General features: G+C 45.9%; 83 protein-coding genes (2 of these 83 running past the window's edge). 49 read left to right on the top strand and 34 right to left on the bottom strand.

Annotation, left to right across the window (positions count from 1 at the left end):
* Nucleotides 1-722, bottom strand: partial view of an alkaline phosphatase family protein gene (locus tag AC5ZC7_RS26000; protein WP_496158143.1) — the 5' end (the start) only. 1,861 nt of this gene lie to the left of the window's left edge; only the first 722 of its 2,583 coding nucleotides appear in the window; it begins with the start codon at nucleotides 720-722; the stop codon falls past the left edge of the window.
* A gap of 1,173 nt (nucleotides 723-1,895) precedes the next feature.
* Here AC5ZC7_RS26000 and AC5ZC7_RS25995 point away from each other — a divergent pair.
* From AC5ZC7_RS25995 to AC5ZC7_RS25980, 4 genes are all read left to right on the top strand, one after another.
* The gene (locus AC5ZC7_RS25995) at nucleotides 1,896-5,231 is read left to right on the top strand and encodes a SusC/RagA family TonB-linked outer membrane protein (RefSeq protein ID WP_496158144.1); all 3,336 of its coding nucleotides are present in this window, start codon (nucleotides 1,896-1,898) and stop codon (nucleotides 5,229-5,231) included.
* Between the two features lie 11 nt (nucleotides 5,232-5,242).
* The gene (locus AC5ZC7_RS25990) at nucleotides 5,243-7,228 is read left to right on the top strand and encodes a SusD/RagB family nutrient-binding outer membrane lipoprotein (protein ID WP_496158145.1); all 1,986 of its coding nucleotides are present in this window, start codon (nucleotides 5,243-5,245) and stop codon (nucleotides 7,226-7,228) included.
* Between the two features lie 190 nt (nucleotides 7,229-7,418).
* Nucleotides 7,419-7,988, top strand: a complete 570-nt coding sequence (locus AC5ZC7_RS25985; RefSeq protein ID WP_496158146.1) for a cyclic nucleotide-binding domain-containing protein — start codon at nucleotides 7,419-7,421, stop codon at nucleotides 7,986-7,988.
* Between the two features lie 58 nt (nucleotides 7,989-8,046).
* Entirely contained in the window at nucleotides 8,047-8,484 is a 438-nt protein-coding gene (locus AC5ZC7_RS25980) for an LIC_13387 family protein (protein WP_496158147.1), read from the top strand.
* Nucleotides 8,485-8,639: 155 nt separating this feature from the next.
* Here AC5ZC7_RS25980 and AC5ZC7_RS25975 read toward each other — a convergent pair whose 3' ends face one another.
* Nucleotides 8,640-11,033 (bottom strand): outer membrane beta-barrel protein, encoded by a 2,394-nt coding sequence (locus AC5ZC7_RS25975; protein WP_496158148.1) that lies wholly within the window; start codon nucleotides 11,031-11,033, stop codon nucleotides 8,640-8,642.
* 105 nt (nucleotides 11,034-11,138) lie between these two features.
* Nucleotides 11,139-12,185 (bottom strand): helix-turn-helix domain-containing protein, encoded by a 1,047-nt coding sequence (locus AC5ZC7_RS25970; RefSeq protein ID WP_496158149.1) that lies wholly within the window; start codon nucleotides 12,183-12,185, stop codon nucleotides 11,139-11,141.
* Nucleotides 12,186-12,328: 143 nt separating this feature from the next.
* Here AC5ZC7_RS25970 and AC5ZC7_RS25965 point away from each other — a divergent pair, with 143 nt between their 5' ends.
* The 4 genes from AC5ZC7_RS25965 (at nucleotide 12,329) to AC5ZC7_RS25950 (ending at nucleotide 16,892) form a co-directional block, all read left to right on the top strand.
* Nucleotides 12,329-13,984 (top strand): hypothetical protein, encoded by a 1,656-nt coding sequence (locus tag AC5ZC7_RS25965; protein ID WP_496158150.1) that lies wholly within the window; start codon nucleotides 12,329-12,331, stop codon nucleotides 13,982-13,984.
* Between the two features lie 81 nt (nucleotides 13,985-14,065).
* Nucleotides 14,066-14,890: an adenine-specific DNA-methyltransferase gene (gene yhdJ / locus AC5ZC7_RS25960; RefSeq protein WP_496158151.1), complete on the top strand. Its 825-nt coding sequence runs from the start codon at nucleotides 14,066-14,068 to the stop codon at nucleotides 14,888-14,890.
* Nucleotides 14,891-14,925: 35 nt separating this feature from the next.
* Nucleotides 14,926-15,960, top strand: a complete 1,035-nt coding sequence (locus AC5ZC7_RS25955) for an endonuclease/exonuclease/phosphatase family protein (RefSeq protein ID WP_496158152.1) — start codon at nucleotides 14,926-14,928, stop codon at nucleotides 15,958-15,960.
* Nucleotides 15,961-16,037: 77 nt separating this feature from the next.
* Complete coding sequence (locus tag AC5ZC7_RS25950) at nucleotides 16,038-16,892, top strand: hypothetical protein (RefSeq protein WP_496158153.1); 855 nt, start codon at nucleotides 16,038-16,040, stop codon at nucleotides 16,890-16,892.
* A gap of 10 nt (nucleotides 16,893-16,902) precedes the next feature.
* Here the strand turns inward: AC5ZC7_RS25950 and AC5ZC7_RS25945 are convergent, their stop codons facing one another.
* The 4 genes from AC5ZC7_RS25945 to AC5ZC7_RS25930 all read right to left on the bottom strand — a co-directional run bounded on the left by AC5ZC7_RS25945 (nucleotide 16,903) and on the right by AC5ZC7_RS25930 (nucleotide 23,508).
* The gene (locus AC5ZC7_RS25945; protein WP_496158154.1) at nucleotides 16,903-17,523 is read right to left on the bottom strand and encodes a DUF5710 domain-containing protein; all 621 of its coding nucleotides are present in this window, start codon (nucleotides 17,521-17,523) and stop codon (nucleotides 16,903-16,905) included.
* A gap of 113 nt (nucleotides 17,524-17,636) precedes the next feature.
* Nucleotides 17,637-20,285, bottom strand: a complete 2,649-nt coding sequence (locus AC5ZC7_RS25940; protein WP_496158155.1) for a CHAT domain-containing protein — start codon at nucleotides 20,283-20,285, stop codon at nucleotides 17,637-17,639.
* A gap of 25 nt (nucleotides 20,286-20,310) precedes the next feature.
* Entirely contained in the window at nucleotides 20,311-22,296 is a 1,986-nt protein-coding gene (locus AC5ZC7_RS25935; RefSeq protein ID WP_496158156.1) for a DUF7849 domain-containing protein, read from the bottom strand.
* Nucleotides 22,297-22,404: 108 nt separating this feature from the next.
* Entirely contained in the window at nucleotides 22,405-23,508 is a 1,104-nt protein-coding gene (locus tag AC5ZC7_RS25930; RefSeq protein WP_496158157.1) for a hypothetical protein, read from the bottom strand.
* Between the two features lie 151 nt (nucleotides 23,509-23,659).
* Between AC5ZC7_RS25930 and AC5ZC7_RS25925 the strand changes: the two genes are divergently transcribed.
* On the top strand, nucleotides 23,660-24,217 hold the full coding sequence (locus AC5ZC7_RS25925; RefSeq protein WP_496158158.1) for a sigma-70 family RNA polymerase sigma factor: 558 nt from the start codon (nucleotides 23,660-23,662) through the stop codon (nucleotides 24,215-24,217).
* A 3-nt stretch (nucleotides 24,218-24,220) separates the two neighbouring features.
* Nucleotides 24,221-24,955, top strand: a complete 735-nt coding sequence (locus AC5ZC7_RS25920; RefSeq protein WP_496158159.1) for a hypothetical protein — start codon at nucleotides 24,221-24,223, stop codon at nucleotides 24,953-24,955.
* A 2-nt stretch (nucleotides 24,956-24,957) separates the two neighbouring features.
* Here AC5ZC7_RS25920 and AC5ZC7_RS25915 read toward each other — a convergent pair whose 3' ends face one another.
* The 3 genes from AC5ZC7_RS25915 to AC5ZC7_RS25905 all read right to left on the bottom strand — a co-directional run bounded on the left by AC5ZC7_RS25915 (nucleotide 24,958) and on the right by AC5ZC7_RS25905 (nucleotide 27,298).
* Nucleotides 24,958-25,422, bottom strand: coding sequence for a VOC family protein (locus AC5ZC7_RS25915; RefSeq protein ID WP_496158160.1), 465 nt, complete (start codon nucleotides 25,420-25,422; stop codon nucleotides 24,958-24,960).
* A gap of 35 nt (nucleotides 25,423-25,457) precedes the next feature.
* Nucleotides 25,458-26,570 carry a hypothetical protein gene (locus AC5ZC7_RS25910; RefSeq protein WP_496158161.1) on the bottom strand — a complete coding sequence of 371 codons (1,113 nt, stop codon included), beginning with the start codon at nucleotides 26,568-26,570 and terminating at the stop codon, nucleotides 25,458-25,460.
* Between the two features lie 176 nt (nucleotides 26,571-26,746).
* Nucleotides 26,747-27,298, bottom strand: a complete 552-nt coding sequence (locus tag AC5ZC7_RS25905; protein WP_496158162.1) for a hypothetical protein — start codon at nucleotides 27,296-27,298, stop codon at nucleotides 26,747-26,749.
* Between the two features lie 76 nt (nucleotides 27,299-27,374).
* Between AC5ZC7_RS25905 and AC5ZC7_RS25900 the strand changes: the two genes are divergently transcribed.
* Nucleotides 27,375-29,069, top strand: coding sequence for a TPM domain-containing protein (locus AC5ZC7_RS25900; protein ID WP_496158163.1), 1,695 nt, complete (start codon nucleotides 27,375-27,377; stop codon nucleotides 29,067-29,069).
* 66 nt (nucleotides 29,070-29,135) lie between these two features.
* Here the strand turns inward: AC5ZC7_RS25900 and AC5ZC7_RS25895 are convergent, their stop codons facing one another.
* Both AC5ZC7_RS25895 and AC5ZC7_RS25890 read right to left on the bottom strand, forming a co-directional pair.
* The gene (locus AC5ZC7_RS25895; protein WP_496158164.1) at nucleotides 29,136-29,999 is read right to left on the bottom strand and encodes a DUF6515 family protein; all 864 of its coding nucleotides are present in this window, start codon (nucleotides 29,997-29,999) and stop codon (nucleotides 29,136-29,138) included.
* 135 nt (nucleotides 30,000-30,134) lie between these two features.
* On the bottom strand, nucleotides 30,135-31,088 hold the full coding sequence (locus tag AC5ZC7_RS25890) for an ADP-ribosylglycohydrolase family protein (protein WP_496158165.1): 954 nt from the start codon (nucleotides 31,086-31,088) through the stop codon (nucleotides 30,135-30,137).
* A 1,519-nt stretch (nucleotides 31,089-32,607) separates the two neighbouring features.
* On the opposite strand from AC5ZC7_RS25890, the gene AC5ZC7_RS25885 reads away from it, so the two are divergent.
* Both AC5ZC7_RS25885 and AC5ZC7_RS25880 read left to right on the top strand, forming a co-directional pair.
* Complete coding sequence (locus AC5ZC7_RS25885) at nucleotides 32,608-33,504, top strand: aldo/keto reductase (protein WP_496158166.1); 897 nt, start codon at nucleotides 32,608-32,610, stop codon at nucleotides 33,502-33,504.
* Nucleotides 33,505-33,709: 205 nt separating this feature from the next.
* A complete protein-coding gene (locus AC5ZC7_RS25880; RefSeq protein ID WP_496158167.1) occupies nucleotides 33,710-34,414 on the top strand; it encodes a DJ-1/PfpI family protein in 705 nt (234 codons plus the stop codon).
* Here the strand turns inward: AC5ZC7_RS25880 and AC5ZC7_RS25875 are convergent.
* Together AC5ZC7_RS25875 and AC5ZC7_RS25870 are read right to left on the bottom strand one after the other, a co-directional pair.
* Nucleotides 34,362-35,393: a fatty acid desaturase gene (locus tag AC5ZC7_RS25875; protein WP_496158168.1), complete on the bottom strand. Its 1,032-nt coding sequence runs from the start codon at nucleotides 35,391-35,393 to the stop codon at nucleotides 34,362-34,364. The two genes, AC5ZC7_RS25880 and AC5ZC7_RS25875, sit on opposite strands and share 53 nt — an antisense overlap.
* 43 nt (nucleotides 35,394-35,436) lie before the next feature.
* Nucleotides 35,437-36,318, bottom strand: coding sequence for an LpxL/LpxP family acyltransferase (locus AC5ZC7_RS25870; RefSeq protein ID WP_496158169.1), 882 nt, complete (start codon nucleotides 36,316-36,318; stop codon nucleotides 35,437-35,439).
* A gap of 153 nt (nucleotides 36,319-36,471) precedes the next feature.
* Between AC5ZC7_RS25870 and AC5ZC7_RS25865 the strand changes: the two genes are divergently transcribed.
* From AC5ZC7_RS25865 to AC5ZC7_RS25850, 4 genes are all read left to right on the top strand, one after another.
* Nucleotides 36,472-37,305, top strand: coding sequence for an N-acetylmuramoyl-L-alanine amidase (locus tag AC5ZC7_RS25865; protein ID WP_496158170.1), 834 nt, complete (start codon nucleotides 36,472-36,474; stop codon nucleotides 37,303-37,305).
* A gap of 179 nt (nucleotides 37,306-37,484) precedes the next feature.
* Nucleotides 37,485-37,871, top strand: coding sequence for a hypothetical protein (locus AC5ZC7_RS25860; protein WP_496158171.1), 387 nt, complete (start codon nucleotides 37,485-37,487; stop codon nucleotides 37,869-37,871).
* 358 nt (nucleotides 37,872-38,229) lie between these two features.
* A complete protein-coding gene (locus AC5ZC7_RS25855) occupies nucleotides 38,230-41,412 on the top strand; it encodes a SusC/RagA family TonB-linked outer membrane protein (RefSeq protein WP_496158172.1) in 3,183 nt (1,060 codons plus the stop codon).
* 13 nt (nucleotides 41,413-41,425) lie between these two features.
* Nucleotides 41,426-42,862: a SusD/RagB family nutrient-binding outer membrane lipoprotein gene (locus tag AC5ZC7_RS25850; protein ID WP_496158173.1), complete on the top strand. Its 1,437-nt coding sequence runs from the start codon at nucleotides 41,426-41,428 to the stop codon at nucleotides 42,860-42,862.
* Between the two features lie 141 nt (nucleotides 42,863-43,003).
* Here the strand turns inward: AC5ZC7_RS25850 and AC5ZC7_RS25845 are convergent, their stop codons facing one another.
* Nucleotides 43,004-44,236: a glycoside hydrolase family 88 protein gene (locus AC5ZC7_RS25845; RefSeq protein ID WP_496158174.1), complete on the bottom strand. Its 1,233-nt coding sequence runs from the start codon at nucleotides 44,234-44,236 to the stop codon at nucleotides 43,004-43,006.
* Nucleotides 44,237-44,374: 138 nt separating this feature from the next.
* Here AC5ZC7_RS25845 and AC5ZC7_RS25840 point away from each other — a divergent pair, with 138 nt between their 5' ends.
* The 7 genes from AC5ZC7_RS25840 to AC5ZC7_RS25810 all read left to right on the top strand — a co-directional run bounded on the left by AC5ZC7_RS25840 (nucleotide 44,375) and on the right by AC5ZC7_RS25810 (nucleotide 54,399).
* A complete protein-coding gene (locus tag AC5ZC7_RS25840) occupies nucleotides 44,375-45,043 on the top strand; it encodes a hypothetical protein (protein WP_496158175.1) in 669 nt (222 codons plus the stop codon).
* Between the two features lie 150 nt (nucleotides 45,044-45,193).
* Nucleotides 45,194-45,817, top strand: a complete 624-nt coding sequence (locus AC5ZC7_RS25835) for a sigma-70 family RNA polymerase sigma factor (RefSeq protein ID WP_496158176.1) — start codon at nucleotides 45,194-45,196, stop codon at nucleotides 45,815-45,817.
* 69 nt (nucleotides 45,818-45,886) lie between these two features.
* On the top strand, nucleotides 45,887-46,927 hold the full coding sequence (locus AC5ZC7_RS25830) for a FecR domain-containing protein (protein WP_496158177.1): 1,041 nt from the start codon (nucleotides 45,887-45,889) through the stop codon (nucleotides 46,925-46,927).
* 143 nt (nucleotides 46,928-47,070) lie between these two features.
* Nucleotides 47,071-50,643: a SusC/RagA family TonB-linked outer membrane protein gene (locus AC5ZC7_RS25825; protein ID WP_496158178.1), complete on the top strand. Its 3,573-nt coding sequence runs from the start codon at nucleotides 47,071-47,073 to the stop codon at nucleotides 50,641-50,643.
* A gap of 18 nt (nucleotides 50,644-50,661) precedes the next feature.
* Entirely contained in the window at nucleotides 50,662-52,113 is a 1,452-nt protein-coding gene (locus AC5ZC7_RS25820; RefSeq protein WP_496158179.1) for a RagB/SusD family nutrient uptake outer membrane protein, read from the top strand.
* Between the two features lie 18 nt (nucleotides 52,114-52,131).
* Complete coding sequence (locus AC5ZC7_RS25815) at nucleotides 52,132-53,271, top strand: redoxin family protein (RefSeq protein WP_496158180.1); 1,140 nt, start codon at nucleotides 52,132-52,134, stop codon at nucleotides 53,269-53,271.
* 3 nt (nucleotides 53,272-53,274) lie between these two features.
* Nucleotides 53,275-54,399 (top strand): redoxin domain-containing protein, encoded by a 1,125-nt coding sequence (locus tag AC5ZC7_RS25810; protein WP_496158181.1) that lies wholly within the window; start codon nucleotides 53,275-53,277, stop codon nucleotides 54,397-54,399.
* Nucleotides 54,400-54,487: 88 nt separating this feature from the next.
* Here AC5ZC7_RS25810 and AC5ZC7_RS25805 read toward each other — a convergent pair whose 3' ends face one another.
* Both AC5ZC7_RS25805 and AC5ZC7_RS25800 read right to left on the bottom strand, forming a co-directional pair.
* Complete coding sequence (locus tag AC5ZC7_RS25805; RefSeq protein ID WP_496158182.1) at nucleotides 54,488-55,273, bottom strand: SDR family oxidoreductase; 786 nt, start codon at nucleotides 55,271-55,273, stop codon at nucleotides 54,488-54,490.
* A gap of 162 nt (nucleotides 55,274-55,435) precedes the next feature.
* Nucleotides 55,436-56,557, bottom strand: a complete 1,122-nt coding sequence (locus tag AC5ZC7_RS25800) for an acyltransferase family protein (protein WP_496158183.1) — start codon at nucleotides 56,555-56,557, stop codon at nucleotides 55,436-55,438.
* 183 nt (nucleotides 56,558-56,740) lie between these two features.
* On the opposite strand from AC5ZC7_RS25800, the gene AC5ZC7_RS25795 reads away from it, so the two are divergent.
* Nucleotides 56,741-57,796: a cellulase family glycosylhydrolase gene (locus tag AC5ZC7_RS25795; protein ID WP_496158184.1), complete on the top strand. Its 1,056-nt coding sequence runs from the start codon at nucleotides 56,741-56,743 to the stop codon at nucleotides 57,794-57,796.
* Nucleotides 57,797-57,838: 42 nt separating this feature from the next.
* Here AC5ZC7_RS25795 and AC5ZC7_RS25790 read toward each other — a convergent pair whose 3' ends face one another.
* Nucleotides 57,839-58,669, bottom strand: coding sequence for a YitT family protein (locus tag AC5ZC7_RS25790; RefSeq protein ID WP_496158185.1), 831 nt, complete (start codon nucleotides 58,667-58,669; stop codon nucleotides 57,839-57,841).
* A 1,063-nt stretch (nucleotides 58,670-59,732) separates the two neighbouring features.
* Between AC5ZC7_RS25790 and AC5ZC7_RS25785 the strand changes: the two genes are divergently transcribed.
* The 6 genes from AC5ZC7_RS25785 (at nucleotide 59,733) to AC5ZC7_RS25760 (ending at nucleotide 68,349) form a co-directional block, all read left to right on the top strand.
* The gene (locus tag AC5ZC7_RS25785; RefSeq protein ID WP_496158186.1) at nucleotides 59,733-60,572 is read left to right on the top strand and encodes a TonB family protein; all 840 of its coding nucleotides are present in this window, start codon (nucleotides 59,733-59,735) and stop codon (nucleotides 60,570-60,572) included.
* A 289-nt stretch (nucleotides 60,573-60,861) separates the two neighbouring features.
* Nucleotides 60,862-63,441, top strand: a complete 2,580-nt coding sequence (locus AC5ZC7_RS25780) for a phosphoenolpyruvate carboxylase (RefSeq protein WP_496158187.1) — start codon at nucleotides 60,862-60,864, stop codon at nucleotides 63,439-63,441.
* A 167-nt stretch (nucleotides 63,442-63,608) separates the two neighbouring features.
* Entirely contained in the window at nucleotides 63,609-65,027 is a 1,419-nt protein-coding gene (gene gnd, locus AC5ZC7_RS25775) for an NADP-dependent phosphogluconate dehydrogenase (RefSeq protein ID WP_496158188.1), read from the top strand.
* 25 nt (nucleotides 65,028-65,052) lie between these two features.
* Nucleotides 65,053-66,558, top strand: a complete 1,506-nt coding sequence (zwf, locus tag AC5ZC7_RS25770) for a glucose-6-phosphate dehydrogenase (protein ID WP_496158189.1) — start codon at nucleotides 65,053-65,055, stop codon at nucleotides 66,556-66,558.
* A 127-nt stretch (nucleotides 66,559-66,685) separates the two neighbouring features.
* Complete coding sequence (pgl, locus tag AC5ZC7_RS25765; protein WP_496158190.1) at nucleotides 66,686-67,411, top strand: 6-phosphogluconolactonase; 726 nt, start codon at nucleotides 66,686-66,688, stop codon at nucleotides 67,409-67,411.
* A gap of 185 nt (nucleotides 67,412-67,596) precedes the next feature.
* Nucleotides 67,597-68,349: an amidohydrolase family protein gene (locus tag AC5ZC7_RS25760; protein WP_496158191.1), complete on the top strand. Its 753-nt coding sequence runs from the start codon at nucleotides 67,597-67,599 to the stop codon at nucleotides 68,347-68,349.
* A gap of 184 nt (nucleotides 68,350-68,533) precedes the next feature.
* Here AC5ZC7_RS25760 and AC5ZC7_RS25755 read toward each other — a convergent pair whose 3' ends face one another.
* On the bottom strand, nucleotides 68,534-70,114 hold the full coding sequence (locus AC5ZC7_RS25755; protein WP_496158192.1) for a glutamate synthase-related protein: 1,581 nt from the start codon (nucleotides 70,112-70,114) through the stop codon (nucleotides 68,534-68,536).
* Nucleotides 70,115-70,366: 252 nt separating this feature from the next.
* Between AC5ZC7_RS25755 and AC5ZC7_RS25750 the strand changes: the two genes are divergently transcribed.
* From AC5ZC7_RS25750 to AC5ZC7_RS25730, 5 genes are all read left to right on the top strand, one after another.
* Nucleotides 70,367-72,982 carry a family 20 glycosylhydrolase gene (locus tag AC5ZC7_RS25750; protein ID WP_496158193.1) on the top strand — a complete coding sequence of 872 codons (2,616 nt, stop codon included), beginning with the start codon at nucleotides 70,367-70,369 and terminating at the stop codon, nucleotides 72,980-72,982.
* A 202-nt stretch (nucleotides 72,983-73,184) separates the two neighbouring features.
* Nucleotides 73,185-75,368: a DUF5916 domain-containing protein gene (locus tag AC5ZC7_RS25745; protein WP_496158194.1), complete on the top strand. Its 2,184-nt coding sequence runs from the start codon at nucleotides 73,185-73,187 to the stop codon at nucleotides 75,366-75,368.
* 195 nt (nucleotides 75,369-75,563) lie between these two features.
* Entirely contained in the window at nucleotides 75,564-76,931 is a 1,368-nt protein-coding gene (locus AC5ZC7_RS25740; RefSeq protein WP_496158195.1) for a peroxiredoxin family protein, read from the top strand.
* 222 nt (nucleotides 76,932-77,153) lie between these two features.
* Nucleotides 77,154-77,429, top strand: coding sequence for an HTH domain-containing protein (locus AC5ZC7_RS25735; protein WP_133808462.1), 276 nt, complete (start codon nucleotides 77,154-77,156; stop codon nucleotides 77,427-77,429).
* A 447-nt stretch (nucleotides 77,430-77,876) separates the two neighbouring features.
* On the top strand, nucleotides 77,877-78,566 hold the full coding sequence (locus tag AC5ZC7_RS25730) for a LytTR family transcriptional regulator DNA-binding domain-containing protein (protein ID WP_496158196.1): 690 nt from the start codon (nucleotides 77,877-77,879) through the stop codon (nucleotides 78,564-78,566).
* A gap of 9 nt (nucleotides 78,567-78,575) precedes the next feature.
* On the opposite strand, the gene AC5ZC7_RS25725 is transcribed toward AC5ZC7_RS25730, so the two are convergent.
* The 4 genes from AC5ZC7_RS25725 to AC5ZC7_RS25710 all read right to left on the bottom strand — a co-directional run bounded on the left by AC5ZC7_RS25725 (nucleotide 78,576) and on the right by AC5ZC7_RS25710 (nucleotide 83,245).
* Complete coding sequence (locus AC5ZC7_RS25725; RefSeq protein WP_496158197.1) at nucleotides 78,576-79,283, bottom strand: AcvB/VirJ family lysyl-phosphatidylglycerol hydrolase; 708 nt, start codon at nucleotides 79,281-79,283, stop codon at nucleotides 78,576-78,578.
* A gap of 106 nt (nucleotides 79,284-79,389) precedes the next feature.
* Entirely contained in the window at nucleotides 79,390-81,969 is a 2,580-nt protein-coding gene (locus AC5ZC7_RS25720) for a phosphatidylglycerol lysyltransferase domain-containing protein (protein ID WP_496158198.1), read from the bottom strand.
* A gap of 224 nt (nucleotides 81,970-82,193) precedes the next feature.
* Nucleotides 82,194-82,631 carry a universal stress protein gene (locus AC5ZC7_RS25715; RefSeq protein ID WP_496158199.1) on the bottom strand — a complete coding sequence of 146 codons (438 nt, stop codon included), beginning with the start codon at nucleotides 82,629-82,631 and terminating at the stop codon, nucleotides 82,194-82,196.
* Nucleotides 82,632-82,672: 41 nt separating this feature from the next.
* Nucleotides 82,673-83,245 (bottom strand): TetR family transcriptional regulator, encoded by a 573-nt coding sequence (locus AC5ZC7_RS25710; protein WP_496158200.1) that lies wholly within the window; start codon nucleotides 83,243-83,245, stop codon nucleotides 82,673-82,675.
* Between the two features lie 775 nt (nucleotides 83,246-84,020).
* On the opposite strand from AC5ZC7_RS25710, the gene AC5ZC7_RS25705 reads away from it, so the two are divergent.
* The 5 genes from AC5ZC7_RS25705 to AC5ZC7_RS25685 all read left to right on the top strand — a co-directional run bounded on the left by AC5ZC7_RS25705 (nucleotide 84,021) and on the right by AC5ZC7_RS25685 (nucleotide 92,102).
* Nucleotides 84,021-85,814, top strand: coding sequence for an alpha-L-fucosidase (locus AC5ZC7_RS25705; protein ID WP_496158201.1), 1,794 nt, complete (start codon nucleotides 84,021-84,023; stop codon nucleotides 85,812-85,814).
* Between the two features lie 20 nt (nucleotides 85,815-85,834).
* Nucleotides 85,835-87,994, top strand: coding sequence for an alpha-galactosidase (locus AC5ZC7_RS25700; RefSeq protein WP_496158202.1), 2,160 nt, complete (start codon nucleotides 85,835-85,837; stop codon nucleotides 87,992-87,994).
* A gap of 36 nt (nucleotides 87,995-88,030) precedes the next feature.
* Nucleotides 88,031-89,374 (top strand): alpha-L-fucosidase, encoded by a 1,344-nt coding sequence (locus AC5ZC7_RS25695; protein WP_496158203.1) that lies wholly within the window; start codon nucleotides 88,031-88,033, stop codon nucleotides 89,372-89,374.
* Between the two features lie 325 nt (nucleotides 89,375-89,699).
* A complete protein-coding gene (locus AC5ZC7_RS25690) occupies nucleotides 89,700-91,157 on the top strand; it encodes a sulfatase-like hydrolase/transferase (protein WP_496158204.1) in 1,458 nt (485 codons plus the stop codon).
* A 342-nt stretch (nucleotides 91,158-91,499) separates the two neighbouring features.
* A complete protein-coding gene (locus AC5ZC7_RS25685) occupies nucleotides 91,500-92,102 on the top strand; it encodes a LuxR C-terminal-related transcriptional regulator (RefSeq protein WP_496158205.1) in 603 nt (200 codons plus the stop codon).
* A 13-nt stretch (nucleotides 92,103-92,115) separates the two neighbouring features.
* On the opposite strand, the gene AC5ZC7_RS25680 is transcribed toward AC5ZC7_RS25685, so the two are convergent.
* Nucleotides 92,116-92,781 (bottom strand): SIP domain-containing protein, encoded by a 666-nt coding sequence (locus AC5ZC7_RS25680; RefSeq protein WP_496158206.1) that lies wholly within the window; start codon nucleotides 92,779-92,781, stop codon nucleotides 92,116-92,118.
* 101 nt (nucleotides 92,782-92,882) lie between these two features.
* The gene (locus tag AC5ZC7_RS25675) at nucleotides 92,883-93,758 is read right to left on the bottom strand and encodes a helix-turn-helix domain-containing protein (protein ID WP_496158207.1); all 876 of its coding nucleotides are present in this window, start codon (nucleotides 93,756-93,758) and stop codon (nucleotides 92,883-92,885) included.
* 372 nt (nucleotides 93,759-94,130) lie between these two features.
* Here AC5ZC7_RS25675 and AC5ZC7_RS25670 point away from each other — a divergent pair, with 372 nt between their 5' ends.
* From AC5ZC7_RS25670 to AC5ZC7_RS25655, 4 genes are all read left to right on the top strand, one after another.
* Complete coding sequence (locus tag AC5ZC7_RS25670) at nucleotides 94,131-96,662, top strand: glycosyl hydrolase family 95 catalytic domain-containing protein (RefSeq protein WP_496158208.1); 2,532 nt, start codon at nucleotides 94,131-94,133, stop codon at nucleotides 96,660-96,662.
* Between the two features lie 54 nt (nucleotides 96,663-96,716).
* A complete protein-coding gene (locus tag AC5ZC7_RS25665) occupies nucleotides 96,717-98,516 on the top strand; it encodes an alpha-galactosidase (protein ID WP_496158209.1) in 1,800 nt (599 codons plus the stop codon).
* Between the two features lie 2 nt (nucleotides 98,517-98,518).
* On the top strand, nucleotides 98,519-99,682 hold the full coding sequence (locus AC5ZC7_RS25660; RefSeq protein WP_496158210.1) for an alginate lyase family protein: 1,164 nt from the start codon (nucleotides 98,519-98,521) through the stop codon (nucleotides 99,680-99,682).
* Between the two features lie 101 nt (nucleotides 99,683-99,783).
* Nucleotides 99,784-100,020, top strand: coding sequence for a hypothetical protein (locus AC5ZC7_RS25655; RefSeq protein ID WP_496158211.1), 237 nt, complete (start codon nucleotides 99,784-99,786; stop codon nucleotides 100,018-100,020).
* Here AC5ZC7_RS25655 and AC5ZC7_RS25650 read toward each other — a convergent pair whose 3' ends face one another.
* Nucleotides 100,021-101,319 (bottom strand): tetratricopeptide repeat protein, encoded by a 1,299-nt coding sequence (locus AC5ZC7_RS25650; protein ID WP_496158212.1) that lies wholly within the window; start codon nucleotides 101,317-101,319, stop codon nucleotides 100,021-100,023.
* 73 nt (nucleotides 101,320-101,392) lie between these two features.
* Here AC5ZC7_RS25650 and AC5ZC7_RS25645 point away from each other — a divergent pair, with 73 nt between their 5' ends.
* The gene (locus AC5ZC7_RS25645; protein WP_496158213.1) at nucleotides 101,393-102,433 is read left to right on the top strand and encodes a FecR family protein; all 1,041 of its coding nucleotides are present in this window, start codon (nucleotides 101,393-101,395) and stop codon (nucleotides 102,431-102,433) included.
* 10 nt (nucleotides 102,434-102,443) lie between these two features.
* Here AC5ZC7_RS25645 and AC5ZC7_RS25640 read toward each other — a convergent pair whose 3' ends face one another.
* The 4 genes from AC5ZC7_RS25640 to AC5ZC7_RS25625 form a co-directional block, all read right to left on the bottom strand.
* Nucleotides 102,444-102,914 (bottom strand): MarR family transcriptional regulator, encoded by a 471-nt coding sequence (locus AC5ZC7_RS25640; protein ID WP_496158214.1) that lies wholly within the window; start codon nucleotides 102,912-102,914, stop codon nucleotides 102,444-102,446.
* Nucleotides 102,915-103,204: 290 nt separating this feature from the next.
* The gene (uxuA, locus tag AC5ZC7_RS25635) at nucleotides 103,205-104,380 is read right to left on the bottom strand and encodes a mannonate dehydratase (RefSeq protein ID WP_496158215.1); all 1,176 of its coding nucleotides are present in this window, start codon (nucleotides 104,378-104,380) and stop codon (nucleotides 103,205-103,207) included.
* Nucleotides 104,381-104,464: 84 nt separating this feature from the next.
* Nucleotides 104,465-105,793, bottom strand: a complete 1,329-nt coding sequence (locus tag AC5ZC7_RS25630; RefSeq protein ID WP_496158216.1) for a DUF4147 domain-containing protein — start codon at nucleotides 105,791-105,793, stop codon at nucleotides 104,465-104,467.
* Nucleotides 105,794-105,859: 66 nt separating this feature from the next.
* Nucleotides 105,860-106,297 carry a DUF4890 domain-containing protein gene (locus AC5ZC7_RS25625; protein WP_496158217.1) on the bottom strand — a complete coding sequence of 146 codons (438 nt, stop codon included), beginning with the start codon at nucleotides 106,295-106,297 and terminating at the stop codon, nucleotides 105,860-105,862.
* A 194-nt stretch (nucleotides 106,298-106,491) separates the two neighbouring features.
* Between AC5ZC7_RS25625 and AC5ZC7_RS25620 the strand changes: the two genes are divergently transcribed.
* Together AC5ZC7_RS25620 and AC5ZC7_RS25615 are read left to right on the top strand one after the other, a co-directional pair.
* On the top strand, nucleotides 106,492-109,539 hold the full coding sequence (locus tag AC5ZC7_RS25620; RefSeq protein WP_496158218.1) for an amidohydrolase family protein: 3,048 nt from the start codon (nucleotides 106,492-106,494) through the stop codon (nucleotides 109,537-109,539).
* A 34-nt stretch (nucleotides 109,540-109,573) separates the two neighbouring features.
* Entirely contained in the window at nucleotides 109,574-110,866 is a 1,293-nt protein-coding gene (locus tag AC5ZC7_RS25615; RefSeq protein WP_496158219.1) for an amidohydrolase family protein, read from the top strand.
* Between the two features lie 67 nt (nucleotides 110,867-110,933).
* Here AC5ZC7_RS25615 and tyrS read toward each other — a convergent pair whose 3' ends face one another.
* Complete coding sequence (gene tyrS, locus AC5ZC7_RS25610; protein WP_496158220.1) at nucleotides 110,934-112,214, bottom strand: tyrosine--tRNA ligase; 1,281 nt, start codon at nucleotides 112,212-112,214, stop codon at nucleotides 110,934-110,936.
* Nucleotides 112,215-112,397: 183 nt separating this feature from the next.
* On the opposite strand from tyrS, the gene AC5ZC7_RS25605 reads away from it, so the two are divergent.
* Nucleotides 112,398-113,096 carry a TapB family protein gene (locus tag AC5ZC7_RS25605; RefSeq protein WP_496158221.1) on the top strand — a complete coding sequence of 233 codons (699 nt, stop codon included), beginning with the start codon at nucleotides 112,398-112,400 and terminating at the stop codon, nucleotides 113,094-113,096.
* An 81-nt stretch (nucleotides 113,097-113,177) separates the two neighbouring features.
* Here the strand turns inward: AC5ZC7_RS25605 and rfbD are convergent, their stop codons facing one another.
* The 3 genes from rfbD to rfbB all read right to left on the bottom strand — a co-directional run.
* A complete protein-coding gene (gene rfbD, locus AC5ZC7_RS25600; RefSeq protein WP_496158222.1) occupies nucleotides 113,178-114,044 on the bottom strand; it encodes a dTDP-4-dehydrorhamnose reductase in 867 nt (288 codons plus the stop codon).
* A gap of 9 nt (nucleotides 114,045-114,053) precedes the next feature.
* Complete coding sequence (gene rfbC, locus AC5ZC7_RS25595; RefSeq protein ID WP_496158223.1) at nucleotides 114,054-114,614, bottom strand: dTDP-4-dehydrorhamnose 3,5-epimerase; 561 nt, start codon at nucleotides 114,612-114,614, stop codon at nucleotides 114,054-114,056.
* 80 nt (nucleotides 114,615-114,694) lie between these two features.
* Nucleotides 114,695-115,343, bottom strand: partial view of a dTDP-glucose 4,6-dehydratase gene (gene rfbB / locus AC5ZC7_RS25590; RefSeq protein ID WP_496158224.1) — the 3' portion only. It continues 407 nt past the right edge of the window; the window shows 649 of its 1,056 coding nt (coding positions 408-1,056); the start codon falls outside the window, past its right edge — the gene reads right to left on this strand; it ends in the stop codon at nucleotides 114,695-114,697.

The following is a 115,343-nucleotide window of genomic DNA, read 5'->3' as shown; positions in this document are numbered from 1 at the left end:
GTTCCGGCTGATTGTTCGGTGCGATCTCCTTTGCGGGCATGTGGACCGCCGAAATTGCTCACGAAGGCGAGCTTTTTGTCTTTGCTGATAATAATCGCATAAGGACAAACACCTACCGGAATCTTGTTTAGCACCTTGCCTTTAGAAAGATCAACAACAGCGATTTCATTGGTAATTGCCAGTGCAACGAAGGCGATATTATGATCGCATAATCCGATGCCTAGTGGGTTTGTCTTTTTATTATTAGCTGATAGATCGATCTTCTTTGTGAGTGTAAATGTGCCTGATTGACTAACATTCCCTACATATAAATTCTTTTCCAGGCCGGTGAAATAAATGGTAGAGTCATTATCAGCAACGGCAAGACCATTCATCGAGCCTGATTCTTTATCGGGATAATCGATGTTGCCAAGCGTTTTAAAATCTGTTGCGTCTATAACGGCTAGCTGGCTGTTTGTTTTTGCAATGAGTATATGTTGTTGCTGTACGAATTCCAGGTTTAATACCCTGGTTCCTTTTGCCAGGTTGAGGCTTTGTCCCGCCGGATTGAGTAACTGGGCATTGGCCAACAGTTTATCGCCTGCCAAAGAATGGCTCCAGGCTGTATCTACAGGTTTTCTGATATCCTTGTGCGGTGTTATTACCTGTGCTTGCAAGTATGGTGTAGCCAGTATAGCGCCAGCAAGAATAGTAGTAGAAAAAAAAGACAATCCTCTCTTCATAGTGGTTTAGTAATGATTGAAATGAAATGTGGTCGAAGAAAGTATCCCGTTTCAGGGTTACTAACTTCAAATTACAGGGGCGGGTTCAAGCCTGGATGATAAGTTGTAACAAAGGTAATTTTAGGTACGGAAAGATACTGGTTAATTTGTAGTTATACTTTTATGATAGGATTACCATGGATGCAGGAAAAAAACGGAAATGACGTTAATAATATGCAAAATCGATTTTATAACAGTTGATGGATTCGGTACCCAATTCCCAGCTCCGGGCATTGGGTAAACAAACAGGGGAGTTGACTATATTAATGATTTTATTTTACTAAAAAATAGTTCTAAATTAACTTTTTTCTAAAAAAGTTGTTAAAAAATTGCGCGACTTGAAAAACTTTACATAGGTTTGAGAAAGAAGAAAGGGGCATTTGGAGCAAGAGAAAAAGCAATTCGTTTTTTATTTTATTGATTGCTAAAACGTTTAATCAAATATTTTTTAGCACATTTCGTCCATCGAATATCAACCTACAACATTTTATTTCCTAACTGTAAATTCGATCAGGAGCAGCAATAATTGGGAAGATTAGAATGCTTTTAAGCATTCAACCAGGAGTTCACTTAATAACCAGATTTTTTATCAATCATTTGTTATTCATGAGTAATGCACGTTAATATGTTTCTATCATCAAGTAGCGTTGATGAATAATAAGCGATGTCTTTCATGCAGGACACCTTTATTCCGTTTTAATAAATCCAATCAGTCAAATATTTTGTTTTTGTATTATGAAATAACGCAATAGCTCTAATGCTTGTGAAAAAAATCAACCAAAGGCAAAAATGAGTTAGGATTACGGAAAATGGTATCCATATAAGTCCAGTCATTATCAGCAGCGGAGGAATTGATACTGCGGGGGAGAGCGGGTAACGGATTTACAGGCTATATAATACTGAAACCATGAACACATCTGAGTATCCTTTGTCATTTGGCAGGAGCGGCACCATATACAATCTACGCAACTTCGTATATAGTGGCTTATTGTTGTCGTATCGACAACTAATAGTTCTCCGGGCTTTAGCGGGAATACAACAAAACGCGATCTCATCAACTTTACACAAAGGCTTTCCATTCATAATACTATACCAATACCAAAATCAGTTCTATTCAATTTTAAAAATTAAAAAATGATGCAGTCAACCAAAAGATGTCTATTGCTTTTTATGCTCTTTTGCATAGGAAGCATGTTTGCCTATGGGCAGGGAAAAATGACGGTTTCAGGTATCATCAAGGACGCCACCGGCAACGTTCTTGAAGGAGCTACCGTAGGTGAAAAAGGTACGTCCAACGGAGTGCTGACCGGCAAGGGAGGTAATTTTACCATCAATGTTAAACCAGATGCAAGACTGGTTATCTCTTATGTGGGGTTTGTAACCCAGGAATTACCCGCTACAGCTTCTATGCAGATAACACTGGTTACCAATGTACGGACTACCGATGAAGTAGTTGTTACGGCACTGGGTATCAAAAAACAAGCAAAGGCGTTAGGTTATGCCGTGTCAAAAATCGATGCTGACAGGATTATGATCGCCGGTACCCCTACCAATCCGTTACAAGCACTTTATGGCGCCGCACCTGGTGTACAGGTGGCTGCTACCGCAGCCGGTCCTTCTGCTGGTATGAAAATCAACATCCGTAATGCGGTATCTTTTGACCAAAATTCAAGCACGCGTCCGCTGATCGTGATCGATGGTGTTCCCATCCACGACCAGAATACACAAATGGGTTTCGGTGCTACGGATCGTGATAACGGAACAGGTATTAACGATATCAACCCTGATGACATTGCTTCTATGGAAATTTTAAAAGGAGCAAAAGCATCTGTACTATATGGTAGTGAAGGTGCGAATGGAGTGTTATTGATTACTACCAAAAGCGGCACCAAAGGCCAGGGTCTTGGTGTAGCTGCTTCTTTCACCACTTCATGGGATCGTGCGGCGTTCATGCCTAAATTGCAAAATGAGTATGGAACAGGCTCCAGCCCAAGTAACCCGAAGAACGATGCGGATGGATATTACCTGGTGAATGGAAAAAGAACATTGGCTACTACATTGGGAGATGGTAGTGGTGCCCAGGCATTTGGACCAAAATTCGACCCAAGTGTAAAAGTAATGTGGTGGGATGGCGTGGAAAGACCATGGCAGGCACAGACCAAAAATATCTATAATGATCTTTACCAAACTGGGCATCAAAATACCAGCAATGTGGCAGTAAGTGGCGGAAACGAACAAGGACAGTTCCGTGCCTCTTACACTAATTTAAGTATGACGCCAATCAGACCAGGTTCAAATTTTAACAAAAATACGTTTAGCCTCAATGCCTCCTATAAGCTAAATAATAGCATTACGCTTAAGTATACCGGCAACTTCTTCATTTCAAAGAACGTGAATGCTGCCAACCTGAGCACCATGAACGGGGAAGGTCAGCAGGCAGAAATTGGGGCATTTAGTGCTGATATCAATGTTGGCTTGTTAAGATCACATTTGCTGACACCTGATGGATATAATTACTTTGCCAGCCCAGCCAATAGAAATTTGATTTCCAATGGTAGAAAAGGAGTGGTGGGCTATCTCTGGGATCAGTACCAGAATAAATCTAATTTCACCAGGTTACACAATATCCAGTCTTTATCTGCTGATATAAAGCTCACCAATATCTTTAGTGCCACATTAATGGGGGGTATAGATTATAGCACAGAGCGGAATGAATATAAAGGTAAATTGTTGGATCCTCAGTTACTGGGACCTAATAGTGGTTTCATGTATAGTGATGTAACGAATATCTACAAAACTACCTACGGCCAGGGAATGTTGAACTTCGATACCAAAATAAATAGTGACTTTAGTTTATCTGGTTTTGCGGGTGGAGTAATCAGACAAAATTCCACAGAAGGTAAAGGTGCATCTGTGAATGGTTATGGACAACTCGTTATTCCTAACTACTTCTCATTTAATAATTTACCATTAGGAGTACAGCCTCAGTACCAGTTTACAAACGGACAGGATATATTGTACAGTGTAATCGGATCTGCACAATTGGCGTGGAAAAACCAGGTGTATATTGAAGCTCAGGGCAGACAAGACTGGTCTTCTATTTTGCCTCCAGGTAATAATAGTTATTTCTACCCAGGTGTAAGTGCTTCCTGGATTTTAAGCGAAAGCTTCAAATTACCAACGGTGTTTGACTATGCCAAAGTAAGAGCGTCATGGGCTAATGTGGGTCGTCCGGGTCCACGCTATTTCAGTAACGTTAACTATGCTACCTCCCAAACTGGTGGTGGTTATGTGTTGACTCCGCCGGCAGATCTTCCTCCAATGGATGCCGCTGGAAATCCAAATTTAAAGCCTGAACGTAAACGTGAATTCGAATTAGGTTTTGAAACTTACCTGCTCCAAAACAGAAGAATTGGTGTAGACTTCTCCTTCTACAGATCTCACATCTACGACCAGATCATGGCAGTAGCCGCGCCTCCGGGAATGGGTGTTAAAAATGTTCGTATGAACGCTGGTGATGTGATGAGCACAGGATGGGAATTGGCTATTAAGACCAAACCAGTCCTCACGAAAGACTTCCAGTGGGACCTGACCTTCAACTTTGCACACGGTAAAACAATCGTAGAGAAGCTGGATGGTAAACTGCAATCACTCACTTTATGGACTGCATTCGGTGCCGTAAACTCCGTAGCGAATGTTGGCCAGGAATATGGTCAGCTTTACCTGACTAAGTCAACTTATACTTTTAGCGATCCTGCTAATCCAAGCGCAGAAGGTACCGGACAAAAAGTGGTGAATGCAGCCGGTTCTGCCTACGACTATAAGAGCACTGCCAAATTGATTGGTAAAACAATTCCTGATATATCAGGTGGTATCCTCAACTCCTTTACCTACAAGAATTTCCGCCTGATTGCAAATATCGACTACCAGTTTGGCGCTACTTTTCTGTCAGGTACAGAAACTTACATGATGGCTGCCGGTGCGTTGAACGAAACGTTGAAATATAGAGATGCAGCACACGGTGGAGTTGCCTATTACTTAGATGCAAATTCCAAGAAAGTAGCAGGTAACAACCCTAATGGCGGACCTACCTTCCACGATGGTGTGATATTACCTGGTGTTGGTACTGATGGTAAAGCAAATACAAAAGTGGTTTCTGCGGATAACTATTATTACGATTCTTACTTCTCAAATGGCTTCTTCCCTGAAGATAGAATCTTCAAAAGCGATTACATAGCACTGCGTAACGTAGCCATCGATTATACTTTGAGTAAAAGAATTGCTCAAAAGATCCGTATGAGCAACCTGGTAGTTTCAGTGTTTGCAAACAATGTGGCTTATCTTTACAAAGCTGCGCCAAATTCAATACCAGAATCAACTAACGGAACCGGCTGGGGTGTTGGTTCCTATGGAACAACTGCATTACCTGCACAGCGTTCAATAGGTATTTCTATCAAAACTAAATTCTAAAAACAACTAAGATGAAATACATACATTTAAAATCACTTTTCTTACTTACGTTGTTAATATCCTCCGTGGGATGTAAGAAGAAACTGGACGATTTATATCAAAACCCGGATGGATATTCCAAAGATATGGCGGATAAGTCAGGCGTAAGCGTTATCGCCGGCTTCTTCACTTCTCAGCTCACCCAGGGTTTCTTTTTGAGTGGTGACTATGGTTCTGTTTATCACCAGGTAAGAAGTGGAGGGAGAACTACGGCCAGTGGCATTCAGATTTATAATGTAATGGCAGAAGGTACCGGATATACACTTGCCGATGTTGAACATGACTGGGGTACAGGCGGGTTTAACGAATCTATTTTCAACTTCGTGAATACGCAGTGGATGACGCCAATACTTTGGGCGCAACGTGAATACAATAACACGCCACAAGCTAAGCGCACTAATTTAGATAGCCTGTATATCACTTTATTGCATGCGCTGAAAGGTTATGCCTACCAAAGAGCCACTGATATGTATGATAAGGTTCCATACATAGAAACCGGTTCAGCGGGCGGTCTGGATGGCGTTAAAGCAAAATACCTGGGCCAGGCAGATATCTACCCTAAAATCATCAGTGACTATAAGGTGGCCGAAGAAGCATTGACGAATCTGACACTTACTTCTACCCAGCAGGCATCCTTTAGTCAACAGGATATCCTTTTTGGCGGAAATATTTTGAAATGGCGTAAGTATATTAATTCATTGAGATTACGTTGTGCGATGATGGTAAGCGAGGTGACGCCTGCATTGACAAAGCAAGTGCTGACAGAGTTACAGGGCAAGCCTTTAATGACCGACTATAACGATGTGGCTGGTGTGGCTGACATCGCTGTTATTGCACTGAATCGTATTTGCAATGAATTAGGAATTACACGTTCTTTCAGAGAAAGAGGAGCTGATTTCACTGCCGGGAAAAAATTCCTGCAAGACGTGATGTATTGCCAACCAATTGAGGGTACCAAAGTAGTGAACGGACAAACATTACACTATTTCAGTGGTGATAATTCTTCCACAGGTTTATTGAATGGTACTGTTGACCCACGTGTTTCTTATATCTTCTCCCCAGACTGTAATGGCAGATACCTGGGCGTTGATACAAAATGGGACGGCAATACGGATCAGAATAGTTATTTGAATAAAATTCTCCGTGGATACTATATCAACGATGCTATCCTGACCGATATTTCAAAAACAACCTTTTATTATGGTCCAAACAATAGCCAGTCAATTGAATTGGATGCAGCGTCAAAAGCCGATCTGAGCAAACGTGAAGCATTCCTGTTAAATGCACTTCGCACCAGACTCGCTAATTCCGATGATACTGGCGGAAACGTGGGTAGTGAAAACAACCTGGTTTCTGCATATAATATACGCCCTGAATTCAACTTTGCACTGAAATATCCAACTATTCATGCAGTTGAAACAGAGCTTTCATTGGCAGAAGCAGCAGTAAGAGGTTTTGGTCAGTTGAATGGTAGCGCACGTGAGCACTACAAGAATGCGATTATCTTGTCCTGCAAATATTGGTATGATCTGAATAACTCAAATCAATATTCCAAGACAACCATGCCGGCGATGCCAACCACAATGGATGATTCAAGAATCAATGCTAAACCCGCTATGGAGTATAATGCGAGCACTTTTGCTGAGAATGCCGCGCAGAAATTTGATGCGATGTCAAGCCAGCAACAAGTGCAGGCAATATTTAATCAACTGCAGTTGCATTATAACATGTTGAACTTTGAAGTGCCCTATACTACTGCCCGCAGATTAATTAAATATGTGGGTACAAATCCGGCTTCTATGTTCGACAGATACAAATGGAAAGAAAAAATGACTTATCCAAGTAGCGTTCAGGCGTCCGATCCAGAAGGCTGGTCTATTATTAGCCCTACCAACAATCCGGATCTGCCAGTATGGTTCACCGGCCGTACTACTAAATGGAAAAATGTGTTGGAATAGCCTTGGCAAAAGTAGAATACATAACGCAAAACTTCCTGGCAGGTGAAACAGAGACTGCCAATAGTTTAATAACAAAGTGAAGACAACAACAAAGCCGCCATTGTGCGGCTTTGTTGTTTTTGGTACCACCTCCCCGGAAATTAGCTCGTCCGGATTTTAGCGCTTATCTTCATTTATAATATGGCGCACTATGCAACAAATGCATCACTTCTTAAAAAAGCTGGTAGATATATCGGATGAAGACTGGCAGCTTTTTTCTTCCCGGTTTGAGCAGAAAATTTATCCCGCTAAAACCTTCTACCTGAAAGCCGGGGAAACAGAGAATTACCTGACCTTTGTTGACAGTGGGTTGCTGCGATTTTATGTAGAAGATAAAGAAGGAAACGAAACCACTATCGGATTTTCATTTGAAGGATGGTTTATGTGTGTGTTTAGTTCTTTTTATTCACGCACGCCTTCCATGTGCTATGGTGAAACCCTCACCGAAACGTATACCTGGCGCATGCATTATGATGATTTGCAGGAAATGTATAGCCGGTTAAACGTTGTGGAAAGAATAGGGAGATTAGCTACTGAACAGCTACTGCTGTTAAAGTCTGAAAGAGAACTTTCTTTCCTCCTGAAATCTGCGGAAGAACGCTACCTGGATCTCTTCCAAAAAGTTCCTCACTTATTACAAAAAGTTCCCCTGAAATACCTGGCTTCCTACATCGGTGTTACTCCACAGGCATTAAGCCGGATCCGGAAACGCATTTCTTAACCCAGGTTCATTTACTCGGAAAGGTTTGCCCGCTAACTTTGTGGGCAAAGGATAATTTATGATCGCTCAATATCTTTGGGCAACAGGTTCCGCCATCATAGCACTTATGGGCCTGTTGCACCTCCGGGTTACACTGGGTACCAATAAGCTTTTTCCCCGTAACGAAAAGCTGATAGCTGAAATGGAGAACACTTCATTGCAGATGACAGCGAAACTGACGATGTGGAAATCATGGATAGGGTTTAATGCTACACACGGCAGTGGCGCTGCTTTCATTGGGATTGTGAATTTTTACCTGGCACTCAGCCATTTTTCTCTTTTAAAGTCCAGCCAATTTTTGCTGTTATTAACGCTGCTCACCATTGGTTTTTATGTATGGATAGCGCGAAAATATTGGTTTAACGTAGTAATGATACTGCTGATGATAGTGTGGAGTTGCTTTATGGGGGCTTATTTATTGATTATAATTAGCGCTCATTTGCCAACCAATGGGTAAACCAACCGGTACATCTGCGAGGGCCGAAGATACCAGGGGATTCACTATGGTGGCAGAAAAAAAGCTTGATAAATAAAATGCGCTACGCTATCAGCGTGGCGCATTTTTACAGGTGAAGAATGAGCGGATCTTGGTTATAATAGGGAATGGAATATTTACATGCCCGCCCTTTTTTCTTCGTCATTTTTGCTTTCACCTTTACTGGTATGGGTAGATTTTCCAAAACTATAATTCAGGGTCAATGCCATTTTATGTGTACCGTACCAATGTGTTAACTGGTTGTTGATAATTGTTTTCTCCCGGAATGTTAGTTGGTAGCGATAGGTATCAAACAGGTCATAGAAATTGAATTTAGCATTGAGTTTCCCCTTTAGCCCACTTTTCTGGATACCCAAATCCAGGCTCGCCATCGGCTTGAACGTATATAAACCATTTCCTGTAGCAGAGCGATAGAAATAAGAAATATCGGATGTAATACCTTTCGGTAAACTAAATACCTGGCTGCCGGAAAGGGTGTAATCAAATACGGGAATAGCGTATGTAGCCGTATGATAAGGGGTAATTTCTTTTTTATAATTACCCCGGACATTGGTGTTCATCTTCCACCAGCGGTTAATCGTGAGCGGGATGCTGACTTCCAGACCACCAAAATCGTTGTAGGGCAGGTTACGACCCAGGTATTCCAGTACATTGGTAACAGGGTCGTATTCAGGATACCGGCCCATGGGATCGGTTTCTCTGCCAACAAATAACGTAACATTAAGGGAGCGCCGGCTATAGGCGATGTTTAGCATATCCGTTTTAGATGGCTGCAAATAGGGATTGCCTACGAAATAATTAAGAGGACTATTGTAGAACCGGAAAGGGTTCAGTTGCGCAAAGTTGGGACGGGTAATACGGCGACTATAAGATACATGCAGTTGCTGTGCGTGTTCAAATGGAAAAGTAAAACTAAAGGAGGGTAGCCAGGTCAGGTAATCTCTGGTGGTCAGTTGGTGTTGAGAAAAAGCATTACCGGTACTATGTGTATGTTCTGCACGTAAGCTGGCGCTATAGCTCCATTTGTTAACCGTTCTTTCATAAGCAACATAGCCCGCTGTAACGTATTCATCATATTGAAAGCTGTTGGTACGACCGCTATCTGGTACAAACACCAACTGCGTGTTGAGTGTGTCGTAGCGTAACTGATTGTTGGTAGTGGTAAAGGCAAACCTGGCGCCGGTGCTCCATTTCCCTTTCCCCAGGCTGCCGGAGAGGTCTGCCTGTACGGAACGTATGAGGATATCATTTTTCAGATCCGTTTTCCAGTAGTCGAGGAGATGATGCTCATCTCCGTTTTTCGTTTGTATATCCTCGTTTTGCCGGTTACTTATTTTTAAGAAAGAAGAAAGTATTTCCACCTGGCTTTTACCCAGCTGTCCGCTATAATTAAGATGGACAGCATAAGTGCGTTGCCGGGGAGTAGCATTATTAGCGGTATAAATATCTGATACGAGGTGCTGCGCACTGGCATCTGTGGTGTGAAGTGTGCTAAGGGAATTGATATGGCGGTTCGACTGATAAGCGCGTCCTATGATTTCCAGGTGATGTGTTTTGGAGAAATTATAATCAGCTCCAAGCTGATAGTTAAAGTTGTTATTGCTGGTAGGAACACTGTTTTTGGTGGCCATGATATTGGTATTGGCCAGGCGTTGCAGCGCTGAATACCTGTAAATGCTGGTTCCGGTGGTATATCCCAGCCGGGCGGTGTAGGAAAGTTTTTGGGTTTTGTAGGTGAGCAGTAAATTGTTGTCAGCCAGTGTATAAGCATTTTGCTGGATGTTACTGCTGAGGTTACCCTTCCATCCCAGGGTAAGGTCACGTTTCAACCGGATATCAATAATGCTTTTGTGTTCCCCATTATATTTGGAAGAAGGGTTATTGATTACTTCGATAGATGCTATCATGTCAGGTGAAAGCCCCGCAAGATAATTTTGTAATTCTTCCGGGCTCATAGGTACCTGTTTACCATCAATAAATATGCTGGGGGCGCTACCTCCGGTCATTTGCATACTGCCGTCGGCATTTATTTGCAAACCGGGTATTTTCTTCAGGATATCGAAGGTATTGGCAGCAGCCGTGAATAATGGATTACCGGAAATATTCAGGATCAGTTTATCGGCCTGTCGCTGCAGGGCGGGCTTTTCTCCATTTACAATTACTTCATTTAATTGACTGGCTATGGCAGGTAGTGAGATGGTGCCCATATCCAGGTGGCTTCCGTTGGTATTTTCCAGTATCACATCTTTATACACCTTACCATATCCAAAAGAAGAGAATAATAAGTGATATCGGCCGCCCCGGAGATCAGATAGCAGGAATATGCCGGTAGTATCAGTTATCGCCCCCTTGATAAAAGTAGAGTCTGAGGAAGACAGTAAGCTAACCGCCACAAATCCCAGGGGGTGTTGGGTATGCTCATCCAATATTTTCCCTTTGATTGTTTTTTGAGCTACAGCAGAAAATGACAGGCATGTCAATAGACAGCATACCAGGCTAAATTTTGTCATCACTAACGATTTCCTGCAAACCTAAAAAGGGAGCGGATAGGGATGGTCTGATATTGGTAAATCAGGCGTTCGGATTTATAAAACCGTACTACAGACTATTGATTATCAAAGACTTTCTTTATAGAGCGCCGGTGTGGTATCTTTTACTTTTCTGAAAGCGGCATAGAAAGTTGACTTGGAATTATAGCCTACTTCGTACCCGATGGCCTCAAAAGTAAGGTGTGTGTTGGTGGTGATTAACTTACAGGCTTCCTGGATCCGGTACTCATTAATGTAGGTAGAAAAACTTTTGCCCAGGTTATCGTTCAGTAATTGTGACAGTTGATGTGGTGTTATATTTATCTGCTTCGCCACATCGTTTAATTTAATATTGGGGTCCTGGTATAACTTCTTATCATGTATTATCTTTTCCAGCTTTTCTATCCACATAGATGCGTCCGTGTCGGCGATCTTCTTTTTCTCCGTTTTGGCAGAAAATCGGATGGGGTCCGATTTTTTGCTGCGGAGATGATAGAAAATGGCCAGGTAAAATAAAACAGATAATGCCACGGGGCCACTGATGTACAGATAACAGGCAATACCTGCCCAGGAAAGCATGAAAATAGTGCAAATAACACAGTTGCTGCCGTATAAGACTAACCAGAATTTTTCTATTGGTGTGAGCGCTGCCGGGTTTACAAAGAGCGTTTTCAACACGCTTTTTAATACAAACCCCGTAGCTACCAGGTAGATTATCCACTGGGAGTAGATAATGGCCACCATAGGGCCGTTCCATATATCAGGATAAGTTTGATAAGGGATAAGGATACCAGTTAACAACAAACTTCCCAGGAGCCCGGCCCATGCCCATTTCCAGGAAGTGGGGAGCACAGTTGTATTTTGTAGTGCGGAACGGAAAAAGTAATACAGCGAAGGCCCAATCAAAAAACAGGCAGACAGTCCTATCTGCACATATATTTTAGGCAGGGAATGATTGAAATATAAAAAAACGGCTTTGATAATCCGAAGACTGAGCGCCAGCAGCAGTATACAGAGAAATATAGTAGACAGCGTTTTCTTCCTTTTACCAAAGAAAAGATAAAGACTGATCATCATCCCATTGAAAGCTCCCAGGGAACTGATAAAAAATAATATTTGCTGACCAATATTCATAGGGGATGCTGCAGGATTTATAAGTGAAATATAAGCGAAATTTTAATAGCCCGGATAGTCCGGTGCCCTGATAAAATTATTTTAGCCGCTATGTACCGGCTGCGCAACAATACTTACCTTGCGCTTCCTTATTTATTCAACCTATGCTAAAGAATTTTTTGCTGCTTTGCTTATGCAGCCTGCTGTTACCCCAGTTACTGCCAGCCCAGTCTCCCGAAATTGTACGTAGTCAGCCTTTTGAGGAACCTACAGGTGGTGCCAACAAGCTATTACTGATGAAGAACGGGAATACCCTGCATTTTCATTTTACCCGTAAGGATGGTATTGAGGTTGTGGTGTACGATAATAAGCATCAGGCGGCTCCCATGGTAACCAACGAGGTAACATCCTGGAACCAGAAGAAAATGTCGGATATCAGGATGGAAGGGTTATACGAAATGAATGGGCAGGCGGTCGTATTTCTGATACAGTATGAGAAAAAAAGAGCTTACCTGTTCCGCTTTATTTTTGACGGAAATACGGGTAAACTTCTTAAAGAGGAAGCGATCAGCGATGCGTCCATCAAAGGGCCGGGTTCAGACCAAAGCACCTTGATAGAGGAGGTAGTTCCCCTTGCTTTTTTTGTACGGAAGGATCCGGAGTCAGAATATTACGCTATCGCCTTCCTGACTTCATTTGACCATGGTCTTGATAGACGACTTTCTGTCATACACTACAGTCCTGATCACAAAGTGCTGAAGGGAGCACTTTATGAACCTCCAACTGAAGCATATAAGCACGTTGATTTTAGGGAAATGTATGTTCATCGGGATGAGTTTGTATTCCTTTCTTCCTATGCTTATAATGCAAAAGGTATAGATGGGAAAGCTCCCAGAGTGATGATTTCCCGGATGAATAAAGACGCAAGGGAATTTGAACATAAATTGCTGGATTACACGGAAGGATATGGAGCACCGGCGGTGGGCATTAAATATAACAAGGCTAATAAAACGTTGTATATGCTTACTGTCACAAATACGAAGAGCAAAAAAGATCCTTATACGATGTATGACGGGAGTCGTGGTTTAATCTTACAAATGAATGTAATTGATCCTTATGCGTTAACCGTAAAAAATAAATATTTCATTGATCACCCTCAGTTGTCGGAGTATGCAAAAGCACACCTGAATTATACAAAGCCTTATTATGGCACTATCCAGGATTTTCGGATAAATAACGATAACACGATTACGCTGATGTACGAAGAACTGGAGACATACGTCAATGTTTCAAGTACTCATGTATCCGCAATCGGCAGATTGGGTGACATAGGTCTGACACGCATCAACGAAGATGGCCGGGAAATGACTGGTAGTTATGCGATTGTTAAGGAGCAGAGCACAAACGGAGGGATTAATCCATTTTTTGTTTACCGCCGCATGAGATCCGGCTGGACATTCTACAAAGGACTCCTGGGCGCTGTTAATGATCATTTCTTCTCTTATGATTATATGTTTGCCAATAACAAAGACTATGTCATTTACAATGCTTTTCCAGCAAGTATAGTAGAAGACAACGAAAGTTTCCGACCTAAATCAAGTATGGTATTTGTCAGTGCAGCCAATACCATGTTAGCTTATTACGATGGCAATACCGTGAAGAAAACATATTTGTTTGGAAAGCCGGAGAATGAGGATGTTTCCAGGTTCAGTGTACTGGAAATGAATACACATAGCGAAGACAATAAATCCTTTGCAACCATGATGATTGAACGGCGTGGAAAATCTAAGCAAGCTTATATAGTTTGGATTACTTTCTAATAATTGTACAGACGAAAAAAAAGCCAGGGTATTTTATCCTGGCTTTTTTTTGTATAAATTCACCTGCAGAATCCGGTAGGTATGGAAGTATTTGGGACAGCCGAACATAAAATCATTCATGGTGATGCCGTACAGGCATTGGAAACTATGGTGCCCGATCATTCCGTGGATCTCATCTTTGCCGACCCTCCTTATAATATTGGTAAAAATTTTAATGGACATATTTATAAATGGGATTCGGAAGAAGCCTACCTTAACTGGTGCTATCAATGGTTAGATCTTTGTCTCCGAAAGCTCAAACCTACGGGTAGTTTATACGTGATGACGGCCACACAGTTCATGCCGTACTTCGATATTTACCTGCGACAGAAAATAAATATTCTCTCCCGGATTGTGTGGAGTTACGATAGTTCCGGCGTACAGGCCAGGAAGTACTTTGGATCTATGTATGAACCTATCTTGTTTGCTGTGAAAGATAAAAATAATTATACTTTCAACGCATCGGATATCCTGATAGAAGCGAAAACCGGCGCCAGGAGAAAATTGATCGACTACCGCAAGTCCGTGCCAACAGCCTATAATACAGAGAAAGTACCTGGTAACGTATGGAATTTTGCCCGGGTACGTTACCGTATGGATGAATATGAAAATCATCCCACACAAAAGCCTGTAGCATTGATGGAGCGCATTATTAAAGCCAGCTCCCATAAAGGAGACCTGGTACTGGATCCGTTTTCCGGTACCTTTACTACCTGCGAGGTGGCTAAAAACCTGGGAAGAAATTGTATAGGCATTGAATTACAGGAAGAATATATAAAGATAGGATTGCGCAGACTGAATCTGGCAGCAGACTATAAAGGAGAGCCGTTGAAACGGGCAACGCGCTCTTTCGAAAATGAGGAGTAATAAATTAGTAAGGTACTATTGAAATAATATTTTTTATGAGACAAATAAAATCGGCGTTGCTCATCTTCGGATGTTTGTTCCTGTTGACCACTAAAGGAACGGCAAAGGATATACGTTTATCTGTACTGCAGCTCAACATCTGGCAGGAAGGCACCATGGTGCCCGGAGGATATGAAGGAATTATAGACCAGGTAGCCAGCATAGACCCGGATTTTATCACCTTAAGTGAAGTCAGGAATTATAACAATACCCGTTTATGTGACCGGTTGGTGGCCTCTCTGGCCCAGAAAGGTAAAAAGTATTATTCCTTTTTCAGCCAGGGATCGGGGTTGCTGAGCCGTTATCCTATTACCGACAGCGCTGTTATATTCAACGAAAGTGGCGCCATTTATAAGCTGGTAGCCAGCGTACAGGGTCGGGAGGTAGCAGTATACTCCGCACATCTCGATTACCTGAACTATGCCGTATACCTGCCAAGAGGTTATGATGGCGTTACCTGGAAGAAGCTGGCAGCACCTTGCACCAACCTGGATACCATTATGACATCTAACCGGGCTTCTAAAAGAGATGAAGGCATTGCGGCATTTTTACAATCTGCCGCAGAAGATATCAGGGAAAAAAGACTGGTATTCCTGGGAGGCGACTTCAATGAAGCCAGTCATCTCGACTGGACACCCGCCACCAAAAACCTCTTCGATCATCATGGTATGGTGGTACCCTGGACCTGCTCTGTGATGCTACAGGACAAAGGATATAAAGACAGCTATCGCGCGCTTTTTCCATCTCCCCAAAAAAATCCAGGGTTCACCTTTCCGGCAGATAATAAGGCCGTAGACGTAAAAAAACTGGCCTGGGCACCAGATGCAGACGAGCGGGAACGAATAGATTACATCTATTTCTACCCGGATAAAAAATTAAAACTGCAGAAAAGTATAGTAGTAGGCCCATCAGGAAGTATTGTGAGAAATCAACGAACAGAAGAGAACGGGAATGATATGTTCCTGCTCCCTGCGGGCACCTGGCCCACCGACCATAAAGGACTACTCAGTGTATTTAAGCTGGAGATATAATGCTGAAATAAAATAATCCATCCTATTTTTGTCAAAGTACAGCTCTCCGCTGTACTTTGACTTTTTAATACGGATACATGCAAATACAGGATCAAAAAATTATTGCAGCCATAGAAGCTATCTGGGAAGAAGCAGAAGTATTATATCAAAAAAGTGACCTGGCCAGGTATGCCCAAAAATTGGAAGAAGCCTGGGAGTTATTACCCCAGCCCCAACAAAGCTATGAAGACAGCTTTCCCCTTGCCGGTGCTATCACTGCCACTTATCTTGAACTGAAAGATTTTCCTTCCATGCTCAGATGGGCGAAAATCCTGCAACAGTGCGATCCGGAGCGGCAAGATGATGGCGAACGGGAATTTATGCTGGGGCAGGCGCTTTTTGAAAATGGGGCCATGGAAGAAGCAACGCAATACCTGGGCGTTGCTATGCAAAAATCTGGTGGACGCGTTTTTGAAGGCGCTGATGAAAAATACCTCCATGTATTTCAGGGACTGGCATCTATGGTAGAAGAGTCCTTACCGGATGATGTATACGAGCAAATAGAAATATTATCAGAAGCCGGCAACGCACTGGCGGACGAAGAAAATTATGATGCCGCGCTGGAGAAGTTTACAACGGCACTCCAATTGTTGCCAATACCCAGGCATGAATGGGAAGCCAGCACCTGGCTCAATGCCAGCATTGGTGATATGCTGTTCTTTAAAGGCGATTTTGCGGCTGCCGCTCCCGCCTTTTATGATGCACTGAATGGCCCTGATGCCCACGCTATTGGCTTTGTACAGCTGCGTTTGGGCGAATGCCTCTATGAACTGAAGCAGGAGCCCCAGGCCCTGGAACATTTAATGCGGGCGTATATGCTGGAGGGAGCAGAAATTTTTGCGGAAGAAGACAGCAAGTATTTTGATTTTCTACAATCAAAAGTGGAATTATAAGACGCAGGTACTAGGCGTCTCCCCGTTCTGCAAATTCATTGATCAATCGCAGGTGATCGCCCAGGGAATACACCGCATCAATGAGCGGAGCATATTTTAGTTGAAAGTTTTTAATTACCAATTGGTTGGCGGCCTCTTTTGCAGTAGGATTAAAAATGCCGGTATCTTCAAAGAGGAAGCCATCCGCTTGTGTGTGGCTGCAGGAAGGGCAATGATTTAACCAATAAGGCCCTTCCGCCGCCGGTTTATAGTGAGGGTAGTAGTCTCTCAGGAAGGTTTGCAGATTGCCTGATATAGCCGATATCTGTTGAAATAAGGTGAAAAAATCCTGTTCCATCCATACCGGCTCATCCCGGTCGTTCATATCTTTCTCGAAAAAATAATTCCCAGCAATAGCAATCAGCCGGTTATCGTGCTGGCAATTCCAGCAAGGCTTTTGTGCATGTACAATCGTGATTTCAGTTGGCAGGATAATAGACGGTTGCCTTTCGGGAATCCACTGGTCAACTTCCATGAGCCGGTCGTATTGATCCTCCGGCAGAAACCAGGTTTGGGCGATCTGATCCCATTGGGCGCCCTTTGCTATAGCATGCTCTTTTTCCGCTAAGGGAACATTCAGTTGTAATGACATAAAGCAGGGTATGACTGGTAGACTCTCTTCCCTGAATATAAGAAAAAAACAGCGGATTGGGATATGCTGTAGCGGACTTTATAATTTCATCATATAGGGATGTTGTCTGGAAATTAACCAGGGGAGGTAGTTTTTCGCCTAAAGTACCATACTCCAATAGCAATGGGAATTAATAGTAATCCCCAATACCAGTATGACCCGGAGGCATGTAGTACTACGGCCTGTGTATTGCCCTGGAAGCTCAGGGCTGCCCAGTAATATGGGAGTTTGTGCAGATCGCTTACTGCAGGGTCGTTCAGCCAGTTTAGTTTGGCTTGTTGTAAGGCTACCGCCGCATTGTTTTGTTTAGACAGCTGGGTATAAAACGATTGCATCAGCAAGGGGGCCGTGGCGTCGTTTACATTCCATCCGGCAGCTACTACCGCAGGAGTGCCCCCGGCCATAAAGGCATGTGCCATGCTTTGTATGCCTTCACCGGTAACCAGGCGCCCATCGCCGGTTTTGCAGGCGCTTAGCACCACCAGCGATGGATGTTGCGATAAGCCACTTAATTCAAACAGGTAAAATGGTGCATCATATAACATAATATGTGGAGCCTGGGTGCTGTCTTTTTTTGTAAAGGCATGTGTACTGATATGTACTACAGCCGACTGTGTTAATGCCTGTTTGAATGCGGTGGTATGGGCTTGTTCGTTCACATACCAGTGACCGTTTGTAATAATAGGTTTTAGTCCTTCCTGCTCTTTTGTTACGCCTTGCAGGTTGGATAATCCGGCTTGTTGCTGTGAGATGAAAAAACCGCTGAAACCTAGTGGCCGGCTGGTTGCCCGCATTTGTAACCACCAGGTACGCAGTGAATAAGCATACGAAATGGTGGCCTGCTTTACCAGGAAGGGCCATTTCCCAATGGCCGGTGTATAGCTGGTATTTGTTACCAGTGCATCAATGGGAATGGTATTCAATATGCCATCTGGCATCAACAGGTAAGTATTGCCTGTTTGCAGTGGATGTTGCGCAAACAGTTGGGTATACAGCTGGTAGGCGGCGTTATAATAGGCTTTTGGGTTATTCAGCATGGCCTGGGGGCCGGCTTCAAAGAATTGCTGAGAAAAACGGATCATGGCATTCGCATCAATGGTGCTGCTATCGATATACCGGATGCCGTGGTTGTCCAGTTCTACGGTATAAAGCGCCTGTTGCCCCGCAAAAAAGGTGCGGATCAGTTGGTGGGGCGCCAGTAAGCCCAGGATGCTATCGGTCGGAAATACGTCTGTATCTGTGCCGGGTGCGGGGTGTATTTTTTTTCGCAGGGTAGCCAGGTCCCAGGCGATCCGCTGTTCCCGTTGCTGCAATAAACTATCCGGATGTCCTGTTTGCAGCGCTTCTTTGCGATAGTACAATTGCGCCTGTTCCAGCAAGCGGATACGTTTATGCAGGGTGTCGTTGCGGGTATATGGTGTTTGCTGCTGCATTTCTTCCCAGAGCAATTGCGATTTGCTGTTTTCCATGAACTGTAGCATAGCCTGCTGGTATTGTGGATGGTGTGTAGCTTGCCAACAGCGCCAGGCGAGGTTAATCGCAGTTTCATAACGGTAGCGGCTATCTGAAATAGCAGTTTCTTTAGCGGCGGAAGAAATGTATTGATGCCGTAGTTCCCTTTCTGCGGCAAAGCATAAACGATACAAAGCAATGGCGGTAGCTGGCTCCTGTATGGACTGATAAGCGTTGGCGGTAGTAAACAACAGGTCCAGTAGGGTATATTCTCCGTAGATGTCGGCACTGTTCAAATGGCGTAGATCCTTGCCCGGTAGTAATAGTTGTGCGCAGCTATCTAACAACGGGAGAGCTTGCCGGGGTTGCTGTTGCAGTAGTTGCAATTTCCCCATGCGTAAAAACAGGCGGGCCTGTTCACGTTTGCGTAACGTACGTTTACTTTCCGGCATCGCAGCTGCCTGGTGGTAATATTGTGCGGCCACAGCAGGTGTGGAGAGATAGATGTCGCCGGCCTGCTGATAGGCCATGAACAACCAGTGTGCGGCATCCGTGTTAGCGGCAGGTTGTTGCCGTAGTAGGGTGATGCTTTGCTGTATACTCTGTTTCGCGGTGTTGTATTGTTGTAGTTGCTGACAGGCGTCGGCTTGTTCAGATAGCAGTAAACCGTAGGTGGCGCTGCGTTTATTGGCCAGTTGGAGGCCTTCCCGGCAGTATAGCAGCGACTGGGATAAGTCGCCCATATTAGCGGCCGTATTGGCCAGGTTGCTGTAGGTAGCAGCCATGGCCTCCCGGTCGTCCAGTTCCCGGGCAAATTCCAGCGCCATACGATGAATGAACAAGGCTTGTTCATAGTCACCCAGCCTGGTGTAGTTGTTGCCTAAGGGTTTGAGGATGTATTCGAGTACCAGACTGGGATCTGTAACCGTGTTATGTTGCCGGCCCCATTCAAAGGCTTGCTGGTAAGCATCTGTAGACGAAATAATATCACCGCTTTGGAGGAGGGCATATCCCAGGTTAATGAGTAGGTCTTGCCAGGCCTGTATTTCTTCGGTGCTGTTGGGAGTGTGCCAGGCGCTGTTGATGGCCTGTTTGAGCTGTTGGGCTTTGGCGGTGGGGGTAGCTGCCGGTAATTGAATTTGCTCATAAATCCAGTTGGCCAGCGGGCGTTTGGTAGTGCCTGGTGTTTGCCAACAGATGAAAAGCCCTGCTACTGCCAGTAGCAATAGTAGATGTTTGGTCAGGGGCGGGTATGATCTTACTTCAGCCATTTATGATAGCTGAAGATAGTATTAATTATAATTTGTAGATGGCATACAGGAAGAATCGATCTTTTGTATCACCACTGAGCTGGTGGAGGTAGCGGAAGCCAATGGCAGGTCCGCTTTTTATTTTTCCCACCTGTATATCGGCAAATGGTGCGGCGTTTAAATCAGCAAACCATTTGGGATTGTCTTTTACCGTGTTGCTGACGGTTTTGGCAAGTACCGAGGGTGTTTGCATCTTAGCGAGATATACTTTCGCTTCAGTGTCTGTGCCACTGTGGATATTGATTTGTGCCATGGCGCCTACACCTACGCCAATCCAGTTATTGATATTGTAGCGAAAATGCAGGGGTACCAATTGCAGCGATTGGCGCGAATGTGTGACAACACTATTCCTGCCGCCAATCAGGTATGTTTCTCCGTTAACGATGGTGTCGCGTTTTTCGCGGGCAATGGGTGTTTCGAAGGTTTCTTTTTCCAGGATACCGGCATAGGCTTCCACCTGGAAGTACGGACGGTCCGGTGCATAGGGTGCCAGTACTGCACCGAGTTGTAACGGCCCCCGTAACGTGTAGTCTTTGCTGTTAGTTAAAATCGTATACCCGGCAACGATGCCTGGGGACAATCCTTTGATAAATTTTGCGGTAGCGCGGTTGGTATAAATAGGTTCGTTCTTGTCGAATATAATAGCGGCTCTGCTGCTGAACGGAATCTTTTTAGGCTTCTTCTTAAATAAAATGGAGTATCGTACAAAGCCTTTGGTAGAGTCTTCATCTGTAACGCCTTCCTGTTGTAATCCGGGTAGGTAAATATTCCGGAACACAAAGTATACGCTGTCTTTGGTACGCACGGTGTCAATGCAGCTTTGCTGCGAATAGGCGGAGTCGCAGGAAATACAGGCGGGGCTGATTTCTTTTAATTGGATGGTTTGTGTATTTAATTGCCGTGGTATGGCAATGCCGATAGCCACTCTTTTGGCGGGGCCGGGGCCGGTATTCTGGAATTGTATTTTATAGGTCAGTTCTTTTTTCTTTCCCATAAAACGATAGTTGATGCGGTGTTTTTTCAGTTGCAGGCGATTGGGGTCGTGGGAGGCTACCACGGCCATTTCCAGTGCGTATACTTCTGGTGTCATTAAGGTGTTGTCGGGTACCAGCATGGCGGTCATGGTCACGGTGGCATTGGTGTCCTGTATCATTTCCGGCAGGGTATGCATATTGAGGAACAGGAACTGTTCTGTGGCTTTGTCCACGTTGCTGTAATGCAATACGGTATGATGACTATACGTTCCCTGCATCGCCTGTAACATGGCTTTGGTAGCGGCGTTGCTGCCGGCCATGATGGGGGTGGCCACGGGACCTTTAGCATAGGCGATATCCGGGTTAGCCGTCGGTGTTTCCAATTGCGTCAGCAGGGCATTGAGTGAGCTGCTGTCTTCTCCATGATAGCTTCTTTTTTCGGCCAGATGAAAGCCGGCGTGTCCAAACTGTTTTTCATTATAAAATAAGAGTAGGGTCCCGCTTCCTATGTCACCGCCGATATTACGGTAGCCGATGATGGCCATAAAGTCTTCTCCTGGCTTGGGATTGCAGTTGGCCTTCATTTCTATATTGCCGCCGCCGTGAAAAAAATGAGAAGCCCAGGCGCTGTTTTTAACCGGCTTCTTAATTTTGATGGGACGGGGCCTGGTGGGTGGGGCTTTGCCATCGTCGTAGTTATTGGTGGCGTATAGCCGTACCTGGTAGGTACCGGTATCTTTATAATGTAATTCAGGTGTTTTGCTGAAGCTAAACGTACCGTCTCCCAATTCCCAGAAGTAAGTGTAAAAGGAAGCAGGGGCTCCGGCTATCTGCCTTAGTGGGCGTAGCTTTGCGACGAGTTGTAAGCTGTCATCTGCTCCCTGTACTACAATTTCAGCAGGTACAGTGTCTTGTGGAAAGGCAGGAGCTGCCGGCTTTTGTGCCATACAGATGTTACCAAGTAACAGCAATAATGTTAGGACAGGGGCGTATCGCATATATCATAAATATAAATAAAGATTATACAAAATGCGCAATAAGTCAACCACGTTGATTGACTTATTGCGTTTCTTTTTTGGGAGTAAGTGTAAACGGATAACAGGCCGTTATTTGGCGTTCATACTTGTAATCAGTGTAAGCAAATCTGTAGCACTTACGGGTTGTAGGTTAAAGCTTACGGTTGTATAGTTGTCTCCTGCGGCAGGAGTGCCGATAGTAGTTGTTTTTTGTTCTGCGTAAAATTGTCCGCCTATAGCACTGATAGCGAGGAAAGTGCCTTCCAGGCCTACCGGGATAGAAGTTTGATAGCTATGGAAACCTTCTTTACCAGCGGGAGGATTTAAGATAACATTGTAGAATTTCACCAGTGTATTGAAATTTTTAGGTTTGAAAAACAGCATCGTCGGTTGTTCTCCTGCATAACTGGCACTGGTTTCCGGGTTGAAATAATTGGTGAAATAAGCCATGACAGTAGTTTTAGGATTAGGCATGGCGGCCAGTCCATCACAGTTTACCCAGCGGATCAGGCTATCCAGGCGGAAGTCCATGGTACCATTGGCGCTATTGAAGAGCGCATAGCTGTTTTGTACCTGGTTCCAGAGCACCCCTGGTCGCACTCTTTGCAACGTGGTAATAGTAACTGGCTGATTAATATAGTTGAAACCATTTTGAGTAGAAGTAACAATGGTATCACCGGTCCACATAGGCACTTCTTTTACACCGTTCGCCACATTATCGCGTGGTTTGGCGGGTACTTGTACACGGATACCTTTACCAGTATCATTCTTCGGTCGCAGGGAAAGATCCTGGTTGTTCTGTGCCGCTTTCACGAAGAACTCCCCAAAGGATACCAGTAGCTGTCCATTCGATGTGATCGTAGGTTTGTCCGCCAAAATCATTTCGCTCACATTGGTCATTTCTTTGATACTGATATCTACCGGACCAGATACTAACCCTCCGTTGGATGTCATAAAAGCGTTGGCGGGGATATTATATTTGGTGCCTTTGCTGGTGGTGATGATACCGCCCATGGCGCCATCTACGGTGAAGTGTTCAAATTTGGGTGCATTCTTGCTGAATAGTTCAGCTAACATCTTTCCATCGAGGCTTTTATCAGGTGTTACTTCATGGCTGTCGTTTTTCCGGCAGGAAGAAAGGATCATGGCAGCTGCAGCCAGACAGGTAATTGTTTTTAAAGAGATAGGTTTCATAAAAATATTTTTTTGTTGAGTAATTTTTTGCTTGTTTGATAGTAGATCAACCGCGCTTTTATTTTGTTACCCCCCTTTTGAAAATATTTTTTAAGAAAGATGTATTTTTAGACATGGCATGTTCCTATCAACCAATGCAAATCAAGCGCAGATGAGTATTCACCCCGATCAGCGATATCTCGATGGCCTGTTAAGGAATGATACCTTGCTGGTACAGGAGATATACCAGCGGTTTGCCGGAAAGATCAAACACCATATTCTGCAGCACCAGGGTACGGAAGATGATGCGGCCGATATTTTCCAGGAAGCTATTATAGATGTATATAACCAGGCAAAGTACAAGCAGCTGCAGCTCACTTGTCCTTTTGAACCTTTCTTTTTACTGATCTGTAAACGGAAATGGCTCAACGAAATAAAAAAAAGAGGCCGGCAACCGGTAACAAAACGCCTGGATGATGTATATGAAGTAGGAGAAGATGTATTTGCTGCCGCAGAACAAGTACTAAAAGAAGAAGCCCAGGCAGGCATGCTGCTGGCCCAGTTCGAAAGACTGGGAGAGAAGTGCCGGGAAATACTCCGGTTGTCCCTGACTGGCGAGGCCCAGGAGAAAATTGCAGCAGTAATGGGAGTTACTTATGGCTATCTCCGGAAAAAAAAATCCGAGTGCATGGCTACACTGTTATCATATATTCAGGCTCAGAAAATTTAAGGTATGGCTGCTTATAATCATGAAGATATCATCCGTTATGAAGACGGGGACATGTTGCCGGAAGAACGGCAACTGTTTGAGGCTGCATTGCAGGAAGATACTGTACTGGCAGCTGCGTTGGCACAGTACCGGGAAGTAAAAACTACTTTGTCGGCCCGTTTGCAGCCGGATCCGCAGCTGGATGCGCTGAAGCATACCTTACAGCAACAACGCTCTGCTCATTTTGGCCGTACCGGCAAAGTGATAGCAATTAAAAAATACCTGACTGCCTTTGGCGCCGCCGCTGCTATACTGGCGGGCGTGCTGATATTCCGCTTTTATACCCGGGATACCAACTATATGGAAAACTATGGCAATATAGAAATGCAGGCGGCCGTAGAACGGGGAAATAACGCTGATAGCCTGTTACAATCTGCTGCCCTTTATTTTAACGAGAAGGACTACACGAAAGTGATTCCTTTGCTGGATGCGTATCTCAAAACCGACAGCAGCAGCCAGATGGCGCTTTATTACAGGGGAATAGCCGCTACGCATACCGGTCAAACGGCCAGTGGTTTAGCAGATCTGAAGCAAGTGTTTGAAGGAGAATCGATTTTTAAATACGATGCCGCATTTTATATAGCGCTGTATTACGCGCAGCAGCAAAACCGGAAAGAAGCGTTGGTATGGCTGAAATTAATTCCAGCCGATGCAGCGGCAGCGGCCAAAGCCGCCGCCCTGGAAAAGGATTTGAAATAAGGCTAGTATTTATCGTCGTTGATTTCCAGCCAGTAGCCGTCCGGATCCCGCAGGTATATCTGTTGTACGCCATCTACTCTTTTATTGATCGCGCCAACCTTACCCGGCCAGTCTTCAAATGCAATATGATTCGCTTGTAATACTTTCACAAAATCAGCCATAGATGGTACGCTGAAGCAGAGGTGTGTATTTTTGTCGTGCGTGGTGGCTTGTGCCGCACCGGAAATAATATGTACCTGTGCATGATCACCTACTTTAAACCAGCTGTGACGGCCATCTTTAAATGGTTCCGGCATAGATTCCAGCCCTATAATATCGCGGTAAAAAACCGTACTGCGCTCCAGGTTCACCACGTACAGCGCCATGTGGTTCAACGAGGGATATCGCTTCGTTTGTCCATTCATGTTAATAGAAATACCAATAAGTGCCAGGATCAGCAGACATCCGGATAATACAAATTGTTTCATAACAACAAGATAGTTACCCGGATTGATAAGTGCAACTAGTTAGCGGCTTTAAATGTAACAGATTCAATAATAACGTCCAGTTTTTTCAGCGCCGGCATGTCGGAGCGAATGGTTTTATCGCCGGTTACCTGGTCATATTGTTTAGGGTCGCCGGTATTATTGGCTTTCAGCACAATGATTACGCCTTTGCCTTCCAGGGCGCCTCCATTCCAGCTGGATACCATACCGCCGTTTGTCCATTCAAAAGCATTCATTTTAAAAGGACGGCCGTTTACTTTAATGAGTTTGTCCAGGGGATCGCCGGCTTTGATGCCATAAGGCGATTTCCATTTGGAAGGATAATGGGAGAAGGTCAGGATATTCCCATTGTCACCATCAAACTGTATTTCCAGCTCATTGTCGGTATCGGGGTAGATCAGGTAAGCTTCTCCGTCTTTATCGCCGGCCAGGTTGATGGCATCGTGTTGGGTAACATTGCTGGCACCATACATTTCCAGCAGCTGTTCCGGTTTACGTACCTGGAACAGGGGGCGTACTTCCCAGTTGCGCGTATCCGCTGCCGGGGCCTCCGTAGCGGCTGCAGCAGTGGTCTTACCTGCTTCTGTAACAGTAGTGCTGGTTGATTCACTGGTATTGTCAGTACTGGTATGTGCCGGTGTAGCGGCGGCCGCCTGGTTGGCAGCAGCTACTTCTGCAATGGTGGCCGGTGGCTTTTTACCAGTTACCGGACCGGTATAGGTGGTCAGAAAATCTTTTTTATCATCCAGCAGGGCTTTCACATCTCCCTTAAATTTATTGGCAGTATAAGTAGCGATGGGGAACACGCTGTTGGTTTGTAACTCCATGCTACGCAGGTTGGTGATAAACCGCTGACGGTTACAGTCGCTGTACTGGTACAGGTACTTCAGCGCCGCATCAAAAGCCGTAGGATCTTTCTTCAGATCAAAAACAGTAGAATCTATATCCAGGCCGGCATTACCGCTGCGGGTGAGTTGTTCTGCAATATAGCCGGTAATGGAATCATGTGGTAATTGGTAGTGGGCAGCTACCCGGTTGGAAAAATCGTCTATCACGGTTTGGCTGAGTTTCGCCTGCGCGTTCAGCAATACCGGAACGAAGAGGGCAACCAGTATGGAAAACCTTTTCATGTGAGCTGTATTGATCATCTTTATAACTAATAACTACGTTAAAGGGTTTGAGATCACTAATTTATGTAATCTTATCAACACCATTACTATACTGCCCGATTATGGCGGTAGATAGTAAAACGTATGGATATGGAAATATAGTATTTTTAAAGGCAGCCCGCGTCAAAGAAATGATTTTATGGTTGAGGTGGCAGGCTGTCGCGGGTTTTCAGGAACGCCTCGTATTGCTTTTTTATCTCCAGGTATAAATCATAATCCGAGGAGCCCTTTATAAACGAATAGCTGGGGGTATAGTGCTGCATGAAAAGTTGAAGACTGTCGCCATCAAGCTTAGTTACCTTGTTAACCAAAGAAGGCGTATACACCCGGCTAACGAACATTTCCTGTTCTTTATTCAGCAACAGGTGTTTCATGGCAATTTTCTTGTTATTCTTTTTAAACTGGGTAGCCTTGTACAGGTTGTTGATGTTCAACGCCATTCCCGTGTATACTTCATACCACTTGGGACGCCTGAAGGTGAGCTCCCGGCCGTATTCTTCCCGGAAAGACAGTGAGTCTTTAAAGAAATGATACTGGACAATATGTACAGTTTTGAGCTGTATAGGTGGGGTACCGGAGGTATCCCTGGTTTTGTTGGATGGCACAGTATCCCGGGGAGCGTTTTGTGCCAGGCTGTGGGTGGCAGCAAAGCAACATAGTAACAGGATTATAGTGGTAATGGGCTTCATCGGAGAATCAAAATACTTTTTTTCTGTTTAAATGAAAAATTAAATAAACATATCTTAGGGGCAGAATGTATCCCAAATGAAGCAACGTTCATATTTTTTGAAAAGTGTATTGTTAGCATTGCTGTTGGTATTTATTGTTTCATGTGACAGTAGCAAACAACAGAAGTATACTGTAGCAGATGTGCCGGACCCAAAGAAAACGGGTGGCGGTTATGTCAGCAATCCAGACCATCTGATTTCCGATGAAACAGTGAACGAATTGAATGCAAAAATTGCTTTGCTGGATAATGCCGGTAAAGTGCAGGTAGGCGTGGTTGTACTTCGCAGCATTGGCGGCAACGACACCCGCGACTTCGTTCACCAGCTATTTAACTATTGGAAAATAGGAGATAAGGAAAAGAATAATGGGTTGCTGATCCTGATGGTAGAAGACGCCCGTAAGCTGGAATTTGAGACGGGTAAAGGTATTGAGGCGGATATGCCCGACCTTATTTGTTTCCGTATCCAACAGGAATATATGATTCCCCGTATCAAGGAACACAACTATGATGCAGCGTTTACAGACGGGATACTATCTGTGGCCTCCTTGTTTAATAATGGAAATTATGCTTATAACCAGCTACCGGATATGCCGGCGGCAGACGGGTCGTTAATGCCTTCCGTTACCGGCCCGGTAGTGGATATTTCGCCGAATATGCCGGAGAAGCCCCAGGATGCAGTTGCTGATAGTGCAGTAGCCGGCGAAACAGCTGGTAGCGATAACCAGGTATATGCGGAGCCACAACCTTATGCGGGTACCTATTCATCCGGGGATTCGGCTTCTTCTGGTAATTCTTCTTCTTACACCGGTGATTTTTCCTTTATAGGCATCATTTTCTGGATCATCGCATCTGCGTTAATGATGTATGTTTTCTTTGGCAAGAAGCGTAAAAACAAGGCGGTAGATGCAGAACCCATTCTTGTTTCGGACCATCAGAATGAATTTCTCCGTCCGGGATGGATAGGGCAGGTATTGATTCACCTGGCAGCGTTTTGCGGCATTTATTACGTAGCGAATCGACTTCATACGGATGTAGGATTTATTAAAACATTCGTGATTTATTATGTAACCTGGGTAGTGTTCATACATATTGCCGCATTGATTATTTCCATGCGTGCAGCGGTTATGCTGAAGGGAAAAGACCGTCATGAAAGATGGCTGCAATTATCTGTTTTGTTCCGGGATTTCAGTCGTGCCAAATATCCTTTCCCGGCGCCTTTTACCTGGTTATACGTGGCTTTGCTGGAGCGGCGGCTGAATCACCTGCGCAATGACCCATACGATTGCCATCACTGTCTGAAACCTATGCATAAACTGGATGAGGAGGCGGATAATCAATTCCTCGATAAAAAGCAGGTGATAGAAGAAGGACTACATTCGGTGGACTATGATGTATGGGGCTGTGATACCTGTGGTAATAAGATGATACTGAATTATACCAATATGCGGTCACACGTGGCGCAATGCCCTTCCTGTGCGCATATGAGCTATCAGAAAGGGACCGTGATCACCAAGAAATCAGCCAGTTATACCTCCGAGGGTTGGGGCATTATTCCGTATACCTGCGCGGCTTGTGGATTTAAACATGATTACCGGTTTACCATCGCTAAGTTGGTAGAATCTTCTTCTTCCTCCTCTTCTTCTTCCAGTAGCTTTTCCAGTTCTTCCTCTTCTTCTTCAGATTGGGGAGGCGGATCTTCAGGAGGTGGAGGCGCCAGCAGCAGCTGGTAGCGGAAGTAAATAAAAAGAGCCGGTTCTTCAACCGGCTCTTTTGTCAACTGAATAACAAGGATCGTTTTAATTATCGGCATTCATTTTTCCCACCACTTTATACCCTGCGATGGAATTATCGCTGTTTAAAACAGACTGATAATACATGCCGTCTGGTGATAAAAAGTACTGCTGACCGTTTATATTCACGGTGCGGCAATTATCCGGCAACTGTGAAATCATTCCATTATTATCTGTGTTGTTGCCAGGATCATTATTGGGGGTATTGTTGTTACCCTGATTGTTACCCTGGTCTGTGATCGTCACTGTTTTGTCGCCAATCTTACCATTTTTACCTACCACAATGTAACGTCTGCCGTTATCGGTCATGGTTTCCTGGTAGTAGGTGCCATTCAGCTCATAATAAGTGTTTCCATCTACGGTTATTTCCTGTGCGCCATCGGGCAAATTTGGTACGGCAGCACCTACAGGCGCTTCTACCACTTTGTAGCCTCTGTTATCGCCGGTAGACTGATAATAAGTACCTCCGTAATAGTACATCGGACCAAAGGAGGCGCCCAGTGAGAAGTAACCAAAAGGCAGCGTAGAAACGTATAAACCTAAAGGAGGAAAGAACGGGTTATAGTAAGGTCTGTAGTACCTGTAATAAGGTCGTCCGTAGAAGCCATGTCCGTAAACAGGACGATAGCCATGATAATAGCCATGATAGTAGCCTCTGTTGATAGGAGCTGTCATCCTGGGGGAGTACATCCGTTGAGAAGAATAAACCCTTCCACTGGTTCCTCCGCTAAAGTGACTGCCACCGCCTACGCGGGCGCCGCCACCAAAATGACCACCTCCACCTCCATGCCGCTGTGCGTAAGCACTGCTTACTGTAAATGTGCCGAGGAGGCCAACCAGCACGAACAGCATATAAAGTCTGTTTTTCATTTTCTTAACATTAAGTTGTAATCCTCTTAACAAATCCTCTATTTTTCAATCATTTATTGGACGGTAAAAGGAGCGAAAAGTTTAACTGAACAACTAATATGTGCAAAAATACGGCCGGTTTCCCTGCGGTTGTATTTACTGGTGGCTGGTGGTATTAATGACTGCAGTAAAACGGCTGGCCAATTGCCCGATTTCCGCACTTTTTGCGATTTGACTAATCCATTCCGGGGAGATATTATTTATTCCGTAATATAACCCGGCCGCGGCACCTGCTACGGCTCCCGTGGTATCAGTGTCGCCACCCAGGTTCACTGCGCGCAGCACGCAGGAGGCATAGTCATTGGTGTTCAACAGGCACCAGAGTGCGCTTTCCAGGGTATGTACCACATACCCGGAACTGTTAATCTGTTGTTCCGGGAAACGGGCAATTTGGTCTTGTAAAATTCGTTCGTAATATTTTAGTTCAGCTACACTGAACGATTGGTTCGCTACATAAGCATTTACCGACCGTTGCATCTGTTGGTAGGCTTCGGATAAATCTCCGGAAGCCAGCAGTGCACGCAGGAATTCAACATAAATAAAGCAGGCCAGTACCGAGCGGAAATGCTGGTGCGTGATGGCAGATACTTCTTTTACCACCTGGTAACGGAGATGGATATCCGTTTCTTTTACCAGGAAAAAAGCGATGGGCATCATCCGCATGAGAGAGCCATTACCGTTTTCAAATTCTTCAAATCCGCCACTGATCAATGGCGATGTGCCGGTGGCCACTCTTTGTAATGCCCGCCGGGTAGTATGGCCGATATCGAATGTTTCGTTATGTGCGCCCCAATATCCTTGTTGTGCCCAACGGACAAAGGTTTGCGCCATGTGGGGAATGTTGTATCCGGTGAGCAAACTTTCCGCGGTGCAGAAGGTCAGGGAGGCATCGTCTGAAAATGTACCCGGTGGCTGATTCCAGCAACCGTAGCCGGTAAGTGTCTCGATGGGATTTTCTGAGAGATAGCTACGCGTTTTAAATTCCACTGGTACGCCCAGGGCATCGCCAATAGCTATACCATAAAAGGCTCCTGTTATTTGTGATTGCATGGGATAGGTACTAACGTTAAGGTATGTATGAAATTATATACTGAATGTACGTTTGATTTATCAATTCTGATCAACCCACTATGTCTTATACGTTAAATTTCTGATTTTCAGGCATGCCTTTTTATTCAATAATTTTCCAGTCCGTTCATTCTCATTCATTGTGAAAATGGCGATGAAAAGTGTTTTTTGTATTGAGCCACGCCGTACCTTTGCATTATAACGATCGGTATCGTTGAAAGATTATACGAATAATACTTTTTTTAGTTTGTCTGCAACATCATTGATATGCCTTTAGTAGCTGTTAACCCACTGCACAGAAAGGCCTGATATTAACCATTCCATACAATGAAATTCCTAACCCTTCATTGTAGGCAAATACTAAAATTGAAACTTAACCCATATGCAATCTTTTTTGTTCAACCGGAAATTTCAAACCTGTACTTTTCTTGGCAATTATCATTATCATCTGTTCCTTTTTGTATTGAATTAAACAAATAGGAAGGGCATGCGACTGACAGCTACGCGCTTTCAAACCCAACACCAGCTGAGTTTCCGGTAGATTGCCGGAAAAAGGAGATATTATTATCTTATAGAGGAGGGTATATCCGTTAGTGACTATTCCGGCAATTTTCCGGAGATGGGTGTAGTCTGCCTCCGAGCCAATCAGCGATTTATCATTGTTTGTTACCTGCTTCATTAATCATAACAGCTCAGCAAAAGGGGTGATAGTATACAGTATAAAAAGGACTGTTTATCCAGGCAGTCCGGTTTTTCCTGATAGAAAGAAGGATGATTAGTTTTCGTCTTTGCAACACGTATAAACGGGACCACTTATTCAGGTAGTCCCCCCTTATTGTGACAGCTGAAGCACTGTGCAGGAAACGGATGACAGAAGAAAAAAAATTGGAGTGCAACATACACGATGGAAGCTTTAAACACTGGACCGTTTGTCTAAGCGGTCCCCATAAGAACTATATCAATAGGCGGATACCTATCGGCTTATTGTGTCTATAAAAGAGTAGTAAACGCCATATGTTAAACCCACACAGTGTAAATAATGCAAGGTCATTTATGCTGCGATTGATTCGGAATCCAGGGACTGTTTATCCAGGCGGTCCCTTTACTTAAAAAACCAGGCTGTTCACACAGTCTTCTATATATAACGTGTTTTATCAATAGGGTAATTTGGGAAAGTGAGGGACCATCTTTCCAGGTGGTCCTTATAAACACCTTACCAAAACAGGAGTGATGAATATACAATGGATCGGACATACTAAAAAAAGGGGCTGTTTTTCCAGGCGGCCCTATTATTTCAGACATGGTAAAAGCTGCCTGTGGCAGCGGTTAATACAATGTAGCTCATTTTGAGGTGGACGCAATTTAAAACAGGGGCTGTTTATCCAAACAACCCCTTATTTTAATACCAGGTTTATACAAAAAATGAAAGATTTGGCTATACCTTCGTTTAACCGCTTTCTTTGGAAAGTACTCATCAAAAACGTTGTAAAACCCGGTTATCATGCAATATCGCTTCCTCGGAAAATCAGGCCTGGCTGTCAGTGAAATTGGATTTGGGTGTATGTCACTCGGCAATGATGATGCAGATAATGCCCGCCTGCTCCATCACGCCCTGGATCAGGGCATTAATTTCTTTGATACTGCTGATCTGTACGATCATGGACAGAATGAAATCACCGTAGGCAAAGCATTGCGGCACAAAAGAACGGATGTTATCATTGCTTCCAAAGTAGGGAATCAATGGAATGACGATGGTAGTACCTGGAGCTGGAACCCACGGAAGGAGTATATTTTAACTGCCGTTGAAGGTAGCCTGAAGCGATTGCAAACAGACTATATTGACTTGTACCAGCTGCATGGCGGTACCCTGGAAGATCCGATAGATGACACTATCGCCGCTTTTGAACTGCTGAAGCAGCAGGGAAAAATCAGGCACTATGGTATTTCTTCTATCCGTCCTAATGTGATCCGTGAATATGTGAAACGCTCACACATCGTGAGTGTGATGATGCAGTACAGTTTACTGGACCGTCGTCCGGAAGAAACCTGCTTCCCATTGTTAGCCGAAAATAATATCGGTGTACTGGCAAGAGGGAGTGTAGCGAAAGGACTGCTGGTAAATAAACCCGCAGCTTCCTACCTTAACTATACCGAAAAAGAAGTAGCTACTGCTGCCGCTGCCATCAAACACAACAGCAGCACTGCCCGCGATGCTGCTCAAACGGCCCTGCGCTTTGTGCTACATCAACCGGTTATCAGCAGCGCTGTTGTAGGAATACGTACCGTTGCGCAACTGGAAGATGCTATCCGGGCGGTGCAGGCGCCTGCATTATTGCCGGCAGAAATTACAGCCCTCCAGCAAGCCATACCGGTGAATAAGTATGACGCGCACCGATAGGGTGTGGGTGCAGGTATTTTGTTTGCGGCAGGCATTGTCTCCAAAGCAAAAGTTTTGTATTTGCCGTTGCGTCAATAGTGGTACCGATTGTATGGCGGCCATTATAGGAACATTTCAGGACATTATCACTGCCCGGAATAATAATTGCTCTGCTCCCTGTTTACAGCCTGCTGCATTATTATTGTAAGGCATTAAAGCTCCATGTATGCAAAAATTAAAAGTTGGGATGTTACTGTTCCCTGAGTTAACAATCCTCGATTTTACAGGTCCCTATGATGTATTTATCAAAGCACCGTGTTTTGAGGTGTTGATTATCGGTGCTACCAAAGGTCCGGTTCGCGCAGAAGGTGGATTAACCTTGCAGCCGGATATTGCGATGGCAGACTGCCCACAGCTGGACATCATTTTTGTGCCTGGTGGCAGGGGAATTAATGCGTTGCTGACGGATCAGCTAGTGTTGCAATTCCTGCGGGACCAGTCGGTGAAGGCAAAGTATATTACATCGGTATGTACGGGCGCCCTGGTGCTGGCGGCTGCCGGGTTACTGGATGGCTACAAGGCTACCACGCATTGGCGCTCGCTGGAATTACTACGGATGTTTGGCGTGGAAACCATCGAAGAACGGGTAGTACGAGACAGAAATCGTATTACCGGCGGTGGGGTAACCGCCGGCATTGACTTCGGACTCCAGCTTACCGCCATTATAGGAGGAGAGGAGTTGGCAAAAGTAGTGCAACTGCAACTGGAATATAACCCCGAACCTCCATTCAGGGCAGGTTCTCCCAATACAGCCGGATTGCCGGTGCTGCAAAAAGCAAAAGAAATTACCCAGCTGACGCTGGAAACAAGAAAGCGAATTATCCGGCAACTACTACTGGATCGGGCTTCGTCATCAATTGGGCTGACCTGATAGCGCGCACTTCCGCCAGGCTGATCATCCTGTCTTGCTCCGGATCCCATACTTTCAGCAGGAAGCAGGCGCGTATATCGCGCAGGCTCAGCGTAGTGGTTTTGGCATTTTGTAAAGCGGGTATTGCCTTCATGACTTCCGGCAGGCGATAGAAAGGAATACGTGCATTCAGGTGATGAATATGATGGTAGCCAATGTTACCGGTAAACCATTTCATCACAGGATTCATCACCATGTAGCTGGACGACAACAATGCGGCTTTATCATAGCACCAGTCCTGGTTTACGTTAAAAGTAACGCCGGGGAAATTATGCTGTGCATAAAAGAGGTATGCGCCTATTCCGCAGGCAATGGTAAAAGGAATGAGAATGAAAAGCATCCAGCTTTGCCATCCCAGGAAATAGACCACTGCGGCACTGCCACCAATGTGAATGATGAGCGCCAGTAAGGAATCCAGGTGTTTGCGCGGACTGCTCAAAAATGATTGTACACACATCCCAAGCATAAACATCGATAAATATCCGGCGGCAATGGTCAGCGGGTGGCGGCTGAACAGGTAAGTACGCCTTTCAGCGGGCGTAATAGTTTCAAATTTTTTGCGGGTAATGATAGGATAAGATCCTATGCTGGCACTGAAAAGCTTTGAATTATGTTTATGATGGTAGTCGTGCGAACGTTTCCATATACTGGAAGGAGCTAATACATAGATGCCAAATGTGAGCATAATGGCTTCTGCTATCCACGATTTATGCAGGATGGCATGATGCTGATGATCATGATAAATAACAAACATTCTTACGATCAGTAATCCCGACAGGACACTGGCCAGTAATTTTAATACCAGGTATGGCAATATCAACGTACCAGTTAGTGATAAAACCAACAATAATAATGTTGATAAGGTGTAGCGCCAGCTCTTGGCTCTGTCTTCACGCGCATATGGCTTGGTAGCCAGGATCAGTTCTTTTCCTTCCAGCATACAGGTTGTAGGTAAGCTTTTCTAAGTTGTTTTTGATGTACGATTAAATAACGGCAGGGCGTTTATGTTTCCACCGTTTATGTGACCACAGCCAGGTAGCTGGCTGGGAAACGATATCTTCTTCCAGTTTACGTGTATGCGCCGCCGTGATAGCCCCGTCTTTTTCTGCTGCGGGGGTAGCGGTGAGCAGTTCTGCCGTAACGGTATAATATCCTCGTTTTAAACGTTGAACGGTAACATATACTACCGGGTAATTCATTTTCTGCGCTATTTTCTCTGTACCCTTGAATACCGGTGTATCCTGGTGGAGGAAATTAAGCCATTGGGCTGTTTTAGGCTGTGGAGCCTGATCAGCGATGAAAGCCGTTGCATTTATTTCGCCACGGTTTTGCACCATATCCCGAAAAGTGTCCTGCATGGCAATCAGTTTGGTGCCAAACCGGGTACGCATGCGGTACATTAAACCATTGAAATGTTTATTGGCCAGTGGGTGATAGATCACATATAACTGCTGACGGCACAGGATGCTGAAGGTATTACCAGCCCATTCCCAGTTGCCTTTATGTCCCATCACGAGTACCACACTCTTTTTCTCCGCTTCGAGGCGGTTAAACAACTCCAGCGTAGCCGGTGTAAAGCTGCAATGCTTTACCATCGAAGCTTTGCTGATAGTAAGTGTTTTAAATGTTTCCAGGAAAAGATCGCAGAGGTAATGATAGAAATCTTTACAAATACGGTTAATTTCCGTATCGCTCTTTTCCGGGAAAGAATTACGTAAGTTCTGGAGTACCACCTTCTTACGGTAGCCCATCACATAAAATAACAACACATATACTGCATCAGACACCAGGTAAAGTACACGGAATGGCAATAGCGATAACGCGTAGATCAGCGGTAACAGTAAGTAGTAGGCAATGGCGGACAATGTGGCACAGGTTTTTGATACTCCGAAAAGTATTATTGAAAACGTAAATATAAATTTTAAAGAACACTTTTCATAGTATCCGTGAAAAAAACGACGGATCGGTTCATTTAGTATCTTTATCCAGTAGACTTGTGTAAACTTTAACAGATACCGATGAAGACCATATCTCTCCTTGTAAAATATGGCTGCCTGATAGCAGTAGTGGGCGGCTTTGCGTATTGCGCACGTAACCCGTATGCCAGCACTAACAAGGTGTATCGGCAACATGCTAAGTCCTACGCGAAAACGCTGCGGCAACAGCCCGGCGGATTGGCCGGCGCCAATGGCGTAGCCGCCCCATCCTGGGTAGGTACCGTTAATTTCAATATGCGTAAACCGAATCTCGTTATCATTCATCATACGGCTCAGAATTCATGTGAACAAACGCTGAAAACGTTTACCATGGAGAAAACACAGGTAAGCGCTCATTATGTCATATGTCGCAACGGTGCCATCCATCATATGCTCAACGATTATCTCCGGGCCTGGCACGGAGGCGTTGCCAAATGGGGCAACCTGACCGACATTAACTCTGGTTCCATTGGTATAGAGCTGGACAATAACGGGCACGAACCCTTCGACTCCTCCCAGATCAGCAGCCTGCTGGTTTTACTAGATACCCTGCAACACCGCTATAGTATCCCTGCTGCTAACTTCGTAGGCCATGGTGATATTGCTCCCGGCAGAAAAGTAGATCCAAGCGCTTTCTTCCCCTGGCAGCAATTGTCCGAAAAAGGCTTCGGCCTCTGGTATAAAGACACCAGCGCCACCGTAGTGCCTGAATCTTTTAACCCATTACTGGCCCTTCGCATTATCGGTTACGATGTAAAAGATTCTTCCGCCGCCATCATGGCCTTTAAACGCCATTTTATGCCAGCGGATAGCCTGCCGGGCCTGAACGATGCAGGGAAAAAGATCCTGCTCAATCTGCAGCAGCAATATCAATGACCTGTTAAGAAGACACCCTACTTTACTTTTACCCCTACGATCCACTGCATTTATTTTGTGGAGTGAGATAAATACGTTATTTTAATAATGAGTTAGTACCAGCAACCAAAATCTAAGAAAGCAGCTTCCCGGATTAGTTATATACCTATTCTCCAACTTGCCCTTAATCTATACTTGTTATGAATCCTACAATTAAATTCCCGTTACTGCTACTCGCAGCCAGCACGTTTTTGCTGTGTATATCCCGTCAACAACTGATGGCCTCGCAACACGCACCCATCGTAAAAGACTCTTCCTGCCTCGTAAAAACAGAGGTCAGCTACGATTTTGCAGAAAATATGCGCAAAAAAGTAAATGCCATCATCGAAGACAAACTCGCCGGAGGCATTGAAGAAGGCGGAAAAATTACCTGGGAAAATTCTCCCGATGCACCGGAATACTACCAGGTGATTTTACGCAAAACCAAAGTGTCTATTAAGTACAAAGGCACCGTTTGCCAGGATAGACAAATCTGGCAAAACATAGAAGACTGTAAAGCAGAATTGAAAAAGTTACTGAACCTTTAAACGAAATATAGCGTACTTGTGCGTCCTTTTGCCTTACGACAGGATCAGACTGATTAAACTGATTTATTGAATTAGAAAAGCGTAGATAAGAAAGATATTATTGGTAAATATCCTTCTTATCTACCTAAATCAAAAAAATAAAATCAGCGCTATCAGCCTGATCCTGCTACAAGATAAATTTGGTTTCTTAAATCTATTTAGTCTATAAATTTTGTAGATTAATATTTGTGCATTAATTTTGACCCCGATATCATACCAAACCATCATACACCACAAATAAATGCCAAAATCAGAACGGTGTAACGGGATAACCATTCTCCGCAAAGATCTGAGTCAACTAATAAACTAAGTACTAAGCATGAATTACGTAAAAAGGCTGTTATGCCTGCTGCCCGGTTTACTGTGGCTGCAGCAGAGTATTGCCCAGGAAATCAGGGTGAGCGGGGTTGTAACCTCCCGTTCCGATGCACAGCGCGTACCCGGCGCCATCATACAGGTGAAAGGAAAAAGCCGCGGTACACAAACAGATGCCGATGGAAAATATAATATCAGCGCTAACGTAAATGACACGCTACAGATTTCTTCCCTTGGCTTCCAAACTGCATTTGAAGTAGTAGGGAGCAACAAGGTGATTAATATTTCCCTGGAAAACAGCAACCGTAAACTGGAAGAAGTAGTAGTCACCGCACTCGGTATCTCCCGCGAAAAGAAATCTCTCGGATATGCCGTACAGGAATTAAAATCGAAAGATATTTCCGAAGCTAAAGAAACCAACCTCGTTAACGCTTTATCCGGAAAGATAGCTGGCGTACAGGTAACCAACAGCCAGGGTAATCTTGGTTCCTCCCGTATCGTGATACGCGGTGAAACCTCCATTGCTGGGAATAACCAACCACTGTTTGTACTGGACGGGCTACCGGTAGATAACAGCCAGTTGGGAATCGGTACCGGCCGCGACTTTGCCAACGCCATCTCCGATGTGAACCCGGACGATATCGCCTCCATCAGTGTACTGAAAGGACCGAACGCCGCTGCATTATATGGTTCCCGCGCCTCCAGCGGCGTTATTGTGATTAAAACAAAAACTGGTAAGGATACCAAAGGAGGTCTCGGTATCACCGTGAACTCCGGTGTTACCCTGGATAAAGTGCTGATCCTTCCTGATTTTCAAAATAGCTACGGACAAGGTACCGGCGGACAATTCTCTTATAAAGACGGTAAAGGCGGTGGTATCAACGATGGCGTGGATGAAAGCTGGGGGCCTAAAATGGATGGTCGCCTGATTCCACAATTTTTCTCCAATGGTGAAGCAGTACCATTTGTAGCGCATCCGGACAATGTGAAAGATTTCTACGTAACCGGCTATACGCTGAACAATGGTTTATCTATTGGTGGTACGAATGAAAAGATGGATTATCGCTTCTCTTATAATAATACCAAACAAGCAGGTATTTTACCTAACACCGGTATTACCAGGAATACTTTTACTGCCAGCAATACTTTCCGCATTGCACCAAAACTTACCCTCACCACCTACGCCAATTACGTACGCAGCGCCGCTGATAACCTGCCCGGCGTGGATGGCAGACGCGGTAACAGCGTTACCCTGCAGTTCATCTGGTTTGGCCGCCAAGTAGATGTAAGCAAACTGAAAGATTATAAAAATCCGGATGGTACCGACTACAACTGGAATCATAGCTACTATAGCAATCCTTACTGGATTCAGTACGAAAATACCGTAGGCATGCTGCGTAACCGCTTCCTCGGAAATGCCCGGTTATCGTACCAGGTGCGCGACTGGCTCACCGCCAACTTCCGCCTGGGTACCGATTATTATACAGACAGACGCAAGTATAAAATAGCTTACTATACCAACGGTACGCCATTTGGCTCTTACACCGAAGATGCTTACACCGTAAGTGAAACCAACGGTGAATTCACCCTGAATGCAAAGAAAAAAATAGGCAGCGATTTTGATTTCGATGTACTGGCCGGCGCCAACCTGCGCACCAATCAGCTGGAGCAAAACTATCAACAAGCGCCTAAGCTGGCAGTGAAAGATGTGTATACACTCAATAACTCCCGCGATCCGTTTATCTCTAACAGCCTACTCAACAGGCAAAAAGTATATAGCGGCTTTGCCTCTGCACAAGTGGGTTTCCGCAATTATGCGTTCCTGAACTTAACAGCGCGCAACGACTGGTCTTCCACGTTGCCATCAGGAAGTAATTCTTATTTCTATCCTTCTGCCAATGCCAGCATCGTACTAACAGAAGCATTACATATACAAAGCAAAACATTGTCGCTGTTGAAAGTGCGTGGTGGCTGGGCACAGGTAGGAAAGGATACCGATCCTTATCAATTGATAAACACCTATCCTTTTAGCCAGCCTTTTGGTTCCTTCCCGCTGCAAACGGTGTCAGACAAGTTTTTGAATAAAAATCTGAAACCGGAAATCACCACTTCCACAGAGTTTGGTGTGGAAGCAGGTTTTGTGGATAACCGCATCCGGCTGGACCTGACCTATTATAATGCGCATAGCCGCAACCAGATACTGCTGGCGGATGTAAGTCCTACTACCGGTTACCTGAAGAAATTGTTGAACACCGGAGAAATCAGTAACCAGGGTGTAGAAGTAATGCTGGGACTTACCCCTGTATCTACCCGTTCCGGATTTCGTTGGGACGTTAACGTGAATTACGCCCGTAACGTGAGTAAAGTACTCGCACTGGATGCAGACGGATTTTTGCAGAACTATGTATTAGGTAGTTCCGGTAATATCCAGGTGTTAGCCACTACGGGCGAGCGTTATGGCGCCCTCTATGGCACCGCTTACAAAAGAGACAGCGAAAACCGCATCCTGGTGAATGCAGACGGGACGCCATCCGTAGATCCTAACAAAAAAATACTGGGTTATTATACGCCGAAATGGACAGGTAGCCTCAACAATAATTTCAGCTTCAAGGGAATTAGCCTGAGCGTGCTGATTGATACCAAACAAGGTGGTTCTATCTGGTCAGGTACCAACTCTACCGGTATGGGAACCGGTGTGCTGGCAGCAACCATGCCGGGTCGCGACCAGGAACATGGCGGTTTGCCTTACTATACTGCCAATGGACAAAATATCCAGTTGCCCGATCATAACGCTACCGCACCTGGTGGTGCAGCGGTAAAACACGACGGGATTATTTTTGATGGTTATACAGCAGATGGAAAAAAGAATACTGCCATTCTTTCTGCTCAAACGTATTACAAAGCAGTGTACAGCAGCAACCTCAATGAAAGTGCGGTATACGATGCTTCCTTTGTTAAACTGCGTGAAATTAAACTGGGTTATACTTTGCCGGCATCTATCGTAGGCAGATGGGGTTTGCAGGCCGTGAATGTTGCACTGGTAGCCAGAAACCTCGGATACCTGAGTAAGCACACGCCTAACATTGATCCTGAAACCGCCTTTAATACCGGCAATGGCCAGGGATTGGAAACACTGCAAATACCTACTACGCGCAGCTTTGGCATTAACCTGAATGTTTCATTTTAACTATTGACCGATCATGAAAAAGTTGCTGATACCTTTCTATATCATATTTACTACCATCTTACTGGCCGGTTGCCAGAAAGACCTGGAGCGTACCAACATCAATCCAAATGAACCCACCACGGTGCAGCCGGACTACCTGCTGAGCAATGGTATTAAAGCTAATGTGGATACCTATTGGGGGCCGGATGCCACCATGGAAACGTCCCTCTTGTATATACAGTACTGGGCAAAAATTCAATACCCGGATCCTGACCGTTACATCCCGGCATCTACTAATATCCAAACCGTTTGGAGTAACTTCTATGCACAGGGCATACAGGATTTTACCACACTGGCACAGCTGGGTGATAGCCTGCATAACCCTAACTATAAAGCGGCCGGCATTATTATGCGCAGCTGGATCTTCCAGTTGTTGACAGACTTGTATGGAGATATTCCTTATTCCCAGTCGGCTAATATTGAGAAATACCTGACACCGGTGTACGATAGTCAACGGGCTGTGTACCGGGGCTTGTTGGCGGAGCTAAAAGGTGCTACGCAAATCATTACACCCAGTGCCAATCCTATCCAGGGCGATTCTTTATTTGCCGGTGATATGAATGGCTGGAAACGATTTGCCAATGGACTGCGCAGCCGTATTGCCTTACGCATTGCGGACCGTGACCCCGAAGCAGCCAAAGCGGTATTTGCCGACCTGGCTGCGGAAGGTAACTTCCTGCTGGGACCTTCGGACCGTGAAGCCAGGTTATATTATCTCACCTCGCCTAACCAGAACCCAGTGGGCAGAAACCGGGAAACCAGGAACGATTATCGTATCAGTAAAACGGTGATAGATAAATTAAAAGCATTGAAAGACCCACGGTTAAGCATATATGCAGCGTTGCCTAAAGAACCAGGTTCCACTGACTACCTGGGTGTAACCAATGGCTTATCAGCCGACTCCGCATCCAGGTTGGGTTTCAGCAAAACATCCGATGTAGGCGCCGCGTTTACGGCTACACAGGCCCCCGCGTGGTTATTTACTTATGCAGAGCAATTGTTTATCCTGGCAGAAGCGGCACAACGTAACCTGATCAGCGGTGATGCTGCGGCGCTCTATCAACAGGCTATCCGCGCTTCCTTTAAGCAATATGGTATTACCGGCAAACCGGTAGATGATTACCTGGCGCAGGCTGCAGTGACTTATGATGCCAATAACTATAAGAAATCAATTGGAGAGCAAAAGTGGCTGGCACTTTTCAGCGAAGGCCTGGAAGCTTTTGCTGAATGGAGAAGACTGGATTATCCACAACTCACGCCTGCTTATACCGGCGCATTGCAGGGTAAAATGCCACTGCGTTTAACTTATCCTTCCAGCGAACAGGCATTAAATGGCAAAAACTACAAAGCTGCGGTAGCCCGTCAGGGAGCGGATTTGCTGACGACTAAGGTTTGGTTTGACATAAATTAAAATAGCACAAAGCATAAAGCGGAAAGCAAAAAGCTATTGAAGCGAATGATAGGAGCGGGTATTTTAAAAAATTACTCAGTTACTTTTATCATTCGCTTCAATAGCTTTTTGCTTTCCGCTTTATGCTTTCTGCTTGATCAATTACTTCTTCGCTCTATACCGCATGATCTCCACGCCCGCTTCGATGACTGGTCCAATGCCATGAAAATCGTTTAACTCCGTAGGGCGGTTATAATAGAAAGAAAGATCGGCGGAAGTATTAGTGCCAATACATACATCTTTCAGTTGTCCATCTTCCTGTATTTTTTCCTTTACCAATCCTTCCCATCCACGTTCTGCAATAGTGATATAGCGTTTGTCGAGCCACCCTTCATTGACAGCCCTGGCAATGGAATATACAAACATGGCGGTGCAGGACGTTTCTGTATAGGAATCGGTGCGATCCAGTACCTGGTGAAATAACCCATTAGCGCCCTGGTACTTTGCCACACCAAGAATTTGCTGGTTGAGGTCATCAATTACTTTTTGTCTGCCGGGATGGTTGGCGGGCAGGTAGTTCAACAGTTGTACTTTGGCCAGCATGATCCAGCCGTTGGCGCGTCCCCAGTGGGCTACACCCTGTCGTTGCAGGTCCTGGTAGTAGTAGTGAACGTACAGTTCCGTACGGGGATCCCACAGATAGTGGGTGAAATGCAGGATCTGGGCTACGGCATCATCAAAGTAATTATTGTCGTTGGTGAGTTCGCCCATACGTGCGAGGAAAGGAACGCTCATATAAAGATCATCTCCCCATAAGGTCCATTTATAGGGATTAGGCCGGCAAAACGTGCCATCTGGCAGCCTTTCCTGGACTTTGCTGATATGATGTGCTGCTTTATCGATATAGGCCTTGTAATCGCTTCTTTTTACGGTATGGTATACATCGAGTAAGCTGGCCCCCATGGCGCCACAGTCGTCCAGTACGCGGGTGTTGATCAGTTGATTGAAAGGGAAGTTTTTGTATTTCACGCCTTTTTTGCTGAGGGCTTCAAAGTAGGCGTAGTTGTCGAAAGCAAATGCCACATGCTTTTGCGCGAAGGCGTTGTATTTGTCGTCTTTGAGATAGTTGCCGAGGTCGATCATGGCAATATTCAGTACGCCGTTGGGGTAGTGCCATTCACTCAGGTGGTCAGAGATGAGAGCGTTGGTGCCGGCGGGAATTTCTTTACTGGTATTCCAGGTTTGTTGATGGTCGCCTTTGAATTGAAAAGCGGCATGTGCGATGGCATAATCAGCTACTTTTTTCACCACCGTTAAATCGGCGGAATTGTCCTGGGTACGGCCGGAGAAGGGTATGGCAAGCCCCAGGTATAATAGGAATTTCAGCTTTTTCATATATAGTACGTGGTTTATACTAACAATATATGGCGCTTTGCTGATTAATGCAAACGATTGCATAAAAATAACTTGGCTATTAATATAATTTATTTTAATTATGTGTTTGAGAATGATTAGTTTTAGTTTAACCGGCCTATGAACTACCCACGCGATTGGCCCTGCGAAGAAGTAACGATCATGAATAGAATAGTTTTATTGCTAACAGTAACGATCCTGACTGCCTGTCATCAACCTAAACCGGACGAACCAGACACTTTAGCGGTGGCAGCGCCCTCCACCACCATTCAGCCTCTCACCGCTGCAGACGACTCCATGCTGGAGCCCCACCGTCAACATAATATTTCCTGGGATAAAGTGGAAGTATTCGAATTTTCGAAAGCCCTGATCAATGGCAAAGTACCGTTGTTTACCAACAGACGGCGCCTGGAAAGCAGCATTGCGCCGGCAGACAGTATTGTTTCCACCGCTAATGAAGACATCTGCGGATCACAGTTTGATGAGGACTTTAGTTATTTCTATTTAGCCGGTTCTACTTTTGAACTTTGTAAGGACTCTGTTGCCTGTGAAGAATTTGTGTTATCTCCGGCTTATGAACTTAAACTGGGGAAGGTAATCCTGACTGGTAATACCACCTGGGAAGATGTCAGCAGATTTTTTCCCAATGCGGTACTGCAAGCAGAGAATGAAGGAAAAACAGATATGATCACACTCCGGGACTCCTACAGCATGGATAGCGATGGCAGTGTACAGTTGTACTTCGAAAATGGAAAACTGGTACGCATAGTGAACTTTAATCCCTGCTGATCGTTGCATCCTGCGCGCCGCGTGTCTGTGCCACGCTGATATCTGCGGTAGCAGAAGGTCCCATCATAAAACACCCATAGGCCGTATACTTCTCCCGATATTTTGTTCCAGGTGAACAAATGGCGATTGCTTTCCTTATTTTTGACGATCATGCTTTCGGAAGGGATACATATGGAGGATGGATGGAGAATGCTGCTAAACGGCCAGGAAGCCGCGATGCTGGCATTATATGACGCGCATTATATTGGCATGTTTAACTATGGGATGAAGTTAACCGGTAACCGGGAGCGCGCTTCAGAGTGCATCACCCAGGTACTGTTGGACCTGTGGGATAAACGCCATACCCTCCCCGAAGTAGAAAACGTACGGGCCTACCTGCTCACCTGTATCCGCCATAAACTGATGGCAGAAATAAAAGCAGACCGTCGCCGTGAACAACGCCACCACGCTTTTGAAGCCGGCCGGGAACAAACCGAAATGGCCTACGAACAACTACTGATCTCCGCTCAATCCGATAAAACATTAAAACAACGGCTGGAAAAAGCACTTACCAAACTGGCGCCCAGGCAACTGGAACTGTTACGCCTCCGCTATTTTGAAGACAGGGACTATGATGAAATAGCAGTTATTTGTAATGTAACTAAGCGAACTGCCTACAACAGTATCCACGATGCCATTAAAATTTTAAGGACGGAACTCAGCCAGGATGGCGGGAATGATACGAATATATACAGCATTCCTCTCCTGGTGCTGGTCATGTTAACCCTCTCGTAAAAAAAAATATTTTTTTTGGGTAGTAAAAAGGGAAAGTTGTGTTCTCTATAGAAAAAGGAGGGATGTTTTATGTCTGATTTTCAGGAATATCAGGGTGAGGATTTTTTACAGGAACCTTCTTTCTGCCGGTATTGCACAGGTACAGACGCCAGTGCCGTACGCTTCTGGGAAGCCTGGATCAAAGCGCATCCGGAGAAAGGCGCTGCCGTGAAAGCCGCAAAGGAATTATATTATATACTGAATGGAAATATAACTGCGTCGGCTTTTACAAAGGAACGCCGGCGCTTTGAACAGGCCTTCCAACAGCACCTGCAAGCACCACCGGTAAGAAGGATTTCGCCCGTATGGAAATTGCTGGCCCGCGCCGCCGTCGTCGCGCTGCTCATCAACATCGCCGGGTTTGCGGTATACCAGTATAAAAAACAACACCGCCTCCGGAACTATAGCAGCGTAGCCGGCGAAAGGAAATCATTCCAACTGCCGGATGGTACCAGTGTAATGCTCAATGCCAACAGTCATATCAGGGTGGCTGACCGGTTTAATAAAAATACCCGGGAAGTGACGCTGACCGGAGAAGCCTTTTTTGATGTAACTACCGTAGCCAACAAACCTTTTATTGTACACACCAGTAAAATGGATATACGCGTATTGGGTACTTCCTTTAATGTACGCGCTTATCCGGACGACAAAGTAGTGGCTGCCTCCCTGATAAAAGGAAAGGTGGAAGTTACTATCCCGGGCGAACATAATAGAAAAGTGATTTTACAGGCCGCGCAAAAAATTGCAGTACCAGTAGTAGAAACCAACCAGGCACCTGCACAGGTAGTAACTATTGCAAAAGTGGTACTGAGTCCGCGGGATAGCACTGCTGTAGAAACTTCCTGGACACGCAACCGCCTCGTAATGACAGATATGCCACTGGGCGCCGCTGCCCGCGAGATGAGTCGCTGGTATGGGGTGAAAATTACCGTAGATAGCGCTATTGCCAGCAAATACCGGTATACCGCCACGTTCGAAAAAGAAACTGTAGAGCAGGCGTTGAAGGCCATGCAAGCCTCCGTGCCTTTTCATTACCATATTGTGAACAATGAAATATTTATCAGCCAATAAAAAGAAAATGAATACTTATCAAGACCAACCATTTTCTAAACACTAAAAAAGGGAACGCCTAAGCGCTCCCTCCAGTTAAGTAACGGAAACAGGGCTTTTGCCGGGCGTCTGTTTCCCATTATGGACATTAACCAACTAAATGTATGAAAAAATTCAGTCCACGGACTGCACTCATCGTGCATGCCGGCAGGAACATTCTTTGTCGTGTTACGGGAATGACCCTGCTATTACTGCTACTCTGTAGTATCCACACCTTCGCCGCCAGGCATCATCAAAACATCCGATTATCCCTACACCTGAAGAAAGTACCGCTGACAAAGGTTTTTAGCGCTATTGAACAAAAATCAGGATTGCGTTTTGTGTATGGCAACAATATCATACCAGCCGACAAACTGGTATCTATTGATGTGGACAATGTAACGCTAACGGATATACTAAAAGAAGTACTACAAGGCACCGGCCTTGCATTTGCCAGCACAGAAACCAACCTGGTGGTGATTAGCCAACAACCTGCACCTGCAAAGCAGGAACGTATTATCAAAGGAAAAGTACTCGATGAAGCCCATAACCCGTTACCCGGTGTTACCGTGATGCTGAAAAATATGCAAACAGGTTACAGCACCACTGCCAAAGGCGAATTTGCCCTGGCCATAGCGGAAAGCAATCCTGTATTGGTAGTTACCTGCATGGGGTTTATGCCTAAAACAGTGGAAGTGGGAGACAGGTCTTACGTTGAAATTATCCTCTCCCCAAATATTTCCCTGCTGCAACAGGTAGTGGTAACCGGTTATCAAACTATTTCAAAAGAAAGAAGCGCCGGATCATTCACGAAAGTAGAAGGAACGCAGTTGCAGCAAAAATCAGGTAGCATGAGTGTGGTAGACCGCCTGGAAGGCCTGGTGCCAGGCTTTGCAGTGAACAACAGCGCGGGCGCAGATAAATTCCTGATAAGAGGCGTATCCAGCGTAAACGCCAGCAGGAAGCCACTGTTTGTAGTGGATAATGTACCCATGTCTAATGATTATATTACTGACTTCATCAACCCCAATGATGTGGAAAGTATTACGTTCCTGAAAGACGCTACTGCCGCTTCTATCTGGGGCGCCAATGCGGCCAACGGGGTAGTGGTGATTACCACCCGCAGAGGGAAGGACCAGCAACGCCGCATCAAAATGAATTACGATGGCTTTGTGTCTTTTAAAGGATTACCGGATTATGCGTATCAACATAAAATGAATTCCGGACAGTTTATCAATGCGGCCAAAGAAGTATTTAATCCCACCAGTTACCCCTGGAAAACAGTTACATCGCCGGGTGTAGGCAATTCAGATGCGATTGTATATCCGCACGAACAGATATTATACGATCAGGCAAATGGCCTCATTTCGCCTGCAATAGCCGGTGCCCGGCTCGATTCCCTGGCTGGGTTAAGCAATCGCGGCCAGATTGATCAATACCTGCAACAGGCTGCACTGCTTACCAATCACAGCTTGTCGTTTACCGGCGGCAGCCAGTTTCATTCCTATTATGGTTCGGTGTCTTATACTAACCAGGAACAAACGAATAAGGCAGCCATGAATCGTTACCAGCTAAACCTGCGCCAGGATTTTATATTCAGCAAGAGCGTAAAAGCAGATGTGACGGTAAATTTATCGCAGCAGAAATCTACCCGTTCCCTGATCCCATCTCTCCCTGATCTCAATACTTACCTGCCATACGCCATGCTGGCAGATGCAGCCGGTAATCCGCTGTCACAGGCTTATCTGCAGATGTATCAGCCATACCGGCAAAATGCAGAAAATAAAAGTGGATTAAACTTGAACTATATTCCACTGAAAGAATCCGGTTATACCAGCAACAACGACAGTACTACCGGTGCGGTACGTGCCAACGCCGGTCTGAGTATAAAGTTGTGGAAAGGACTCACCTACGATGGACGTTTCCAGTATCAGCAGGTGAATACCAACATGCAAACCTTTTACGATCAGCAATCGTATAGAACACGTTATGAACTGGTGCATTTTACACAGGCAGCTCCCTCACCAGGCGCACGCCCTGTCTACTTCCTGCCGGAATCAGGCGGACAGTATCTTACCTATAATGCACAGAATGTTTCCTGGACTGCCCGTAATCAGCTGATGTATGATAACAGCTTTAAAGAGCATCAATTGACTTTCCTGGCCGGTACAGAAGTACGTGGCGACAGAACCCGCTCTTTTTCCTCTACCCGCCGTGGCTTTAACTACCAGACACAGACTTATAATGTGTTTGATGAAAAAACACTGCAAACCACCGGGGTTACTAACCCGGTAATTGGTAACAATACTGCTACCAGGAGCACTCTATCAGGAAACCCCATTTCAGTAGGAGAAATAGAAACCCGCTTTTTTTCTTTGTATGCGAACGGCGCCTATACCTACAAACAACGGTATAACCTGAATGGTAGCATCCGTATGGACCAGTCGAATTTATTTGGTACCGAAAAAAGTCAGCAATACAAACCCATCTGGTCTGCCGGCGTCGGCTGGATTATCAGCAATGAATCTTTCTTCGCCATAAGATCCGTGAATCGCCTGAACATCCGTGCTACGTATGGTTTGGGAGGAAATGCACCGTTACCGGGATCTGGTAGTTCCGTAGATATTGTACTGGCAGAAAGCAGTCCGCTGTTTAACAGTGTAGGCATCGGGTACCGTCCTTTACTACCTGGTAATAAAATGCTGACCTGGGAGCGTACCAAGATGATGAATATCGGGGTAGACTTCGACTTGTTCAACAGTCGTTTGAGTGGATCCATAGACGTATACCGTAAAAAAACCATTGACCTGTTGGGCTCACAGCCGTTAGACAGAACCGCGGGCTGGTATTTTGGCTATGCTAACCTCGGAGATATGATGAATAAAGGTATTGACCTGCAACTCAACAGCCGCAATATCGCACAGGGGCGTTTCTCCTGGAATACATTATTCACCCTTGGATACAATAAAAACAAGGTGTTGAAATTAAACCGTAACACACCACTCACCCCTTCCAATAAAGCGAATGTGGGCTTCGTGGAAGGATATCCTGCTTATAGCTTCTTTGCCTATACATGGGCCGGATTGGATGGCATGGGCGATCCACAGGTCACTACTGCTGCTGGTAAAACCGTGAAGAATTCTTCCGGCGTTATTGCCAATGACCTGCATTACGCCGGGGTTTCACAGCCAGCCTGGTATGGTGGGGTTACCAACAGTTTCCGCTATGGCAGCTTTGATTTGTCGTTCCTGGTAGTGTATAACCTGGGATACCAGATGAGGAGAGACGTAAACACTTTTTATTCCGGCAGGTTAACCGCTAATATCCCGGCTTCTTTTGAAGATCGCTGGAAACAGCCGGGTGATGAAGCTCACACCAATATCCCTTCTTATGTACCATTGAACGCACAGAACATTGCGCGTCGTTCCACAGAACTATATCAACAGGCCGATATCAACCTGGTATCCGCATCGTACATCAAACTTCGTGATTGTACGCTGGGTTGGAATTTGCCGGCTCGCGTAGTAGATCATGCCTGGATGGAGAGCTGCCGTATCTACACACAATTGAATAATGTGATGCTCTGGAAAGCCAACAAGGATGGCATAGACCCGGAATACTTCAAGCTGATGTATGGTGTAAGAGCGCCTGCCATGAAACCTTTCTTTACAGTAGGCGTGAACGTTAGGTTTAAATAATCTATTAAAACTGGTAACATGATTAACAAACAACTAATATATATTGGGCTAACAGCAGGGCTGCTGATGAGCGCTTCCTGCACCAAATTCCTGGATATAGTACCCAAAGGAAAAGATACGCCACGTACACTGGATCAGTACAATGGCCTGTTCAACAGCACTGGCCTGATGAATTACGGCGATGTACTGCAAAACGCGGATGGCAGCACCCAATCAAAAGGAGGTGCAGATATGTGTGTGATGATGGGCGATGATGTGATTACAGATTCCGCCTATCTCTCCCTGATGGATCTTTCCTATCAGAATGGTTATGCCTGGAAAGATAATTTGTATCTCCCCGATGCAGATGCCGTAGAATGGGGCACTTTCTATGGACAGAACTACACCTACAACGTAGTGGCGAATAATGTGATGTCTGTGGATGATGATAACCTGCCAAAGAAAAAGGCATTATTGGCCGAAGCCAGAACGGGTCGCGCCCTGATGCACTTTATGCTGTTAAACTATTTTGCAAAGCCATATGATCCTGCTACCGCAGCCACTGATCCGGGAGTACCATTGGTGACTACTGCCAATGCGGTGGCTTCCGGATTTAAGAGAGCACGCGTACAGGAAGTATATGACTTTATCATCAATGAACTGGTATCCGCCATTCCAGACCTGCCGGAGGTAACGCCTATGCGCTTGCGCATGGGCAAGGCCGCCGGGTATTACATACTGGGGCAGGTATATTTTACCATGGGGAAATATGACCTGGCACTGGCCGCCCTGCAGCAATGTAAAACGTCCCTGAGCAATACAGCGGTGCCTTTACAGTTCTACGATTATAATAAAGTGATGCCTACCTGGACATCTCCGTTTATGCCCAGTTATGGCGCCTTCAACATGCCACAGGCTTTCGATAACCAGGAAAATATTTACCTGAAACAGGTCATCCTGCTCACTTTTTCATTTGCCAATGTTACGATGTTAAGTCCTGCGGTACTGGCAAAATATGATCCTGCTGACCTGCGACTCAAGTTCTTTTATGGAACCGATTATTTCACTGGTAGTATCCAATTGCCTTACCTGTTGCATAACTCGCCGCTGGCTATCAACTTCGGTCCTTCTTTACCCGGTCTGTACCTGATGCTGGCAGAATGCAAGGCACGTACCGGCGACCTGGCCGGCGCTACCGCTGATCTGATCACTCTCCGCAGCAACCGGTTGCCCGCTGCAAAAGCCGGTGTAGACGCCACCACACAGGAAGATCTTGTCCGCTTTGTAGTGGATGAAAGACTCCGGGAATATGCCTGTACAGGTATGCGTTGGTTTGATATGCGTCGCCTGTCTACTGATCCGCTGTTTAAAAACGTTACCTACACCCACCAATTGGGTTCGGCCACATTTACCCTGCCTAAAAATCGCCTGACACTTAAAATTCCGCCTAAGATTTTAATGCTGAATCCGGGTATGGAAGACAATCCTTAATCAATAAAATGAACAGATATGAGTTTTAAAAAGATAGCAGGTGTACTGATACTCGCAGCAGGGTCTTTGTACGCCAGCGCACAGCAGGGGTATACCGTCAGGGCTGCATTGAAAAATAGCGGCGACTCAAAATTTATCATCGCATACATGGATGGTAAAGACTTTGTAATCGACAGTAATTACACGACAGAGAATAATACCGTGATTTTTAAAGGGAAGGTAAGTCAGCCTGTGTTATGTCATTTCGTAACGCGTAACCTGGCATTAAGTATTCCAACAGATCACGGGTATATTCCTTCGCCGGGCCTGGAGTTTTTCCTTTCTAACAATACCATCAGTATCACCGGCGATGCCAATGCCATTTACAAGGCTACAGTAAGGGGTGGCAAAGAAAATGAGGAGTGGAGTAGTATTAAGGCAAAGGAAGCGGCTATTACAGATCAGAACTGGCAATGGATACGCCAGTCTAACAAAGATACCTCGCTGGCCGCAAAAGCGCGCCAACAGCGGGAACAGCTTGCTTCACAACAGGAGAAACTGCAAACTGCGTTTATTCAATCGCATCCTGGTTCACTGGTAAGTATGTACTTCCTGGCTAACATGGTGAATAGTATGGATCTGGCTACCCTTGAAGCCACCTATAAGCGTTTAGCCGGTACGCATAAAACATCAGAATATGCAAAACGGATTGAACAGAAATTAACTGCCAGTAAAGCTACCAGCATCGGTAAACAGGCCATTCCATTGAATAAAACAGATATCAATGGCCAACCAGTAAGCCTGCTGTCATTACAAGGTAAATATGTATTGCTTGATTTCTGGGGCAGTTGGTGCGGACCTTGCCGCAAAAGTCATCCTCACCTGAAAGAATTGTATAACAAATACAAAAACGCAGGATTCGAGATTGTTGGCATCGCACAGGAACAAGGTAACGACGCTGATGTGGTATGGAAAAAAGCCATTGAAGAAGATGGGCTCACCTGGATCCAGGTACTTAATAATCACCACATCGATCAGTTTGATGCCGTGAAAGCCTATGGTATTACGGCCTTTCCTACTAAAATTTTATTGGATAAAGAAGGCAAAATTATAGGGAGATATGTAGGTCAGGAAGCAGAAGGGTTAACCGAAAAATTAAAAGGGATTTTTAAAAACTAACAGATGAGATACGTTATTGCAATTGCTGCGCTGCTTACTACCACAGGTGCGATGGCCCAGGGTAAGTATACCATTAAGGGAAAAATCAGTGGACTGGAAAAGGAGACCAAAGTGATGCTCAGCTATCGCATTGGAAAAGTAACCACGGAAGATTCTGCGACTACAGAAAATGGCGCTTTTGAAATAAAGGGCACTATCGCGGAACCTGTTAATGCCACACTCAAATTGAAAGCACTGGATGATGATGGCTCTTTTACCATTGAGAAAATGTTGATGGCAGATAAACAGGATTTTTTCCTGGAGAAAGGCACGGTTACTGTTAACGGTAACGGGTATATGAAAAATGCCGTTATCAATGGCGGCCCAGCGCAAACAGATTATCTGTTACTGAAGCAACAGCTGAAGCCGATAACAGACCAAATGGAGCCACTAACGGACTTCTTTAAGAAAAGCTACTTACAGAAAAAAACTTCGGTAATAGATTCTATCAGTAAGTTATTACAACCGCTGTCTGCAAAAACGGAAGAAATGGAAATCGCCTTCATCAAAGCGCATCCCGCATCTTTTGTGTCCTGGCACCTGGTGATAGAGCGTAGCAGTATTATTCGTCCCGAAACCTTTGAACCGCTCTTCAGTGGACTGGATCAGCGTTTCCGCAATTCTGCAAAAGGTAAGGAGCTGAGTGCGAAGCTGGAGATTGCTAAGAAAACAGCGATCGGACAACCCGCTTTGCCGTTTACACAAATGGATACCACCGGGCAGGCTATTACCCTGGCATCGCTGAAAGGAAAGTATGTACTGGTAGATTTCTGGGCTAGCTGGTGTGGCCCCTGCCGGGCGGAAAACCCTCATGTACGCGAAGCCTATGCACAATATCACAGCAAGAATTTTGAGATCATCGCTATTTCTTTAGATGATAAAAAAGCGCCCTGGATCAAAGCGATTAATGATGATCACTTGCCGTGGCTGCATGTGAGTGACCTGAAAGGCTGGAGCAATGAAGTAGCAAAGGCTTACGGCATCACAGCGGTACCTCAGAATTTTTTACTGGATCCTAACGGTGTTATTATCGCAAAAAATCTGCGCGGTGATAAGCTGGCGGCAAAGCTGGCCGAAGTGCTGAAATAAGTGTTCAGGTAAATGCTGAAATAAAAAATGAACTAATAAAAAGTGGGTAGTACCTCCAGGTACTACCCACTTTTTTTATGTAAAGAGATTACATCACGGGTGTTTTTCCGCCGTCTACCGCGGTGCTGGTGCCGGTAATATAAGCAGCAGCAGGCGAGGCGAGGAATGCGGCCAACGCAGCTATTTCGCGGGCTTCTCCGAAGCGCTGCATCGGGATTTCTTTCAGCCATTCAGCTGCTACCACCTCTGGTGATACATTCCTGGCGGCGGCACTGCTGCGGAATAAGCCTTCCAATCGCGCGGTGCTGGTGGATCCTGGCAATACATTATTTACCGTAATACCATGTGGTGCCAGTTCTGTAGCCAGGGTTTTAGACCAGGCAGCTACAGCCCAACGCGTGGTATTAGATACGCCGAGGTTTTTGAGGGGTGTTTTTACGGAAGTAGAAATGATATTGATAATGCGACCGAATCCGGCAGCTATCATGCCTGGTACCAGGGCTTGTGCCAGTGCCTGGTTGCAGAGCAGGTGTTGTGAAAAAGCATCTGTGAAAGCGGTGGCGTCGGCTGACAAAATAGGGCCGGAAGCAGGTCCGCCGGTATTGTTGATCAATATATGTACGGGACCCTGTGCTGCAATTGCTGCTGCCGCACTTGTTACCTGTGCCGCATTTGAAAAGTCGGCCACTACATACCGATGTTGTTGTCCGTGGCTGGTAGAAAGGGTGGGGAGCACGCTTTTCAGCCGTTCTTCATTCCTGGCCAGCAAAATGCAGGTGGCGCCCAATAATGCCAGTTCTTCTGCTGTAGCTAATCCTATGCCCTGTGAGCTGCCACATACCAGGGCTGTTTTTCCATTCAGTGAGAGGTCCATTGGATTTGTTTTGTGTACAATATAGGAAAAAGCAGAAAGCGGAAAGCAGAAAGCAAAAAGCTATTAAAGCGAATGACCAGAGCGGATGAGTAATTTAAATACCCGCTTTGGTCATTCGCTTTAATAGCTTTTTGCTTTCTGCTTTCCGCTTTCTGCTCACAATTACACCCGCACGTAAATTTTACGTTTATCCAGGATGTATCCTACCAGCCAGCAGGTGAGCATGAAAGCCAGCGAGAACAACAGCGACCCGAATTTGCCGGGCGACAGTGGTTGGAAAATAGTATCGTTGATCCACTTGTATAAGCTGTCACCTCCTACATGTGCAGTCCAGAATATGATAGCCAGGATCTCCGATAGCAGGTAAAGGAACAGCGGGTTTTTCCCGAATACCGTGAAGAAGCCGGTGCCTTTGGTAAAGCCTGCGATATCAATGATAAAGATGAGCAGTGATAACAGGAACAAATCAATACTGATGGTCAGCAGTACATAAGAACTGGTCCAGAGTTTTTTATTGATCGGGAACACCGTATTCCAGGCGTAAGCCAGGGCAAACAGTACAATACCTATCATAACCATCCGCATGAGTCCCTGTTTGGTTCTGCCTTGTTGTTGAATAAACAAGCCGGTATAGTAACCTGCTACTACGTTTACTACTGCAGGAATAGTACTGAGTATGCCTTCGGGATCAAACGCGATGCCTTCGCCGTGGTACATATGGCCTTCGCCCAGTACCAGTTTATCGAGGAAGATACCGGCGTTGCCGGTCATGCTGTATTGATCGCCCGCGGTACCGCAATACCATAGAATAGCCCAGTAGCCCAGCAGAAACAGGGCACTGACACCCCATACCACTTTTTTAGAGCAGTAGTGGATTAGCAGCGAGGCAATCCCATAGCAAAGGGCAATACGTTGCAATACGCCCAGTACGCGGGTTTCGCTAAATGGTTTGAACACGTAACCATGGTCGGTTTGTTCAAAAAACGGGAACCAGTACATCAGGTAGCCAAGCAGGAAAATAATCAGGGTGCGCTTGAAAATCTTTCCGAGCACCGCTGAATTTCCCAGCTGTTCATATTTTCTCATGCTGAAGCTCATGGCGTTGCCTACAGCAAAAAGAAACGAAGGAAATACAAGGTCGGTGGGGGTCCATCCATGCCAGGCGGCATGATCGAGGGGCCAGTATGTTCCACCTGTACCGCCTGTGTTCACTATGATCATGAAACAAACGGTCATGCCGCGGAATACATCCAGCGGTAAAAAGCGTTGAGAGCTTTGTGTCATTTCCCTTTAATTATTGGTTGATAAGATGGTAAGGAATGAAAAGAGCGTTGAGCGACTACAATATATACATCTAAAAATCAAAATCCAAATATGAAATATCGGAGAATAGTGTATAAGCGATCATAAATACCTCCCGGCATCTTAAAATTGATTATTTTTAGATACCCCTTAATCCTTGCCCCTATGCTCAACAAATTAATGGCAGTATGTGGGATAGCCCTCCTGATAACTGCCTGTAAACAAGCCCCTGTAGATACCTGGTCTGTCGAAAAAGCCCAAAACTGGTATGCCGGTAAAGGCTGGCTCTGCGGCTGTAATTTTATTCCCAGTACGGCTGTGAACCAGCTGGAAATGTGGCAGGCTGCTACCTTTGATTCGGCTACTATCGACCGGGAACTGGGGTATGCCGAAGGTATTGGCCTGAATTCCATGCGGGTATACCTGCACCACGTGCCCTGGGTGGAAGACGCCAGCGGCTTTAAACAACGTATTGACACTTACCTGGATATTGCTGGTCGCCATCACCTTTCCACGGTATTGGTATTTTTTGATGACTGCTGGAACAATATATATGCGGCTGGTCCTCAGCCACCGCCCATTCCCGGAATGCATAATTCCCGCTGGGTGCAGGATCCCGGTATTGCTATTTTTGATCATCCTGCATTGAAGGATACTTTAGAGAGATATGTAAAAGATATACTCCGGACTTTTGGTAAAGATCCACGGGTATTGTTTTGGGATCTCTATAATGAGCCAGGTAGCTTTGGCGCCGGCAATAAAAGTATGGCCCTGCTGGAGGACGTGTTTCGCTGGAGCCGTGCTGCAATGCCCTCGCAGCCCCTAACGGTGGGGGTATGGAATCCTGATCTGACGGAGTTGACTGAATACCAGGAAGCGCATTCAGATATCATTACCTATCATAATTACCTGCCACCGGATATGCACCGGCAGGATATCCGGCAGTTACGCACCTTTAACCGGCCGTTACTTTGCACAGAATACATGGCCCATACGCTGGGAAGCCGTTTCGATAATATTATGCCATTGCTGAAACAGGAAAATATCGGGGCGTACAGCTGGGGATTGGTAACAGGGAAAACCAATACCATGTATGCCCAGGGCATGGCAGTGCCGGATGGAATTGAGCCAGCAGTATGGTACCATGATATTTTTCGGAAAGATGGAACGCCTTATAATGCGGGAGAGGTAAAGCTAATCCGGGGGTTAACGGGAAAGTAGGCTTTCGGATAGCGATGGAAGCTATCCGAAAGCCACCTGTTGTTATTTGGAGAAGCCCCTTCCAAATACTTCATGTACTTCATGTATCACAAAGAAGGCTTCGGGATCGGTTTCCTGTACCAATGATTTCAGGCGCATCAGCTCCTGTTTGCCGATGATTACATACAGCACTTCTTTAGGAGATTTTGTATAGGCGCCGTGTCCGTGCAGTACGGTGGCGCCGCGTTTCATATCCTCAAGAATTTTTTGTGCAATGGCATCGGTATGATTGGTGATGATAGTGATGGCCCGTTTGGTGTTCAGGCCATCTACGATATAGTCTACCGTTCTGGCGCCAATGTATACTGCTATAAAGGTATACATGGTTTTTTCTACACCAATGATAAAGGAAGATGCCAGTATTACTACAATATCAAAAATGAGCATGGCATTGCCCAGGCTCCAGCCCAGGTATTTATTGAACAGGCGAGCCACAATGGCGGAGCCGCCGGTAGTGCCGCCGGAAAGGAATACCAGTCCGATACCAATACCCACCAGTAATCCTGCAAAGATAGCTGCCAGCAATGGGTTGCTGGTTACAGGAATCAGGGGTTTTTCTGTAAGGTATAGGAACAGGGAACAGAAGAAGATGCCCAGCAGGGTATACACCATTCCTCGTTTGTCCAGCAGCCTGTAGCCCGCAACAATCAGGATGGCATTGATAATAAGGTTGGTAATACCAGGTGACCACCCCCAGTAGTAATAAGTCACGATGGTGATACCTATTACGCCCCCTTCTGATAACTTGTTAGGGATAGCCAGGTAGTTGATGCCCACCGCGAAGATGAGGGCACCGGCCATAATGAGTAATATATTTTTCACATGCTCTTTCATGGCGCAAAAATACGCTTTTGTCTTAGTCCCCATCACAGCGATCCCTGGCGATAAAGAAAAATCACAAAAAAGTCTTTCAATAATTTGGAATTAATAAAACTCGATGTATATTTGTCTACCAATTCAGTAGACTAATATCGTCTGCCACGATAAGGGAAGCATCCGGCAAAACGCTTCCGGCATCCTTTGATCCACCAGCAAGGTGTTGCAGCCATCATTATTGAAAACGTGTAAATCAAAATACACTATGACAAGGCACACGCTGACAAGTGGAATGCGTTCCCACACGCATCAATTCGTGGAGAATATCACTTGTTCCCGTTACATGCAAACGGCTGCCTGTTGCAGTTGTTGATGAAAAAATCTTGCGTTCTGTAAGCTGTAAATAGAATGCCTGGTCTGGCGTGCGGGGACGGTATATTGCAAAAATTTATTGGTGGTAAATTATCCGCAACATACTTACCCGCATCCTCCCGGCATTTACAACCGGAATCTTCATTATTACCTGACTTATTGTAGATATGAAAACATTACTATTAACTTTTATTCACCACTATAAGACATAATATAACGTTAACGAATACACGTTTTTTGTGTACGTAACGAAATAGCATTTGTTACTATCCAATGAAATTAAACGATCGACTTCAGTTCAAAGGGGCGTTGCCTCAAACAATTCTGGTGGGATTTGTGGGTAATTGCCCCGAAAAACTGAAGCATCCAAACACATTTCATCACCACTTACCAACCAACCATACTATAAAATATTATCCGGAAGGTGGTGACATACATATAACGTGTACGACTATACATTTTTCGGAAAGCCTGATTGAATAAAAGGAACCACTTGTTTCCAGGTAAGGTCCCCAGTGCCAGCAAGTCCCGACAACCGTCGGGACTTCTTTTTTTATACACCCTTTAGCGTTATATCATTATTATATACCCGCGCCCGCGATCTTGTTATCATACATCCCCACTGCGTTTTCCATCTCCCCAAAAAAATATTTTTAACAATCTTATGGAAATCATTTCTGCCGCACATCTAATTAAAAAACAATTTACCATGGACGCAACTAAGATCCCGGGGAATGAATTCCTCGACATTCTCTTCGATGGAAGGAATAAAGATTATGGAGCTTATGAACTCCGCAGCCGTTACGACAAACGTGTTCGTAATGCCATAGTAGGTACAGCTTCTATTGTGTTGGTAATGATTGGTGGTTACGTGTTGAACAACACATTAATGGCTGCCGAAAATGTACATCCTCCTATGTTTGTAGAAAAAGTAACCCAACTGGACAATGTGAAAATGCCTGATCCTGATCCGGTAATCCCGCCACCGCCAGCAGTTCAGAGTGCGCCACCTCCGGTAGCTTCCACTGTTGCTTTTGTGAAACCGGAAATCGTTTCCGGTGAGGTGCCGCCTGATGCGGCCCCACCTAAAATGAGTGACATTGGTAACAAAGCCATTGGTTTTGAAAATACCGAAGGCGCGGAAGATGGTGTGCCCGCTGAATTAACAAAGGGAGGATCCGGTAGTGGTGTGGTACAGGTAGAAGCCGCACCAGCAGCAGATCACGCCGGACCATTGACTTTTGTGGAAATGATGCCTGAATTTCCTGGTGGAGAAGCCGCACTCGGAAAATATCTCAATAAAAGTATCAAATACCCACATGTAGCCCAGGAGAACGAAATACAAGGCACCGTTTTCATCCAGTTTGTCGTAAACCGTGATGGCAGTATTACAGATGTAAAAACCGTAGGCGCAGTAAAAGGTGGTGGTTTGGAAGAAGAAGCCAAACGCGTAGTCAGCAACATGCCTAAGTGGAAACCTGGTCGCCAGAATGGACAAAACGTAGCGGTATTTTTTAACCTGCCTATCCGGTTCGTATTGGGCCAATAGTTACATCAAGCATCATTAATTGTTTCGCCCAAACGTATTCGTCTGTCCTGTTTATCCGGCCTGCATCCATTTAACCGACCATTTAACCTGCGCATTCTAATCCTGATATCAGTCCCGGCTCATGTAAAAGTGGCCGGGATTGTCTTTTTTTAAGTCATTTTATTTGATAATATTCAAACTTTCTGTATATATGTCAAACAAAAATCAAAAAACTCAAAAATTATCGTAATAATTATTAATTTAACGGCCGCTTAGTCTTCTTCTTTAGCACTATAAACGGATAATTAGTATGGAAGCGCCGGTAAATAACTCGCTGCAACAGTTTAAAAACCTCGTTGGTACCAAGTTTCAGCTGTATAATAGCCTCTTCACCTCATTGCCTTTCCACCGCGTGGAAAAGACAGGCGTGTTCCTGTCGCTTTTCCTGCTGCATTGTGAGGAGGGGTATGCCAAAGGCAGCAGCCCCCAGGAAATCATGGATTCCTTTTTTCAGCAGTATACCACTTATACAGAGGAGAAACAGCGAACGGACCTGCTATTCCGCTTTGTACAATATGCAGAAAGACAAGTAGTATTATTTGATGCACTCGAAGATGCTGCCTTCCGCAATATCCGCGACCTGCAAGGCGCCGGCACCCTGCGCCACCTGCAGTCAGAAGTGATCCAGGAGCAGGCACAGGAACAGCTGAAGGAAAAACTGAAAGATTTTTCCGTACGGCTCGTACTCACCGCACACCCCACACAATTCTATCCCGGCGAAGTATTAGGCATTATTAATGACCTGTCAAAAGCCCTGATCGATGAAAATACCAGCCAGGTAAATATGTACCTGCAACAGCTGGGTAAAACACCTTTCTTCAAAAAAGAGAAACCCACCCCGTATGATGAAGCCATCAGCCTGGTGTGGTTCCTGGAAAATATATTCTATCAATCTGCCGGCCGTATCCTGTCGTCCATCCGGGCGCAGTTCCCCGGTGCTATCAGCAGCGACAATTCCCTGATCCGCATGGGCTTCTGGCCTGGCGGCGACCGGGACGGCAATCCCTTCGTAAAAGCGCCTACCACCCTGGAAGTGGCAGCAGCCCTGCGTTCTTCCGTGATGAAATGTTATTTCCGCGAAGTACGTAACCTGCGCCGCCGCCTTACCTTTAAAGGGGTGGAAAACGTGGTGGCCGCGCTGGAATCAAAATTATCCCGCAATCTCTTTATCCCCGGCCATAAAGCAGATATCAGCCGGCAGGAAATCCTGGATACGTTGTCGGATATACGTAGCACCATCCTTGCCGACCACAACGGCCTGTTCGTTCACCTGGTAGACAACCTGATCAGCAAAGTAGAGGTGTTCGGATTGTTCTTTGCCTCTCTCGATATCCGCCAGGACAGCTCCATACACGAAGCCGTGCTGGCAGCAGTAGCCACGCAAACCAATGCCTTGCCGGATAACTATACTTCCCTCCCTGAGGAGGAAAAAATTACGGCATTGCTCAACATCTCCGCCGCCATAGATCCAATGGCGCTGGAAAATTCCCTGCACCAGGATAGCCTGCAAACTATTGCGGGCATCAAACAAATACAGGCCGCCAACGGCGAAGAAGGATGTAACCGCTATATTATCAGCCATAGCACCAGCGTGCTCAATGTGATGGAAGTATATGGTATGTTCCTGCTGAGTGGCTGGAAGAAAGAAGAAATAACCGTTGACATTGTACCGCTCTTCGAAACCATTGATGACCTGCGCCATGCCGGTCAGGTAATGAAGTTGCTGTATGAGAATAAAGACTACCGCGAACACCTGCGCCGTCGCCAGTGTAAGCAAACCATTATGTTGGGCTTCTCTGACGGCACCAAAGACGGAGGGTACCTGATGGCCAACTGGAGCATCTATAAAGCAAAAGAAGAGCTGACCAAGATCTCCAAAGAATACGGTATCAGCGTCGTGTTTTTTGATGGCAGGGGAGGTCCCCCGGCGCGTGGTGGTGGAAAAACACACCAGTTCTACGCTTCCATGGGAAGAAATATTGCTAATAAAGAAATTCAGCAAACCATACAGGGGCAAACCATCAGCTCTAACTTCGGTACCGTGGATGCCGCCCAGTTCAATATGGAGCAGCTGATTCACGCCGGTATCAGCAATGAATTGTTTTCTTCCCGCGACGTAACGCTGACCAAAGCAGAAGAAAACCTGCTGCAGCTGCTGGCGGACGAAGGATATAAATCTTACAATAAATTAAAAACACATCCGCATTTCCTGGCTTACCTGGATCATGCCAGCCCGCTGCGCTACTACGCGGAAGCCAATATAGGCAGCCGTCCGAGCAAACGTAATGCCTCTGCCAAACTCAATCTCAACGACCTGAGAGCAGTACCTTACGTGGGCGCCTGGAGCCAGTTGAAACAAAATGTACCCGGATATTATGGGGTGGGTAGTGCCCTCGAGCAACTGGACAAACAAGGTAAATGGGAAGAAGTAACGGCCTTGTATAAACATTCGCTGTTTTTCCGTACGCTGCTGGACAATTGTGAAATGGCCATGAAGAAAAGCTATTTCCCGCTGACCGCCTACCTGGCCAAACATCCGCAATACGGGGAAGTATGGCAGATGATCTATGCCGAATTTGAACTCGCCCGGAAATACCTGTTGTTACTGACCAACGAAGCAGAATTGATGGGGGGCAGCCCGATAGACCTGTTGTCTATACAAATGCGGGAACGGATTGTGCTGCCGTTGCTGACAACACAACAATATGCGCTGACCCGTATCCGTGAGCTGGATTCACATCCGGACAACGGCCATGGCAGGGAAACCTACGAAAAACTCATCATGCGTTGTTCGTTCGGTATTATCAATGCAGGCAGGAACTCTGCATAAAAGAATTACGAATTACGAATTAGGAATTACGGATTTGTGGGGAGAAGGTAAACGCGGGTAATCCGCTATTATCTCCCCACAAATCCGTAATTCGTAATTCGTAATTCGTAATTCAACTTTCATAATTCTTCCATACTTTTACACCTCCTTAAGTAACTTCTCTATATATGGCAAACAGCTTATATGACTTTGGAATGATTGGCCTCGGCGTAATGGGTAGAAACCTGTTGCTGAATATGGCTGATCATGGCTTTTCCGTTATCGGCTTTGATAAAGACGCTGCCAAGAACAGCGCACTGGAATCAGCCGCTACCCCCGGTACTACTGTTAAAGGCGTAGCAGAACTGGCTACAATGGTACAGTTGCTGGAACGTCCACGCAAATTGATGATGCTGGTACCAGCGGGTCAACCGGTAGATGACGTGATCGCTTCTTTGTTGCCGCTGCTGGAGCAGGGCGACGTAGTAATAGATGGTGGTAACTCCCACTATACAGACACTTTACGCCGTGTGCAGGAACTTCGCCCGAAGGGTATCCATTTTATGGGTATGGGTGTTTCCGGTGGTGAGCAGGGCGCCCGTACAGGCCCCAGCATTATGCCCGGAGGCGACCTCGATGCCTATGCCAAAGTAAAACCTATGCTGGAAGCCATTGCGGCCAAAGTAAAGGACGTACCTTGCGTTGCTTACCTCGGTAAAGAAGGCGCCGGCCACTACGTAAAAATGGTACACAATGGTATTGAATATGCCATTATGCAGTTGATCAGCGAAAGCTATGCATTGTTGCAAAAAGGCGCAGGCCTGAACAACGACCAGCTGCATGAAGTGTTCAAAAGCTGGAACCAGGGCGCGTTACAGTCTTTCCTCGTAGAAATCACCGCAGATATTTTCCTGCAGAAAGATGATAAAACGGATCAACGCCTCGTAGATGTGATTTCCGATAAAGCAGGTTCCAAAGGTACCGGCAAATGGACTTCACAGGATGCGATGGAACTGCCGGTAGCAGTACCGGTGATTGATACCGCCGTTGCCATGCGTACGCTCTCTGCTTATAAAGAACAGCGTTTACAGGCGGAAGCACTGTACAAAGCACCGGAAAATACCCTGCACGTACCTGCTGACATGTGGATCAAACAAGTACATGATGCGCTGTATTTCGCTACCATTCTGAGTTATGCACAGGGATTGGCCATGCTGCGTGAAGCATCTGCTGATCTGAAAATGGAAATTCCATTACCAGAAGTGGTGAAAGTATGGAGAGGCGGATGTATCATCCGTTCTACCCTGCTGGAAGTATTTACCCAGGCTTACCAGAAAAATGCTGACCTGGGCAACATCCTGCTGGATGAAGGCGTAGCCTACCTGGTACAGTCAGTAGAAAGCAACACCCGCGCCGTAGTAGCACAGGCTGCCACCGCAGGTGTACCCGTAGCTGGCTTTATGTCTGCATTGTCTTATTTCGATGCATTCCGTACTGGTCGTATGCCTACTAACCTGATACAGGCGCAACGCGATTATTTTGGTGCGCATACTTATCAGCGTATTGATATGCCTGGCACTTTTCACACAGAGTGGCAGCAACACTAAAAAATGTTCATCTTCAATTAAATTTATGCAGATCCATAAACGCCCACCTGCTTCCATCCTCTTTATTTTCGGAGGCAGTGGCGATTTAAACTACCGGAAGCTAACGCCTGCGTTATATAACCTGTTTTTAGATGACTGGATGCCCGAGCAGTTTGCCATTGCAGGCCTGGGCCGCAGCCCTTACACCAACGAAGAGTATAACAAACACCTGTTGGAAGGGATCAGTAAGTTTTCCCGTCGGAAGGGCGAGCAAAATGGTCACTGGAAAGATTTCAGCAACCATGTTTCTTACCTGCAGATGGATGCAGAAGATCCGGCTGCCTATAACAAAATCACTGATTTTGTTGCACAGAAAGAAGCAGAGTGGGGGGTACATCCTACCGTTATTTTTTACCTGGCAGTAGCGCCACAACTGGTGCCTAACATCGCTACCCGGCTGGGTGAGCTGAATCTCTGCTCCGATAAACATTGCACCCGTATTGTGGTGGAAAAACCATTTGGTCATGACCTGCAAAGCGCACATGAACTGAATGAACTGCTGGCGAAGAAATTTACAGAAGAACAGATTTATCGTATAGACCACTATCTCGGTAAAGAAACTATTCAGAATATCCTGGCTTTCCGTTTTGCCAACGCATTATTTGAGCCGGTATGGAACCGCAACTACATCGATAATATCCAGATTACTGCTGCTGAAAGCGTAGGCCTGGAAGGTCGTGGCGGTTACTACGAAAGAGCTGGCGCCCTGCGCGATATGGTGCAGAACCATATCCTGCAGATCATGTGCATACTGGCCATGGAAGCTCCCGTATCTTTCGACGCCAACGAAGTGCGTAACAAAAAAGTGGATGTATTGAACGCTATCCGCCGCATTACACCTGACAAGGTGCATGAACATGCGGTACGTGGCCAGTACTCCGCTGGTTGGATGAAAGGCAGCCAGGTAGTAGGTTACCGCCAGGAAAAGGGAGTAGATCCCAAATCCAATATTGATACGTATGCTGCCGTGAAGTTTTATATCGACAACTGGCGCTGGCAGGGTGTTCCGATCTACGTACGTACCGGGAAATACCTGCACCAGAAAGCAACGAACATCATTATCACCTTTAAGGAGGCACCTCCATATTCCTTCCCGATAGAAGCTGCACAAACATGGCGCCCTAACAGGCTCACCATCAGCATTCAACCGGAAATGGATATCCGGATCCGCTTCCAGGCCAAACGCCCCGGTCAAACCATGACACTGGACCCGGTAGATATGACCTTTAACTATGATGCCGCCAATGGTGAGCATGCCCCTGAAGCATACGAAACGTTGCTGCTGGATGTAATGGAAGGTGATGCTACCCTGTTTATGCGTGGCGACCAGGTAGATGCTGCCTGGAAAGTGATTATGCCTATCCTGGAAACATGGGAAAACCGTACACCGCAAGACTTCCCGAATTATGCACCAGATTCATGGGGCCCCGATGATGCAGATGCACTCGTAGCCCGTGATGGTCATACCTGGATTAATTTACCGACTAAATAAAGAATTACGAATTACGAATTACGAATTACGGATTTGTGAGAAGATAGTAAACGCGAAGGTTATCCGCATATATCTCCACACAAATCCGTAATTCGTAATTCGTAATTCGTAATTCAAAATTCGCCTTATGGAACTGCATATCGCCAAAGACCCTGCACAACTGAGTGAAAATGTAGCTGCATGGATCAGCAACTACATCCTCGAAGTATTACAAACGCAGGAGCGTTTTACTTTCGTATTGTCCGGAGGAAACACGCCCAAGCAACTATATAGCCTGCTGGCAAAAGCTCCCTATAACATGGTTATTCCATGGGAAAAAATACATTTTTTCTGGGGAGATGAAAGAGATGTACCGTTTGAGGATGAACGGAACAATGCCCGCATGGCTTACCTGGAGTTGCTGGATAAAGTAGGGGTAAATCCGGAAAATATCCATGTAATGCGCACCGATATTGGCCCGGAAGCCTCCGCTGATGAATATGAGAAAATACTCAAATCATATTTTGGGAAAGAAGACACCACCTTTGACCTGGTATTATTAGGTATGGGAGATGACGGACATACCCTGTCCCTGTTTCCCGGTACGGCCGTAGTACACGAGCAAAAAGCCTGGGTAAAGGCGTTCTTCCTGGAAGCACAAAATATGTATCGCATTACCTTAACAGCTCCCGTAGTCAACCGGGCAGCCTGCGTATTATTCCTCACTACCGGTGCTAATAAAGCCATCACGCTCAAAAACGTCATTGAAGGTACCTTCGATGCGGAACAATTCCCGTCTCAACTGATCAGACCAGAAGACGGTGAGTTACACTGGTTTGTGGATGAAGCCGCAGCCGGCGCAATGGAAATATAACAAAAGAGCAGAAAGCATAAAGCGTAAAGCAAAAAGCTATTGTAGCGAAGATAAGTGCAGATAAAGTTAAATTTTATCGCTTATGTCTTCGCTACAATAGCTTTTTGCTTTACGCTTTATGCTTTCTGCTCTCCTTTTTCAGCTATTTTCAGTAGCTTGTGTACTGTACTAACAACGATGAGATTATGTTTGATAAGCCCGTATTTGACGCACACCTACATATTATTGATCACCGGTTTCCCCTGCAACCTAATGAAGGATTTTTACCGGCTGACTTCTCTGTAGCTGATTATCAGCAACAGGTGAAAGCACTGAATATTCAAGGCGGGGCAGTGGTATCTGGTTCTTTCCAGGGATTTGATCAATCGTATTTACTGGAGGCACTGAAACAGTTAGGTCCTGGGTATGTTGGTGTTACACAGATTCCTGCCAGTACCACAGATGAAGAAATCATTGCGCTTCATGAGGCCGGCGTACGCGCGGTGCGCTTTAATGTACAGCGTGGCGGTTCTGAAAGTGTAAAGTACCTGGAACAACTGGGATTACGTGTATATGACCTCGTAAAATGGCATGTGGAGCTATACGTGGATTCCCGTCAACTGCCAGGAATTTCTACCACACTACATAAACTACCTGCTGTAGTGATTGACCACCTCGGTTTGTCTAAAGCAGGGTTCAAATATTTGTTGCCGCTGGTAGAGAAAGGAGCTCGTGTGAAAGCAACAGGTTTCAGCCGCTGCGATTTTGATGTATTAACCGCCATGCGCCAGATCACTGCCATTAATGCCGGTGCTTTATTATTTGGTACGGATTTGCCGTCTACCCGCGCGCCGCGTCCGTTTGCGGCTTCAGACCTGCAACTGATCCTGGATAATTTCCCGGCAGATATTGCCGCGAAGATTTGCCGGGAAAATGCGCTGGCGTTGTATAAGCCATAATAGCGAATTTTGTCTTGGGACAGGATTATACTGATTATACTGATTTTATTTTTTGACGAATAAGATTTTAAAGAGATAAAGGGAAGATATATACGCGGATAACTTCGCATATATCTTCCCTTATCTTTTTAAAATAAAATCAGTATAATCAGTATAATCCTGTCCCATGACAAAAACTCGCCTGCTACCAATTATCAATCCCTACTGCATCCATTTCTTTTTTCAGGTGCTCAGGCATCTGGCCGTTGAGTAAAGCGCCGGGATGGGTACTGGGGTAAATGTCTTCAAAAGTTTTCACCGTATTCATAAATACCCGGCGGAAAATGTGCCGGCGTGTAATATCGTGTGGCTGCTGTAAGCCCGCAGCGCCAGCCAGTTCTATCGCACTTTCTGTAGTGTCGCGGTGATAGTTGGCAACGCGGTGTTTTTTATCATCTACCACCAGGCCGGCAGACAACCATTTGTCCTGCGTGGCAACGCCGGTTGGGCACTTATTGGTGTTACATACCAATGCCTGTATACATCCCAATGCCATCATCATAGCACGTGCACTGTTGCAGGTATCCGCGCCTAATGCCATCGCTCGGAGTATGTGGTAACCGGTGAGAATTTTACCGGAAGCAATGAGCTTCATATGATGACGGATATTGAAACCGGTAAGGGTATCATGCACAAAGGAAAGTCCATCCATCAGCGGCATCCCTACAGAGTTGGAGAATTCCGGTGGTGCCGCACCGGTTCCGCCTTCTCCACCATCTACCGTAATAAAATCAGGGAAGATATTCGTTTCAATCATCGCCTTACAGATGGCGTAGAACTCCCGTGGCTGGCCTATACATAATTTGAAGCCTACTGGTTTACCCTTGCTGAGATCCCGCAACCGCTGAATAAACAGCATCATTTCCCGTGGACTGCCAAATGCTTTGTGGTAAGGAGGAGAGAATACGGTGGTATGCGGCTTCACATGACGGATGGCTGCAATTTCAGGGGTGTTTTTAGCAGCTGGTAATATCCCTCCATGGCCTGGTTTGGCGCCCTGGGAAATTTTCAGCTCTATCATTTTAATCTGCGGTAATGCCGTTTTTTCTGCAAAAAGGCTGTCAGAGAAATTGCCGTCATCGTCGCGGCAACCAAAATAACCGGTACCTATTTGCCAGATAATATCGCCACCTTGTACCAGGTGAAAATCACTGATGCCACCTTCGCCGGTGTTGTGTGCGAAGTTCCCTATTTTAGCGCCCCCATTCAGGGCCTGTACGGCGTTGGAACTCAGCGAGCCATAACTCATGGCGCTCACATTCAGGATGCTGCCGGAATAAGGCTGTTTACAGTCTTTCCCGCCAAAAACTACCCGGGGATCCTTCTCCAGGTTGTCAAAATTCTGCGGCTGAATGGAATGTGCCATCCACTCATAACCCTCCGCATACACATTAAACTGGGTACCAAAAGGTTGGGAATCCAGTTCCCGCTTGGCCCGCTGGTAAATGGTGGACCGGTCTACCCGGTTAATCGGGCTGCCATCTATATCACTTTCAACAAAATACTGGTAAATCTTGGGACGCAATGCTTCCATCCAGTAACGCGCACGGCCTACCACAGGGTAGTTGCGGATAATGGCATGTTTGGTTTGTAACATATCCAGTATGCCCATGATAATGACAGGGCCTACAAGGATCAACAACCAGAACACCCAGGGGAAAAATAAGCCCAGCAAAATGATAACTGCTAAGCTCACACATGAAAATCCGATAAATGCTTTGACCATGGACTTTGATTTTTGTAATTTTTTGATGCTCCCCGTAAAGGGAGATAGTTGAATACTTCCTTACCTGTTTTTCTTCATTCCCATAAATCTACTTAACGCACGCCAGATAAATTTGTTAAATATATCTAGCCAAAACATTTTCCATCTCCCCCCATTCATCCCAAATTCCAGCATATCAAATTAATCATCTCCCAGTTTTTAAATTATTTTATTATCTTTCAACCTAAGCCAATTCTTTAATTAATCCACAACATGAAAAGATACAACTATCTTGGTAAGTTGGTCGCAACAGGTTTGCTGTTATTCAGTACCGTAGCAGGCGTGCAGGCTCAACAATCTCCTTATGATGTTTCCCGCCTGAAAACCAGCTGGGAAGTGGTAGAAAACCACTACCAGGGCAAGGACAATTTTTTGTCGGCCTTTACCTTTGTAAATACCGCCAATAAACCATTCCCGGCAAAAGGGTGGCAACTGTATTTTAACTTTATCAGGACCGTCACGCCGGGTGAATTACCGGGTCATGTAAACGTAGAACACATCAATGGTGACCTGTACCGTTTCACACCTGCTGATGGCTTTAATGGTATTGCTCCCGGCGACTCGCTCAAACTGGCCATCACCGGTGATGCCTGGGCAGTAAACTTTACCGATGCACCCGCAGGGTTGTATATTGTTTGGGAAGCCCAACCAGAAAAAGGCATATCCATCAAGGATTATAGCATACGCCCTTCCACCACCGCGAAACAACTGATGCGTTATCCCGGCGACAAAACAGCCGTAGTAACGCCAACGGATATATTTAAACAAAATGCTGCCGTAAAAGATATTCCGGCGTCACAACTGCCATTGGTATTCCCTACACCTGTAACTTATAATGCTACCGGAAATAACCTGGTGCTGAATGCATTACCGGTAATTACTGCAGACCCGCAATTATCCGCCAGCGCCAATGTGCTGAAAGATGAATTGCAGCTGTTGTTGGGAAAACGTGCACCAGGGACTGTTCCCGCCACATTAACCTATGATGCTACGGTAGCAGGTAAAAATAACGAAGGCTATAGCCTGAAAGTAAGCCCGGAAGGTATTATCATCAAAGCAGGTTCGGAAGCCGGTGCTTTCTATGCCATCCAGTCATTGAAAACACTGATTGCACCTACTGCCTGGTCTGCCGTACAGAAATCCATCACCATCCCGGGGGTGGAAGTAACGGACGAACCCCGCTTCGGCTACCGTGCTTTCATGATTGACGTAGCCCGCAACTTTCACAACAAACGGGATATGTTGCGCATCATCGACCTGATGGCCCTGTATAAACTGAACATCCTGCATTTCCACTTCAGCGATGATGAAGGCTGGCGTGTGGAAATACCCTCCCTGCCGGAGTTAACGCAGGTAGGCGGTAAACGCGGACACAGCACTACCTGGAGAGATATGTTACCTCCTTCTTATGGTTCTGGTCCGGATACCACCAATGCAGCCGGTACCGGCTATTTCACCCGCAACGATTTTATCGAAATACTGCGCTATGCAACGGCCAGGCATATACGCGTATTACCTGAAATAGAAAGTCCGGGTCACGCCCGCGCTGCCGTAAAATCAATGGAATCCCGCTACTATCGCCTGAAAGCGGCCGGTAAAGAGCAGGAAGCCAACGAATATTTATTAACTGATTTGCAGGATAAATCGGAATATCAATCTGTACAAGCCTGGAGTGATAACGTGATGAACGTAGCCTTACCATCTACTTATCGCTTCCTCGATAAAGTACTGGAGGAATTGCAGGCCATGTATAAAGAAGCAGGGGCGCCATTGTTGCAGGTACATATGGGGGGGGATGAAGTGCCGGGTGGTGTGTTTGAAAAATCACCGGCCTGCCTTGCACTGATGCAACAGGATAAATCCATTACCGGCGTTAATGATCTCTGGTATTACTACTACCGCAAAGTAAACGATCTGTTGAAAGCCCGCGGCCTCACCGTAGCCGGCTGGGAAGAAGCAGGGATGCGTAAAACTTCCCTGGCCGGAGAAGCACAAAGCATTCCAAATCCTGATTTCGTAAATGACAACTTCCAGTTGAATGTATGGAATAACGTAATTGGTGGTGGTCAGGAAGACTTATCTTATCGCCTGGCAAATGCGGGTTACAAAGTAGTATTATCCGGTGTGAGCAATTTCTATTTTGATATGGCTTACATGAAATCTTTTGATGAACCAGGTTTCTACTGGGGTGGCTTCGTAGATGTGGATAAGCCATTTTATTTTATTCCGTTTGATTACTACAAAAATCAAAAGGTAGATGGTAAAGGTAACCCGGTAACACAAGATATGTTTGTAGGAAAAGATCGCCTCACTGGTTTTGGCGCTTCCAATATTCCTGGTATACAAGGATTGCTGTGGAGTGAAACGGTGACCAGCTCTGACCGGATGGAATATATGATGTTACCTAAATTACTGGGACTGGCAGAGCGTGCATGGGCACAGGATCCAGCCTGGGCTACCGAAAAAGATCCGGCGAAGGCAGAGGCCTTGTATGCACATGCCTGGAGTGTATTCAGCAATGTAATGGGCAAGCGTGAAATGCCGCGCCTGGATTACTACGAAGGTGGTTTTAACTGGCGTATTCCCACCGCTGGGACTTCCGTAGAAAACGGGGTGTTTAGTGCAAATGTGCAGATGCCCGGTTTACAGATCCGTTACACTACTAACGGTGAAGAACCTACGCAGAAAAGCCCGTTATACACTACCCCGGTAACCGCTGGTGGAAAAGTGGTGAAGCTGAAAGTATTCAGCCCACGTGGCCGCAGCAGCAGAACCACTACCGTAAAGGTGCCGGTAGCAGATACCCAGATGAAGAATAATAAATTATAAAGCAGTTAGCTTTTAGCTGTTAGCTGTTAGCAAAAATGCAGCGAAGATGAACAAGATATATCTTTCATCTTCGCTGCATTTTTGCTAACAGCTAAAAGCTAACAGCTAACAGCTAATGGCTAACAGCTTTCTCCGCTCATCCCTTTTTTACTACCCCCTTTTTTCATTTTTGTATTTTGTTCGCTAAACCCATAACAACCTGATGTTTCGTACCATTCCACTGATGCTTTGTTGTAGCCTGTTAGGTATTTCCGTAGTAGCACAAAAGAAAAACGAATCCTGTCAATTGCAGATGCGTAAAGCGATTTCGCCGGTAAAGATAGATGGCGTGATCGATGAGGCTGCCTGGCAACAGGCGGATGTAACCACGCAGTTTCACATGGTGTTGCCTATGGATACCAGCTTGGCGCGGCTGCGTACAGAGGTGAGGATGACATACGATGATAAAAATATTTACCTGTTGGTAGAAAACTTTACGATGGGAGAAGGGCCTTATATGGTAGAGTCGCTCCGCAGGGATTTTGCCTTTTTGAAGAACGATAACTTCCTCCTGTTCATGGACCCCTTCGATGACCAGACCAACGGGTTTACTTTTGGCGCCAATGCTGCCGGTGCCCAGTGGGACGGCCTGATGTACGATGGCGGAAAGGTAGATCTGAGTTGGGACAATAAGTGGACATCCGTGGTGAAAAACTACCCGGATAAATGGGTGTTCGAAGCAGCTATTCCTTTTAAAACAATCCGGTATAAAAAAGGGATTACCAAATGGGGGATTAACTTTAGCCGCAATGACCTAAAAACAACGGAGAAGTCGGCCTGGGCGCCGGTACCGCGGCAGTTTGCCACGGCATCACTGGCCTATACTGGTAACCTGGTATGGGATGCTGCGCCGCCGGAGGCAGGTGCTAATGTTTCCCTGATACCTTATTTACTGGGAGGTATTTCCAAAGATTATGAAAAAGGCTCCAGTGAAAAGTGGCGCCGCGATGCAGGGCTGGATGCGAAGGTAGCGGTGACTTCTTCCCTGAACCTCGACTTAACGGTGAACCCCGATTTTTCGCAGGTAGATGTGGATAAGCAGGTGACGAACCTGGACCGCTTTGAATTGTTTTACCCGGAGAAGCGGCAGTTTTTCCTTGAAAACGGCGACCAGATGTCTAATTTTGGTTATTCCACGATTCGTCCGTTCTTCTCGCGGCGTATTGGTTTGGGAGGCGTGCCGATTCGTTTTGGCGCGAGGCTGAGTGGAAAAATCAATAAAGACTGGCGTTTAGGCGTCATGAATATGCAAACCGGCAGGCAGGAGGAAACCGGGCTGCCCGCACAAAACTTTACCGTGGCAGCTTTGCAGCGGCGGGTGTTTTCCCGGTCTAACCTGGGATTTATTTTCATCAATAAAGAATCCGTGAATTATGATCCTTCTAAAGTAACGGATCAGCCTATATACAACAAGTATAACCGGAATATGGGACTGGAGTATAACCTGGCTTCTTCCAATAATTTCTGGACGGGCAAGGCCATGTTGCTGAAATCGTATAGTCCCAATAAGAGTGGGCATGATATGGCCCATGCCGCCAACCTGCAATACACCAGCAAAGAATGGAATATCAGCTGGCAACATGAATATGTAGGGAAAAACTACAACGCCGAAGTGGGATATGTGCCGAGGCAGGGATATGTAAAAATAGCGCCGCAGATCACGCACCTGTTTTTCCCATTGTCCGGCAAGGTGTTGAGTCATGGTCCGCAGGTAACCAGTACCTGGTTTTTTGAAGAAAAAGACCTGCATCGTACCGACAATGAAACAATGCTGAACTATGGGATTGTACTCCGTAAACGGAACACACTGAATATATGGGCTTCCAATACCTATATCCAGTTGCTGCAGCCTTTTGACCCTACCAATACGCGTAAAGACAGCCTGCTCACCGGTTCGCAGCATAATTGGAATACAGCGGGAGTGGATTATGTATCCAAGCCGCAGGCGTTATTTACCTATGCTTTATCGGCCCGTTATGGCGGTTATTATGCAGATGGAACCCGTTTGATGACAAATACAGAGTTGGGGTATCGTTTCCAGCCTTTCGTGAGCATCGCCCTGAGCGCTAATTATAACTATATCAACCTGCCGAAACCCTGGGGTACTAACTCGTTCTGGCTGGTAGGGCCACGTTTGGATGTTACCATGACCAATACCTTGTTTTTTACCGGGTTTATGCAGTATAACGGCCAGCAGAAGAACATGAACCTGAATACCCGCTTCCAATGGCGTTACAGGCCCGCTTCTGACCTTTTTATTGTGTATACGGACAATTACCTTCCCGAGCCTTTCTACGTAAAAAACAGGGCGCTGGTGCTTAAACTGGTGTATTGGTTTAATATTTAGTCCGGGGTCCGTATTAACTGTTAAGAATCTATTAACACTTCAGTCTTTTATTCCGCTTAACATTGCTGCACTGAGTTGGTGTATGATACAACTATACCCGTTGGTATATACATCATGTTTTCATTTACTATCGTTGTGAATCATATCTCCCTATGGTGTTTACCATGGGGATTTTACCATTTTAAACTCCTTTTTATGCATCCTTTTATACCAGGGCAGCTACTGCGTATATGCTGCGTATTTATAGGGCTGGCAGGATCTGCAGCCGCACAGTCGCCAGCTGTGATTGCCGGTAAGGTAACGGACCAACCGGTGCGTAATGTGTCGTTGGCATATTGGTATGACCCTGGTATTTCTCCTGCATTTACGCAGGATACCTTATTAAAGAAAGACTCCTTTTATTTCCGTTTGCCGCTGCCTGCTGGCAGGCAGGTATTTTTTTATGCAGATGCGGGTAGCAAATACCAGTTCTATGGTCTGATCCGGGAAGGCGACAGTCTTCATATCACGATGCAGGGAGATAGTATGATATTTACCGGCAGGGGAGCGGTGGTGAACAGGGGATTGTATAAAGCAAGACAGGAACAGGCACGGGTTCCGCTGCCGGCGCGGGTTACCGCAACAACCCTGGCAGCCGTCTACCGGCAGCAATTGCTGGCAGGCAGCCGGGTATTGGCAGTTTATCGTGATAGCATGCCTGCTGCTACCTGGTCACTGGTACAGGCACACGTACAGGGCGAAGTAGCCGCCAAACTGGTAAGTACCTTATGGAAGCTGCCGCCGGCACCTGACAGCACGCTGGAAGAGCGGCAGGTCCTTTTTTATCAGCAGGATATTTTACCCGCATTGCCATCGATTACCTGGTCGGATACAACGGCCATGTCTATACGTTATTTAGGCTACCTGTTACAAAAAGCGGAAGCAGATTATTTTATACAACACCGGTATGAATGTAATAACCGGGCAATTTACGAATGGATTAAAACACATTACAGTGGCCGGTTTCGGGATAAGCTGCTGGCGCATGCACTCACCCTTGGTTTTGCTGCGGGCAACCAGCAGGAAGAACAGGAATGGTGTGTGAAAGACTATCTGTCCATAGCACAGGATGAGGCTTGTAAACAGGCCATAGGGAAGCTTTACGGACGATCCAGGAAAGGGATCAGTAAAGGTAGTATCGCCCCTCCATTCAGTTTTTCGGATCAGCAAGGCAGGTTGGTGAGCCTGCAGCAATTCAGCGGAAAAGTAGTGCTGTTGCACTTTTACAACAGTACTGATTCATTACAAAAGATATTGTCTGAGATAAAAAACTGCTTTACAGATGCTACGGTGTCGTTTGTGAATATCTGTTGTAATGGTAATACAGTAAAGGATTTGCCGGGATACTTACTCTCTGTGGATGAGCAGCATAGAGACGTATTAACGCAGTATAATATCAGTAGGTATCCTTCATTAATAATAGTAGGAAAGAACGGAAAAATATATGCTACCAGGCCGCCGGATCCCGCTATGGACTATGGAACCGCGTTAACCAACATTATCTATGACGCATTATTGCAGTGAGCATTTTTTTAGGGATTTGCACCAATAAAACGACGTTCGAAACGTTTAATAATCGTCCGCAGATAGACCGCATCAGCGCCATTGACCCGCAGCTAAATTTTGAAAAACCCGTTTAAACCAGATTGTTAATATTTACATTTAAATATATATATGAGAATGCTGGTTTAATCAAGACACATTCCGTAAATTCAGTAAATAACCGTTAAGACCCCTCTATGCCACATGCCAAAGCGTTATTTTGACAGACTACAAACCATTGATTACCTCATCAGGATCAAAGGGACCGGTAAGCCCGCTCAGTTAGCCAAGCGGCTTCGTATTTCCGAAAGAACACTATATGAATTCCTCAAAATGATGAAGGAGTTAGGTGCTCCCATTGAGTACGACCGGTACAAAGAAAGTTACTACTACTCAGAAAAAGGTGGATTTAATGTCAGGTTCTCGAAAAACCTGATCACCGTGAGTACGATGTTGCTTTTATTCCTGCACATTTGGTAACATGGTCCGCGCACTGACCAGTTAACCGGCCTCCCCGTTAGCTCCCCTGCGCCCACGAACGCCCGCTTTCCGGGCCTTAGATCTGTTCATACCGCTGTATTACAGCAGTGAAAGGATCTTTTATGTAAGCCTCCCTGAAGTGGTGGACAGGAAAATTATTGTTCCCTGGGACAATCATTTTAACTGTCCACCTTCTTTTTCCATAATACTTAACATTGGATTAACTGTTCCCTCCCGAAATAAATCCAATTTTATCCAGAAAGTATATTGTCAGCTTTGATAAAGTATTATGCGAATCATATTTCTTTTTTCATAACGCGGTTTAGATTAGATTTTAGATAATACGCGGGTCTCTGTTCAGTCACCTGCTTTAACTTTAATCTTCTGTGCCCGCGGGCAACTGACTGGAGAGAATTTTCGTAGCAGTAACGAACCAAAATCAGCTCTATGGTACTAAACTGTATTATTTTAGGAAATGACCCGGAAGGATTCGGGGAGCTGGAATCTTTTTTGTCTGCCATTCCATACGTTTATTTCGTAGGACGCTACCAGACACTGAAGGAAGCACAGATATGGCTGGATGCCCAGGTCATAGACGTATTGCTGGTCGGATGCTACGACGATCCTCTGCCACCACCACCTGGTCCGCAGGATGTTTTGCCGGTAATGGTAATGACCTATTCTGATCCCCCAGGTGGCTTTGATTACCTGCCCGTGGGCCTCCTCCAATTACCTTTTACCCAAACAGCATTGACCGAAGTATTCACCAAAATATATAACCTCATAGACATGGAAGGAATAGCCCGCCCCTCAAAGTATGCAGCTGAGTATTTTGTACTTAAAACACCCCACCGCCTGGAAAAGGTGTTTTACAAAGACCTGCAGTATGTGGAAGTAATGGACGACCATATCACCCTGCACCTGGCCGATCAGAAACTGGTGACCACAGAAACATTGGATTGGATCATCTCCCAGTTACCCGCCAACGTTTTTATGCGGGTACATCGCTGGTTTGTAATAAGCCTGCGGCATATCACCGAGTTGAATGAAGACCATGTAATGGTAGGCGCGGCAAGGATTACGCTGACCACCAGCATGAAAAATGAGCTGGAGAAACGGTATAAGCTACCGATGTAAAGAAACATGTCAGGGATGTAATGCGGTCAATATTTTACCCGCCACCCCACTGGCATCTTCATCATAAGCATGTCCACCTGGCAATATCAGCTTCTGATAAGGGATACTCAGCGCAGAAAAATTAAACTCCTTTTCTTCTGCCCCAAAAACCAATAACAGGGGTTTTCCGGAAATTTTGTTCATTTCCGCTACTACACTCATGCCCTTATTATTGGATTTTCCCAACATATCGGATACATGTACTTCCAGGTCGGTAGTTAAAGAAGGAGAAAGCAATACTACGTGTTTTACTTCTGCCGCTACTTCCCCAGGTAAGCTGGTGTAAATAAATGGCATTACATCTGCCCCCAATGAATAGCCAATCAGTACAACACCATTGTTGCTGGCCCATTGCGATTGGTAGTTTTTAATCAGGGCCGTTACATCCCTGGCAGCCTGTTGGGGAGTTTTTTTATTCCAGAAATACTTCAGGGCATTTAAAGCCACTACCGGGTAATTTTTCTGATGAAAAGACTCTATCACATTGGCAGAAAATTTTTTCATGCCGCCGTCACCGGTAATATAGATGATCAGGGGAGCAGTGGTACCTGCTGTTGGCGCTTTGGTGACCACCGGTAAATTACTGATGTTACTTTGTGCCTGTATCTGCCATGCGGTCAATAATAATAGTCCGATGAACAGCTTCCCTGTTTTTGATAATATTCCTGGTAATACCATATGGCCTTCTGCTTGCAATTGTGAATGGGAGCCGGTAAGGGCCCGCTGCTAAATTAACGCTTGCTGATGAAACAACAGCGATTCGGCAATTGTTCGTTCACAATGATTAGGGTTGCATTACTTTGCTGAGCGCAGAAGGTAGCTGTATCAGGTCAAAATCATGTTCATACACCAGGTATTTGTTGGTCCACTCGGTCGCATATTTTTCTTTGAATTCCCGTAATCCCTGGTAATGACGGAAGAAACGCAATTTTTCATAGGCGTACTTCACCATTTTTTCTGCCGTGTTTTCCGGTTGAATAATACCTGACATCGGCACCATACCCAGGTTCAGAAATTGTAATTCCTTTTGCTGTGCATCCTGGATTAAGGCAATAATCAGTGCGTCCATTACACCACCCGGTGCATCAGAACGTTTGCGGATCAGGTCATAGGTGCACTCTCCCGGTGCATAGTCAGGGATGATATTCAGGAAGGCGGCTACCTTGCCTTCGGCATCGGTTACGGTAATCACATCCTGGTCGCGGATACTGTCGGTATCAAAAAGACCTTGTGAAAAGGTAAGTTCTTTTACCTCGTATTGTTGCAGCCATTCGTCACTGACTGATTTCAAGGTGGCTAACATCGCCGGCGTTTGTGGTGCCGTATGGAAAGTGGTCACATAGCCCTTGTTGGCTAAGCTGTTCAACCCGTTACGGAGCGATTTCTTGTCTTTGCCGCTCAACGTAAAATTGCGTATATCCATGATCGCTTCCTGGCCTATCAGCATCTTCTTCTTTTTAAGATGACTGAAATAGTAGGTACTGTCTTCATCTACACGATAAAACGCAGGACGCAATCCCATCTTCTTACATTGTTGCTCAAACTCCAGCAGTAAATTCAGTTTATTACTTTCACTGCACACCGGTTCTTCCAATACAATGGCAAAACTACCTGCCACCCGGTAAGCAATAAATCCTTCGTACTGATCAGAAACAAACAACAGTTTATCCTGGCCAACCTTAAAATAATCCATGGGGGAATCACCATACTGGCTCAGGTAGAACCTTGCTTTTTCAAGACTGGTATTGGTTTGCTGCGTTACATGCAGGTAAGGACGGATAATGGTATAGAAAAGGAATGCCCATGCACTCACTCCCAATACCCGGATGGCCGACATAAATTCCTTCCCAAAGCGGGTAACCGGTTGTAATCCATCATCTTCCAGCAACATAAAACAGTGAAAAGCATGACGGATAGATTGTTGCCAGGTAAAGTCGATACCAAAATGGCGCACATTCAGGAAGTAAAATCCAATGGTGCCAAAAATCAATACCACAAAGAAAGTCGCCAAAGCTGTTACTACACCAATATTCACCAGCTGTGGATTACTTTTTACCCGGTAGTGCCGGGAGGTGATCAGCAGTATAACGCTGGTAACCAATGCCAGGGAAGCTTCTTCATAGTCCAGTGCTTTTCCGATATGCCCAAACACCGATAACACAGATACCGCCAGTGCCACAATCCATGCACTACGTAAGCCGCGGAACAGGAAAGTAGCCGTTACCAGCAATACCAATCCCAGGAATACCACCAGCAGGTTGGTAGCATGTATAGAAGTACCGGGAATATATGCACGCAGTAAATGCATACGATTAGCTAACGGAGGGGTGAGTACAGAAAAGATATTCACCATTCCCAGCAGGAAAATCAGGATGGGCGGCAGTAACCGCAGTACCAGTTCTTTACCCTTTAATGCAAAGGCCAGCATACCAGCTATCAGCGGCAGCCAGAATTCAAACAAACGGAACAGCAACGTGATTTCGAGTGCCTGTAAAGTGGTGAATCCATAATTACTAAGCAGGTAAGCCAGTGATAATTCAATGGCTCCCAGTCCGCGTAAAAAAGGGGAAATAATCAGGAAGATGGTAGCCACAATATAGCCTACACAAGCCGCTTCCAGTGAAGGTGTAACGCCTACTGCCAGCATACTCAGGTATAAATGCGCCACTCCAGCCACCTCAATCAGCACAGAGGCCAATACGGTATTCATAAACGCCGGCACGGATAAATGAAAGGTGAAAATTTCATCTACCTGCTGTGCCGCCCCCGGAAAATATTTTACTAATAACTGGTAAGATTTTCCTTTTGTTTGCATGGAACGCACCAGCATTACTACTCCCAATAACAGTCCACAGATGGCTACCAGTCCCCATATGGCGTCTCTCATAGAGCCGGCGTGTAACATGGAATAAACCACTACGGGAATGCCTACCAGGAAAACGGATAGGATGCCTACAAAACCGTAAATGCCGGAAGCCTGATGTATCTGTTGCTTATGTAAGTTGGTGCGACGCAGGCTCTGTGGCAGGTAAGCCAGGGAACTAATACCGCCTGCGGGCAGGAATACGGATAACAGGTTGCGTTTCAGGAAAAGCTCGGTGCTTTTCACGAGATCCAGTCGCGCACTTACGGCCCGGAAGCTGAATACATACATGGCAGCCTGTAATAAAATATAGGCCACGGTAATAATCACACCAGCAATTACCCAATTGGTATTGGCCCGTTTGATGGCAGGTATTAAAGCGTATAATTCATGACGTTGTGAACGAAAAAAGTAGATGGCCAGTAATATAAATAACACCGCCAGCAGCTCTTTCAAATGGAGCTTGCGCAGAAATGCTGCAGTAAAAAATTTCTTTCCCAAAGGTTTGTAGGTTTCGTGAAATCGTTGTTCGCTATAGCCAGCAAAGTTATGGCAAGTTTCGTATCAATCCCTTAACGGTGCCGAGTTTAAGCGGATTTTAATAACTAAGGCGGAGGTGGGACAACTGCGCAAAAAAAATCCCGGCGTTTCGCCGGGATTAGACAACAGGCGTTGCCGTTGCCGTTGTGTTTTATGGATTGTTGAGTGTTAATCGATGTGCACACTTAGTGTGCTTCCTGGTTGTAAGGTACTACCAGTACAGGTATTCTTGAATGCCGGATAATGTATTCGGCATTGCTGCCAAGGAGCATATGATCCAGTCCGGTTCTGCCATGTGTACCTACTACCAGCATGGATGTGTTGCCCTGGTGTGCCTGTTCCAGCGTTTCATTTTTAGGGTTGCCGGCCGTGACCAGTATCTTAATACGATCATTACTGGGATACTTTTGTTTGTAAGCTTCCAGTCTTTCTTCTACTTCCTTCATCTGGGCGGGGATGTCGGTAAATACAGGGCCGCCTTCCGGTAAGCCTAAGCCGATCCCGATTTCCACTACAGAGAAGAGGGTAACGGAAGCATTCATCTTATTGGCCAGTTCTATGCCTGTGCTGATCAGGTGATCTGAAAAGCTGCTCAGGTCTACTGCGATCATGATGTCTGACATATGCAGTTGGTATTTATTTGTGAATAATTATTCATTTTTCATTATGCTTTCAGGGCATCCCAGCAAAGATCAAAAGCGGTATTGATCCGGCTTCTGCTGAGGGGAGTGCCGCTGTAATGCGTTTGTTTTACCAGTTCATTCATGGTGCCGATCAGCACGGTCAGTAGCAAGCCGGTATCCACGGATTTGATCAGTTGTTCCTGCTGGCCTCTTTTCATCAGCGCATAGAAGGGAGCGGCCAGCTGTTGCGCCTTTTCCCTGGTGGCTGCGGTGATAAAGGGAGAGTGATAACACTGTTCCAGGAAGATGGTTTCTTCAAAATTTTGCAGCTTATACCGTAAAATGTTGAGCCAAATTTGCCGGAATCCGAGTTTGAACGGGGTATGTGGCTGATAACCTTTGAAGGATACCTGTACCGAATTCTCGCGGCAGGCAGCAAACAGGGCATTGATCAGCTCATCTTTACTTTTGAAATACACATATAAAGTGCCGGTGGCAATGCCGGCTGCCTTGGAGATATCACTCATCGTGATGCCTGATAGTCCCTTCCTGGCTACCAGCGTGAGTGCTGCCTGGAAAATCTGGGCTACTTTTTTATCGTCTTTCAGTTTCACACTACAAATATAAGCGAATAAATATTCAGTTTAGCTGTTAGCCATTAGCTTTTAGCTTTTAGCAAATGCAGCGGATATTTACGCGACAAATCTTCGCCGCATTTGCTAAAAGCTAAAAGCTAATGGCTAACAGCTAAAAAAAAACCTTCGCAGTAGAAACCGCAAAGGCGCTATAGCTAGATGATGATTAAATCAAAAACCCATGGGTCGTCAGACCTATGGGTGTTGGTTCATCAAAAAAAATCCCCGTCGGCCTGGAGAAGCCAACAGGTACTGCTGAGATATTTGTTAGTTGTATGCATTTTCAGTTATCTACAACTGTGACACTTCAAACCCAACGATGATGAAGCGATGCCACAATATTAAGCGGATACCGAACTGGGATAGTTAATTGAACCTAAACAAGAATTGAAATAACGAGTAGAGCGGGCTGAAAAAAATAAACCCCTGCTGATGACATACAGCAGAGGCCTTTTAAAACATTCACATGGCACCTTGGTATTGCACCAGGCGCTTATAACACATTATAGCCTATTAGTTAGCTAAATAAGTTGATGACAAACCTGGGAAGTTATATATATGCAGAGACAGATATAACTTATTCTGCAATCGAAATTAGTTATTAACTGCCGGAAAATTCGTTAACCGTTAGTTAATGGCACTAAAGGCCGTTTAATTGTACCATTTTCCCTTTCCCTGATACCATTTTCCATGCATTTGCATATGCCACGGGTTATGTATAATTTTTACCGTTGGTTACTAAATTTTCAGCGCTATGTTCCATCGGGTTCCATGTTTATTATTGCTATGCCTGTTCCTGCACACCAAAATCCAGGCACAGGAGATGCCTGATATGTGGAACAAAGGCGCTTCCTCCAATACCGCTCACCCTGGCCTCAAATGGTTCCAACAGGCCAAATTCGGACTGTTTATACACTGGGGACTGTATTCCAAACTGGCCGGCCGCTGGCACGACAGCGCCTACTATGGTAGCGGGGAATGGATCATGAATCGCGCAAAAGCACCTGCCGCGGAGTACGCCAAAGTAGCCCAAACATTCAACCCCATTGGTTTCGATGCCAGTGAATGGGCCGCCACCGCCAAAGAAGCCGGCATTAAATACCTCGTCATTACCGCCAAACACCACGAAGGCTTCAGCATGTTCGATTCTAAAGTAACGGACTTCGACATCGTAGATGCCTCCCCGTATAAAAAAGATCCCATGAAAGCCCTGGCCACCGCGTGTAAAACACAGGGCATTCCATTCGGCTTTTATTACTCCCAGTTCCTCGACTGGCACGAACCCAACGGCGGCGGTAACAACTGGGACTTTTCCAATAAAGAGAAAGACTACCAGCAATATTATCGCACTAAATCCATCCCGCAATTAAAAGAACTACTCACTAACTACGGCCCCCTGGGCCTCGTATGGTTCGATATGCCCGGCGGATTAACCGTTGAACAAACGAAAACCATGATCGACAGCCTGCGGCTACTGCAACCCGGCTGCCTGTTCAGCAGCAGGGTAGGACATGACCTCGGCGACTACCGCGACTTTGGCGATTCAGAAGTACCACCGGTACCCATCACCGGCGCCTGGGAATCTATTTATACTCACAACGACTCCTGGGGATATATTCAACACGATCTGAATTTTAAATCACCGGAAGAAATTATTCACCTCCTGTCCAACGTGGCCTCCAAAGGAGGGAACCTCATGCTGAATGTAGGCCCCGACGGCAACGGTCAATGGCCCGCCTATTCCATCGCCTACCTGAAAGCCACCGGCAAATGGTTGCGCACTTATGGCGAAAGTATCTATGGCACTACCTGGGGATTGATCCCGGCACAACCCTGGGGCGTTACTACCAGCAAGCCCGGGAAGCTGTTCCTGCACGTGTGGAAAATGCCCGCCAACAGGCAACTGCGCGTACCCGGTGTAACGGCAAAAATTAAATCAGTTAAAATACTCGGCACCCAAACAGCCCTTTCCTTTAAACAACTGCCGGAAGAAGCCGTTATCCAGTTGCCGGTAACACTGCCGGATACACGTAATACCGTGTTACTGATGGAATACAGCGGCCAGCAACCGGACCTTTCCCAATTGCGTACACAAACCGTTAGCGGTGAATATCCTCAGGCGGAAATACCTGCGGTATGGGCTGTTTTTAACGGTCAGGCAAAAAGTAAACTGTTTACGTATTCCCATTACTTCGGCGACTGGAAACACGATAACTGCATCACCGGCATGATAACGCCAGACGACGCCATCATATTCCCCCTGGACATACAGGACGCAGGGGATTACAAAGTAATACTCGATTATGCCTGCGAACCGGCCAGCGCTTCCCAGCAAGGCCTGGTAACCGTTGGCGGGCAACAATTGCCCTTCCTCACACTGACTACAGGTACCTACAGCAGCCATCTGCCTATGCAGTTTATTCAACATGCTGTTGGTATTGTACATATTGATAAAGCAGGTAAACAAAACCTGACCGTTAAACCGGTATCCGGTAATAAAAATGAGCTATGTTGGTTGCGTAAGGTCATTCTGCAGCCCGTGAAATAATTTATAAGAAAAGCATGAACATGAAAAAAACGAACCTCCTGGCAGGAATGCTGGCCTGTTTGTATTCCGGTATATTACCGGCCCAGGTGAAATCACCAGCAAAAGATTGGTTGATTCAACCGCAGTCGTATACCGCTACGATCACAGAAAAAGGGAAAGACATCACCTTGAGCAATGGCTTATTGAGCCGCAGTTTTCGTGTAACCCCCAACGTGATATGCACAGACTATCGTAACCTGGTAAGTGGCGAGCAATTACTACGTGCGGTAAAACCAGAAGCAAGGATTGTTGTAAATGGCCACGATTACATGATTGGTGGTGCAAAAGGACAAAAACAACAAGCTTATCTGTTGCCCGCCTGGCTGGATCAGTTGCAGGCCGGCCAATCAGATTTTATGTATAAAGGACACCAGGTAACTACTATACAACCTTACCTGAAATGGACCGCTCATGGCTGGTGCAGCAACCCTAAACAAGCCACTGGTAAAGCCCTGGTTTTCTCCTACGAAGCACAGGCGCAAGAGCTGAAAGGATTGCAGATAAAAGTACACTACGAAATATTTGACGGCATTCCGTTGTTATCCAAATGGCTGGAAATCACCAACCAAACCGGGCAACCCGTGAAGCTGAACCAGGTAGTAAATGAAATACTCGCCACTCCGGAAGAAGAATCTGCCGTGGTAGGCGCCGTGGATAAGATGCAGGTGCCTCATGGTCTCTACATCGAAAGTAATTACGCTTTCAACAACGCCATGAAGGCCAATCTCAGTGATCAAACCACGCACTGGAAAACAGATAGTACCTACACCTCACAGGTGAACTACGACTTCCAAACGCCCTGCTTGCTGGAAGTACATCCTAAAGTACCCGTGGGTATTACGATGGCTGCCGGAGAACATTTTGAATCTATCCGCACCTACGAACTCCTGTTCGATAGCTACGACCGCGAACGTAACGGCCTGGCTAAACGGAAATTCTATCGCACCATTGCGCCGTGGACAACAGAGAATCCCATTTTCATGCACCTGGTGAGCACCGATCCTGAAAAGGTAAAAGCCATTATAGATCAATGTGCGGCCACCGGCTATGAAGGCGTGATCCTGAGCTTTGGCAGCGGGTTAAATATGGAAGATACCAGCGCCACCAATATCGCCAGGTTTAAAGCGCTGACAGATTATGCCCACAGCAAAAAAATATTGCTCGGCGGCTACTCCCTGTTTTCGAGCAGGCGTATCAGTGAGGAAGATGATGTGATCAGTCCTGTTACCGGCAAAACAGGGAATGCTTTCTTTGGCAACGCTCCCTGCCTGGGTAGCAAATGGGGACTAGGGTACCTCCAGAAAATAAAACATTTTATTGCTGCTACCGGCTTCGATATTTTCGAAAACGATGGCCCTTATCCCGGCGATGTATGCGCTTCCACCACACACCCCGGACATACCGGTGTGGAAGATTCCCAGTGGAAGCAGATGCAGCTGCAGAAAGGCTTGTACCACTGGTGCAATGAACGGAACGTATATGTAAATGCACCTGACTGGTATTTCCTGGATGGCACCAATAAAATAGCATTGGGCTATCGGGAAGTAAACTTCTCCCTGCCAAGAGCAGAGCAACTGATCCTGAACCGGCAGAATATTTTTGATGGCACCTGGGAGAAAACATCCCCTATGGGTTGGGGTTTTGTGCCACTCAGCGAATACCAAGGTGGTGGCGCTGCTGCTACGCTGGAGCCACTCAAAGACCATCTCGACTCCTACGATCAGCTGATGGCACAATACTATGGAGCGGGTGTACAGGCCTGCTACCGCGGTCCACGTTTATACGATACCGATGCTACCAAAGCTGTGGTGACGAACATGATCAGTTGGTATAAAAAATACCGCGATATCCTGAATGCGGATATGATACACCTGCGTCGCGCTGATGGCCGTGACTGGGATGGGATAATGCATGTTAGCGCCACTTTACCGCAAAAAGCGCTGGTGATGCTGTACAATCCAACCACACAGCCTATTACCAAAGAATTTGTGTTGCCCATGTATTATACCGGCGCTACACAAAGTGTGCGTGTACGGGAGAAAGAAGGCGTAGCAAAAGCGTATACCCTTGACCGTAATTACCAGGCGCATGTAAAAGTAACCATCCCGGCAGCCGGTTATACCTGGCTGGTGGCGGAATAAATAAGTATTAAACCAAATCAGCATAATTTATCAATTATGAAAAAACTATCACTCTGTGCCGTTGCTTTCCTGCTGTTCCTGTTCCAGGTACAGGCGCAGGACAAGAAAATTTTTAATGAAACGCCTGAGCAAAAGGAACAAAGATTGGCCTGGTGGGTAAATGACCGTTTTGGTATGTTTATTCACTGGGGGCTGTATTCTATGCCTTCCCGCCATGAATGGGTAAAAAGTAACGAACATCTTACGGATGCCGACTACCAGAAATATTTCGATCTGTATAATCCCGACCTGTACAATCCGAAAGAATGGGCACGGCAGGCCAAAGCTGCCGGGATGAAGTATGCGGTGATCACCACCAAACACCACGAAGGTTTTTGTTTGTTTGATTCAAAGTTTACTGACTATAAAGCCACTAACACCGCGGCTAAGAAAGACCTGATCAAAGAATGGGTAGATGCTTTCCGTGCAGAAGGACTGAAAGTGGGCTTCTACTATTCACTGATCGACTGGCATCATCCGGACTATACGATTGACCGGGTACACCCGCAACGCCCAAACGATCCAAAGGATTATGAGCGTCTGAATAAAGGTCGTGATATGGAGAAATACCGTGCTTACCTGAAAAACCAGCTGAAAGAGCTGATGACTAATTATGGTAAAATCGATATCCTGTGGACCGACTTCTCTTTCCCTGGAGAAAATGGAAAAGATCATAACGACTGGAATTCACTTGACCTGATTAAAATGATCCGAAAATTACAGCCAGGCATTATTATAAACGACCGCCTGGATTTAGGTGAATATGAAGATGGTGGAGATTTTGCTACCCCTGAGCAATACAAGGTGTCTGAATGGCCTACCCGTAATGGCAAGCGTATTCACTGGGAAACTTGTCAGACGTTTTCAGGTTCCTGGGGATATTACAGAGATGAAACTTCCTGGAAAGACAATAAACAATTACTGGTACTGCTGATCGAATCTGTGAGCAAAGGTGGCAACCTGTTACTGAACGTAGGACCTACTTCCCGCGGTACTTTTGATAGTCGTGCGCAAGACAGGCTGAAAGGGATGGGTGCCTGGATGGAAGTAAATGGTCGTTCTATTTACGGTTGTACAGAAGCACCTGCGGAGTTTAAACGTCCGGAAAATAGCTTGCTGACTTACAACCCTACTACTAAACGTTTATACGTACACCTGTTGGATTATCCACTGCAGCGCTTTGAGCTGCCTGGTATGAAAGGCAAGGTGAAATACGCCCAATTACTGAATGATGGTTCTGAAATAAAAATGCATGGCACTGATAAGGGTGATCTGGCGCTGGACCTGCCGGTACGTAAACCGGACACCGAGATCCCGGTGATTGAGTTGGTATTGGAATAGCAGCATGTTACGATAACAGATGATCAGAGCGGATTTTGTCTTTGTGCAGGATTAAACTGATTATGCTGATTATATTTTAAAGATTCAAAAAGTTGATGGGAGATGAAAGCGGATACCGGCTTTTATCTCCCATTTTTTTATCCGGAAAATCAAAAAATAAAAAATCAGTGTAATCAGTTTAATCCTGCACAAAGACAAAATCCGCTCTGATCATCCGTTATCATAGCTTTTTGCTTTCTGCCTTCTGCTTTCTGCTTTTTTTTGAAAAAATGTCAGGAAGATGTATAATTTTACAAATACCATTTTTTATTGTTAAACATCCGGGATGAAGAGAGTTTATTTTAGCCTGACTATGTGTTTGGCGGCCATATCATTCAGTTTTATCAAGCCTTCGCCGGAAGTTAAGCAGCCAAATGTGGTGATCATCTTTATGGATGATATGGGGTATGGTGACCTGGAATGCTTTGCTGGTACTCCCTGGCATACACCCAACTTAAACCGTATGGCGGCACAGGGGATGCGATTCACTTATTTTTATGCTGCGCAGGCGGTATGTTCTGCTTCGCGGGCGGGATTGCTCACGGGGTGTTATCCCAATCGTGTGGGTATTAACGGGGCATTGTGGCCTACGGCGCCTATTGCGTTGGATACAGCAGAACAAACTATTGCAACAGTTTTAAAAAAGCAGGGGTATCGTACCGGTATGGTGGGTAAATGGCACCTGGGAAGCAAGGAGCCATGGTTACCTTTACAACATGGGTTTGACGAGTACCTGGGCTTGCCTTACTCTAATGATATGTGGCCGGTGCATTACGATGGTAAGCCGTATGCAGATACCTCCACGAATCCTCGCCGCAAATATCCACCATTGCCACTGATAGAAGGAAATAAGCCGGTGAGATATATTAAAACGCTGGAGGATCAGGCGCAGCTTACTACGCTTTATACAGACCGAGCCTGCCGGTTTATTAAGGAAAATAAACAGCACCCGTTTTTCCTGTACCTGGCGCACAGTATGCCACATGTGCCTATTGCGGTATCAGATAAGCATAAAGGAAAAAGTAAAGATGGATTATTTGGAGATGTAATAGAAGAAATAGATTGGTCTGTAGGGCAGGTGATGAAAACGTTGGAAGAAAATGGGCTGGCAGAAAATACCCTGGTGATTTTTACAAGCGATAATGGTCCGTGGTTATCTTATGGCAATCACGCCGGTAATACGGGAGGCTTGAGAGAAGGGAAGGGTACATCCTGGGAAGGTGGGTTGCGGGTGCCCTGTATTATGCGCTGGCCGGGCAAAATCCCTGCGGGAACGGTGTGCAATAAAATGGCTGCTACTATTGACCTGTTGCCTACGATTGCTAATTTTTGTGGAGCGGCATTGCCGGTACGGAAAATTGATGGGGTAGATTTGAAGTCATTATTATTTAATGAAGCAGATGCAAACCCAAGGGACGAATTGGCCGTATATTACCAGATAAATAGCCTGGAGGCTATCCGTAAAGGTCCCTGGAAACTGGTATTGCCACACCGAAGCAGGACCTACAAATTAAATCTGCCGGGTTATGATGGATTCCCGGGTGCACAACCAGAAGTAGATGTTCCATTAGCATTATATGACATGCGCCGTGATCCGGGTGAAACGTTGGATGTACAAAAGCAGTTTCCGGAGGTAGTGAAAATGTTGACAGCGATCGCAGAAAAGTACCGGAATGATTTGGGAGATGATCTGACGAATAACAAAGGAACAGGCCGAAGAATGGCCGGAAAAGTGCAAATGTGATATATATGTTTATGTATAATTTGTTTTAAATGAGAGAAGGGCCAACTTTTAAAGGGTTGATTTTTAGAGTCTTACATTGTCGTTAATCCTGCAAAGAGTTATAAGTTACCACGTTACATTTATGTTTTATGGATAATATAAAACAAATTGTATATTAATATTTATTGAAAAACCATATACGTATCCGATTGACTGCTGCATGTAATTGTTTCAAATTTGTTACGGGTATGGAAACCGTGTCATCTTTCCATTTATAATTTTTATCAACCATACCAGCTTCCGAGAACTTGCAGTTATCAATGGGAAATTTCATATGAATATACATAACCCAAAAGGAATATTATGAAAAAAGTGCGGCCTATAAGTCCTGGCAATTGGGGAGAAGCGCGTGGATTAGAAGTTTCCGGACTGCACAGCGAATCAACAGAAGTGTTACAACAATTAGCAAAAGATATCTGCAACCTGGTTTTTATGGATATAGAGATACCTGGATTGACTGCGATAGAAGCCGCCAGCATAGTAAAAGCAGCATACCCTGATATAAATGTACTGTTGCTTACCCTGAATGAAAAAGAGCAGGGATTGACGCAGATACCGGCAGTAACACAGGGATATGAGCCTGATCATGTTCCACCGGTATCGTTGTCAGAATTTATTGCACAGGTGTATGAAACGGCGCTGCAGTCGAATTTGGTGGCAGTCAACAAAGTACTGGCGTTTTTCCGGAAGGAAAAGCAGGTCCATCAGGATCCTTATGGGCTTTCACCAAGGGAGAAAGAGATCCTGCGCTGCCTGATAAATGGCGACACCTATAAGCAAATAGCGGATACGTGTCATATTAGTGTGGGTACCGTACGCTCCCATATCATGAATATTTATCGCAAGCTCGATGTAAATTCCCGTTCCAATGCCATCGTGAAAGCAATGAAAGAACACCTGGTCTGATGTACGCAATTATTTAGCCCCAGAACTCCTGTGTTTTTACTTGTCCGCCCAGCTGACGTAATGAGTTACGCACCTGCACCACCATTTGTTGATTACCGGCCACATAGAAAGTAGTTGCTGCTGCGGGGAAGTTGTGACTATACAACCATTCCTGCAGATCCGTGAAATAGTGTTGGTTATCGGAAAGTGGTTGTACCGGCATTTGTAGTATTTGCCGGGTCTTTGGATTTTCCAGTGGCATAAAACAGTGGAAATGCTGGGTGGCTGTTTTGCGTTGATAGAGTGCATAAAAGTGCGCAGCGGCGCTGGTATCACCTATGCATACCAGGTAAGGAGTAGTTACGGGGAGATGTATACCGCTACCGGGTCGCACGTAATACACCTCCTGCCCGGGCTGCAGGTCCAGCGCCCAGTAGCTGCCCGCACCATCGTGTCCACAGTCGATGAGCAAGGTGGCTACTTGTGTGTCGGCATTCCAGTACGCCACAGAATAATCACGATAAGTATGAGGAGCTACTTCGCATTTGATGTATTGAGCGCCCTGATCAGGCAATAGTTGAGGTAATCGCAGGTCTACCTGCATGAGGAAGTTACCGATACGATGTACGCTACTCACAAGCGCAGTTTTCCCTATACGCGACAACAGTAAACTGGTTGCCCTTTCTTTGATGGAAAGCATGTAAAGTTTATTTTTCGGGTTATAATAGACCTGCCTTATTGGTCAGGTGATAGGTAATATTTAATGCAAAACTAGGGGACGGGCTACTATCAGTTATTATACTATTCCGGGTTACAATTATACATTTCCCGGCTGGCGATACGAAATGCTACGGGTGTTTGCCCGGTATGTTGCTTGAAGAAACGATTGAAATACGTGACCTCATTAAATTGCAGGTGCCAGGCAATTTCTTTAATGCCGTGGGAGGAATGCAGCAACATCCGCTTCGCTTCCAGTATGCGTCTTGCCGCTAGTAATGCAGAAGCAGTTTGCCCCGTTTCCTGTTTCACTACTTCATTCAAATGGTCCGTGGTTACATGCAGTGCCCGTGCATAGTCACCGGAACTGCTCCAACTCAGCAGATGTGTTTCCAGCAACTCCCGGTAACGGGTCAGTAATTCCGGTTGCAAATGGGTGACTGTATTATTTCCCGGCAAGTGACGGGTGAATAATGTCAGCAGCAAAGCCAGGTATTGTTGCAGCACCGGTTGTTTTAATGGCCTGCGTTGGATAGATTCCCTGTATAATTGCTCACAGAGGTGCCAGATTTCTTTAAAACTTTCTGCGTCAGGTGTCACCGGGTTTTCCATACAAATGGGTAATGGCGGCATGCCTGCCGGTAAAAAATCCGGCATAAACGAAACCAGGAATAATTCTGCCGCCAAAGCTTCCTCCGTGGGCATATGTACCTGCCAGGGCGAAAGTAAGAACATGCTGTGAGGCGGCATTTCTACCTGCCTGAAATCAACCATATGCATACTGGGCTGCGCGCCGGAAACACCCAGTGTGTAAAACTCATGTCTGTGTGCTCCAATTAAACCACCATGCGGCGCTTTATCGTTTGCTATCTTGTAACGTACGTCTATCCGCAGTCCAGGCTCCATCAATACCTCTTCCAAACTGTACGACACAATACCGGATGCTTTGTCTTTTCCCATAATCCCAAATTTAGCCGATTCACTTTATCACCCCCCACTAATTTAACAGACGATCAGGAAGAATAATTATTGTATGCCGTTGCCTGAAAAAGATATCTGAAATAGGTAAAATTGCATACATTTAATAACAATCGATTGCATAAATTAGGATTTTATTAGCACAACGAATCAGCCAATATCGACATAAAGTTAGCATAGCATTGGTTTTTAGATTAAAGATGTTTTTGCAAACGTTTGCTAATTAACCTGTTAAATTCCATGAATGAAGCATAACGGCAATCCTGTAAAAATAAGGCCCTTCATTCCATTGATAAAATAAGGCGAACAATGGCGTATTGCCCAAAATATTCCGATTAAAAAAATAGCGTATTCATGATAAAGTATCTGTTAGCATCAGCATCCGCTGTAATACTGTTTACACACACGGTCCATGCCGCTTCACCAGCGGATTCCCTGTTGAAGCTTTGGTACCGGCAACCCGCTCAACAATGGGTAGAGGCATTGCCGGTGGGCAACGGCCGCATTGGTGCCATGGTATTTGGTGGTGTACAGCAGGAAGAATTGCAGCTGAACGAAGCCTATCTCTGGTCGGGCGTTCCCCGTGATGGAAACAACCCACTCGCCAAAGAAACATTGCCGCAAATACGTCAGCTGCTGTTCGACGAAAAATATGCGGAAGCGCATGTGCTGGCGAAAAAAATGATGGGTACTTACAGTGCCCGCTACCTCACCCTCGGCAGCCTGTTGATTGATAACGATATTCCACAAACTGCCACAGGCTATAAAAGGAAACTGGATTTGAACAATGCCATTGCCCGTGTTTCCTATACGGCTAACGGCGTAGACTATACGAGAGAGGTGTTTGCCAGTTATCCGCAACAATTACTGGTGGTCAGGTACACCGCCAGTAAAGCGGGACAGCTGCACTTCAGCACCCGTTTTGCCAATGGGATGCCGCATACCAACCAGGTAGTAAATAACCACTGTCTGCTCATGAAAGGCCGTTGCCCGGAATATGTGGCCGCCCGGCCTTATGAAGCCAACCAGGTGGTATATGGTGAGAAAGGTATCAACTATGAAGTGCACCTGGATGCCCGCGTAAACGGGGGACAGGTAACAACGGATACCGCCGGCGTACACGTGAAAGGCGCTACAGAAGCCTTGTTGCTGGTATCTGTAGGAACTAGCTTTAAAGACGGACAACCAAATGGAAAAGACCCACATACCGCTGCTGCCGCACCGTTGTTGAACACCGGTAACTATACGAAATTACGGAGCACTCACGTAAACGATTATACGAAATTGTTTAACCGGGTAGCTATTAACCTCGGTGTGGATGAAGGCGCTGGGTTACCTACAGATGAACGCCTGAAAGTATACACCGAACATGGTGGTAACCGTGATCCCCAGCTCACTACGCTACTTTATCAATACGGTCGCTACCTGATGATATCCGGCTCCCGTAAGGGTGGGCCAGCCATGAATCTGCAGGGACTATGGAACAAGGAAATGCAGCCGCCATGGGGCGCTAACTATACTATTAACATCAATACAGAGATGAATTACTGGCCGTCTGAATCGGCGAACCTGTCGGATTGTGGTACGCCGCTGTTCGAAATGATTCATCGCCTGTCGGAGAAAGGACGTGTAACCGCTACCGTTAATTACGGCGCTAAAGGCTGGACCGCACACCATAATTCGGATATCTGGGACATGACCAACCCGGCTGGTGGTTTCGATTTTAAAGATCCCAATGGCAAGCCTACCTGGGCAATTTGGCCCATGGGCGGCGCCTGGCTTACCCGCCACCTGTGGGAACATTACCTGTATACCGGCGATAAAAAAGCCCTGCAGCAAATGTATCCCGACCTGAAAGGCGCTGCCGAATTTATGTTGGACTGGCTCATAAAGAATGCCGCAGGCCAATGGGTCACTAATCCTTCCACTTCCCCGGAAAACGATTTCCGTATTGATGGCAAGCGCAGTGGCAGTGTGAGCATTGCTAGTACTATGGACCTCTCTATTATTCATGACCTGTTTAATAATACCATACAGGCCGCTACCGTATTGCAGCTGGATGCGCCGTTGGTGGAGCGTCTCCGGAAAACGATGGACGACATATATCCCTTCCATACCGGCCAGTACGGCCAATTACAAGAATGGTATAAAGATTGGGATGATCCGGAAGATACACACCGCCACGCCTCTCATTTATACGGATTATTTCCCGGTAGTTTCATTTCGCCCCGGAGAGATCCCATTCTCGCGGCAGCAGCTACCCGTAGTTTGCTCCTGCGCGGCGATGGTGGTACCGGCTGGTCTAAATCATGGAAAATTAACTGGTGGGCGCGCCTGGAAGATGGTAACCACGCCTATACCATGCTAAATAAACAATTATTCCTGGCCGGCAGTCAAACGGTGAGCGTTGCCAATAGCAGCAGCGGAGGCTCTTATCCCAACCTGTTTGATGCGCATCCGCCATTTCAGATAGATGGTAATTTTGGCGTTACTTCAGGTATTACGGAAATGCTATTGCAGAGCCATGATGGCGTATTGTATCTCCTGCCAGCGTTACCGGATGCCTGGCCTTCCGGTAGTGTAAAAGGACTGAAAGCAAGAGGCGGTTTTGAAGTAGACATGGAATGGAAAAACGGACAACTCACGCAGGCGGTGATCAGATCTGCGTTGGGAGGTAACTGCCGTATTCGTACACGCGTTGCCGTGATGGTAGACGGTAAACCTGCCAATGTAGCGTCAGGTATCAATCCTAATATATTTTATCAATTACAGACACCTGGTAAAACGGTTGTAAAAGATCCTGCAAAATTGCCGGTGTTGCAGTTGGGAAAAGTGTTTGAGTATGACGTTACCACTGCAGCCGGCAAAACTTATCATATTCAATGAGTATCACGAGCGAATTTGTAGCATAGATTAGTTGATGTTATAACAATATCCACGATGAAAAAGAACCTCCTGTTTTTACTATGTTATTTAATGACTGGCGCTATCGTTGCCAGGGCCGGGGATCCGGAACGATTTGCGCAGGCATTGAAAAATAGTATGCCGGTGGCATATGCTGCGGATGGTAGTCCGGCACCGGCATTTATAAAAGTGATCCGCAGTTGGAACGGGGAGTTGTGCGAAGTACGTGTAGTCAACACCGGTAGTAAACCTGTCCGTTTAAAAGAAGTCCTAACCGGCATCGCAGGGAAAGTACTACCTGCCTCCACACCTTTTTATGCAGAGGGTTTCCAGATGCTTACGCAAACAGCCGGCACCCTTGCCAAACCCGAAAACCTCGGTAACTACACGGATGCAGGGCATTATAAAATACCGCAACCCGCCGGCTACCTCGCAGTGTATAACCTGCTACGGCTGTATCCTGCCGGTGATGTACAATTATTGGTAGGCTATACTTCCAGCAAACGTTTTGTAGGGAAGTTTTATTTATCTGCTGACACTATTAAGGTAGTGACGGACCTTGAGAACCTGGAATTAGCTCCCGGCAATACTTTCGAACTGGAGGAACTGATGCTGGCCACCGGAAAGGATGGGAATCAATTGCTGGATCGTTTCGCTGACCGTATTCATCATTTTCATCCCCGCCTGGAATTTAAGCAACCGCCTACCGGTTGGTGTTCCTGGTATTGCTTCGGCCCCAAAGTAACGGCGCAGCATATTTATGATAACCTGGATTATATCAGGGAGCATATCCCCGCATTAAAGTACATACAGATAGACGACGGTTATCAGCCCCACATGGGCGACTGGCTGGAAGTGGGCAACTCCTTTGGTGGTAATGTGCAGCAGGTGTTGCGCAGCATCCGCGACAAAGGATTTGAACCGGCTATTTGGGTAGCGCCGTTTATTTGCGATAGCAATTCCACCATTTACAAAAATCACAAAGACTGGTTAGTGAAAGATAGTGCCGGTGCGCCGCTGCGCAGCGACCTGGTGACGTTTGGCGGTTGGCGATTGAAGCCCTGGTATGCGCTGGATGGAACCAATCCGGCGGTACAACAACACCTGGAGCAGTTGTTTCGTACCATGCGCAACGATTGGGGGGTGACGTATTTCAAGCTGGACGCTAATTTCTGGGGTGCTATTCATGGGGGTTATTTTTATGATAAAAAGGCCACGCGCGTAGAAGCTTATCGCCGGGGTATGGAAGCGGTGATCCGTGGCAGTAAAGACGCCTTTTTACTGGGCTGTAATCATCCGCTGTGGCCCTCTTTAGGGCTGGTGCATGGCAGCCGTAGCTCTATGGATATTAAACGTAGCTGGACCATCTTTGAACGTTCCGGCCGTGAAAACTTATACCGGGCCTGGCAAAACGGGCGCTTGTGGTGGAATGATCCGGACTGTTTAGTGCTCACCGGTAATATGCCGGATAACGAATTTAACTTCCATGCTGCGTTGTTGTACGCCACAGGCGGCATGTTACTAAGTGGAGACGACCTGACAAAGATATCACCCGAACGGTTAAACGTATTGCGTAAGGCGGTACCACCCGCCGCACGGGCGGCAGCATTTGAAAATACAAATTTCGAAGCGGGCCGCGTCACCACCGCTGCCGGACAACAATTGGTTTTGCTCAACTGGCAGGCATCTCCCAAAACAATATCCGTAAAGCTGGATAAAACTTATGAAATCGCGGATTACTGGACAGGTAAGGTATTGGGCAGCTTTAACGGTAATTTCTCAATGGAACTGCCCGGACACGATGGCCGGGTATTGTCACTCACACCAAAGAAATAAACATGTGTAAACGTATTGGTTTGCTGGCACTGCTTTGTTGCCTGGTATTGGTGGCGGATGCACAGTCGCCTTTTCTGCAGCAGTTAATTAAAGACACCCGCCCTGCTATTATTAAGCGCGCCAACCAGGCTTTGCAACAAGCGCCGCAAACTATTACTGCTTTTCGTTGTGAGCGTAGCGCTGGTGGTATACATGATTTTTATTCGGAAGGAGATTACTGGTGGCCGGATCCGGCTCACCCGGATAGTCCTTATATCCAGCGCGACGGCCAATCTAATCCGGATAATTTTGTAGCGCACCGGCAGGCGATGATTCGGCTGAGTCGCGTGATGGGGGCGCTGGCAGCAGGATATTTGGCTACCCGCGACCGTACTTATTTGCAGCAGGCATTGTTGCATGCAAAAGCCTGGTTTGAGGAAGAAGCAACCCGTATGAATCCGTCGCTGCTTTATGCGCAGGCCATAAAAGGCCGGGCCACAGGCCGGGGAATTGGTATTATTGATACCATTCACCTGATGGAAGTGGTGCAGGCATTGCGTATCATGGAAAAGGCCGGGGCTATTCCTTCAGCTGATCTGGCCGCTTTTAAGCAGTGGTTTAGCACCTACCTGCAATGGCTTACCACGCATCCGTATGGGAAAGATGAAATGAATGCGGCTAACAACCACGGCACTTGCTGGGTGATGCAGGTAGCCGCTTTCGCTCGTTTTGTGGACGATAAAGCGTTACTGGATTTTTGTATTGATCGCTATAAAACAGTGTTACTCCCTTCACAAATGGCCGATGATGGCAGCTTTCCGCGTGAACTGAAACGTACTAAACCTTACGGCTACTCGTTGTTTAATCTCGATGCCATGAGTACGTTGTGCCAGTTGCTGAGTACGAAAGAAGATAACCTGTGGCAGTACACCACGGACAATGGACGAAGTATTGGTAAAGGCATCGCATTCCTGTCTCCCTATGTAAAAAATAAAAATAGCTGGCCCTATGCCCACGATGTGATGTACTGGAATAACTGGCCGGTGGCACAGCCCTTCCTGCTATTTGCTGCGGCGGCTTTGCAGCATCCCGCTTATTACCGTTTATGGCGTTCTTTAAACGCCGATCCAACGGAAGAAGAAGTACTGCGGAACCTGCCCGTCAGGAATCCTGTTATCTGGTTTTGAGCACCTTAGAATTTACAATTAATTAAGATTCGGATGGTTATTTTTATTAATATAATTGATTAACTTTAGGGTACTATACACTATGTTTAAACTTTAGAGATATGAGTTGGATGGACGACTTGTATGTAATTTACCAGAAACTGGATGCCACCGGTTGTGAAGAGGTAAAACATAACATTTTAAAAGCCCAGATTGACGGCTGTAACAGAGGCGAAATTTACTTCCTGGTATTACAACAATTGATACGTATTAAAACAGATAAGGCGCCTGTGTATGAATTGATCAAGGGAGAAGTAGAGAGTATTATACACTGTAGTAAAGGCCAATACCTGAACTAGTTATTTTAATTCTTCTATCAGTTTCTGCACTTTAGGGTAATTGGGGGCTTCGGGGGGGATTTTTAGCAGCCACTCCCGGCACTGCTGTTTGCGCCCTTCTTTCAGGTAACTCAATGCCAGGTAAAAGGAAGCTTCATTGCGCAGCTCGTTGCTGTTATTATATACGGCAAGCAGGTCTTTGCGTGCATCCTCCAGTTGGTTCTGATCAATCAATGCCACCCCCCGGTAATAGCGGGCATAGAGATTGCCCGGATTGGCAGTTAATGCTTTATTCAGTAGTACAACGGCTTCATTGAAATGGCCATGGTTAAACTGCACAATGGCTTCTTCGGGCAGGCGTATGCTATCTATATCCGGTATCTGCATTTCGGTAGAAGCAAACTGCCGGTAAATATTTTTTCTCCACGGACTTACATACAGTAAAATGGCCATACCTGCAGCAATCAGTGCAGTAAGTATCACGTAATTGCGGATGGGAGTGGTGTAGTTATCTTTTAGTGTATACCAGGCATTGCGATGTGTAAACAGTAGATGCTGCAATTCATCGCGATTGGTATCGATACATATTTTTTGCGAGAGGAGTTGTCGTACTGCATCAAATCTTTTTACCTGCTGGCTGAGTAGTGCATCTGTTTGTATCCGGCTGGTAAAGGCTTTCCGGTCTGTTTCGTTCATTTGTCCGCTAAGGAAAAGATCTGTTTCCAGCAGGTCTTTTTCTGAAAGGCTGTTCGCTTTTAATTTGGTATCAATATCCCTGAACAGGCTGCGATAGCAGGCAGCTCTGCGTTCCGGCAATTCGTTTACGGGAATATGTGTTTCGGCGGCGATGTCTTCCTGCAGGCATCCTTCCGTGAGTGACCACCGCAGGAGCTCCTTACATTCATCGGATAGGGCGAGGTAGTAGTGATAAGCCAGCCTTCTTTTTTCTCCTTCTTTCAGTACATCTTCTACATCCTGGATATCATCCCTGCTCATAGTAGACAGTTCTTCGGCTTCCAGCCCGGGGATACGTTGTCCGCGTCTTTCCAGTTCCTGTTCCCAGATGCGTTTGCAGAGAAGTTGAAGAAAGGGTTCGAAGTCGGTTACTTTGAGCGGGTGACGTTTGGCGAAGTAATAGATGTCCATCAGGGCTTCTTCAAAGATATGTGCGGCATCTTTTACGTGGCCGCTTTTCTGAAGGATAAACCGCTTTTCCTTGGAGGCAAACCGTTGGTAGATACTTTCTATTACTGCGGGTTTATGGTGAAGCAATCCCTCAATATATTCCTGGTCGTTATGAATTAAAGGTTCAGGTGACATACATATCGTTTTTGCCTTGTTCGTCTTTACTAAAAATATTAAACCTTGCGCAAGTGACCTAATTATTTATTCTGTGTACAAATGCAGTGCCGATGCGGCGGAACTTGTAAGGAAGTTAAGTATCTTGCCGGATGTATCAGCTATAGCCGACAGTATCCATAATAACATGTATCAACCGCCGCAGGATGTCAGTGAACTGATATCAAGATATATACAATCTCCGCAAGATCCGTTTTTACAGGAGCAGGTGGCAGCGTTGGCAGCAGCCGGCCCTGAGCAGGCGGCCTATGTGGAAAGCCGGTTAACGGGGTGGTTGATGCAGGGGGCACCTGTTCACGTGGCAAATGTGGAGCGGTTGGTACCGGTTTTAAGGGAGCCTCCGCGTCGTGGTTGGTCACCCAAATGGATGGCGTGCATCATAGGGTTGGTATTGGCTTTGGGCGGAGTTATTTTTTACTGGTGGCAACCGGCGGCGCGTATGTTGTCGTACGCCAATCATACCGCAGGGTTGGATACCCTGCAGCTGGCAAAGAACAGCCGGGCCATCACCAATAAGGAAACAACCATGGCCTATGCTGCAAAGTTTGATGTAACGCCGGAGCTACAGGTATTTAACGGTGACGCCTATTTCGAAATTCATCAGCCGGAACGCATCCGGATGCAGTTAGATGAACATACCGTTTTATACGCCGCCAATGCCATATTTGGGGTGCATAAAACGGCCACGCTTTTCCAGGTATTGGTGGTAAAGGGAAAGGTAACCCTGGTACCCGATAAGGGCAAGAAAGTACAATTAACGGCCAATATGCAGGCAAAGCGGGAGCTGCATCATACCATACAAAAGAAAACCGTAAAAAGTCAGTCGCAGCTGGCATGGAAAACCGGGCAGCTAAAGTTTCACAATATTCCTTTAGACGAAGTACTGGATGCGGTGAACAGTTATTATGGACTTGAAATACTCGTACCTCCTTCTGCTGATGATTTATATAAGCGCCGGCTCACGGCAGACTTTGAACATCGGTCGGCAGATGAAACCCTGGGGATGTTACGTAAAATGCTGCGTGTGCCGATTGTAAAAGACAGTGCTAACCGGTATTATGTGAGTTTGAAATAGTGTTGAGGGATTAGTCTAATTTTAAGCCGGCATTTAATTTTTTCAGGATGGTTTTCAGTTCTGCCACGCCTTCTACGCCAATAATTTCTTCGTATAACGCCTGTATTTCATCTACGCCTTCATACACATTGATCATAAATTCTTTTCCTTTCTCCGTGAGGAAAATGATGCTGGCGCGGTTATCCGTATCATGTTTACGGGTACCGATATAGTCTTCTGCCACCAGGTTTTTCACCACTTTGCTCATGGCTTGTTTGCTGATACGCGCTTTCCTGGCGAGGTCATTGTTGATGGTGCCCTGCGGATCTATATGCACCAGGAGCGACATATCCCCCAGTTTAAAACTTTGGTAGCCCCGTTGCTGGATCCTGTTGGTAATACGCGTGTCGATATCTTTTTTGAAGAGGTTGATCAGACGGGCCAGGCTATCTGGTCTTTTGGCCAGGCATGCCTCATATCTCGCATCAATAGTTGCGTTCATCGTATTGTAGGTTTGGTAAAGTGTACAGTTGATAAAATGTTATCCTGATGCAATGCTACAAAAAAGCATTGATTTTTCGTGATTATAAAAAGTGTTATAAAAAAGAAGGACCCGCCTTGTTGGTGGGTCCTTTATATTTTTAACGGGTCAGTGTAATTTGTACGCGTAATCAGCCATTACGGTATGTGTTCAAATACGCTTTCTGCCCTGGTATAGCATCTCAGTCCGACGATGGTATTGCTTATCCCCACCTTTACTCTTTGTGCAGACCTGATACTGGTAGACGTCAGTCAATCAGAGCCTAAAGCCCCCGCGATGCCCATTTCCAGGCCACGTAGCTCTGCCAGGCCGCGTAAACGGCCAATGGCGCTATAGCCAGGATTGGTTTTTTTATGGAGGTCATCCAGCATCTGGTGTCCATGATCCGGGCGCATTGGAATAGATACATTGCGGCGTTTCATGGTGAGGAGGATGTTTTTTACTACGGCAAACATGTCTACGTCGCCTTCCAGGTGGTTGGCTTCGTGGAAATTACCCAGGGCATCCCGCTGGGTGCTGCGCAGGTGGATAAAGTGGATATGATCGCCCAGGCGCTCAATCATGCCGGGCAAATCATTATCTGCCCGTACACCGTAGGAGCCGGTGCAGAAGCAAAGGCCATTGGCAGCATAAGGTGCGGCAATCAGCAATTCCCTGGCGTCCTGCTCTGTGCTCACAATACGTGGCAACCCGAAAATCGGGAATGGAGGATCATCGGGGTGGATGGCCAGTTTTACGCCGGCTTCGTCTGCAACAGGGGCTATTTGCTGTAAAAAATAGAACAGGTGCAGTTTTAACTGGGTGGCATCAATGCCTTTGTATTTATCCAATGCCTCCTGGAACTGTTGCAGCGTAAAGCTTTCTTCAGACCCCGGGAGACCGGCAATAATATTTTTTTGCAACAGGCTGCGTGCTTCGCTGGTCATGCTGTCGAAGTGCTCTTTTGCACGGGCGATGTCGTCGTCACTGTAATCTTTGGCTGCATCTGGTCTTTGCAGCATAAACAAATCAAACGCGATGAATGCGGCCTTTTCAAAGCGCAGTGCTTTGGAGCCATCTTCCACTGTGTAGGAAAGATCGGTGCGGGTCCAGTCCAGTACCGGCATAAAGTTATACGTTACCGTACGAATATCGCAGGCTGCCAGGTTACGCAAGGTTTGCTGGTAGTTGTTGATATATTCTCTAAAATTCCCACGCTGTGTTTTAATATCTTCATGCACCGGCACACTTTCTACCACTGACCAGGTAAGACCTGCCGCTTCGATGATGGCTTTTCGCTTTAAGATCTCTTCTCTCGTCCATACCGCTCCATTAGGTACATGGTGCAGTGCTGTTACGATACCAGTAGCGCCAGCCTGTTTTATATCAGACAAGCTAACCGGATCGTTAGGCCCGTACCATCGCCATGTCTGTTCCATTCTCAGCATAATGCAAATACGTTTAGTAAATACAGAATTTCTAATTCCAAACCCCAAAAATATAATCTATCTACACATATACAAACTTTGATTTTAAATTTCAGGCGTATCTGCCGTAATGAGAACAATCATCAGGTCCATCACATTGGTTTGGGTAGGACCTGTAACCAGTAGCCCGCCTGCTTTTGAGAAGAAATGCCAGGCATCGTTGTTGCGTAAAAAACTATTTGCATCCAGTTGCCTGTTTTGGGCCTCCTGCATCGTAGATGCGTCAACGATAGCGCCGGCAGCATCCGTGGGACCATCGCTGCCATCGGTACCTCCGCTTAAAAAAGTGATATGCGGATGTCCTGCCAGGGCAATACCCGCTGCGAGTGCCAACTGCTGATTACGGCCACCAAGGCCATTTCCGGTAACTGTTACGGTGGTTTCTCCTCCCGCTAGCAAGCAGGCAGGAAGCGGCCCATGGTAATGGAGCGCGGTTTGCACCAGCTGATTGGCTACGGCATGTACATCTCCCGTAAGGGTATCAGACAACAGTACCGGATGATAACCCTGCTTTTCCGCCTCTGTGGCGGCGGCTTCCAGCGCAATACGATTGGTGCCCACCAGGTAGTTATGTGTATGTTCGAAATGAGTATCTCCGGGTTTAGGGGTGTCTGCCACCTGGCCGGCTACCCCGTTTTTGATATGCTGCAGCAATGCCGGCGCTATTTTTCCCGGTAAGTGATACTGCTGCAATAATTGTAGCGTATCCGCAAAGGTAGACGGGTCGGGCACTGTGGGGCCGGAACCGATTACACTCAGGTCATCGCCCACCACATCGCTCAGGACAAGGGTACATAACGTAGCCGGATATATGCTTTTGGCCAGCTGCCCACCTTTGATGGCCGATAAATGTTTGCGGACCACATTCATTTCACGGATATCCGCACCGCTGTTGAGCAGGGCTGCAAACAATTGTTGCACTTCCGGCAAAGTACTCCCAGCCGGTACATCGGCTAGCAGTGCGGAAGCGCCGCCAGACAAGAGAAAAATCACCAGGTCTTGTGGCTGTACCTGTGTGGCAATAGTTTGCAGTTTAACGGAAGCGGATACACTGTTTTCATCGGGCACCGGGTGCCCGGCTTCCAGCAGGGTAAGCTGTTGTAACGGCAACGCATGTCCGTATTTGGTGATCACCACGCCCCGTAATGGAAAATGGGGGAGGAGTAACAGCTCCAGCTCCTGTGCCATTGCGGCCGCCGCTTTGCCCGCCCCCAATACCCAAACATGGGCATTTTCCGGGACCGGGTATTCATCTCCCGAAATCTTTATGATACGGGTAGCCGGCAGCACCTGTACATTTTTCCGCATGAGCTCCTGCGGGTGTACAGCCACCACAGCATGTAGAAATATATCCCTGATAGCTGTAGTCGTCATCCTGTTGAAATAAAAAAGCAGTGAGTTATCTCACTGCTTATCCATTTAAAAATAAGTTATTTATGGTTATTGGGGGGTATTTCTCGTTTGTTTTTTTAGCCGCTTCTTTTCCATTTTCTGTTCGAGATGTTCCTTTTTATTCATTTCCCAGTCGTTCCACTTTTTATATTGAGCGGCCGTAAACACGGTTTTAAAGCGTTGGCTGCGTTCAGAATCCAATGCCTTAAACTGTGTCATCCGGTCCTTTTTAGTGAGGTTAGGATTATTTTTTACGGCATCTTTCCGGCGCACAATATCCTCGTTAATCTCATAGGTCTTTTTTGACTGCTCTTTATTCAAGCCAATTTTATGAGAAATTTTATCGGTGATTTTATCGGCCCTTCCCTCTACACTCCAGCGGCCTGTGATATCAGTACTGTCTTTTGTCTGTGCAAAGGCAGTGGTAGTAATTGCTGCCAGTAAACAGATGCGCAGTACTCGTGTATAAATGGAAAAAAACTTCATAGTCAGCAAGAATTATCGATTTTAAACAAACTTAGGACCTAATCCATTGTCAAATTATCCCTTTTTCGTGTGAATCCAAAATTTTAGAACGGCCTACCATTCATAAAAAATATCGTTTTTTGTTAAACTCCGCCTCAATGATTTATTACATTTAAGCAATCAACTAAATCTGAACCGAAAAATTAAAGATTTACATGAAAAGAGCTTTTGAGAAATCCGCGATGGCATTGCTGTCACGATGTTTAACCCATGCCCTGAACCGGTACCGCAGCCAGGTGATTTTGCTGGCCTTACTGGGGAGTGGTACCTATGCCAGTGCGCAGGAAACTTTTCCTGTAAATGGGATTGCGGATCCCCGCGAAGGATGTTTCGCTTTTACACATGCGACCATTGTAAAAGACGCGCAAACCACCCTGCAAAACGCTACACTGGTGATCCGGGACGGAAAAATTATGGCTGCCGATCCGGCTGCCGTTATCCCTAAAGATGCGGTGGTACTGGATTGTAAAGGGAAATATATCTATCCTTCCTTTGTGGATATCTTCAGCAGCTACGGGTTGTCGGAAGCTAAAAAAGGTGGTTCTTCCTGGAATGCAGCACCTCAGTTTCTCTCTAACACCAAAGGGGCATATGGCTGGAATCAGGCTATCCGGAGTGAGGTAAATGCCGTAGATCTGTTTACGGGAGATGATAATAAAGCGGCACCATTACGGGAGGCCGGTTTTGGTACCGTGCTGACCCAACAACCAGATGGTATCGCCCGTGGTACGGCCGCCCTGGTAACGCTGGCTGCTGTGAAAGAGAACAAAGCCATCATCCGTGAAAAAGCAGCCGCCACCTATTCTTTTGATAAAGGCACTTCTACGCAGAACTATCCCAATTCTCTCATGGGGTGTATTGCCCTGCTACGGCAAACTTACCTCGATGCCCAGTGGTATAAATCCCAGCCGGCAAAAGAAGGAGTAAACCTCAGCCTGCAGGCATGGAACGCTAATCAGCAATTGCCGCAGGTATTTGAAGCGGCAGATAAATGGGATGTACTCCGTGCTGACAAAATAGGCGATGAATTTGGCGTACAATATATCATCAAAGCCGGTGGCAACGAATACCAGCGCATTCCTGAAATGCTGGCAACCAAAGCCACGTTCATCCTGCCGCTGAACTTCCCCGGCGCCATCGACATGGAAGACCCCGCAGATGCCCGTTTTGTATCACTGTCGGACATGAAACACTGGGAAATGGCCCCTTCAGAAGCCGGTGCTTTTGAAAAAGCGAATATCCCTTTCTGTTTAACGGCGGCTGATCTGAAAGATGTGAAACAGTTTATGGCCAATGTGCGCAAAGCCATTGCCTATGGCCTCAGCGAACAAAAAGCCCTCGAAGCATTGACCAAAACACCCGCTACCTTGCTGAAAGCATACGATAAAGTAGGAAGCCTGGAAGCCGGCAAACTCGCTAACTTCCTCATTACATCCGGCCCTGTTTTCAGCGAAAAAACAATCCTGTATCAAAACTGGGTGCAGGGTAACCGCTACATCATCAAAGGAGATGGCTGGAACGATATACGCGGTATCTATACTGTTACCCTCACGCCAGGCAACAGCTACAGCGTGGAGGTGAGAGGCACGGCCAGCGCTCCGCTGCTGTCGGTACTGCAAAAAGATACCCTCCCCGGACGCATCGATGTGAATGGTAAACTGGTGTCTATGTCTTTGCCCCTGGCAAAAAACAGCAAAAGCAGCATTCGCCTCAGTGGTATTATCGGTGGTAACAACTGGACTGGTACAGGCGCCGATACCAGTGGCAACCCCGTTAAATGGTCCGCAGTATTTGTGAGTAATGCCACCGAGAAAGCAGAAACGGTGAAGAAAGAACCTGCTCCCACCACAGGCTCGCTCCTGTTTCCGTTCAACGGCTATGGCTGGGAAAAGTTGCCTAAACAGGAAGACCTGCTCATCAAAAATGCCACCGTTTGGACCAACGAAAAAGAAGGTAAACTTGAAAACACCGATGTATTATTACGCAATGGCAAAATTGCCCAGGTAGGGAAAAACCTTTCCGCCGGCAACGCCCGTGTGATTGACGGTACCGGCAAACATGTATCTGCCGGTATCATCGACGAACACTCACATATTGCTATCAGCAAAGGTGTCAACGAATCATCACAGTCTGTTACCGCCGAAGTACGGATTGCCGACGTATTGAATCCCGATGATGTGAACATATACCGCCAACTCAGCGGCGGCGTAACGGCTTCCCATTTATTACATGGCAGTGCCAACGCCATTGGCGGCCAGTCGCAGCTGATCAAACTGCGCTGGGGTCAAAACGCGGAAGACCTGAAAGTCACCAACTGGGACCCTTTCATCAAATTTGCCCTTGGTGAAAACGTGAAGCAATCCAACTGGGGCGAACGTAATACCGTACGTTTTCCACAAACCAGGATGGGGGTAGAGCAGATTTATGTAGATGCGTTTACCCGTGCCCGTGACTATGAAAAGCAAGGTGCCGGCAAACGCCGCGATCTTGAACTGGACGCACTGGTAGAGATTTTACACCAGCAACGTTTCATTACCTGCCACTCTTATGTACAGAGCGAAATCAATATGCTCATGCATGTGGCAGACAGTTTCCATTTCCGTGTCAATACATTTACCCACATCCTCGAAGGATATAAAGTTGCCGATAAAATGAAAGCCCATGGCGCCGGCGCCGGTACCTTCGCCGATTGGTGGGCCTATAAAATGGAAGTACAGGATGCTATTCCTTACAATGCTGCTATCATGCACCAGGTAGGCGTAGTTACCGCCATCAATTCCGATGATGCAGAAATGGCCCGTCGCCTGAACCAGGAAGCCGCCAAAACTATTCGCTATGGTGGCGTAAGCGAGGAAGATGCCCTCAAAATGGTGACCCTCCATCCTGCCAAACTGCTGCATGTGGATAACCGCATGGGCAGCATCAAAGTAGGGAAAGATGCCGACCTGGTAATATGGAGCGATAACCCGCTGAGCATTTACGCCAAGGCAGAAAAAACCATTGTAGATGGTATCGTGGAATTTGACCGCGATAATGATTTGCTGTTACGTAAACGCATCGCCGCAGAACGTAACCGCCTTACCCAGCTGCTGCTGTCGGAAAAGAAGAAAGGCACGCCTACACAAAAGGCTTCTTTTGTAGCGGATGAAATGTACCACTGTGAAGACTTACAGGGAGGACACCAGCAAGCTATCGGCTACTAATTATTAAAAGCTACACGCAAAAATGCAAACAGCGATGAAACGACATTTGATTTTATTCGGCCTGGCAATAGGGGTACATACCGCCAATGCGCAGGAAACTATATCACCGGCTACGCCACAGGACAAGCCGGTATATCTTACCAACGCCACTATCCATGTAGGCAATGGGGAGGTGATTAATAACGGCACCATTGCTTTCAGCAAAGGAAAAATTACTGCCGTAGGCAATAATGTACCTGCAGGCGGCAGCGATGCTACCATCCTGGATTTGAAAGGACAGCATGTATATCCGGGCATCATTGCACCGGAATCTAAACTGGGACTGGTGGAATTTGAAAGCGTTCGGGCTACCATCGATGCAAGGGAAGTAGGGGAAATCAATCCTTCTGTACGCTCCATCATAGCCTATAATGCCGATTCAAAAGTGATTAATACCCTGCGCTCCAATGGTATACTGCTGGCGCAGGTAACACCGGAAGGTGGCCTGATCAGCGGTACTTCTTCCGTGGTACAACTGGATGCCTGGAACTGGGAGGATGCGGCCTATAAAACAGATAATGCACTGCATTTTTATATGCCCAGTCTGCTCCCGGTTGCCAGTAGTGGCCGTGGAGGAAGCGCTTCTACTGACCGGGTGAAAGCAGCCATGGATCAGATTGAACAGGTGAGGGCATTTTTCCGTGATGCGCGTGCGTATCAACAGGAATCAAAACATCCGGCTACCAACCTGAAGTTTGAGGCCATGCGCAAGCTGTTTACCCGGGAGCAAAAGTTGTTTATCCATTGCGACCTGGTAAAGGAAATGCTGATGGCCATTGATTTTGCGAAAGAATTTAACCTGGACATGGCCATTGTTGGTGGTAGCGATGCCTGGCTCATTGCAGATATCCTGAAGCAAAATAATGTGCCCGTAATATTAACGCAGCCACATAGCCTGCCCATTATGCAGGACGATGATGTGGACCAGCCTTACAAAACTGCCGCCCAATTGCAGAAAGCTGGCGTACTGTTTTGTTTGAGCAACGACGGTTTCTGGCAGCAACGTAACCTGGGGTATGAAGCTGGTACTGCCGGCACCTATGGCCTCAGCAAAGAAGAAGCGCTTACTGCCATTACTTTGAATGCCGCTAAAATACTCGGTATTGATAAAACCACCGGCTCCCTGGAAGCAGGCAAAGATGCTAATATTGCTATCAGTGCCGGCGATATCATGGACATGAAATCAAGTGTTATCAGCAAAGCATTTATCCAGGGCCGGGAAATTAACCTGGATAATAAGCAGAAGCAGTTGTATGAGAAATATGAAAAGAAGTATGGACTAAAATAATGGGGTGTAAGTATAAAAAAGAAAAGGCCTCCGCTATTAGCGGGGCCTTTCTTTTTATGTGTAAGGTTTATACCGTTTGAACAACGATATATGTTTTCCCTTTTTGCAACAGGATATATTTATCTCTCAGTAAAGACTCGGTATTTACCACCATGTCGATGCCGGAAGCCTTTACTTTATTGACGCTTACGCCGCCGCCCTGCACCATTTTACGTGCTTCGCTTTTGCTGGGGAGTAAACCGCTTTCTGCAGCCAGGCTTACAATGTCTTTACCTGCTTCAATATCTGCCCTGGCGATGTCATACTTTGGAATGTTATTGAGCAAATCCATCAGATCTTCTTCGGAGAGGGACGACAATAATGCCGCCGTGTCCTTATTGAATAAAATAGAAGATGCTTCTACCGCAAAGTTGTAATTTTCTTCACCATGAATGAAAGTGGTTACTTCTTTGGCCAGGCGTTTTTGCAGCAGTCGCTGTCCCGCGTCCTGTCTGTGTTGTGCAATCAGGTCTTCTATTTCGGATTGTTCCATGAAAGTGAAGATCCGGATATAGCTTTCTGCATCCACATCGGTTGTTCTCAGCCAGAACTGGTAGAACGCGTATGGCGAGGTGCGTTTAGCATCCAGCCATACAGTACCTGATTCGGTTTTTCCGAATTTGGTGCCATCTGCTTTCTTAATCAGGGGACAGGTAAAGGCGAAGGCTTCACCGCGGGCTTTCCGGCGTACCAGTTCCGTACCGGTAACAATGTTACCCCACTGATCCGAGCCACCCATCTGCAGTTTACAGTTTTTGGCCGTATATAAATGATAGAAATCGTAACCCTGTATCAGTTGATAGGTGAATTCCGTGAAAGACATCCCGTTGTCGCCTTCGATTCTCTTTTTCACAGAATCTTTGGCCATCATATAGTTAACGGTGATGTGTTTACCCGTATCGCGAATAAAATCGAGGAAGGAAATGTGTTGGAACCAGTCGAAGTTATTCACCATTTCTGCCGCATTTGGTTTGGCAGGATCAAAGTCGAGGAAGCGTTCGAGCTGCGCTTTGATACCATTTACATTTTTTTGCAGGGTATCGAGGTCCAGCATCTTTCTTTCTTCCGCTTTAAAGGAGGGGTCGCCTACCATACCGGTAGCGCCGCCCACCAGCGCGAGGGGCTTATGTCCTGCCTTTTGCAGGTGCACGAGCAGCAGAATAGGCACCAGGCTCCCGATGTGCAAGGACTCCGCAGTAGGGTCAAAACCAATATAAGCAGTGGTCATTTCCTTTTGCAGTTGCTCTTCCGTGCCAGGCATCATATCCTGTAGCATACCCCGCCAGCGCAGTTCTTCTATCAGATTCATGATTTTAATAACAATTTTTGCAAACCTACATAAAATTCACAGGATTCGCCCATTTTAAGGCTGTCCCCGGTCAGATCTGGTAATATCTGCGTAAATTTATAATGGCAGCCTATGGCTGATTCATCCATCTTGCGTTAATTCATCTGATAACTATTCCTCATTCTCCCCAAAACTCCTTGTTTTATGAAAAGCTTACTATTAATTGTGTTAGGTTGCTGTGGCATCACCCCCTTACTGGCACAGGACTGTAAAGGTTTTTATTACCTGCTCAACAATGCGGAAATTGAAATGACGGTATACGATGCCACCGGTGCCGCCACTGGCAAAACCATTTATAAAGTGAATAATGTGCATAAAGATGGTGACGGCCTCATTTCAGATTTCTCTAATACGTATTATGATAAAAACAATAAACAGGTTAACAGCAGCACCGGGCATTTTAAATGTAGTGGTAACACGGCGGCGATAGATATGAAAATGAGTGTTCCTGCAGCACCCAATAGTATGTCTGACACTAAAATAGAAGGTAAAAGCAATGCGGCTTTTCTCGATTATCCTTCTCATATGACAGTAGGACAGGAACTTCCTGGTGGTTCTTTCGAAATGAAAAATAACGTGAAAGGCATGGAAATGGTGCTCCGTTATACTATCAGTAACCGCAAAGTGACCGGCCGGGAAACAGTTACTACCGCAGCCGGTAGCTGGAATTGCTATGTCATTAATTACGATCTGAATTTTCAGATGACCATGATGAATAAGGTGGTGCCCATGAAGTTTAGTGCTACGGAGTGGTTTGCATCCGGTTTTGGTCCGGTTAAAACTGCCTCTTTTAAAGAGGGAAAAAAGATGGGAGGGACGTTGATTACAGGGCTGAAGAAATAATTTACAGACGTAAAAAAGGCTGATTAAAAAGAAAGTGCCACGTTGGTACCCATCTTCTTAATCAGCCTTTCCTGGTTATTATTATATGTTTTTCAGGCATTTCGCTAAACTATCTCTCCAATAAGGAATAGTAATGCCGAAAGTGCTTTTAATTTTTTCCTTGTTTAATACGCTGTATGCCGGGCGTTTTGCTGCCGTCTTGTACTTGTCTGAAGTAACAGGTAAAATGGTAGTGGTAGCGTTGATCATTTCTTTAATGGTCACTGCAAAGTCGTACCAGCTGCACACGCCCTCATTGCTGTAGTGATACACACCGCCAACGGTTGCATCCGGGTTGCCTGCCTTGTATTGGAGCACATCCAGGATCGTCTTAGCCAGATCTGTGGCATAAGTAGGCGTACCTATCTGATCAAATACCACATTTAACTCGGGTCTTTCCTGCATCAGTTCTTTCATACGTTTGGCGAAATTAACGCCATATTCAGAGTAAAGCCAGGAAGTGCGGATAACGATGGTATTTTCATTGTAGCCCGTTGCGGCTGCTTCTCCACGTACTTTAGACGCGCCATAAATGCTTTGCGGATCGGTATCGTCTGTTTCTGAATAGGGTAGATATTGCTTACCGCTGAATACATAGTCGGTAGAAATATGTACCAGCTGGGTATTGTATTGGGCGCATATTTCCGCCAGGCTGAGTACCGCCTGGAAGTTCAGCAAAAAGGCATTGTCTTCATCTTCTTCTGCTTTATCTACCGCGGTATAGGCTGCACAGTTGATACAGGCATCAATTTGTTGGGTGGAGAAATAAGCAGCGAGTGCATCTGCATTTGTGATATCCAGGTCCTGGAAATCAGTAAAAAGCAGGTTGAATTGTGGATAGGCGCTGGCTATTTTTTGTAGCGTCTGTCCCAATTGACCGTTGCCGCCGGTAACAAGAATGTTTTTCATAGCAAATGATCAGCTGTTAAAAATAAAATTATGTTGTATCTCTGCCAGGGTTGGCAGTACCAGGTCCTTTTCAGAAACAACGGCGTCTTTAAGGTCAATACCCCAGTCGATGTTCAGTGCGGGATCATTATAAATAATTCCCCCTTCGCTGCCTTTTTGGTAGAAATTATCGCATTTGTACATCACTTCTGCGATTTCGCTGATAACGGCATAACCATGCGCAAATCCTTTCGGAACCAGCAGTTGTAGCTTATTAGCAGCACTCAGTTCGATGGAAAAAGATTTACCATAGGTGGGAGATCCTTTACGGATATCTACTACCACATCTATAATGCTACCTTCTAACACCCGGATTAATTTGGTTTGTGCGTAAGGTTCCAGCTGGTAATGCAACCCACGCAAAACACCATAGGAAGACCGTGCCTGGTTATCCTGAACAAATTGGTAGGTAATGCCGGCATCGCTGAAAGTATTGGCGTTATAGCTTTCAAAGAAATAGCCGCGATGATCGCCATGCACCTTTGGTTCATAAATCAGTAAGCCTGGTATTGTGGTTTGTTGAAAGCCCATAGATAGTGATAATAGCAGTTAACCACCAGCTTTTAGCTATTAGTCAATGCTACGATTGACCAATAGCTAAAAGCTAATAGCTATCTCTTTTTATATTGTTCGTTATAATATTGTTGGTAAGCTCCGCTGGTAACATGATTGAGCCAGGTTTCATTTTCCAGGTACCAATCTACGGTTTTTTCCAGGCCTTCCTCGAATTGCAGCGATGGCGCCCAACCTAACTCTTTATTGAGTTTGGTAGCGTCAATAGCATAGCGGAGATCATGACCTGCGCGATCTTTCACAAAAGTGATCAGCTGAGCTGAAGTACCTTCCGGTCTTCCCAGTTTTTTATCCATGATCTCACATAATAAGCGGATGAGATCAATGTTTTTCCATTCGTTAAAGCCTCCAACGTTGTAGGTTTCTCCAATTTTTCCCTGGTGGAAAATAGTGTCAATAGCCCTTGCATGGTCATTTACAAATAACCAGTCACGTATATTTTCACCTTTACCGTAAACTGGTACCGGCTTATTGTTTTTGATATTGTGAATAGCCAGTGGTATCAGTTTCTCGGGGAAATGATGGGAACCATAATTATTGGAGCAGTTGGAAATTACTACCGGTAAATGATAAGTGTGATGGTAAGCCATCACAAAATGATCAGAACTGGCTTTGGAAGCGGAATATGGTGAGCGGGGATCATAGGCGGTTGTTTCCAGAAAAAAACCTTCGTCGCCTAATGAACCA

It is taken from the genome of Chitinophaga sp. 9-1-y (assembly GCF_059511905.2).
The sequence above is the reverse complement of the archived record's forward strand: the minus strand, read 5'-3'. Positions and strand labels throughout refer to the sequence as shown.

Excerpts from the sequence above, each read along its gene's own strand:
- AC5ZC7_RS25840 (WP_496158175.1), top strand. The coding sequence starts at position 44,375 with ATGAACTACCCACGCGATTGGCCCTGCGAAGAAGTAACGATCATGAAT.
- AC5ZC7_RS25850 (WP_496158173.1), top strand. The coding sequence starts at position 41,426 with ATGAAAAAGTTGCTGATACCTTTCTATATCATATTTACTACCATCTTA.
- AC5ZC7_RS25975 (WP_496158148.1), bottom strand. The coding sequence starts at position 11,033 with ATGACAAAATTTAGCCTGGTATGCTGTCTATTGACATGCCTGTCATTT.
- AC5ZC7_RS25705 (WP_496158201.1), top strand. The coding sequence starts at position 84,021 with ATGTTCCATCGGGTTCCATGTTTATTATTGCTATGCCTGTTCCTGCAC.
- AC5ZC7_RS25680 (WP_496158206.1), bottom strand. The coding sequence starts at position 92,781 with ATGCTTTCCATCAAAGAAAGGGCAACCAGTTTACTGTTGTCGCGTATA.
- pgl (WP_496158190.1), top strand. The coding sequence starts at position 66,686 with ATGGAACTGCATATCGCCAAAGACCCTGCACAACTGAGTGAAAATGTA.
- AC5ZC7_RS25795 (WP_496158184.1), top strand. The coding sequence starts at position 56,741 with ATGCTCAACAAATTAATGGCAGTATGTGGGATAGCCCTCCTGATAACT.
- AC5ZC7_RS25715 (WP_496158199.1), bottom strand. The coding sequence starts at position 82,631 with ATGTCAGACATCATGATCGCAGTAGACCTGAGCAGCTTTTCAGATCAC.
- AC5ZC7_RS25970 (WP_496158149.1), bottom strand. The coding sequence starts at position 12,185 with ATGAATATTGGTCAGCAAATATTATTTTTTATCAGTTCCCTGGGAGCT.
- AC5ZC7_RS25955 (WP_496158152.1), top strand. The coding sequence starts at position 14,926 with ATGAGACAAATAAAATCGGCGTTGCTCATCTTCGGATGTTTGTTCCTG.
- AC5ZC7_RS25690 (WP_496158204.1), top strand. The coding sequence starts at position 89,700 with ATGAAGAGAGTTTATTTTAGCCTGACTATGTGTTTGGCGGCCATATCA.
- AC5ZC7_RS25900 (WP_496158163.1), top strand. The coding sequence starts at position 27,375 with ATGAAGCAACGTTCATATTTTTTGAAAAGTGTATTGTTAGCATTGCTG.
- AC5ZC7_RS25725 (WP_496158197.1), bottom strand. The coding sequence starts at position 79,283 with ATGGTATTACCAGGAATATTATCAAAAACAGGGAAGCTGTTCATCGGA.
- AC5ZC7_RS25755 (WP_496158192.1), bottom strand. The coding sequence starts at position 70,114 with ATGGTCAAAGCATTTATCGGATTTTCATGTGTGAGCTTAGCAGTTATC.
- AC5ZC7_RS25630 (WP_496158216.1), bottom strand. The coding sequence starts at position 105,793 with ATGACGACTACAGCTATCAGGGATATATTTCTACATGCTGTGGTGGCT.
- AC5ZC7_RS25700 (WP_496158202.1), top strand. The coding sequence starts at position 85,835 with ATGAAAAAAACGAACCTCCTGGCAGGAATGCTGGCCTGTTTGTATTCC.
- AC5ZC7_RS25740 (WP_496158195.1), top strand. The coding sequence starts at position 75,564 with ATGCATCCTTTTATACCAGGGCAGCTACTGCGTATATGCTGCGTATTT.
- AC5ZC7_RS25675 (WP_496158207.1), bottom strand. The coding sequence starts at position 93,758 with ATGGGAAAAGACAAAGCATCCGGTATTGTGTCGTACAGTTTGGAAGAG.
- AC5ZC7_RS25995 (WP_496158144.1), top strand. The coding sequence starts at position 1,896 with ATGATGCAGTCAACCAAAAGATGTCTATTGCTTTTTATGCTCTTTTGC.
- AC5ZC7_RS25620 (WP_496158218.1), top strand. The coding sequence starts at position 106,492 with ATGAAAAGAGCTTTTGAGAAATCCGCGATGGCATTGCTGTCACGATGT.
- AC5ZC7_RS25880 (WP_496158167.1), top strand. The coding sequence starts at position 33,710 with ATGCAAAAATTAAAAGTTGGGATGTTACTGTTCCCTGAGTTAACAATC.
- AC5ZC7_RS25835 (WP_496158176.1), top strand. The coding sequence starts at position 45,194 with ATGCTTTCGGAAGGGATACATATGGAGGATGGATGGAGAATGCTGCTA.
- zwf (WP_496158189.1), top strand. The coding sequence starts at position 65,053 with ATGCAGATCCATAAACGCCCACCTGCTTCCATCCTCTTTATTTTCGGA.
- AC5ZC7_RS25815 (WP_496158180.1), top strand. The coding sequence starts at position 52,132 with ATGAGTTTTAAAAAGATAGCAGGTGTACTGATACTCGCAGCAGGGTCT.
- AC5ZC7_RS25605 (WP_496158221.1), top strand. The coding sequence starts at position 112,398 with ATGAAAAGCTTACTATTAATTGTGTTAGGTTGCTGTGGCATCACCCCC.
- tyrS (WP_496158220.1), bottom strand. The coding sequence starts at position 112,214 with ATGAATCTGATAGAAGAACTGCGCTGGCGGGGTATGCTACAGGATATG.
- AC5ZC7_RS25760 (WP_496158191.1), top strand. The coding sequence starts at position 67,597 with ATGTTTGATAAGCCCGTATTTGACGCACACCTACATATTATTGATCAC.
- gnd (WP_496158188.1), top strand. The coding sequence starts at position 63,609 with ATGGCAAACAGCTTATATGACTTTGGAATGATTGGCCTCGGCGTAATG.
- AC5ZC7_RS25830 (WP_496158177.1), top strand. The coding sequence starts at position 45,887 with ATGTCTGATTTTCAGGAATATCAGGGTGAGGATTTTTTACAGGAACCT.
- AC5ZC7_RS25695 (WP_496158203.1), top strand. The coding sequence starts at position 88,031 with ATGAAAAAACTATCACTCTGTGCCGTTGCTTTCCTGCTGTTCCTGTTC.
- AC5ZC7_RS25825 (WP_496158178.1), top strand. The coding sequence starts at position 47,071 with ATGAAAAAATTCAGTCCACGGACTGCACTCATCGTGCATGCCGGCAGG.
- AC5ZC7_RS25660 (WP_496158210.1), top strand. The coding sequence starts at position 98,519 with ATGTGTAAACGTATTGGTTTGCTGGCACTGCTTTGTTGCCTGGTATTG.
- AC5ZC7_RS25875 (WP_496158168.1), bottom strand. The coding sequence starts at position 35,393 with ATGCTGGAAGGAAAAGAACTGATCCTGGCTACCAAGCCATATGCGCGT.
- AC5ZC7_RS25935 (WP_496158156.1), bottom strand. The coding sequence starts at position 22,296 with ATGCGATACGCCCCTGTCCTAACATTATTGCTGTTACTTGGTAACATC.
- AC5ZC7_RS25800 (WP_496158183.1), bottom strand. The coding sequence starts at position 56,557 with ATGACACAAAGCTCTCAACGCTTTTTACCGCTGGATGTATTCCGCGGC.
- AC5ZC7_RS25985 (WP_496158146.1), top strand. The coding sequence starts at position 7,419 with ATGCAACAAATGCATCACTTCTTAAAAAAGCTGGTAGATATATCGGAT.
- AC5ZC7_RS25910 (WP_496158161.1), bottom strand. The coding sequence starts at position 26,570 with ATGAAAAGGTTTTCCATACTGGTTGCCCTCTTCGTTCCGGTATTGCTG.
- AC5ZC7_RS25980 (WP_496158147.1), top strand. The coding sequence starts at position 8,047 with ATGATCGCTCAATATCTTTGGGCAACAGGTTCCGCCATCATAGCACTT.
- AC5ZC7_RS25785 (WP_496158186.1), top strand. The coding sequence starts at position 59,733 with ATGGACGCAACTAAGATCCCGGGGAATGAATTCCTCGACATTCTCTTC.
- AC5ZC7_RS25895 (WP_496158164.1), bottom strand. The coding sequence starts at position 29,999 with ATGAAAAACAGACTTTATATGCTGTTCGTGCTGGTTGGCCTCCTCGGC.
- AC5ZC7_RS25780 (WP_496158187.1), top strand. The coding sequence starts at position 60,862 with ATGGAAGCGCCGGTAAATAACTCGCTGCAACAGTTTAAAAACCTCGTT.
- yhdJ (WP_496158151.1), top strand. The coding sequence starts at position 14,066 with ATGGAAGTATTTGGGACAGCCGAACATAAAATCATTCATGGTGATGCC.
- AC5ZC7_RS25810 (WP_496158181.1), top strand. The coding sequence starts at position 53,275 with ATGAGATACGTTATTGCAATTGCTGCGCTGCTTACTACCACAGGTGCG.
- AC5ZC7_RS25820 (WP_496158179.1), top strand. The coding sequence starts at position 50,662 with ATGATTAACAAACAACTAATATATATTGGGCTAACAGCAGGGCTGCTG.
- AC5ZC7_RS25685 (WP_496158205.1), top strand. The coding sequence starts at position 91,500 with ATGAAAAAAGTGCGGCCTATAAGTCCTGGCAATTGGGGAGAAGCGCGT.
- AC5ZC7_RS25855 (WP_496158172.1), top strand. The coding sequence starts at position 38,230 with ATGAATTACGTAAAAAGGCTGTTATGCCTGCTGCCCGGTTTACTGTGG.
- AC5ZC7_RS25615 (WP_496158219.1), top strand. The coding sequence starts at position 109,574 with ATGAAACGACATTTGATTTTATTCGGCCTGGCAATAGGGGTACATACC.
- rfbC (WP_496158223.1), bottom strand. The coding sequence starts at position 114,614 with ATGGGCTTTCAACAAACCACAATACCAGGCTTACTGATTTATGAACCA.
- AC5ZC7_RS25650 (WP_496158212.1), bottom strand. The coding sequence starts at position 101,319 with ATGTCACCTGAACCTTTAATTCATAACGACCAGGAATATATTGAGGGA.
- AC5ZC7_RS25930 (WP_496158157.1), bottom strand. The coding sequence starts at position 23,508 with ATGAAACCTATCTCTTTAAAAACAATTACCTGTCTGGCTGCAGCTGCC.
- AC5ZC7_RS25845 (WP_496158174.1), bottom strand. The coding sequence starts at position 44,236 with ATGAAAAAGCTGAAATTCCTATTATACCTGGGGCTTGCCATACCCTTC.
- AC5ZC7_RS25655 (WP_496158211.1), top strand. The coding sequence starts at position 99,784 with ATGAGTTGGATGGACGACTTGTATGTAATTTACCAGAAACTGGATGCC.
- AC5ZC7_RS25745 (WP_496158194.1), top strand. The coding sequence starts at position 73,185 with ATGTTTCGTACCATTCCACTGATGCTTTGTTGTAGCCTGTTAGGTATT.
- AC5ZC7_RS25940 (WP_496158155.1), bottom strand. The coding sequence starts at position 20,285 with ATGGCTGAAGTAAGATCATACCCGCCCCTGACCAAACATCTACTATTG.
- AC5ZC7_RS25965 (WP_496158150.1), top strand. The coding sequence starts at position 12,329 with ATGCTAAAGAATTTTTTGCTGCTTTGCTTATGCAGCCTGCTGTTACCC.
- AC5ZC7_RS25750 (WP_496158193.1), top strand. The coding sequence starts at position 70,367 with ATGAAAAGATACAACTATCTTGGTAAGTTGGTCGCAACAGGTTTGCTG.
- AC5ZC7_RS25665 (WP_496158209.1), top strand. The coding sequence starts at position 96,717 with ATGAAAAAGAACCTCCTGTTTTTACTATGTTATTTAATGACTGGCGCT.
- AC5ZC7_RS25735 (WP_133808462.1), top strand. The coding sequence starts at position 77,154 with ATGCCAAAGCGTTATTTTGACAGACTACAAACCATTGATTACCTCATC.
- AC5ZC7_RS25905 (WP_496158162.1), bottom strand. The coding sequence starts at position 27,298 with ATGAAGCCCATTACCACTATAATCCTGTTACTATGTTGCTTTGCTGCC.
- rfbD (WP_496158222.1), bottom strand. The coding sequence starts at position 114,044 with ATGAAAAACATTCTTGTTACCGGCGGCAACGGTCAATTGGGACAGACG.
- AC5ZC7_RS25920 (WP_496158159.1), top strand. The coding sequence starts at position 24,221 with ATGGCTGCTTATAATCATGAAGATATCATCCGTTATGAAGACGGGGAC.
- AC5ZC7_RS25640 (WP_496158214.1), bottom strand. The coding sequence starts at position 102,914 with ATGAACGCAACTATTGATGCGAGATATGAGGCATGCCTGGCCAAAAGA.
- AC5ZC7_RS25860 (WP_496158171.1), top strand. The coding sequence starts at position 37,485 with ATGAATCCTACAATTAAATTCCCGTTACTGCTACTCGCAGCCAGCACG.
- AC5ZC7_RS25670 (WP_496158208.1), top strand. The coding sequence starts at position 94,131 with ATGATAAAGTATCTGTTAGCATCAGCATCCGCTGTAATACTGTTTACA.
- AC5ZC7_RS25865 (WP_496158170.1), top strand. The coding sequence starts at position 36,472 with ATGAAGACCATATCTCTCCTTGTAAAATATGGCTGCCTGATAGCAGTA.
- AC5ZC7_RS25950 (WP_496158153.1), top strand. The coding sequence starts at position 16,038 with ATGCAAATACAGGATCAAAAAATTATTGCAGCCATAGAAGCTATCTGG.
- AC5ZC7_RS25790 (WP_496158185.1), bottom strand. The coding sequence starts at position 58,669 with ATGAAAGAGCATGTGAAAAATATATTACTCATTATGGCCGGTGCCCTC.
- AC5ZC7_RS25915 (WP_496158160.1), bottom strand. The coding sequence starts at position 25,422 with ATGAAACAATTTGTATTATCCGGATGTCTGCTGATCCTGGCACTTATT.
- uxuA (WP_496158215.1), bottom strand. The coding sequence starts at position 104,380 with ATGCTGAGAATGGAACAGACATGGCGATGGTACGGGCCTAACGATCCG.
- AC5ZC7_RS25990 (WP_496158145.1), top strand. The coding sequence starts at position 5,243 with ATGAAATACATACATTTAAAATCACTTTTCTTACTTACGTTGTTAATA.
- AC5ZC7_RS25885 (WP_496158166.1), top strand. The coding sequence starts at position 32,608 with ATGCAATATCGCTTCCTCGGAAAATCAGGCCTGGCTGTCAGTGAAATT.
- AC5ZC7_RS25730 (WP_496158196.1), top strand. The coding sequence starts at position 77,877 with ATGGTACTAAACTGTATTATTTTAGGAAATGACCCGGAAGGATTCGGG.
- AC5ZC7_RS25925 (WP_496158158.1), top strand. The coding sequence starts at position 23,660 with ATGAGTATTCACCCCGATCAGCGATATCTCGATGGCCTGTTAAGGAAT.
- AC5ZC7_RS25945 (WP_496158154.1), bottom strand. The coding sequence starts at position 17,523 with ATGTCATTACAACTGAATGTTCCCTTAGCGGAAAAAGAGCATGCTATA.
- AC5ZC7_RS25890 (WP_496158165.1), bottom strand. The coding sequence starts at position 31,088 with ATGCAATCACAAATAACAGGAGCCTTTTATGGTATAGCTATTGGCGAT.
- AC5ZC7_RS25805 (WP_496158182.1), bottom strand. The coding sequence starts at position 55,273 with ATGGACCTCTCACTGAATGGAAAAACAGCCCTGGTATGTGGCAGCTCA.
- AC5ZC7_RS25625 (WP_496158217.1), bottom strand. The coding sequence starts at position 106,297 with ATGAAGTTTTTTTCCATTTATACACGAGTACTGCGCATCTGTTTACTG.